109 protein-coding genes and 3 pseudogenes (1 of these 112 only partly in view) are annotated in these 110920 nt (G+C 62.1%); 58 read left to right on the top strand and 54 right to left on the bottom strand.

The window, feature by feature from the left end; all coding sequences use genetic code 11:
• From P3C39_RS21340 to P3C39_RS21325, 4 genes and pseudogenes are all read right to left on the bottom strand, one after another.
• The coding region (locus tag P3C39_RS21340; protein WP_275953907.1) for an Ig-like domain-containing protein at positions 1 to 952 on the bottom strand (952 nt) is incomplete at its 3' end.
• Between the two features lies 1 nt (position 953).
• Positions 954 to 1094, bottom strand: a complete 141-nt coding sequence (locus P3C39_RS21335) for a hypothetical protein (protein WP_275953908.1) — start codon at positions 1092 to 1094, stop codon at positions 954 to 956.
• Positions 1095 to 1809: 715 nt separating this feature from the next.
• Positions 1810 to 2412, bottom strand: coding sequence for a general stress protein (locus tag P3C39_RS21330; protein ID WP_024502379.1), 603 nt, complete (start codon positions 2410 to 2412; stop codon positions 1810 to 1812).
• 20 nt (positions 2413 to 2432) lie between these two features.
• Positions 2433 to 3175, bottom strand: a pseudogene (locus P3C39_RS21325) (DUF4142 domain-containing protein).
• Positions 3176 to 3338: 163 nt separating this feature from the next.
• On the opposite strand from P3C39_RS21325, the gene P3C39_RS21320 reads away from it, so the two are divergent.
• From P3C39_RS21320 to P3C39_RS21310, 3 genes are all read left to right on the top strand, one after another.
• Complete coding sequence (locus P3C39_RS21320; protein WP_024502377.1) at positions 3339 to 3518, top strand: hypothetical protein; 180 nt, start codon at positions 3339 to 3341, stop codon at positions 3516 to 3518.
• Between the two features lie 152 nt (positions 3519 to 3670).
• Positions 3671 to 3925: a DUF982 domain-containing protein gene (locus tag P3C39_RS21315; RefSeq protein WP_275953909.1), complete on the top strand. Its 255-nt coding sequence runs from the start codon at positions 3671 to 3673 to the stop codon at positions 3923 to 3925.
• A 90-nt stretch (positions 3926 to 4015) separates the two neighbouring features.
• The gene (locus tag P3C39_RS21310; RefSeq protein ID WP_275953910.1) at positions 4016 to 4342 is read left to right on the top strand and encodes a hypothetical protein; all 327 of its coding nucleotides are present in this window, start codon (positions 4016 to 4018) and stop codon (positions 4340 to 4342) included.
• Between the two features lie 30 nt (positions 4343 to 4372).
• On the opposite strand, the gene P3C39_RS21305 is transcribed toward P3C39_RS21310, so the two are convergent.
• From P3C39_RS21305 to P3C39_RS21265, 9 genes are all read right to left on the bottom strand, one after another.
• Positions 4373 to 4708: a hypothetical protein gene (locus P3C39_RS21305; RefSeq protein WP_244506918.1), complete on the bottom strand. Its 336-nt coding sequence runs from the start codon at positions 4706 to 4708 to the stop codon at positions 4373 to 4375.
• Entirely contained in the window at positions 4708 to 5067 is a 360-nt protein-coding gene (locus tag P3C39_RS21300) for a hypothetical protein (RefSeq protein WP_013533180.1), read from the bottom strand. Before P3C39_RS21300 ends, P3C39_RS21305 begins: the two co-directional genes overlap by 1 nt.
• Positions 5067 to 6287, bottom strand: a complete 1221-nt coding sequence (locus P3C39_RS21295; protein WP_063170167.1) for a divalent metal cation transporter — start codon at positions 6285 to 6287, stop codon at positions 5067 to 5069. Before P3C39_RS21295 ends, P3C39_RS21300 begins: the two co-directional genes overlap by 1 nt.
• Positions 6284 to 6745: a hypothetical protein gene (locus P3C39_RS21290; protein ID WP_063170166.1), complete on the bottom strand. Its 462-nt coding sequence runs from the start codon at positions 6743 to 6745 to the stop codon at positions 6284 to 6286. The genes P3C39_RS21295 and P3C39_RS21290 overlap by 4 nt, the downstream gene beginning before the upstream one ends.
• Positions 6746 to 7144: 399 nt before the next feature.
• On the bottom strand, positions 7145 to 7372 hold the full coding sequence (locus P3C39_RS21285) for a hypothetical protein (RefSeq protein WP_063170474.1): 228 nt from the start codon (positions 7370 to 7372) through the stop codon (positions 7145 to 7147).
• Between the two features lie 126 nt (positions 7373 to 7498).
• Positions 7499 to 8101 carry a diguanylate cyclase gene (locus tag P3C39_RS21280; RefSeq protein ID WP_275954199.1) on the bottom strand — a complete coding sequence of 201 codons (603 nt, stop codon included), beginning with the start codon at positions 8099 to 8101 and terminating at the stop codon, positions 7499 to 7501.
• Positions 8102 to 8148: 47 nt separating this feature from the next.
• On the bottom strand, positions 8149 to 8364 hold the full coding sequence (locus P3C39_RS21275; protein WP_063170164.1) for a hypothetical protein: 216 nt from the start codon (positions 8362 to 8364) through the stop codon (positions 8149 to 8151).
• Positions 8365 to 8368: 4 nt separating this feature from the next.
• Positions 8369 to 8587 carry a hypothetical protein gene (locus P3C39_RS21270; RefSeq protein WP_063170163.1) on the bottom strand — a complete coding sequence of 73 codons (219 nt, stop codon included), beginning with the start codon at positions 8585 to 8587 and terminating at the stop codon, positions 8369 to 8371.
• Positions 8584 to 8850, bottom strand: a complete 267-nt coding sequence (locus P3C39_RS21265) for a hypothetical protein (protein ID WP_063170162.1) — start codon at positions 8848 to 8850, stop codon at positions 8584 to 8586. Before P3C39_RS21265 ends, P3C39_RS21270 begins: the two co-directional genes overlap by 4 nt.
• Before the next feature lie 698 nt (positions 8851 to 9548).
• Between P3C39_RS21265 and P3C39_RS21260 the strand changes: the two genes are divergently transcribed.
• On the top strand, positions 9549 to 10727 hold the full coding sequence (locus P3C39_RS21260) for a zinc-dependent alcohol dehydrogenase (RefSeq protein WP_063170161.1): 1179 nt from the start codon (positions 9549 to 9551) through the stop codon (positions 10725 to 10727).
• A 422-nt stretch (positions 10728 to 11149) separates the two neighbouring features.
• Here the strand turns inward: P3C39_RS21260 and P3C39_RS21255 are convergent, their stop codons facing one another.
• Positions 11150 to 11530, bottom strand: a complete 381-nt coding sequence (locus P3C39_RS21255) for a response regulator (protein WP_063170160.1) — start codon at positions 11528 to 11530, stop codon at positions 11150 to 11152.
• Entirely contained in the window at positions 11527 to 14637 is a 3111-nt protein-coding gene (locus P3C39_RS21250; protein WP_063170159.1) for a CheR family methyltransferase, read from the bottom strand. Before P3C39_RS21250 ends, P3C39_RS21255 begins: the two co-directional genes overlap by 4 nt.
• A gap of 271 nt (positions 14638 to 14908) precedes the next feature.
• On the opposite strand from P3C39_RS21250, the gene P3C39_RS21245 reads away from it, so the two are divergent.
• Positions 14909 to 15565, top strand: coding sequence for a response regulator (locus P3C39_RS21245; protein WP_082826656.1), 657 nt, complete (start codon positions 14909 to 14911; stop codon positions 15563 to 15565).
• Between the two features lie 102 nt (positions 15566 to 15667).
• Here the strand turns inward: P3C39_RS21245 and P3C39_RS21240 are convergent, their stop codons facing one another.
• Positions 15668 to 15940 carry a hypothetical protein gene (locus tag P3C39_RS21240; protein WP_063170158.1) on the bottom strand — a complete coding sequence of 91 codons (273 nt, stop codon included), beginning with the start codon at positions 15938 to 15940 and terminating at the stop codon, positions 15668 to 15670.
• A 205-nt stretch (positions 15941 to 16145) separates the two neighbouring features.
• Between P3C39_RS21240 and P3C39_RS21235 the strand changes: the two genes are divergently transcribed.
• The 9 genes from P3C39_RS21235 (at position 16146) to P3C39_RS21195 (ending at position 25369) form a co-directional block, all read left to right on the top strand.
• Positions 16146 to 17252 (top strand): SDR family NAD(P)-dependent oxidoreductase, encoded by a 1107-nt coding sequence (locus P3C39_RS21235; RefSeq protein WP_024502367.1) that lies wholly within the window; start codon positions 16146 to 16148, stop codon positions 17250 to 17252.
• A complete protein-coding gene (locus P3C39_RS21230) occupies positions 17249 to 18322 on the top strand; it encodes an NAD-dependent epimerase/dehydratase family protein (RefSeq protein WP_063170157.1) in 1074 nt (357 codons plus the stop codon). The genes P3C39_RS21235 and P3C39_RS21230 overlap by 4 nt, the downstream gene beginning before the upstream one ends.
• Positions 18319 to 19611: a TIGR04295 family B12-binding domain-containing radical SAM protein gene (locus P3C39_RS21225; RefSeq protein WP_275953911.1), complete on the top strand. Its 1293-nt coding sequence runs from the start codon at positions 18319 to 18321 to the stop codon at positions 19609 to 19611. The genes P3C39_RS21230 and P3C39_RS21225 overlap by 4 nt, the downstream gene beginning before the upstream one ends.
• Complete coding sequence (locus P3C39_RS21220) at positions 19596 to 20696, top strand: glycosyltransferase family 4 protein (protein WP_024502364.1); 1101 nt, start codon at positions 19596 to 19598, stop codon at positions 20694 to 20696. Before P3C39_RS21225 ends, P3C39_RS21220 begins: the two co-directional genes overlap by 16 nt.
• Positions 20697 to 20698: 2 nt before the next feature.
• The gene (locus P3C39_RS21215) at positions 20699 to 21829 is read left to right on the top strand and encodes a glycosyltransferase (protein WP_275953912.1); all 1131 of its coding nucleotides are present in this window, start codon (positions 20699 to 20701) and stop codon (positions 21827 to 21829) included.
• Positions 21826 to 22920 (top strand): glycosyltransferase, encoded by a 1095-nt coding sequence (locus P3C39_RS21210; protein ID WP_013533197.1) that lies wholly within the window; start codon positions 21826 to 21828, stop codon positions 22918 to 22920. Before P3C39_RS21215 ends, P3C39_RS21210 begins: the two co-directional genes overlap by 4 nt.
• Positions 22917 to 24020 (top strand): glycosyltransferase, encoded by a 1104-nt coding sequence (locus tag P3C39_RS21205; RefSeq protein ID WP_275953913.1) that lies wholly within the window; start codon positions 22917 to 22919, stop codon positions 24018 to 24020. Before P3C39_RS21210 ends, P3C39_RS21205 begins: the two co-directional genes overlap by 4 nt.
• Positions 24021 to 24043: 23 nt before the next feature.
• The gene (locus P3C39_RS21200) at positions 24044 to 25090 is read left to right on the top strand and encodes a UDP-glucuronic acid decarboxylase family protein (RefSeq protein ID WP_013533199.1); all 1047 of its coding nucleotides are present in this window, start codon (positions 24044 to 24046) and stop codon (positions 25088 to 25090) included.
• Positions 25091 to 25183: 93 nt separating this feature from the next.
• Positions 25184 to 25369, top strand: a complete 186-nt coding sequence (locus P3C39_RS21195) for a hypothetical protein (protein WP_013533200.1) — start codon at positions 25184 to 25186, stop codon at positions 25367 to 25369.
• A gap of 9 nt (positions 25370 to 25378) precedes the next feature.
• Here P3C39_RS21195 and P3C39_RS21190 read toward each other — a convergent pair whose 3' ends face one another.
• Entirely contained in the window at positions 25379 to 27328 is a 1950-nt protein-coding gene (locus P3C39_RS21190; RefSeq protein WP_275953914.1) for a hypothetical protein, read from the bottom strand.
• Here P3C39_RS21190 and P3C39_RS21185 point away from each other — a divergent pair.
• The 10 genes from P3C39_RS21185 to P3C39_RS21140 all read left to right on the top strand — a co-directional run bounded on the left by P3C39_RS21185 (position 27277) and on the right by P3C39_RS21140 (position 36120).
• Positions 27277 to 28380 (top strand): inositol-3-phosphate synthase, encoded by a 1104-nt coding sequence (locus P3C39_RS21185; RefSeq protein WP_275953915.1) that lies wholly within the window; start codon positions 27277 to 27279, stop codon positions 28378 to 28380. The two genes, P3C39_RS21190 and P3C39_RS21185, sit on opposite strands and share 52 nt — an antisense overlap.
• A complete protein-coding gene (locus tag P3C39_RS21180; protein WP_024502359.1) occupies positions 28377 to 28973 on the top strand; it encodes a histidine phosphatase family protein in 597 nt (198 codons plus the stop codon). Before P3C39_RS21185 ends, P3C39_RS21180 begins: the two co-directional genes overlap by 4 nt.
• A 14-nt stretch (positions 28974 to 28987) precedes the next feature.
• A complete protein-coding gene (locus tag P3C39_RS21175; RefSeq protein WP_127368127.1) occupies positions 28988 to 30088 on the top strand; it encodes a glycosyltransferase in 1101 nt (366 codons plus the stop codon).
• Positions 30088 to 30891, top strand: a complete 804-nt coding sequence (locus tag P3C39_RS21170; protein ID WP_024502357.1) for a sugar phosphate nucleotidyltransferase — start codon at positions 30088 to 30090, stop codon at positions 30889 to 30891. Before P3C39_RS21175 ends, P3C39_RS21170 begins: the two co-directional genes overlap by 1 nt.
• Positions 30892 to 30893: 2 nt before the next feature.
• Positions 30894 to 31655, top strand: coding sequence for a TIGR04290 family methyltransferase (locus tag P3C39_RS21165; RefSeq protein WP_013533206.1), 762 nt, complete (start codon positions 30894 to 30896; stop codon positions 31653 to 31655).
• Entirely contained in the window at positions 31648 to 32580 is a 933-nt protein-coding gene (locus tag P3C39_RS21160; protein WP_027164026.1) for a beta-xylosidase, read from the top strand. The genes P3C39_RS21165 and P3C39_RS21160 overlap by 8 nt, the downstream gene beginning before the upstream one ends.
• Before the next feature lie 7 nt (positions 32581 to 32587).
• Entirely contained in the window at positions 32588 to 33736 is a 1149-nt protein-coding gene (locus P3C39_RS21155) for a glycosyltransferase family 4 protein (RefSeq protein ID WP_275953916.1), read from the top strand.
• On the top strand, positions 33733 to 34719 hold the full coding sequence (locus tag P3C39_RS21150; RefSeq protein WP_275953917.1) for a GNAT family N-acetyltransferase: 987 nt from the start codon (positions 33733 to 33735) through the stop codon (positions 34717 to 34719). The genes P3C39_RS21155 and P3C39_RS21150 overlap by 4 nt, the downstream gene beginning before the upstream one ends.
• Before the next feature lie 4 nt (positions 34720 to 34723).
• Positions 34724 to 35638 carry a class I SAM-dependent methyltransferase gene (locus P3C39_RS21145; protein WP_064993463.1) on the top strand — a complete coding sequence of 305 codons (915 nt, stop codon included), beginning with the start codon at positions 34724 to 34726 and terminating at the stop codon, positions 35636 to 35638.
• Positions 35639 to 35943: 305 nt separating this feature from the next.
• Positions 35944 to 36120, top strand: coding sequence for a hypothetical protein (locus P3C39_RS21140; protein WP_013533211.1), 177 nt, complete (start codon positions 35944 to 35946; stop codon positions 36118 to 36120).
• On the opposite strand, the gene P3C39_RS21135 is transcribed toward P3C39_RS21140, so the two are convergent.
• Entirely contained in the window at positions 36121 to 36684 is a 564-nt protein-coding gene (locus tag P3C39_RS21135; protein WP_013533212.1) for a sigma-70 family RNA polymerase sigma factor, read from the bottom strand. It lies immediately after the preceding gene.
• A gap of 291 nt (positions 36685 to 36975) precedes the next feature.
• Between P3C39_RS21135 and P3C39_RS21130 the strand changes: the two genes are divergently transcribed.
• Positions 36976 to 39087: a catalase gene (locus P3C39_RS21130; protein ID WP_275953918.1), complete on the top strand. Its 2112-nt coding sequence runs from the start codon at positions 36976 to 36978 to the stop codon at positions 39085 to 39087.
• 74 nt (positions 39088 to 39161) lie between these two features.
• On the opposite strand, the gene P3C39_RS21125 is transcribed toward P3C39_RS21130, so the two are convergent.
• The 3 genes from P3C39_RS21125 to P3C39_RS21115 all read right to left on the bottom strand — a co-directional run bounded on the left by P3C39_RS21125 (position 39162) and on the right by P3C39_RS21115 (position 41879).
• Positions 39162 to 39656, bottom strand: coding sequence for a hypothetical protein (locus P3C39_RS21125; protein WP_013533214.1), 495 nt, complete (start codon positions 39654 to 39656; stop codon positions 39162 to 39164).
• An 87-nt stretch (positions 39657 to 39743) separates the two neighbouring features.
• Positions 39744 to 41039, bottom strand: a complete 1296-nt coding sequence (locus P3C39_RS21120) for an Nramp family divalent metal transporter (protein WP_275953919.1) — start codon at positions 41037 to 41039, stop codon at positions 39744 to 39746.
• A 249-nt stretch (positions 41040 to 41288) separates the two neighbouring features.
• A complete protein-coding gene (locus tag P3C39_RS21115) occupies positions 41289 to 41879 on the bottom strand; it encodes a LysE family translocator (protein WP_275955451.1) in 591 nt (196 codons plus the stop codon).
• A gap of 223 nt (positions 41880 to 42102) precedes the next feature.
• Between P3C39_RS21115 and P3C39_RS21110 the strand changes: the two genes are divergently transcribed.
• From P3C39_RS21110 to P3C39_RS21075, 8 genes and pseudogenes are all read left to right on the top strand, one after another.
• Entirely contained in the window at positions 42103 to 43113 is a 1011-nt protein-coding gene (locus tag P3C39_RS21110) for an ATP-dependent DNA ligase (protein WP_275953921.1), read from the top strand.
• A gap of 106 nt (positions 43114 to 43219) precedes the next feature.
• Positions 43220 to 44973 (top strand): annotated as a pseudogene (locus tag P3C39_RS21105) (thiamine pyrophosphate-dependent enzyme).
• Between the two features lie 94 nt (positions 44974 to 45067).
• The gene (locus P3C39_RS21100; protein WP_275953922.1) at positions 45068 to 45949 is read left to right on the top strand and encodes a cytochrome c oxidase assembly protein; all 882 of its coding nucleotides are present in this window, start codon (positions 45068 to 45070) and stop codon (positions 45947 to 45949) included.
• Between the two features lie 185 nt (positions 45950 to 46134).
• Complete coding sequence (gene coxB, locus P3C39_RS21095; protein ID WP_346016452.1) at positions 46135 to 47178, top strand: cytochrome c oxidase subunit II; 1044 nt, start codon at positions 46135 to 46137, stop codon at positions 47176 to 47178.
• Positions 47175 to 49115 (top strand): cytochrome c oxidase subunit I, encoded by a 1941-nt coding sequence (gene ctaD, locus P3C39_RS21090; protein WP_127384536.1) that lies wholly within the window; start codon positions 47175 to 47177, stop codon positions 49113 to 49115. The genes coxB and ctaD overlap by 4 nt, the downstream gene beginning before the upstream one ends.
• Complete coding sequence (locus P3C39_RS21085; RefSeq protein WP_013533222.1) at positions 49112 to 49714, top strand: cytochrome c oxidase subunit 3; 603 nt, start codon at positions 49112 to 49114, stop codon at positions 49712 to 49714. Before ctaD ends, P3C39_RS21085 begins: the two co-directional genes overlap by 4 nt.
• A 1-nt stretch (position 49715) precedes the next feature.
• Entirely contained in the window at positions 49716 to 50057 is a 342-nt protein-coding gene (locus tag P3C39_RS21080; protein ID WP_024502345.1) for a hypothetical protein, read from the top strand.
• A 20-nt stretch (positions 50058 to 50077) separates the two neighbouring features.
• Positions 50078 to 51529, top strand: a complete 1452-nt coding sequence (locus P3C39_RS21075) for a c-type cytochrome (RefSeq protein WP_167355169.1) — start codon at positions 50078 to 50080, stop codon at positions 51527 to 51529.
• On the opposite strand, the gene P3C39_RS21070 is transcribed toward P3C39_RS21075, so the two are convergent.
• From P3C39_RS21070 to P3C39_RS21040, 7 genes are all read right to left on the bottom strand, one after another.
• A complete protein-coding gene (locus P3C39_RS21070) occupies positions 51501 to 51926 on the bottom strand; it encodes a c-type cytochrome (protein WP_024502343.1) in 426 nt (141 codons plus the stop codon). The genes P3C39_RS21075 and P3C39_RS21070 overlap by 29 nt on opposite strands.
• Positions 51927 to 51996: 70 nt before the next feature.
• Positions 51997 to 52320: a hypothetical protein gene (locus P3C39_RS21065; RefSeq protein ID WP_013533226.1), complete on the bottom strand. Its 324-nt coding sequence runs from the start codon at positions 52318 to 52320 to the stop codon at positions 51997 to 51999.
• A gap of 537 nt (positions 52321 to 52857) precedes the next feature.
• Positions 52858 to 53061, bottom strand: coding sequence for a CsbD family protein (locus P3C39_RS21060; protein ID WP_013533227.1), 204 nt, complete (start codon positions 53059 to 53061; stop codon positions 52858 to 52860).
• 322 nt (positions 53062 to 53383) lie between these two features.
• The gene (gene guaA / locus P3C39_RS21055; RefSeq protein ID WP_024502342.1) at positions 53384 to 54946 is read right to left on the bottom strand and encodes a glutamine-hydrolyzing GMP synthase; all 1563 of its coding nucleotides are present in this window, start codon (positions 54944 to 54946) and stop codon (positions 53384 to 53386) included.
• Between the two features lie 48 nt (positions 54947 to 54994).
• A complete protein-coding gene (locus tag P3C39_RS21050; RefSeq protein WP_275953923.1) occupies positions 54995 to 55663 on the bottom strand; it encodes a 5'-methylthioadenosine/S-adenosylhomocysteine nucleosidase in 669 nt (222 codons plus the stop codon).
• A gap of 141 nt (positions 55664 to 55804) precedes the next feature.
• The gene (locus P3C39_RS21045) at positions 55805 to 56263 is read right to left on the bottom strand and encodes a PaaI family thioesterase (RefSeq protein WP_013530371.1); all 459 of its coding nucleotides are present in this window, start codon (positions 56261 to 56263) and stop codon (positions 55805 to 55807) included.
• Positions 56264 to 56403: 140 nt separating this feature from the next.
• Positions 56404 to 57693 carry an RsmB/NOP family class I SAM-dependent RNA methyltransferase gene (locus tag P3C39_RS21040; RefSeq protein WP_275953924.1) on the bottom strand — a complete coding sequence of 430 codons (1290 nt, stop codon included), beginning with the start codon at positions 57691 to 57693 and terminating at the stop codon, positions 56404 to 56406.
• A 182-nt stretch (positions 57694 to 57875) separates the two neighbouring features.
• On the opposite strand from P3C39_RS21040, the gene P3C39_RS21035 reads away from it, so the two are divergent.
• Positions 57876 to 58553: an MIP family channel protein gene (locus tag P3C39_RS21035; RefSeq protein WP_013530368.1), complete on the top strand. Its 678-nt coding sequence runs from the start codon at positions 57876 to 57878 to the stop codon at positions 58551 to 58553.
• A gap of 229 nt (positions 58554 to 58782) precedes the next feature.
• Here P3C39_RS21035 and P3C39_RS21030 read toward each other — a convergent pair whose 3' ends face one another.
• Together P3C39_RS21030 and P3C39_RS21025 are read right to left on the bottom strand one after the other, a co-directional pair.
• Positions 58783 to 59505, bottom strand: a complete 723-nt coding sequence (locus tag P3C39_RS21030; RefSeq protein ID WP_063172756.1) for a GntR family transcriptional regulator — start codon at positions 59503 to 59505, stop codon at positions 58783 to 58785.
• 143 nt (positions 59506 to 59648) lie between these two features.
• Entirely contained in the window at positions 59649 to 60383 is a 735-nt protein-coding gene (locus P3C39_RS21025; protein ID WP_063172757.1) for an aspartate/glutamate racemase family protein, read from the bottom strand.
• Between the two features lie 331 nt (positions 60384 to 60714).
• Here P3C39_RS21025 and P3C39_RS21020 point away from each other — a divergent pair, with 331 nt between their 5' ends.
• The 7 genes and pseudogenes from P3C39_RS21020 (at position 60715) to P3C39_RS20995 (ending at position 67240) form a co-directional block, all read left to right on the top strand.
• On the top strand, positions 60715 to 61851 hold the full coding sequence (locus P3C39_RS21020; RefSeq protein WP_275953925.1) for an extracellular solute-binding protein: 1137 nt from the start codon (positions 60715 to 60717) through the stop codon (positions 61849 to 61851).
• A gap of 74 nt (positions 61852 to 61925) precedes the next feature.
• Positions 61926 to 62144: pseudogene (locus P3C39_RS32935) on the top strand (ATP-binding cassette domain-containing protein); the annotation flags it as partial.
• A 19-nt stretch (positions 62145 to 62163) separates the two neighbouring features.
• A complete protein-coding gene (locus P3C39_RS21015) occupies positions 62164 to 63042 on the top strand; it encodes an ABC transporter ATP-binding protein (protein ID WP_346016450.1) in 879 nt (292 codons plus the stop codon).
• A complete protein-coding gene (locus P3C39_RS21010) occupies positions 63039 to 64058 on the top strand; it encodes an ABC transporter permease (RefSeq protein ID WP_275953926.1) in 1020 nt (339 codons plus the stop codon). Before P3C39_RS21015 ends, P3C39_RS21010 begins: the two co-directional genes overlap by 4 nt.
• On the top strand, positions 64055 to 64879 hold the full coding sequence (locus P3C39_RS21005) for an ABC transporter permease (RefSeq protein ID WP_275953927.1): 825 nt from the start codon (positions 64055 to 64057) through the stop codon (positions 64877 to 64879). The genes P3C39_RS21010 and P3C39_RS21005 overlap by 4 nt, the downstream gene beginning before the upstream one ends.
• A gap of 33 nt (positions 64880 to 64912) precedes the next feature.
• Positions 64913 to 65800 (top strand): ABC transporter substrate-binding protein, encoded by an 888-nt coding sequence (locus tag P3C39_RS21000; RefSeq protein WP_275953928.1) that lies wholly within the window; start codon positions 64913 to 64915, stop codon positions 65798 to 65800.
• 33 nt (positions 65801 to 65833) lie between these two features.
• Positions 65834 to 67240, top strand: coding sequence for a Xaa-Pro peptidase family protein (locus tag P3C39_RS20995; RefSeq protein WP_275953929.1), 1407 nt, complete (start codon positions 65834 to 65836; stop codon positions 67238 to 67240).
• A gap of 199 nt (positions 67241 to 67439) precedes the next feature.
• On the opposite strand, the gene P3C39_RS20990 is transcribed toward P3C39_RS20995, so the two are convergent.
• The 5 genes from P3C39_RS20990 to hisS all read right to left on the bottom strand — a co-directional run bounded on the left by P3C39_RS20990 (position 67440) and on the right by hisS (position 74096).
• Entirely contained in the window at positions 67440 to 68543 is a 1104-nt protein-coding gene (locus P3C39_RS20990) for a calcium:proton antiporter (RefSeq protein WP_275953930.1), read from the bottom strand.
• Between the two features lie 69 nt (positions 68544 to 68612).
• Complete coding sequence (locus P3C39_RS20985) at positions 68613 to 70385, bottom strand: AMP-binding protein (RefSeq protein ID WP_275953931.1); 1773 nt, start codon at positions 70383 to 70385, stop codon at positions 68613 to 68615.
• Positions 70386 to 70716: 331 nt separating this feature from the next.
• Positions 70717 to 71415 (bottom strand): ATP phosphoribosyltransferase, encoded by a 699-nt coding sequence (gene hisG, locus P3C39_RS20980; RefSeq protein ID WP_275953932.1) that lies wholly within the window; start codon positions 71413 to 71415, stop codon positions 70717 to 70719.
• Entirely contained in the window at positions 71412 to 72533 is a 1122-nt protein-coding gene (locus P3C39_RS20975) for an ATP phosphoribosyltransferase regulatory subunit (RefSeq protein WP_275953933.1), read from the bottom strand. Before P3C39_RS20975 ends, hisG begins: the two co-directional genes overlap by 4 nt.
• A gap of 60 nt (positions 72534 to 72593) precedes the next feature.
• On the bottom strand, positions 72594 to 74096 hold the full coding sequence (hisS, locus tag P3C39_RS20970) for a histidine--tRNA ligase (RefSeq protein ID WP_027160986.1): 1503 nt from the start codon (positions 74094 to 74096) through the stop codon (positions 72594 to 72596).
• Between the two features lie 247 nt (positions 74097 to 74343).
• Between hisS and P3C39_RS20965 the strand changes: the two genes are divergently transcribed.
• Positions 74344 to 74595, top strand: coding sequence for a hypothetical protein (locus tag P3C39_RS20965; RefSeq protein WP_275953934.1), 252 nt, complete (start codon positions 74344 to 74346; stop codon positions 74593 to 74595).
• Between the two features lie 2 nt (positions 74596 to 74597).
• Here the strand turns inward: P3C39_RS20965 and P3C39_RS20960 are convergent, their stop codons facing one another.
• Complete coding sequence (locus P3C39_RS20960) at positions 74598 to 75236, bottom strand: DNA-3-methyladenine glycosylase I (protein WP_013530355.1); 639 nt, start codon at positions 75234 to 75236, stop codon at positions 74598 to 74600.
• A gap of 213 nt (positions 75237 to 75449) precedes the next feature.
• On the opposite strand from P3C39_RS20960, the gene P3C39_RS20955 reads away from it, so the two are divergent.
• Complete coding sequence (locus P3C39_RS20955) at positions 75450 to 76187, top strand: L,D-transpeptidase (RefSeq protein ID WP_032808011.1); 738 nt, start codon at positions 75450 to 75452, stop codon at positions 76185 to 76187.
• 260 nt (positions 76188 to 76447) lie between these two features.
• Positions 76448 to 77368 (top strand): bifunctional 5,10-methylenetetrahydrofolate dehydrogenase/5,10-methenyltetrahydrofolate cyclohydrolase, encoded by a 921-nt coding sequence (locus P3C39_RS20950; RefSeq protein WP_027160988.1) that lies wholly within the window; start codon positions 76448 to 76450, stop codon positions 77366 to 77368.
• Positions 77369 to 77380: 12 nt separating this feature from the next.
• Here the strand turns inward: P3C39_RS20950 and glcF are convergent, their stop codons facing one another.
• From glcF to P3C39_RS20930, 4 genes are all read right to left on the bottom strand, one after another.
• Entirely contained in the window at positions 77381 to 78706 is a 1326-nt protein-coding gene (gene glcF / locus P3C39_RS20945) for a glycolate oxidase subunit GlcF (RefSeq protein ID WP_063170130.1), read from the bottom strand.
• A 10-nt stretch (positions 78707 to 78716) separates the two neighbouring features.
• Positions 78717 to 79922, bottom strand: a complete 1206-nt coding sequence (locus tag P3C39_RS20940) for an FAD-binding protein (RefSeq protein WP_024502329.1) — start codon at positions 79920 to 79922, stop codon at positions 78717 to 78719.
• A 223-nt stretch (positions 79923 to 80145) separates the two neighbouring features.
• Positions 80146 to 81642 carry an FAD-linked oxidase C-terminal domain-containing protein gene (locus P3C39_RS20935; protein ID WP_013530350.1) on the bottom strand — a complete coding sequence of 499 codons (1497 nt, stop codon included), beginning with the start codon at positions 81640 to 81642 and terminating at the stop codon, positions 80146 to 80148.
• A gap of 128 nt (positions 81643 to 81770) precedes the next feature.
• Positions 81771 to 83093 (bottom strand): DUF3422 family protein, encoded by a 1323-nt coding sequence (locus P3C39_RS20930; protein WP_013530349.1) that lies wholly within the window; start codon positions 83091 to 83093, stop codon positions 81771 to 81773.
• Between the two features lie 206 nt (positions 83094 to 83299).
• On the opposite strand from P3C39_RS20930, the gene P3C39_RS20925 reads away from it, so the two are divergent.
• Genes P3C39_RS20925 through P3C39_RS20915 form a run of 3 tightly spaced genes read left to right on the top strand, consistent with a single transcriptional unit; the run spans position 83300 to position 86069 of the window.
• A complete protein-coding gene (locus P3C39_RS20925; RefSeq protein WP_032808722.1) occupies positions 83300 to 84103 on the top strand; it encodes an FCD domain-containing protein in 804 nt (267 codons plus the stop codon).
• A 19-nt stretch (positions 84104 to 84122) separates the two neighbouring features.
• The gene (locus P3C39_RS20920; protein WP_013530347.1) at positions 84123 to 85268 is read left to right on the top strand and encodes an alpha-hydroxy acid oxidase; all 1146 of its coding nucleotides are present in this window, start codon (positions 84123 to 84125) and stop codon (positions 85266 to 85268) included.
• A 27-nt stretch (positions 85269 to 85295) separates the two neighbouring features.
• Entirely contained in the window at positions 85296 to 86069 is a 774-nt protein-coding gene (locus P3C39_RS20915) for a metallophosphoesterase (RefSeq protein ID WP_063170129.1), read from the top strand.
• 38 nt (positions 86070 to 86107) lie between these two features.
• Here P3C39_RS20915 and P3C39_RS20910 read toward each other — a convergent pair whose 3' ends face one another.
• Both P3C39_RS20910 and P3C39_RS20905 read right to left on the bottom strand, forming a co-directional pair.
• Positions 86108 to 86239, bottom strand: a complete 132-nt coding sequence (locus P3C39_RS20910; RefSeq protein WP_013893872.1) for a hypothetical protein — start codon at positions 86237 to 86239, stop codon at positions 86108 to 86110.
• Positions 86240 to 86532: 293 nt separating this feature from the next.
• Complete coding sequence (locus P3C39_RS20905; RefSeq protein ID WP_063170470.1) at positions 86533 to 87231, bottom strand: type 1 glutamine amidotransferase; 699 nt, start codon at positions 87229 to 87231, stop codon at positions 86533 to 86535.
• Between the two features lie 88 nt (positions 87232 to 87319).
• On the opposite strand from P3C39_RS20905, the gene P3C39_RS20900 reads away from it, so the two are divergent.
• From P3C39_RS20900 to P3C39_RS20885, 4 genes are all read left to right on the top strand, one after another.
• Positions 87320 to 87967: a hypothetical protein gene (locus P3C39_RS20900; RefSeq protein WP_063170128.1), complete on the top strand. Its 648-nt coding sequence runs from the start codon at positions 87320 to 87322 to the stop codon at positions 87965 to 87967.
• Positions 87968 to 87998: 31 nt separating this feature from the next.
• A complete protein-coding gene (locus P3C39_RS20895; protein ID WP_013530342.1) occupies positions 87999 to 88733 on the top strand; it encodes a 16S rRNA (uracil(1498)-N(3))-methyltransferase in 735 nt (244 codons plus the stop codon).
• Positions 88734 to 88877: 144 nt separating this feature from the next.
• The gene (locus tag P3C39_RS20890) at positions 88878 to 90251 is read left to right on the top strand and encodes a glutamate--cysteine ligase (RefSeq protein WP_063170127.1); all 1374 of its coding nucleotides are present in this window, start codon (positions 88878 to 88880) and stop codon (positions 90249 to 90251) included.
• Between the two features lie 100 nt (positions 90252 to 90351).
• The gene (locus tag P3C39_RS20885; protein WP_024502320.1) at positions 90352 to 91398 is read left to right on the top strand and encodes a DUF937 domain-containing protein; all 1047 of its coding nucleotides are present in this window, start codon (positions 90352 to 90354) and stop codon (positions 91396 to 91398) included.
• Between the two features lie 160 nt (positions 91399 to 91558).
• Here P3C39_RS20885 and P3C39_RS20880 read toward each other — a convergent pair whose 3' ends face one another.
• Positions 91559 to 91849, bottom strand: coding sequence for a DUF1127 domain-containing protein (locus tag P3C39_RS20880; protein WP_063170126.1), 291 nt, complete (start codon positions 91847 to 91849; stop codon positions 91559 to 91561).
• A gap of 178 nt (positions 91850 to 92027) precedes the next feature.
• Here P3C39_RS20880 and P3C39_RS20875 point away from each other — a divergent pair, with 178 nt between their 5' ends.
• The 3 genes from P3C39_RS20875 to P3C39_RS20865 all read left to right on the top strand — a co-directional run bounded on the left by P3C39_RS20875 (position 92028) and on the right by P3C39_RS20865 (position 95822).
• Complete coding sequence (locus P3C39_RS20875; protein WP_063170125.1) at positions 92028 to 92984, top strand: LysR substrate-binding domain-containing protein; 957 nt, start codon at positions 92028 to 92030, stop codon at positions 92982 to 92984.
• Between the two features lie 83 nt (positions 92985 to 93067).
• Positions 93068 to 94699 (top strand): exodeoxyribonuclease VII large subunit, encoded by a 1632-nt coding sequence (gene xseA / locus P3C39_RS20870; protein ID WP_275953935.1) that lies wholly within the window; start codon positions 93068 to 93070, stop codon positions 94697 to 94699.
• A gap of 4 nt (positions 94700 to 94703) precedes the next feature.
• Positions 94704 to 95822, top strand: coding sequence for a P1 family peptidase (locus P3C39_RS20865; RefSeq protein ID WP_063170123.1), 1119 nt, complete (start codon positions 94704 to 94706; stop codon positions 95820 to 95822).
• A 70-nt stretch (positions 95823 to 95892) separates the two neighbouring features.
• On the opposite strand, the gene P3C39_RS20860 is transcribed toward P3C39_RS20865, so the two are convergent.
• From P3C39_RS20860 to P3C39_RS20810, 11 genes are all read right to left on the bottom strand, one after another.
• Positions 95893 to 96204 carry a hypothetical protein gene (locus P3C39_RS20860; protein WP_224675447.1) on the bottom strand — a complete coding sequence of 104 codons (312 nt, stop codon included), beginning with the start codon at positions 96202 to 96204 and terminating at the stop codon, positions 95893 to 95895.
• 414 nt (positions 96205 to 96618) lie between these two features.
• Positions 96619 to 97617 (bottom strand): N(2)-acetyl-L-2,4-diaminobutanoate deacetylase DoeB, encoded by a 999-nt coding sequence (gene doeB, locus P3C39_RS20855; protein WP_024502317.1) that lies wholly within the window; start codon positions 97615 to 97617, stop codon positions 96619 to 96621.
• Between the two features lie 5 nt (positions 97618 to 97622).
• Positions 97623 to 98801: an ectoine hydrolase DoeA gene (gene doeA / locus P3C39_RS20850; RefSeq protein WP_063170122.1), complete on the bottom strand. Its 1179-nt coding sequence runs from the start codon at positions 98799 to 98801 to the stop codon at positions 97623 to 97625.
• Positions 98802 to 98930: 129 nt separating this feature from the next.
• Positions 98931 to 99923, bottom strand: coding sequence for an ectoine utilization protein EutC (gene eutC, locus P3C39_RS20845; protein ID WP_063170121.1), 993 nt, complete (start codon positions 99921 to 99923; stop codon positions 98931 to 98933).
• Complete coding sequence (gene eutB / locus P3C39_RS20840) at positions 99920 to 100912, bottom strand: hydroxyectoine utilization dehydratase EutB (RefSeq protein WP_164745816.1); 993 nt, start codon at positions 100910 to 100912, stop codon at positions 99920 to 99922. The genes eutC and eutB overlap by 4 nt, the downstream gene beginning before the upstream one ends.
• 9 nt (positions 100913 to 100921) lie before the next feature.
• Complete coding sequence (eutA, locus tag P3C39_RS20835; protein ID WP_275953936.1) at positions 100922 to 101698, bottom strand: ectoine utilization protein EutA; 777 nt, start codon at positions 101696 to 101698, stop codon at positions 100922 to 100924.
• A 3-nt stretch (positions 101699 to 101701) separates the two neighbouring features.
• The gene (ehuD, locus tag P3C39_RS20830; protein ID WP_013530329.1) at positions 101702 to 102361 is read right to left on the bottom strand and encodes an ectoine/hydroxyectoine ABC transporter permease subunit EhuD; all 660 of its coding nucleotides are present in this window, start codon (positions 102359 to 102361) and stop codon (positions 101702 to 101704) included.
• Between the two features lie 34 nt (positions 102362 to 102395).
• Complete coding sequence (gene ehuC / locus P3C39_RS20825) at positions 102396 to 103055, bottom strand: ectoine/hydroxyectoine ABC transporter permease subunit EhuC (RefSeq protein WP_013530328.1); 660 nt, start codon at positions 103053 to 103055, stop codon at positions 102396 to 102398.
• Between the two features lie 157 nt (positions 103056 to 103212).
• Complete coding sequence (gene ehuB / locus P3C39_RS20820) at positions 103213 to 104064, bottom strand: ectoine/hydroxyectoine ABC transporter substrate-binding protein EhuB (protein ID WP_013530327.1); 852 nt, start codon at positions 104062 to 104064, stop codon at positions 103213 to 103215.
• 87 nt (positions 104065 to 104151) lie between these two features.
• Positions 104152 to 104943: an ectoine/hydroxyectoine ABC transporter ATP-binding protein EhuA gene (gene ehuA, locus P3C39_RS20815; RefSeq protein WP_027162225.1), complete on the bottom strand. Its 792-nt coding sequence runs from the start codon at positions 104941 to 104943 to the stop codon at positions 104152 to 104154.
• A gap of 126 nt (positions 104944 to 105069) precedes the next feature.
• Entirely contained in the window at positions 105070 to 106455 is a 1386-nt protein-coding gene (locus P3C39_RS20810) for a PLP-dependent aminotransferase family protein (RefSeq protein WP_013530325.1), read from the bottom strand.
• Between the two features lie 82 nt (positions 106456 to 106537).
• Here P3C39_RS20810 and P3C39_RS20805 point away from each other — a divergent pair, with 82 nt between their 5' ends.
• The 4 genes from P3C39_RS20805 to P3C39_RS20790 form a co-directional block, all read left to right on the top strand.
• Positions 106538 to 107029: an Lrp/AsnC family transcriptional regulator gene (locus tag P3C39_RS20805; RefSeq protein ID WP_013530324.1), complete on the top strand. Its 492-nt coding sequence runs from the start codon at positions 106538 to 106540 to the stop codon at positions 107027 to 107029.
• 130 nt (positions 107030 to 107159) lie between these two features.
• Positions 107160 to 108653, top strand: coding sequence for an NAD-dependent succinate-semialdehyde dehydrogenase (locus tag P3C39_RS20800; RefSeq protein WP_275953937.1), 1494 nt, complete (start codon positions 107160 to 107162; stop codon positions 108651 to 108653).
• A gap of 32 nt (positions 108654 to 108685) precedes the next feature.
• Complete coding sequence (locus P3C39_RS20795; RefSeq protein ID WP_063170117.1) at positions 108686 to 110065, top strand: aspartate aminotransferase family protein; 1380 nt, start codon at positions 108686 to 108688, stop codon at positions 110063 to 110065.
• 8 nt (positions 110066 to 110073) lie between these two features.
• Positions 110074 to 110920 carry the 5' portion of an alcohol dehydrogenase family protein gene (locus P3C39_RS20790; protein ID WP_063170116.1) on the top strand. The gene runs 257 nt beyond the window's last position, so only the first 847 of its 1104 coding nucleotides appear in the window; it begins with the start codon at positions 110074 to 110076; the stop codon falls past the right edge of the window.

Raw genomic sequence — 110920 nt, 5'->3', positions numbered from 1 at the left:
CGGCGGCGGTAAAGCCGGTCACCGCTTCGCTGAAGGTCACGGTGTAGCCGACCACCGGGTCGCTGTCGCTGGCCGTGCCGGGCTGGTCGTCGGCGATCGACACCGTGGGGTTGGCGGTATCCACCGCAACCGTGTCGGAGCCGGCAGCGCCAGCATTGCCGGTAGCGTCGGTGTAACCGCCGGCCGTTACCGAAACGGAGCCAAGGCCATCAAAACCGTCTGCCGCCGTGAACTTCGCCGTGTAATGCGAAGCATCGATCGTCACAAAATTAGACAGCGTTCCGTGGGTTGCCATCACATCGTCTAAAGTGAAGCCAGTCACTGGACCAGTGAATGTGAACGTTACAACCGAGTTGTTGTCATTGTCATTCAAGGAAGAATCGACAATATTAACGAATACAGGAACATGTCCGCCGCTATCAAGAACGGTAACCCGCTCGATCGCGGAAACCTTGAGGTTGATCGTGGTGAATGTAAATTCTGCCTGGCCTGCTTGGCCGGTGTTCGAGTTCGAGTTTGCAGCAATGAAGGCACGAAATTGAGCAAGTTCGGCGTTAAACGCTGTCATGAATGACGTGTTGGCTAGTTGATCATTGCTTAGATAGATAGCAAGCGTATCGATCTCGGCAGTGCCTTTCGCAGCATTGCCGTTGCCGCCGTCATAGGTGTCGTAACCGGAAAAGGCTGTTTGTCCTCCGGTTGTCCCTGTGCCGTATACTAGGCTACCAATCCTGTACTGATTTTCCCACGCTCGATAGATAAGCGTATCCGCACCCGACCCACCAAGAAGAGTATCGAAACCGCTTCCGCCGTCTAAGGTGTCGGCGCCGGACCCACCATTAATATAGTCATTGCCCCCACCGGCGACGATGACGTCGGTCCCGCTCCCGCCAATAAGCTTGTCATCCCCATTAGTCACCACGCCGACGTAGCTGCTGCCACTCGCACCCATACTAACCTCCCAAGATCATGGATTGAGACGCGGAAGCGAGGACGACCGTATCCTCGGTGAGATTGAACAGGTCATCCTTCGCCTGCGGTGTATTGGAGAAAGACGTCGTGGTGCCGCCGGCACCGGTGACCTGAGTAGCCATTTTTCAACCCCCCTTTTAAGAACAGACGCCTCATCTGTTTTATCGACAGTACTGAACGACCGGCTGCTTCCAGCCGAAGAAGAACCGCGCGAATCCAGGCAGGCATGAATTTTCGCCCTCATCCAGGCACACCGCCGCGCTTGGAACAGCCGCCTCAAGCTGGCCATTCACGGACGGATATTGACCCGATGCTGCTGGACGCGACGACTGGTCGTCACGCTACGTTCCCTACCCAACCTACATCGTCAAACTCGTGGCTTTCGACCACGAACTTTAGATGCTTCTTATATTAGGAGATTATTAACTCTTATAGAGAGGAAGCGTCAACGCCCAACTTGGCCGAACAGTTAATAGTCGAACATAAGGGGAGCCACAGTCACTAGAATCGAGTTGTGAGATCGAACAGGCGCGCCCGATATGAGCCAGACGGCAGACGTGCGGCTCAGCGTGACCAGAGCCCGCCAGCGCACCACCATACCAACACCGCACCTTGATCGCTGAGTACTTTTCGTGCAGCACGCCAACCCGACAGCCAGCCAGTTCGCTTGAACGGTCGGGGATTCAACTGAGATCACTTAACGCGCCGGACAGCCGGGAAGCTTCATGCCCTTGCTCACGGAGATCTTGAAGCCGGGCAACTCGAACATCTGTCCCACACGCTCCGTAGCACTTCGTGAAACCTCGTCGTTCGGTACGTGCGACCACACCTCCTCGTTCAAGGCCGATTGATCGTCCGAGCGCTGTCGCGATCGGTCTCGTCAGGGATATATTCGCCGGCATTGGCATCGAAGCCGGTCCAGCCGCCAGCCTCGTAAGCCCTGCGGCGTTCGGCAAGATCGACCGATCTGGATTGCCCCAGAATTTCCTCGGCATTTGCAATGAGTTCATCGTCCACCCTGGCCGTGACCAACGTGCCGCCGCGGCGTACGCCCTCCGCATACACGTGGGCATCGTTCTCGGGCACGCCGGACTCCGTCAGAGCGCCGACAATGCCTCCGACCGCACCGCCTGCCACCGCCCCGGCAACGACACCTGTCGCGGTGGCGGCGAGCCAACCCGCCGCGACCACAGGTCCGACGCCCGGGATGGCCATGACCCCCAGCCCTGTCAGCAATCCGCCGGCACCGCCGATCACGGCGCCAATCCCCGCGCCAGCCCCGGCATCCTCGGCAGCCTCCGAACGGTCGCCCTCGTACCAGTCATCCGAGTTGTTGGCGACGATGCTGATGTTCGCATGCGGGACGCCCGTGGCTTCCAGTTCGCGGACCGCGTCGGCCGCGTCGTCATAGTTGTCGAACAGTCCAGTTACCGTTTTCATTGATTTCTCCTGATCCGTGCTCACTTGCTGGCGGCAACGACGTTGCCCTGATAGTCCAGGCCGACGGCGAGGCTTTCGCCTGCCTTGGTGGCATGGCCCGCCAGATGCCCTGGTCGTCCTTGGTAAGCTTCGACACGTTGGTATAGCCTGCACCCTCGATGCGGCTCTTGGCCTGGGCTTCGGTGAAGCTGTTTGCGCCGGGAACGAGAGCGGCGGCATTGGGGGTATTGTCGGTCTTCACCGCCGGTGTTGTCGCTCCCGTGATGGCGTCCTGCCCGGCTGCGATCTTTTCGATCATCTGCTGGTGCGTCTTCAGCGTATCGACCGTTTGCTGGGCGAATGTCTTGAGCCCGGCGTTGTCGCCGCCGCTGGCATAGGTTTCAAACAGCTTGACGGCGTCGGCATGCGCCTTGCGCTGCATGTCGACATAGGCTGGATCGATCGGAGCCTGCGCATTCTTGAGCTTGTCGAGATCGCCCTGGTGCTGGGCATCAAGCGCCGACGGCACTTTCAATTTTTGTTCGCCGGCCACCGTTGCCAGCTTGGCATTGGCCGCGCCGTGATCGCGGATCATCATCTGGGCGAAGTCCTTGATGCTCTGGTCCTGAACCTTGCCCAAGGCAATCTGGCTCGAGTCGACTTCGAACTTGCCGCCGATGGCAGCCTTGTCGACGAAGGCCTGGGCGCTGTCGGCAGCAAAAGCAGGCACGGCGAGAAGAATGGAAGCAGCGGCGAGCGATGCGAAAAATTGTCGTGTTTTCATCGGCTTTGTCCTTGCCTGGGATGCGTCGCCCTAACAGGCCAAGATGCGCTTTGTTCCGATACCCAGACGACATGCCTGCAGGCCCGGCAGCACCACGATCCACGCATGAGGCTGCCGGATTATCTCGCGTGAGATCTGCCACATCGACGGAAAATGTGGAGAAGTGACAGGCGACAGGAACGCCGGCACCATGAACCAGCGTGGCTGCAAAAAAGCCGTGGTCGAGACAAGCAGTTTCCAGGCGCCGCTATTCTACATGCAGCATGGGTTCGAGGAATTCGGCAAAGTCGAATTCGGAATTCCAGGGCACGCACGCATCTTCCTTCGCAAGGACCTGTTGTAAGTCTTGGGACGGGCGCGCACGGATGGCCATCGGCTAGTTGTTTCAAACGCCAGGTGCTCTGGAACAAATCGACGGTTGCGGAGTTAAAGCGCGTCGCGACGCGCAGTCTTGCAGTCGCGTGTCGAATGGAGTGCATCCCGCTGGAGAGGCATGTGCGTACTGGACATTTCAGAAAGCCGATTGTCATTCAACCTGGCCGGATAGACCGCGACAGGGTTGTGGTTTCGGTGTCGGACGCAGCCGAAGTGCTGCTGCGGGACTGGCCAAAGCCGACATCCGAGAGGCGTCTTGCCGCGATCAGAGCGTGCCTTGCCGTCATGCGAGGCGAAAAGCCGACAAGGGCGGCACGACAGGCGTTCATCGTTGCGGCCAAGGACGCCAGGATTCTGCTGAGCGAGCAAATCTGACCCTGGTGGGTCGCCTCAGTGCATGCAAGCTTGGTTCCGCCGGCGCCTGCAAGTGCGATACTGCCGAGATCGGTTCGAAGGGGAGAGATTATGGCTAAGGTCTCAGGTCTCACGCCTGCCGCGGCCAGAGGCGAAGTTCAGGCAGGAGCAACGCACGACAAGACGCCGGGGTTCGATCCCGCCATTGCCCCGCTTGAGACAGACGCAGAGGCCGCGGACACACAAAATCCGGTCGCTGAGACAAGTCCGCCGCGCACTCGTCCAAAATTCGAAAACGATGCCAGCTTTGCCAATGCCATGCGTCCGGTCGAAGGCGAGCCGGAACTGCGGCCTGGCGGCAACTGGCCGGTGTTGGTGATTGCAGCTGTCGTTTTGACAGCAGCCGTGGTCTTCCTGGCGGCAAGCATGCTGCGCTGAGACTAATCCCGACGATGCAGCACCCACGACCTATTCCTGGAGGTCCGGCGCGTCCTTCATACCTGAGAGTTCAGTCATTGGGCACAGCAGCCGCGGTCGCGCGGGATCGGAGATGTCGAGCTTGTCCCAAGGAATGCGGTATAGACCGTCGCGGCGGCGTAATCGGAAAAGATCCAGCACCGCCACGCCTATGGCCGAGGCCGAAAGACGCTCGAAAGCAGCGTAGACCCCGACGTGGAATTCGGTGACGACGAAATCGTCACCATCCCGTTCGGCGCGGATCTCCTCGATATAACCGACATTCTTGCCGCGCTGCGAGAGTACGCGCCGCCCCGCCAGATGCTCGAGATTGACCGTAATCATCATCAAGCTCCCGGAATGCGCCCGATGATATGGTCGCGCAACCAGTCCTGCCAGGCGAAGATCGACGTTTCTCGCACATCGATGTCGAACTCGATATCGATGCCGATATCTTTCACCTTGCGCCAAGCGATCCGATGAGGTTCGCCATGCTGCGTGCCGCCCAGCTTGACCGCGAGCCGCGCCATCCAGCGCCCGGGCCGTGCGCCGAGGCGACGCGCCAGGGTGATGGAGCCGAGCTCGATGGCAATGATCCGAGGCGGCTTGCCAGGCCGCAACTGCGCCACCAAACCGTCGACCTTACCGACCTTGACCTGCTCGCGGTCGACCACCTGCTTGTCCAGGAGATCACGCAGCAACTTCATCATGTGCCTCCGAATATCTGCAGCGGGATGGTCACCACCGCCAGTACGAAGCCAAGCGCGATGATGAAGATGACGGCGGCATTTGACAAAATGCCGTTGCGATGCTCGCCGACATAACGTTTGTCGTTCAGCAGAAACAGGAACGGAACGACGGTCAGCGGAAGGCTGGCAGCCGTCAGCGCCATGGAAAAGATGGTGAGCCTCAGCGGGTCAAGACCAAGCGCGATGGGAATAGCCGCCAACAGTAATGATATCGTGTAGATGGCGCTGAAACCCGGATCGTCGCGCGGCTTGCGATCCTCGCCCCAATTCCAGCCGAACCCTTGGGCCACAAGATAGGCCTGTTGCAACCCGACCTCGAGCGCAGCGCCGAAGCAGGCGATGGCGAGAGAAGCAACAAACAGCACGAAGCCCCAGAAGCCGAATATGGGGATCAGCATCAACGGCAGTTGGTGATAGTCGTCCACCTGGGTGACGCCATGCGTGGCGAGCACGAGAGCGGCCACGATCAACACGCCGATCGAGATGGTGCCCCCGAAGGTCATGCCCAACCCCGCTATGGCCCGATTGGCGCCGAGATAGCTTTTGTCCCACCGGTCCTCGATGGCCCCCGAGGAATAGAACATGAACAGGTAGGGCGATATCGAGGCGCCCAGAATGCTGACCGCCATGAACCAGTAATTGGCGGCATCGTGGACCGGCAGCGAAGGCACGGCGCCCCTTGCGACTGCCGTCCAATCAGGTCTCAGCATCACCGCTCCGACGACGAAACACAGCGTCACCAGACCGAGAAACGACACGCCCTTCTCGATGACGCCGAACGTGCCTTTCCAGAGCAGCAGCCACGCCAGCAAAGCCACCGGCAGTGCCCACCACTGGAAGCCTATGCCCGTGGCAAGTTCGAGCGCAATGGCAACGCCGCCGATCTCGGCGGACAGCACCAGGAAATTGACCAGCAAGGCGGCAAGCAACGGCCATAGAAAGACGTTGAAACCGAACCTTTCGCGGATGCCGTCGGAGATCGTGTGATGGCTCACGGCCGCGAACCGGCCGGACATTTCGACAAGGAAGATGATGCAGACGGTGCCAAGCACCACCGCCCAGATCAACTGGAAGCCAAACATCGCGCCTGCCTGCGCCGCCGTCGCCATGGACCCAACTTCGAGGAAGCCGCCGACGCTGGTGACGACGCCGAGGGATATTTCCATGAGCTTTTTCATGGCTTCGGCGCGAAATACTTGGCGTAGGCGGCAGCGAGCGCACGCGACGCCAGCCGTAAATCCTGTTGCGCGTCTTGGACTTCCAGCCGGTCATCTGCCTGCAGTCCGGCCTCGGCACGCGTCACCGCGACCGACAAATCATTGACTGCTTTTGTCAGAGAAGCTTGCTCGGTGGGTTCACTGGTTTCGGCGGACCGGATTTGCGCCCCCGTATCTACGAGCGTCTTGGCGATCGATTGCAGCGTGTCCACCGTGTATGCGGTCGGCGCCGCGCCGCCCATCCAAGCGTCGAGCAACATCGATGCGGTCTGTGCCGCGGAAGCCGCTGTTCGTGATTGCTGCTCGATCTCGTCGGAAGACGAGCATCCCGCCGACACGCACAACAGCAACAGCAAGCACAAACAATCCAGCCGGAAATGACGGCCGCTGAGGATCAAATTCGGCGTTTGGTGCGCCACAAGAATAGTCTCCCCTAGTGCCGAACGAGCGGTGGTCGGCTTGAATTGACCTAGAGCGTTCAGCGGGCGCGTCAACGAAAGCCCATCCGGCGGGGCGGCTGCAGGGCATGTGGACGCGACAGATCTCAGCCGGCCACCGCAACTCAAGCGGAACAAAGGATCGCGTGCGGAATTAGGAGCACAAGGAGGCGGCGGAGCCGACTTCAATTCCGTCCTGATCATCACGTCGACGTGAATGGACTGCTGGCACGGAGAATCCCGCAATGCCTCGTCTCATATCCTGGATAGTGATCGTGGCAGTCGTGATCGTCGCGGCTTGGCTGTGGTTCGGCGGCCATAGAGCAAGCAACGATGGCGGCAGCCAACCCGCGCCTCACGCGATAGACCAGAACGGGTAGGTCAATCCTGATCGGCCGGGCTGCGAGGGGCCACGATCCTGTATTCGTGGATCAGGCCGAAAACCTGATTTCTCACCGTCTCGCGCGCTTCGGGCTGGATGAAAGGCATTAGCCGGTCGACGCTTTCAACGAGTTCCGGCGGCAGGTCCGCCACCGCATCCGTGAGTTCGCTGGCATGTTCATACATGTTGTCCGTCAGCTTTTTGTCGAGGTCGGAAAGGATGCTCATCATCACGCTCCATGTCTGTCCTCTCCCGTTCTGTTAATGACCAGTCCGGCAGAGATGTTCCGCGCGAGACGGCGCTCAGACCGCTGAGTACTTGTGGTCAAGGAAGCATCGTTTCAGACCGCCCCATCACCGCAACGTCGTGTGGCCCGGGTCGCGTCGCCTGGCTTTCGGCGGGATCAGCCTCCCGGCATTGGCCCGTAAGCCCCTGACGAATTCCTCCACATACGGAAGCAACTCGAAAAGTACGATCACGGCCATCACGCAGACGATATAGATCAGTGGCAACTGCTGCGATTTCCAGACGATATCGAAGCGCGCGGTTTCCGGCCCCGCCCCGAACAACGCAAGAAACTGCGTCCAATGGAGGGAGACGACGCTGACCAGGCCCATCAGCGGGATCATTTCCAGAAAGCTGTGCACATGCTGTTCGATCGGCGTTACCCTGCGCGCCGTGGTTGCATAGCGTACATCCCACATCGCCGTCGCCTCGTGGATGAAGAAGGTGACGATCATGACAGCGATGACCAAGGCATTCACCTCGAGGAACATGGCTGCCAGCAACGGCACGCCTACTTCGGCGAACATCAGAAGATGGATCAAGGATTCCTTGGCGCCCGTGGTCGAATCGATATGTGAGGCGCGGTGGCAAAGCCAGTCTGCAAAGCCAGCGACAAGCCAGACGGGAAGCAGAAAGTACATAAGGATCAGCACGGTGGGACCTGACAGCATAAACGCGTCTGGCTTGGTTCGAGGTCTACTCAGAGACGAGCTGTCGATCACTGCCCAGGCATTTCGGTGTTTTCCTTGGGATTCTTCTGGACGCCCGCGGCTGGTGAGGTATCCGCCGGGGCGTTGCCACCCTGGTTCTGTTCAGGCGCGCGTTTCAGCGGCGAGGTCTGCCAGCCCATATCAATGTAGAAAAAGCCGACGACGAAACCGACAATGATGACTGCGGCTATCACCAGCGAGATTATCGCGTTGCGTCGCTCCATAGGCCTAGCCGCCACTTGGCTTGGGAGATGCAGGCTGGGCTGGCTGCGTACCTTGCTGATCGCCGCCGGTGCTGGTCTGCGGTGTCGGGTTGGTGTCCGTCGTGGGATTCTTGTCGACCGGTTGGCTGTTCGTGGTATCCGTCTTGGACTTGGCTGGATCGGCATTGTCATTACACGCCGCCAAGGCGAGCAATGCGGCCGACATCAAAAGCACTGCCCTCATGCTGATTTCTCCTGGCTGAGTTCGGGCGAAGCCGCCTGCCAATGACCTATCCGGTCGAACCGCACCGACAGCCCTTGTTTGACGGCGCTTCTGGCCAGCAGATGGTCCAGTTCGGCGTCCTCGATCGGGCTTCGTACGACCTGGCGGATGGCCTTACAGGCGAGTTCGGTCGAGACGAAATCATATCTCCTGCTCCTGGCGACAACATATTGTTCGACCAGCATCTTTACGCGCCTGAGCGCGATTTCTTCCGCGAATTGCATTTTGTTCCTCCTGCACGCCGAACTGCTGAACGGGTACGTTGTTCCAAAGATTTAAAACATGGCGCCCTGCCCATAGAAAGCCCGCGCTGCCGCGAGGGCGCGCGGGCTGATCAGGCTGAGGGAACCCGACCGTGCAGCATCAAACAAGGGGAGCGATGACGCTGCACGGCTACCGAACTCGCACAAACTTGAGTTGTTCCACCGCCATCATGAGTTGTTCACAGTCGAATGTGCCCAGAACAAAATCGCTTTTCATGGCCGGCATAAAGCCGCCCATTCAATCCTATCCGTACGGAACAATCAGCCTCGATGGTGGTTCGGCCGAAGCGAAATTCGGAGGACGTTATGACGAATGAAAAGTTGGCCGTGGTGAGGGCAAGGTCGGCACCGATGAGAAGGACAATCCCACCGATGTAGTCATAGCCGGTTACGAGGCGAGATGGCCGGCGAGGAACAAGTCATCAGCAGTTGGAGAACAAGCTGCAGGTCGCCGCGGCGCATGTGATGCCGGCAGGCACGCTGGCTGAACAGCACCGCAAGATGGCCGAGCCGGGTTCCGCATCCAAAGACTGAACAATCGGGCATCACGGCAGCAACTCCTATGTGTTGACCTGTATATCGACGGATTGCTGCAGACGCTCAGACGGTGCCTTTTACACGATTTGCCTTCCAACCTTCTTCCAACAAGGAGCAACCTCATGAAAGCGCTCACATGGCACGGCAAAGGCGACATCCGATGCGACCAGGTGGCTGATCCCGCTATAGAGGATGATCGCGACGTCATCATCAAGGTCATCTGCTGCGCCATATGCGGCTCGGACCTGCATCTGATGAACGGATATATGCCGACCATGGAATCGGGCGACGTGCTTGGACACGAGACCATGGGCGAGGTCGTGGAAGTCGGCCGCGGCCATTCGAAATTCAGGAAGGGTGACCGCATCGTGGTGCCGTTCAACATCTCATGCGGCGAATGCTGGTTTTGCCAGAAGGGGCTGTTCTCGCTTTGCGACAGGTCCAATCCCAATGCCAAACAGGCCGCCGAAGTGATGGGACAATCCCCGGCGGGCCTGTTCGGCTATTCGCATCTGGTCGGCGGCTATTGGGGAGGGCAAGCCGAATATCTGCGAGTCCCTTTCGCCGATGTCGGTCCGATAAAGGTGCCCGAAGGAATGGACGACGAACAGGTGCTGTTCCTCTCAGACATCTTCCCGACTGGCTACATGGCGGCTGAAAATGCCGGCATCGAGCCAGGCGATACCGTCGCTATCTGGGGCTGCGGTCCGGTCGGCCAGTTCGCCATCCAAAGCGCATGGATGCTCGGCGCCGGCCGCGTTATTGCCATAGACAAGGTGCCGGAGCGGCTGGCGATGGCTCGCGAGCACGGCAAGGCCGAGACGCTCGACTTCAGCAACTCCGATATTTACGACGCCTTGATGGCGATGACCGATGGCCGCGGTCCTGATCGCTGCATCGACTGTGTCGGTACCGAGTCGGATCCCGGCGCCAGTGCCGACGCCATGCTCGACAAGGTCAAGGCCGCCGTCTACCTCGGCACCGACAGGCCGCATGTACTGCGCGAAGCAATCTACTCCTGCCGCAAAGGCGGCACCATCTCGGTGCCCGGCGTCTATATCGGTCTCGTCGATCATATTCCGTTCGGCGCCGCCATGAACAAGGGCCTGACCTTCCGGATGGGTCAGACCCATACTCAGCGTTACCTCGAACCGCTCCTGGACATAGTCCAGAAGGGCGACATCGATCCCTCCTTCGTGATCACGCACCGGGCGGATCTCGGAGCCGGGCCGGATCTCTACAAGACGTTCCGTGACAAGCAGGATGGCTGCATCAAGGTGGTGATGCGGCCGCATGGTTGAGGTGTCGGGCTCTCGCACCAGGTCTGCCCTGAGTAAGTCGGCGGCCGTGGATCGCAATGGACCCGTTGGCACCTGGAACCTTCGATCGCGGCGACGGTTTGACCTGCAGACTTCACAGCGGCGGGACTACCGTGCCCCACCCGATGCAAAGAAAGGTGCTGCCATGAGCAATGAGAGTTCCACATCGAAACCCAGCGTCCGGTCTCCGAACGCCGATGGTCTGCCGCACCCGAGACGGGACGCCAGTGACACGGATGCCGGTGGCAAGCCGGAGACGCCGAAAACCGCAGGCACATCCCGGCCGTCGACCGCGCCGCTTGACAATCCGGTTGCCAATCGCAACGCCGGGCGGCCGCGTCAGGCGAGCACCACGCCTCGGCCGACGGACAAGCCCCTGGACTGATCGAAACCGCCTGTTGAAATCACGACGAGTGCGTGTCGGGACGAAGCAATGCCAGGTCGGCCAGGGTGTTGAGAAGGGCAGCGTCGCCTGCCGGCTTTGGCACGAATTTGCAGCTTCGGAAGGGTTGGGGAACATCACGCGGCCCAAATCCGGTCATGAAGGCGAAGGGGACGCCGCGAGCCAGCAATGTTTCGGCTACGGGCAGACTCGTTTCACCGTTCAATTGAATGTCGAGCAGCGCCACGTCGACTTTGCCTGCATCGATAAGTTGACGAGCCGCGGCGACCGACGAGACCGGGCCGATCACGGGATAACCCGCCGCACGCAGGCGAGACGCGACGTCTTCGGCGATCAGCCATTCGTCCTCGACCACCAGAACGCGCGGCCTGTCGTCGCTCACGGCGCCTCCTTGTGGTTTGCTGGAAACGCGATCTGGACGCTGAGGCCGTCCTTGTGGAACGCGGTCTCGACATGGCCGCCGAGCCTGTAACCAATTTCTCCCTGCAGCAGTGTCAGGCCAAAACCATTGTCCAAGGGCGCCTTGACAACAGGGCCGTCCTTTTCGCGCCAGCCAAATGTGAAACTGTCCTCCTCGATCGACCATTGCACACTGACCTTGCCGTCGGTTTTTGACAAAGCGCCGTACTTGGCCGCGTTGGTGGCCAGTTCATGAATGGCCATGCTGAGGGAAAGCCCCTGTTGCGGACCTAGTTTGACATCCTCGCCATCGAGTTCGATCCGCTCGATGCCGAATGGTTCGAGCTCCTGCTGGAGCAGTTCCCTGACCGAGGCTTCCTTCCATCTCTCCCGGGTCAGCAGGCCGTAGGCCCGCGACATGGCATGCAGGCGACCGATCAGCGCATCCGCGAACTCCTCCTTCGTATCAGAACTTTCCCGCGTGCGGCTTGCAATGCTGGCGATCACCGCAAGCATATTCTTGACCCGGTGGTTGAGTTCAGAGATGAGCACCTGCTGATGCTCTTCCGCCTGTGCCAGAGTGGTGACATCGACAAGTGTCACCACCACGCCCTGGATCCTGTTGCCCTTGTCGCGATAGGGATTGATGCGGACCATGTGGAACAGGCCCCTGGCATCGCGTGCCAGATGGTGATTCAGGATCTCGCCTGTCTCGAAAACCTTGTCGATGTGCTGCTTCAGCTCGGGGTAGTCGAGCTGGCTAGACAGATCCGTCAGCGGCCGGCCGACATCGGAGGGACGCAGGCTGAAGAAGGATGACGCCGCCGGCGTGAAGGTACGGACCACAAGGCTGCGGTCGAGGAAAATGGTCGCGATGTCGGTGCTTTCGAACAGGTTGCGCAGATCGCCGTTGACGTGGTCGAGCTCCTCTATCTTGGCCGTCAACTCGGCGTTGATCGTGTTGAGCTCCTCGTTGAGCGACTGCATCTCCTCCTTCGAGGCTTCGAGTTCCTCATTGGTGGACTGCGCCTCCTCATTGACGGAGACGAGTTCCTCGTTCGACGATTTGACCTCCTCCAGCGCGGTCTCGTATTCCTCGATCGTCGATTGCAGGCGCTCCCTGGTGTCGCGCAGCTCCCGCTCGAGATCGGCGGTGCTGTCACTGTCACGGCCGCCGCCGTCTTCCTCTGAGCGGGCCTGGGTCGGCCCCGACGGTTCGAACAGGACGAGATAAAGCGGCTCGCCATTGCCACGTTCGGTGAGCGGTTCGATCGTGAGCTTGATCGGCTGGACCCGTTCGTCGTCTTCCTCTACGATGAGGTTTTCCCGCACCACTGTGCGGCGCGTCGTCGTCGCTTCCCGCAACGCGGCGCGGAGGTCCAGTCGCAGCCCACGCCTAGCCATCGTCAGCAACTGCCGGCTGGGAATCCCTTGCGGCGCTTCGAGATATCTGCCGGTCCTGGCCGAATAATAGACGACATCGCCCTCGGCGTTGACCAGGACATGCGGCGGAGCGAAGCGCTCCAGCACCTGCGCCTCGACAGCCTGGCGCAGCGGATAACCGGCGGCTCCCTTCCTTAAGCCGGCGCTTTCAGAGGGAAAGACGCCGGAACGGCTCTCACCGATCAAGGCGGGCAGCCTGATATGCGGCGAGGCATGCTCGCGCGCCTGGAAGAGACGATGTTTCTTGTCGACAGTGGCAAACAGATTGTCGTGCTGCCCAACGCTTTCGGAGGTGCCGAGGAACAGGTAACCGCCGGGCTTCAATGCATAGTGAAAGACAGGGATGACACGGCTCTGGATGCTCGGGCCGAAATAGATCAGCAGATTGCGGCAGGAGACCAGATCCATGCGCGAGAAAGGCGGATCGCGAATGACGCTGTGCGGCGAGAAGATGCACAGTTCCCGTATCTCGTTGCTAATGACATAGCTCTCTCCGTCGCCGTTGAAGAACCGCTGTCGGCGTTCGGGTGAAAGCCCTTGCAGCAAGGCTTCGGGATAGCGTGCCGCCCGGGCCACCGCCAGCGCAGGCTCGTCGATGTCGGTGGCAAATATCTGGACGCGCGGAACGACCGTAAGCTTCTCCATGTGTTCGCGCAGCAGGATGCCGATAGAGAACACCTCCTCGCCCGTGGCGCATCCGGGAACCCAGACCCTGACGGTGTCGCTGGCGGTCTTGCCTTCGAACAACTGCGGTATGATCTTTCGCTCGAGCAACTCGAAGGCATCGGGGTCGCGAAAGAAGTTGGTGACATTGATCAGCAGATCGCGAAAAAGGTTCATCACCTCGCGAGCATCTTTCTTCAGCCAGTCTATATAGGCGCTGATGGAATGGACCTGGGCGATCTGCATGCGTCGCTTCACGCGGCGCAGAAATGTCTTGGTCTTGTAGCCCGAGAAGTCGTGGCCGGAGTGGCTGCGCAGAATGGCGTATATCTGTTCTCGCACCTTATCGATGTCGGCCGTATGGTCGCCATCTTCTTCCGCCAGCCCTTCCAGCGTGTCGAAGCCGCGGGCGAAAGCCTCCAGCTTCGCCCCGATCTCCTCGGCGGGCACAGCGACGTCGACGAGCCCGCTGGCAATAGCGCTCTGTGGCATATCGGGATTGCGCGGCCCGTAGCCGTCGTGCGCTTGCGCGACAGTGAGGCCACCCCGCTCCTTGATCGCCTTGGCGCCCAGCGTTCCATCGGAATCACCGCCCGACAGAATGACGCCCACGGCATATTCGCCCTGGTCTTCAGCGAGCGCACTAAAGAAGATGTCGACGGGTTTGCGCTCTTGGGTAAGCCCGTTGGGCCGCCGCAGGCGCAGCACACCGTTGGCGATCGCCAGAGTGACGTTTTGTGGCATCACGTAGACGTGGTCAGGTACAACAGCTATGCCATCCTCGGCCACAACGACAGGCATCTCGGTGTAGCGGCTGACAACTTCATGCAACAGACTTTCTCGCTTCGGGCTGAGATGCGTGATGATGATGAACGCCATGCCGGGCTGGCTGGTAACGCCTTTGAACAAGCCTTCCATCGCGGGAATGCCACCCGCGGACGCGCCGATGCCAACGATGGGAAATCTAGTCGATCGGGCAGTCACGGCATGTCCCCCTTTCGCCGACCCGACATGAAGTCTCCTCAAGGCCGGATCGAACAGGACACAACCATATAGCGCGCAAGAGGTATGGAACAAGACGTCAGGGATGACGTTGAACCCGATATCAATGGTGGTTCAATGACGAAACGCTCTGCTGACATAAAACTCCGAGCGCCAGTGGTGTCAGGGGCGCCTGGATCGCTAGCAGATTCCGATGCGGGGCCCGTCCCGGATCGCATGCTGATGCTTGCGAAGCGGTTGCAGGCGGCCTTGGATGACAGAATTCGGAAAGCAAATCCTCTGCATTCTAACCTCCGTTGCAAGAAAGGATGACGACGTGCGCGACCTGCGGGGGCTGCATATTCTGATAGTTGAAGACGAATGGACGATGGCGGGAGATCTTGCGCGGTTTTTCAGCAATATGGGCGCCATAATCCTTGGTCCCGCTGCAACCGTCGAACAGGCTTCCAAACACACCGGGACGGCCGAAGCTGCAATCCTCGACGTCAATCTCAATGGCCGACGCGTGTTTCCAATCGCCGATGAGTTGATGCGCCGGGGTGTCCCCTTCGTGTTCTTCAGTGGCGATGACGACATCGCCATTCCCGACCATCTCCGCTATGCCAGCAATCTGCGGAAATCCTCGGGCAGCCAGGCGGTGTTCAACGCACTCTTTCCCCCGCAGGAATCGGGGCGGGCGCCCCCCGGACCGGACCCGTCCGACGACGTCTTCGCGCTTTTGCCCAAACTGCGACTTGCGGCGCGCCTTTTGCTGGGAGACGTCGACGCATCGGATCGGCTCGTCGAGAGGACGCTCGAGCAAGCGATCCGGGATGTCGACCGCAGACAGCCTGGTCAATCCACTGAAAACTGGCTCAACGGCATCATGCGAGAGATGGCGAAAACCCGCGGCGCAAACCTGATGCATTAATTTTACCCTCCCTCTCAGGCTGAAGTGCTAAGCCGCGGGGCCGTCATTGTTGACCACATCTCGACAACTGGGCCGTACAGATCAGCCGCTTGGCTTGCGTCATCAGCCCTTCTGATCGCGCTCGACGAATTTGTTGAAACGGCTGGCTTTCCCCTCCCCAGTCTTGGCCTGATACAGAAAGGCCAGATCGTTCTCGTCGAATATCCGGAAGAACTCGTCCCATTCGATGGGCTCGAATGCTTCCTCAGGCTCACCGAAGTCGATCCGCAGGATGCCGCCCTCGCCTTTTGTGCGTACCACTGCCGGCCGGCCGTCCCGCTCCTCGGCCCACTTGCGAATTTCGTCGTGGTCGGTGGTCGTTTGCGACTGAGACATTGAAATCTCCTTTGATCGGCGTTGCTCCATGGGACACGCGGGCTGTCGGGCGTCCTAACAGCACAAGGGCGTCAATGTTCCAGCACCGCGCCGTGATCGCGATGCCGGCCCAACGAAGTCCGCCAAAGGAACTTTGTTGAAGCAAGGGAACAAACCTTTTGCCGAAAAGTTCGGGGCGCCGAGGTTACTTGTCTGAGGAGTCGTCGTGAAACGCATATTGGTTACAGGAGGCTGCGGCTTCATCGGCCGGCATGTCGCACAGGAACTCGTCGAGCAGGATTATTCGGTTCGCATCCTCGATGCGCTGCTGGAGCAGGTGCATGCGGGCGAAGCCGTCGCGCTTCCCGCCGGGACCGAACTGATCAAAGGTGATGTCCGAGACCGGGAGGCGGTCGCCAGTGCGCTGGAAGGTGTTGACGCGGTCATTCATCTGGCGGCGGAAGTCGGCGTCGGACAATCGATGTACGAGATCGCGCGCTATGTCGGCGCCAATGATCTCGGCACCGCAACGCTACTTGAAGCACTGATCAAGCACCCGGTCGAACGGATCGTCGTCGCCTCGTCGATGAGCGTCTATGGCGAAGGGCTCTATGCAACGCCAGACGGCCGGCGCATCGACAATGCCCGGCGCAAGGCGAGCGACATCAAAAGCGGGCAATGGAATCCGCTGTCGCCAGAGGGAGCCCCCCTCTCGCCGCTGCCGACGGACGAAGAAAAGCCGGTCGATCTCGCCTCAATCTATGCGCTGACAAAATACGCACAAGAACGCGCTGTGCTGATCTTCGGCGAAGCCTATGGCATCGATGCTGTCGCGTTGCGCCTGTTCAATGTCTTCGGCGCCGGCCAGGCATTGTCGAACCCCTATACCGGCGTGCTGGCCAACTTCGCTTCGCGTCTCGCCAACGGCCAACGGCCAATGATCTTCGAGGATGGCGAACAGAAGCGCGATTTCGTCCATGTGCATGACGTCGCCCGCGCCTTTCGCCTTGCACTGCAGCAACGCCAGGCAAAGGGTCATGTCATCAACATCGGCAGCGGCCGAGCCTACGCGATCAGCGAAGTCGCACGATTGCTGGCCGAGGCCATGGGGACACCGAACCGCTCGCCCGAACTGCTCGGCAAAGCGCGCTCCGGCGATATCCGCAACTGCTTCGCCGATATTTCCAAGGCCCGTGAGCTGCTCGGTTTCGAGCCGGTGCGGCAACTGGAGAATTCGCTCGGCGATTTCGTTTCCTGGGTGCGTAACACGTCCGCCGTCGACCGCGGCGCCGACATGAAACGCGAGCTCGAAGAACGCGGGCTGGTGTCATGAACACACGCAATCGAAGCGACGCGCCGGTCGCCATCGTCGGCGGCAGCGGCTTCATAGGATCGAACCTCGCCGACAGCCTGTTGTCGGATGGCGAACCGGTGCTGGTGATCGACAATCTCAGCCGTCCGGGCGTCCAGCAGAACCTTGAATGGCTGGCGCAAAAACACGCCAGTCGCCTCACGGTGGAGACCATCGACGTGCGGGACGCCAACGCCTTGGCGCCGGCTCTGACGGGTTCAAAGGCAATTTTCCATCTGGCCGCGCAAACCGCCGTCACCACAAGCCTGGTCCAGCCGGGCGAGGATTTCGACATCAACCTTCGCGGAACATTCAACGTACTGGAGGCGGCGCGACTGAGCGGTGAGTGTATTCCTGTTGTCTTCGCCAGCACCAACAAGGTCTATGGCAGCCTGCCCGACGTCGCGGTCCGCGAGGACGGCGACCGCTATGTGCCTTGCGACAGCGTCATCCAGGCGAACGGCATCGATGAGGCTCGGGGCCTGGACTTCTGCACGCCCTACGGTTGCTCCAAGGGCGCGGCGGACCAGTATGTGCTCGACTACGCCAAATCCTACGGCATGCCGACGGCGGTGCTGCGGATGAGCTGCATCTATGGACCGCGCCAGTTCGGAACCGAGGACCAGGGCTGGGTCGCGCACTTCCTGCTCAGCGCGCTGACGGGACGCCCCATCACCATTTACGGTGACGGCAGGCAAGTGCGCGATATCCTACATGTTTCCGATGCCGTCGCCGCCTACAGGGCCGTACTCGACCACATCGAGACGACCAAAGGCCAGGCATTCAATCTTGGCGGCGGCCCGGAAAATGCGCTCAGCCTGCGCACGCTGTTGAGCGAGATCCGTGGCCTGACCGGCCATGAGCTTTCAATCCGCCATGATGGCGAACGCACCGGCGACCAGCCCTTCTTCGTCGCCGACACCCGCAAGATCAAAACCGCGCTTGGCTGGATGGCCCAGGTTTCATGGCGCGAAGGCGTCCGCGACCTAGCCGACTGGCTGCAGCGCCACCGGCTCGAGCCTCACCCCGAAGCCGTGAGGTACGTCGCATGAAAATCGCTCTGGTAAACCCATTCTGGACCTACGACGACAGCATCTATTTCGGCTGCCGCCAACCACATCTGCCGCTGGAACTCGGCTATTCGAAGGCCCTGCTCGAAGCCGCCGGACATGAGGTGCTGATGCTGGATGGTCAGTTGCAGAAGCTCGACAATTCCGGTCTTTGCGAGCGGGTGGCCGATTTCGCCCCGGCAATGACTGTCGTCAGTACCGCGCCGACCTATCTGTTCTGGCGCTGCGCACCGCCGGAATTGCGCGTGCCGGCCGATTTCCTCAACCTTCTCGCCGGGCGCGGTGGACGCACGGTCGCCGTCGGGCCGCACGGCTCGGCCACGCCGGCGCCAACCTTGCGCAAGCTCGGCGTCGACATCGTCGTGCGCGGCGAATGCGAAGAAGTCGTCGAGCAACTTGCCCGGCGCGACGATTGGAGCGCAGTGCCCTCAACCGCTTATCTGCGGGATGCCAGGGTGGTTTCGACCGGCGGCGTCCACGCCAGCTCGTTTGTCGATCATCCACCCCTCGAATGGCCTGCGGACTGGATCGCAGCCCATTCGCACCACCATCACAGGTTCGATGACAATCAGGTCGGGTTCGGCGCGGAAGTCGAGGCATCGCGCGGCTGTCCCTACAATTGCAGCTTCTGCGCCAAGATCGATTTCCGTGATGCCTATCGCCGTCGAAACCACGAAGCGGTGGTCGCGGAGATCGATCGGCTGATTGCCCAAGGTGTCGGCTACATCTACTTCATCGACGAAATCTTCCTGCCGCAAAAAGCGTTGCTGGAAGCCTTGGTCGATCGCAATGTGAAATTCGGCGTGCAGACCCGCATCGATCTGTGGAAGCCCGAGCTGCTGGAATTGCTGGGCGCCGCAGGCTGCGTCTCCATTGAAGCAGGGCTCGAAAGCCTGACGGTTGAAGGCCGGGCGATGCTGGCCAAGCGCTGCCGGCTGGGCACCGAGGAACTTGCCGCGCTGCTCGTCGATGCTAGACGTCACGTTCCATTCGTTCAAGCCAATCTGATCGGCGTGGTCGAGGATGATCCCGCCCTGGTCGAGCGCTGGCGAACCCACCTGATCGACCACGGCGTATGGGCCAATGAACCTGTTCCGCTTTATCCGTATCCGAGTTCGCCCAGCTATCGCGAGCTTTGGGGCGAACCCGACGACCTTGCCTGGGAGCGCGCCCATGACCACTATCTCGCATCCTTCCAGAAATTCAGTGACATCCAGGAGAAGCGGCCCCGGCCGCTGGCGGAACTGGAGGCGACATGTTGCGGACACTGACGCCGCGCTCGTGGCGCATCCTGATGACCGTCGATGCCGTGGGCGGCGTATGGCGCTATGCGCTTGATCTGGCACGGGAACTTGTGAACGGCGGCGACAGTGTGGTGCTTGCCGGGCTCGGTCCCCAGCCGACGAGGCAGCAGGCTGCGGAGGCAGAGGCTTTCACCACGCTGATCTGGTTGAACACGCCGCCGGATTGGATGACCCACAACGGCGGCGACCTGGATGCGCTACCGCGAGAATTGCTTGCGCCCATGCGCGACCACGCCATCGACCTAGTCCATTTCAACGCGCCGACGCAGGCGGCGGGATTCGATGCGCCGTGCCCAGCCGTGGCGGTCTCCCATTCCTGCGTGACGACATGGTTCCATGCCGTCAGGAAACAGGCAGTGGATGGCGCATGGGCCTGGCAGAAGGAGCGCAACAGGCGTGGCTTCAATCGGGCCGACGCAGTCATCGTGCCGAGCCGCAGCCACGCCGACATGCTTGAGACCTGCTACGGCCCGATCGCGCGTCTGAGTGTGGTGGGAAATAGTGCCAGTCCGGTGCCGAAGGCCGAAAAGCGCCAACCGCTCGTCTTCGCCGCTGCCCGCTGGTGGGACGAGGGGAAGAATGCGGCGGTGATCGACCAGGCCGCGTCGCTGACGCAATGGCCCGTCTTTGCCGCCGGTTCGATGCACGGTCCGAACGGCGGGCGTACCAGCTTCAGCTATGCTGTTCCTCTGGGAGCACTGCCGTCTCACGAGGTGCGCTCCTTGATGGCGCGCGCCGGCATTTTCGTGTCGCCGTCGATCTATGAGCCATTCGGTCTGGCCGCGCTGGAAGCTGCCATGTCGGCGACGCCCCTGGTGCTTTCCGACATCGCAACCTATCGCGAACTATGGGACGGGGCCGCGATGTTCTTTGACGCGCGCAATCCGCACGACCTCGCTGCCGGCCTCAATCGTCTTTCCAGCGATGCCGAACTCAGGCGAGAGCTCGGCCAGGCAGCGATGCGACGGAGCCGCCGGTTTACACTGGCCAGGCAAGCGGCAGCCATGCGAGGCGTCTACGACAAGGCGGCCCTGGCTATGGCGGGGCGTTGACCATGCGCTTTTTGTTCTACACCCACTCGGTCGTATCCGACTGGAACCACGGCAATGCCCATTTCCTGCGCGGTATCATGCGGGATCTGATCGCGCGCCAGCACCAGGCAGTCGCGCTGGAGCCGTCCGACGGCTGGAGCCGTTCGAACCTGTTGGCCGAGAAGGGATCCTTCGCCATCGAACGCTTCCGCAAGGATTTCCCAGAGTTGATGCCGGTTACCTACGATGCCGGGTTCGATCACGAGGCCTGGATCGCCGAGGCCGACGTTGTGATCGTTCATGAGTGGACGGATCCGGAGCTTGTCGCACGCATCGGCCGGGCCCGGGCCGCTGGCGGCAACTTCATCCTTCTGTTTCATGACACCCATCACCGGGCCGTATCGGCGACCGAGGCAATCTCGGCGCTACGGTTGGAGCACTATGACGGCGTCCTCGCCTTTGGCGAAGCGTTGCGCGAGAGCTATCTGCGCGCCGGCTGGGGCAAGCGCGTCTTCACCTGGCATGAAGCCGCGGACGATCGCCTGTTCAAGCCGCACCCAGGAATCCATCCCATGTCCGATCTGGTCTGGATTGGAAACTGGGGCGACGATGAGCGGACTGCCGAACTCAAGGAATTTCTGATCGAGCCAGTACACGATCTCGGTCTCGAGGCCACTGTTCACGGCGTACGCTATCCCAAGTCCGCACTTGCGGACCTGGCCGCCGCCGGACTGCGCTATGATGGATGGATCGCCAATGCCGATGTGCCGAAGGCGTTCGCCGCGCATCGTGTCACCGTTCACATCCCACGGCGCCCCTATCGTGAGGGATTGCCTGGAATTCCGACGATCCGGATGTTCGAGGCGCTCGCCTGCGGCATTCCGCTGATTTCAGCACCCTGGTCCGATGTCGAGCAGTTGTTCAGGCCCGGCGTCGACTTCCTGTTTGCGGAGAACGGCTCTCAGATGCGGCAACACTTGCGGGCGGTATTGGCCGATGCGGATTTCGCGGCTTCCCTGGTGACTTCGGGCCTCGAGACCATTCGCTCCCGGCATACCTGCCAGCACCGCGTTGACGAGCTGTTCCGCGTGCTCACGGCATTCACGACCGAACATACCATCAACAACACCACCGCAAAGGAAGCCGCCGCATGAAGATGGCATTCTACGGATCGAGTCTTTTGTCGTCCTACTGGAACGGTGCCGCGACTTACTATCGCGGGTTGCTGAAGGCGCTTTCCCAATTGGGCTACGAAATCACCTTCTATGAACCCGACGTCTACGACCGGCAGAAGAATCGCGACATCGAGGCGCCTGACTGGTGCACTGTCGTCGTTTATGAAGCGACCCAGCACGCGCTGATGCAGGTCGCGGCACGTGCCGCCAGCGCCGACATCGTCGTCAAGGCGAGTGGCGTCGGTTTCGAGGACGAGGCGCTGCTGCGCGCCGTTCTCGACCACGCCCGCAGTGACGCCTTGGTGGTATTCTGGGACGTGGACGCTCCGGCAACCCTTGCCCAGTTGCGCGACGAACCGGACCATCCGCTCCATAGCGCCCTGCAAGAAATCGACCTTGTGCTGACCTATGGAGGCGGCGACCCCGTGGTATGGGCCTACCGTGCCATGGGGGCGAACGAATGCGTGCCGATCTACAATGCGCTCGATCCCCAAACGCATTATCCGGTCACCAGCAATGCGCGTTTCGCTTGCGATCTGGCGTTCCTTGGCAACAGGCTGCCGGATCGTGAGGCACGGGTCGAAGCGTTTTTCCTCGATCCCGCATGCCAGCTGCCGAAACAGCGTTTTCTGCTCGGTGGATCGGGCTGGGGGGACAAGCCGCTTCCCGCCAATGTCGGCTGGCTCGGTCACGTCGGCACCCGCGATCACAATGCCTTCAACGTCACACCCAAGGCGGTTCTGAACATCAGCCGCGACAGCATGGCCGTAAACGGTTTTTCACCGGCCACGCGTGTCTTCGAGGCGGCCGGCGCCGGCGCCTGCCTCATCACCGATGCGTGGCTGGGCGTGGAACTGTTCCTGAAACCAGGCGAGGAGATCCTGGTGGCGCGCGACGGCGGCGATGTCGCCGAGATCATGTGCTCGCTGACCTCCAGTCGGGCAAAGGCAATCGGCCAGGCCGCACTTTGCCGCGTGCTGGCCGATCACACCTACGCGTTGCGGGCGGACGTGGCCGATGCAGTCTTCAAACGTCACTTCGAGCAGGGGACCGTGGAGGCAGCGGAATGACCAAGCAATTGGACATCGTCTTTCTTGGCCTGTCGCTGTCCTCATCCTGGGGAAACGGCCACGCCACGACGTTTCGAGGCCTGCTGAAAGGTCTGCACGAACTCGGCCACCGCGTGACCTTTCTGGAGCGCGAGGTGCCGTGGTACGCAAACCACCGCGATCTGCGCGATCCGGATTTCTGCGCCTTGCGCTACTACGAAACCACCGCGGAGTTACAACGCGACTACGCCCGGTGCCTGGAGCAGGCCGACATCGTCGTCATCGGCTCGTTCGTGCCGGAAGGGCGCGTGGTCATCGACATCGTCGCTTCACTTTGCAAAGGGCGCTTCTGCTTTTACGACATCGACACGCCGGTGACCGTGGCGCAGCTTTCAGCCGACGATTGCGATTATCTGAGCTGGCGGCAGATTCCTTACTTCGACGTCTACTTCTCGTTCACCGGCGGGCCGATGCTTGGCCGTCTGGTGGAGGACTTCGGCGCGCGCCGCGCCGAACCGCTCTACTGCTCGGTCGACCCGGAACGGCACCACCGGACCGGCGATCCGATCCGCTGGGATCTCGGCTATCTCGGCACCTACAGTGCCGACCGGCAGGCAACGCTGAACGCGCTGCTGCTCGAGCCCGCACGGCATATGCCGGACCGGCGTTTCGTCGTGGCCGGTTCGCAATACCCATCCGACATCATCTGGCCGGACAATGTCGAACGTATCGAACATCTGCCGCCCGCCGATCATGCCGCGTTCTACAACCGTCAGCGCTACACGCTGAACGTCACACGCAGTTCCATGATCGCCGCGGGATGGTCGCCCAGTGTGCGCCTGTTCGAAGCGGCTGCTTGCGGCACGCCCATCATCAGCGATCGCTGGCCAGGGCTCGACAGCTTCTTTCCCGCTTCCGCGATCCACACCGCCGGGGAAACGGACGATGTCGTCGAGATCCTCTTCGGCGAGCCCGAGCGCACACGCCTCGCCATGGCCCGCCGGGCCCGCGAACGCGTCCTCGCATCCCACACCGGTGCGGCCAGGGCCCGCGAATTCGTGGCGGCGTTGACACAGCCAAGGGCGGCGGCCCTCGATTTCGACATCGGAAGCGCAGCATGACCAGCAGACAGGAGAAAACGGCGATGCGACAAACACGAAACGCGCGAAGGGCAAAGGCAGTGCTTGTTGCCGGCGGTGCGGGATTCCTCGGTTCGCATCTTTGCGAAACATTGCTCCGCAACGGCTGGCGCGTGATCTGCGCCGACAATTTTCTGACTGGGCGCATGGAGAACATCATCTCGATCATGGACCATCCGGGTTTCCGGTTGATCGAGCAGGATATCTGCCGGCCATTGGATCTCGGCGAGCCCGTGGAGCGTATCTTCAACCTGGCATGCGCTGCCTCGCCGCCGCGTTACCAGGCCGACCCTATCCACACCACGCGAACCTGCGTGATTGGAACGCTCAACCTGCTCGAACTCGCTGTCCGATATGACGCGCGGCTGCTACAGGCCTCGACGAGCGAAGTGTATGGCGATCCGGAACAGCATCCCCAGAGGGAGGATTATGTCGGCCACGTGAACTGCACCGGTCCGCGCGCCTGCTACGACGAGGGCAAACGCACCGCCGAAACGCTTTGCTTCGACTATCTGAGAGCCGGCAAAGCCGACGTGCGCGTCGCGCGCATCTTCAACACCTACGGTCCGAGAATGGATCCGGCGGACGGCCGCATCGTCTCGAACCTGATCATGCAGGCGCTCGAGAAACGTCCCCTGACGATCTTCGGCGACGGCTTGCAGACGCGATCCTTCTGCTATGTCTCCGATCAGATCGATGGATTGCGGCGCCTGATGGATATCGATCCCAATCCAGGCAAGCCGGTCAATCTGGGCAATCCCGGAGAATTCACCATCGTGCGACTGGCTGCGTTGGTGAAGGCGATGACGGGTACCAAATCGGATCTGAGATTTCTACCGCTGCCGCAAGACGATCCTCGGCGCAGGCAGCCCGATATTTCGCGTGCAAAAGCGCTGCTCGGCTGGACGCCGAAGGTGCCCCTCAACGAAGGGCTCAAGCTGACGATCGATTATTTCGCAGCTCTCGAAGGCAGCCGCATCGGCGATCAGATGACGGGCTTTGCCAAAAGAGCGAGGCCCGCACCCGGAGGGCTGCAGAACCTTCCGGCGTGATGCGAGATGGTACCGAACCTTTCCCGAGATCGTGCGGAACATCCGCCCAGGCTTGTGGTTTGGCAGGAGGACCCGATACGGAGGATCACCCTCATGCAACCCAAGCGCCCCTCGAGGGATATCGACCAGATGGCCGAACGCGAGACCGCTGCCTATCTGCGGCGCGCCTCGATTACCTATCTCGAGTGCTGCGTCAGCCTGATGATGACGCATCTGCAGCGCGAGGAAGTGGCCACTATTCTCGAGCAGGAAGCAGACATGCTGCGAAGGCTGGACTGATCGGAACGATCATATCCGGCATTCGTCCAGGAACCGTATCAGCGGCATCCTATATCGGTCTGCCATCTCGGCCAGCCTTGTTTTTTCCCCGCCGTTTTCGGATTGCGCAGCCGTGCTCCAGAGCCCGAGTTGGAATGCCAAATAGCATGGTTCGAAAAAGCCGATGTGGTCACGGTCGATGGCAAGTTCCATTCCCTCGACCAAGGTCCTCACATCGCTGTCGGACAGTCCATACTCGACGCGGGCGCCGGCAATGTCCCACTCAATCGGTTGGCAGCCGATCAAATCATGTGCCCGGCAGTGGTCAACAGCATCTGTCTTGAGCACCGTGCCATCTGCACGAACGAGAAACTCCCACGGTTGAAGCTTTCCGTCGATTTCAACGCGCTGCAGCACATGCGCGGAGGTCGGTTTCGAGAGCCAACCGCGCAACGTCGCTGCGCGTTTCTCGCCCATGGCTTCCGAGGCATTGGAAACAGCCATCTCCGCGAGCGCAAGCAATGATGCACCCGGTTCGCAAGTTCGAAGATTGAGCGCACGCCAGGTCAGGTAGTTTGTGAGCTCCGCGATCAGTCTTTCCCTGGGCAGCGGCGCCTGATCCATCGTGCTGCCGTCAATCCACCGTTCAACCAGAAAGCCATGGCAAAGCGCGACAACTTGCGATCCGAAGCCGGCTTCATGCAACATCGCCGCGGCTCGTTTCTTGCGCAGTCCGGTTTCGCCGAGGCCGGCGAATTTGACGAGCCAGCGGTCACGCCCTGCGGACGCCAGGAATTTACGCCGCTCGGTACCGCGTGGGCTCGGCGGCCAGCGTCCTTCGTCGGCATAGTGGGCGGCCCGCCACTCGCCACCAGATAGTTCGGTCAGGTTTAATTCCGGCCTGCCGACCGCCTCGGCCACCCAATCGCGCAGCGTGGGAATTTTCGAGCTTTCGGAGAAGGTGCATTCAAACGCCGTCGCCACATGTTTCGGACAGCGCGACCACGTTTCCCGAGCCTCCGGCGACGCTTCGCTGCCCGGGCCGCCTGAATGGCTGGGAAACAGGTGAATGCGGTCCGTATCGACATCCAGTTCACGCAGCCAAACGACAACGGCATGCATCGAACTGCCGGACAGGCCGGGACCCTCGTCGACAACGGCGAAACGCGCCGATGGATCGTTCTTCCAGGCGGTGATCGACCGCGGATCGGCGTTGATGTGCCTGTGGAAGGGATGGCCGATCGGACGAACGCTGAATGGCGCCGGCGCGCCAATCGAGGCCGCCACCATAGCTGCGAGCCCAAGGCCAATGCTGCGGACACCGATAACGCATGTGTTCGCATCGAGCGCCGACTTCTGCGCCGCGTCCAAATAGCTTTCGGGATAAAGCGCATAATGCGCATAACCCTCAGCGGAGCCGGTCAGAACCTCGGCCTGACAGTCGAGCCCGGCCAGCAGCTTGAGAAGTCCCGGATCGATGCCACCGCCAACGTTGAAACCGCTTCGCCACGACTTCGCTACCTCGGCGGCAAGCCCGACCAGCAGCCTGGCGCCTTGCTGTTGCCGTGGCGAAAAAATGTCGATGCCGCAGGTTTCGAAATCGACGTCGGCAAGCGCCTGAACCAGCTCCGACACGCTGATGAACAGTCCGACCAATGCAGCATGGCGTCGGATGCCATGAGACATCCGATCAAGTCTTACGGCCATTTCGCCTGCTGCTTCGCGAAGCTGTTGTGCGTCCTGCGTCCGCTTGTGGTCGCCGTAGACGATCATCGATCGGTTTCCAATGCTTGCCGTGCGGGAACGCATCGGATGCGGCTTCGATCCATGCTGTCTCGCGCAATTTTTCGATGGGCGGAGGAACATTCCGGCAAGCTGATGGTTCGGCGCCAGGAACTTACCTTTGAACAACATAGGGTGGCGGTTTCGTGGGATCGAAAAAGGTTCGTGTTGGTATCGTTGGGGTCGGCAATTGCGCATCCTCCCTGGTGCAGGGCCTCTCGTTCTATCGTCACGCTAAAAGCAACGAACCAATCCCTGGGCTGATGCATGCCGACCTCGGCGGTTACCATGTCGACGACATCGAGATTGTCTGCGCATTCGATGTCGCCAAGAGCAAGGTTGGCCTCGACGTCGCGGAAGCGATCTACGCCGCCCCCAACAACACGTTCCGCTTTGCCGACGCCATGACAACCGGCGTTCGCGTCGAGCGCGGACCGACGCTGGACGGGATCGGCAAATATTTGCGCGACGAGATTGAAGAAGCTCCCGAGCCGGCTGCCAATGTCACCGAGATCCTGCGTGACAGCAGCGCTGACGTGCTGGTTTCCTACCTGCCGGTGGGTTCCGAGGAGGCGACCTGCTTCTATGCCGAATGCGCACTCGAGGCCGGCTGCGCCTTCGTCAATTGCATACCGGTCTTTATCGCCTCACGTCCGGAATGGCGACGGCGCTTTGAGCAGCGCGGGCTGCCGCTGGTCGGCGACGACATCAAGAGCCAGGTCGGCGCGACCATCGTGCATCGGTTGCTAGCCAATCTCTTCCGTGAACGCGGCGTACGCATCGACCGCACCTATCAACTGAATTTCGGCGGCAACACCGATTTTCTCAACATGCTGGAACGCGAGCGGCTGGAATCGAAGAAAATCTCCAAGACACAGTCCGTGGCCAGCCAGTTCGATGTTCCCCTGGAGCCGGGCAACATCCATGTCGGCCCGAGCGACCATGTGCCTTGGCTCACCGATCGCAAGTGGGCCTATATAAGGGTCGAAGGCACGACCTTCGGCGGCGTGCCGCTCAATGCCGAGCTCAAGCTGGAGGTCTGGGATTCGCCCAACTCGGCCGGCGTGGTGATCGATGCGGTACGCTGCGCCAAGCTGGCGCTCGATCGCGGCATAGCTGGCGCGCTGACCGGTCCCTGCAGCTATTTTATGAAGTCGCCTCCGGAACAGTTCACCGACGCCGAAGCGCGGCAGCGCACGCTCGCTTTTATCGCAGGCAAGGACGAGCCTTTGCTCGATGCCGCAGAATGACGACGACCTTCTTTCTGATCCGCCATGCGGCACACGAAAATGTCGGCTCCTATCTGGCAGGCCGTATGGACGGCGTTTGCCTCGGCGATGCCGGTAAGGCGCAGGCAACGCAGCTTGGCTGCCGCATGGCCCGGGAGCCCATCGTCGCGATCTTGTGCAGCCCGCGCGAGCGTACCCGAGAGACGGCGCTGCCAGTTGCGCTCGCCTGCGGTGTCGGAGAAATCGCGATCTGCGCCGAACTTGACGAGATCGACTTCGGCGACTGGTCGGGAAAGACTTTCGATGAACTGAATGGCGACGCCAGCTGGCGAGCCTGGAATGATCAGCGGCAAGTGGCAAGGACACCGAGTGGCGAGACCATGCACGATGTCCAGCAGCGCGTCGTCGCGGTGATGAATGCTGTCCACGAGAAGCATCAGAATCAGTGTGTCGCCCTGGTCAGCCACGCCGATGTGATCAAGGCCGCCGTCTGCAAGGTCCTTGGCTTGCCGGCCGGCGACTGCTTTCGCTTCGACATTGATCCCGCTTCGATCACGACGATCGTGTCGGGGGACTGGGGGGCGAAGCTGATCCGATTGAACGAAGTTGCCTGACGAGGATTTGCCGGATGCAGATGGTCATTTTCGGTCTTACCGTCACGTCTTCATGGGGCAACGGCCATGCCACCTTATGGAGGGGACTGATCCGAGCCCTCGCCCGGCGCGGCTGGTCCGTTACCTTCTTCGAACGCGACACGCCCTACTATGCCGGAGCGCGCGATCTTGATCGCCTGGACGGCGGCAACGTCGTGCTCTACCCGGACTGGGAGGACATCCGCCGGGTCGCGGAGCAAACAGTCAAACAATCGGATGTCGTTATCGTCACCTCTTATTGTCCCGACGCCGTGGACGCCTCGCGGCTGGCGCAGCAGGCAGGCCGCGGACTGCGTGTGTTCTACGATCTGGACACGCCGGTCACGCTTGCCCGCATCGAACAAGGTGAGCGTCCACCCTATTTCGGCCCTGAGGGTCTTGCCGATTTCGACCTCGTCCTAAGTTACACCGGCGGCTCGGCGGTCGACGCGCTGAAGACGGTTCTGGGTGCGCGCCATGTGCTGCCGCTCTATGGGCACGTCGATCCCGACCAACACCGGCCGGCAGAGAAGCGGGCCGAATTCGCCGGTGATCTGTCCTATCTCGGGACCTACGCGGCGGATCGCCAGGCCGGCGTCGAAAAGCTTCTGGTCCGCACCGCCGCGCGTCTACCGGATCAACGCTTCATCATCGGCGGCGCACAGTATCCGCAGGAATTCCCGTGGGGCGACAACATCTTCTTCGTCAGGCATCTGCCACCGGCCGATCATCCGGCGTTTTTCTCATCCTCCCGACTGACGCTGAATGTCACCCGCGAGGCGATGGTGCAAAAAGGCTGGTGTCCTTCGGGCCGGTTGTTCGAAGCGGCGGCATGCGGGGTGCCGATCATAACCGACACCTGGCCTGGCCTGAGCAGCTTCTTCGAACCCGGCAGCGAGATCCTGCTGGCCCACGACACCGATGACGTGGTCGCGGCGCTCGCCTTGCCGGCAGATGAACTCGATGCCATCAAAACCCGTGCGCGCGAACGGGTTCTGGACGAACACACTTCTGCCCGGCGCGCGGCGGAGCTGGACCACATTCTAAACGACGCCTTTCAAAGATCTCCCCGCGAACCGATGATGGAAGCAGTCTGATGTTGGGCATTGTGCCCGCTGCCGGGCGCGGCAGCCGCATTCAACCGCTCGGCTTCTCGAAAGAGCTGCTGCCGGTAGGCAGTCGGATCGATGGACAGACGGAGCGTCCCTGCGCGGTGAGCGAGTACCTGGTGCGGCGGATGGTGCGCGCCGGCGTCGACAAGATCTGTTTCATCATCGGATCGGGCAAATCCGACATTCTCGAATATTACGCCGCCGGCTATGGTGACGCTGCCGCTCTGTTCGTGGTGCAGCCCAACCCTGTTGGACTTTGCGATGCGATTTTTCGGGCAGCGCCTCTCGTCGCGCCCGACGAGACGGTTTTGATTGGTTTGCCCGATACGATCTGGTTCCCCGAGGACGGCTTCTCCTGCCTGCCGGATAGTTCCCTATCGTTTCTGCTCTTCCCGGTGGACCGCCCGGAATTTTTCGATGCCGTGGTTCTCGACGAGGGAGATCGGGTGAAGGAAATTCAGGTCAAGCGGCAAGACGCTGCCACGAACTGGATCTGGGGGGCGTTCAAGATGCCGGGCCGGATCTTGCACCAGCTCGCTGCACTCTGGCGTGAACGGGACCGGCGTGACGAATATATCGGCACCCTGATCAATGCCTATCTGGCTGCCGGCGGCGAAGCCTACGGTGTCAGGGCCGGAGTCTCCTACGTCGATGTCGGCACCTTCAACGGCTATCGCACGGCTCTTCGGCTGCTCGAAGAGGGCGTCGCATCCGAACAACGCCAAACCGCCATGCTTGTGGGTGGAGCACACCCGCATGTGCCTGTCGTTCCCGGCGAAGGAGCCTGACCATGCTGCATTCCCATGCCGAAATCCGCCGCCGTATCGATGCTCTCGGCCCATGGTTCCACAACATGGAACTGGCCGGTGTCGAAACCGCTCCCAACCATTTTCTCGGCAATTACCCGCTGATCAAATGGCGCAAATTCGCCGAGGCCATTCCCGCGGATCTGACAGGCAAGACGGTGTTGGACATCGGCTGCAATGCCGGCTTCTATTCCATCGAGATGAAACGGCGAGGTGCTGCCCGTGTCCTCGGCATTGATTTCGATGAGGCTTATCTGGCGCAGGCCCGCTTTGCCGCCGAGATCGCCAATTGCGAGATCGAATTCCAGAAACTGTCGGTCTACGACGTCGGCGCCCTGCGCGAAACATTCGATATCGTGCTGTTCATGGGGGTGCTTTATCACTTGCGCCATCCGTTGCTTGCGCTCGACCTTATCCGTGAGCATGTCGCCGGTGATCTGATGATCTTCCAGTCCATGCAGCGCGGCAGCACCGATCTTCCCGAGATGGAAGAGAACTATCATTTCTGGACGCATGACCTGTTCGACCGGCCGGAATTTCCCAAGCTCCATTTCATCGAGCACCGCTATGCCGACGACCCGACCAACTGGTGGATACCCAATCGAGCCTGCACCGAAGCGATGCTGCGCAGCGCCGGTTTCGAGATCGTTCTGCACCCCGAGCAGGAGGTCTATTTCTGCCGGGCCGCAGGCGACCCGGCCAGTGGCGGTCCCGTCTACCCCTCGAAAGGACAGCGCCATGATTGAAGCCGCGATGATCTGGAACGAGCCCAACAACAAATCGCATTGGGATCCCGAGCTCGACCCCGACTGGAGCCGCTTCGCCAGGATGGCAATCCTGGCGGCGGACGCAATCGCATCTGAAAACCCGGCTTTGACCAAAGTGCTCGGTGGCATCTCGCCGATAGACCCGGGATTCATCACCCGCATGAAGGAATTCGGCGTGCTGGATCATGTCGACGCCGTCGCCGTGCACGGCTTTCCGCTCGACTGGAACCTGTGGCAAATCCAGGAATGGCCGCAGAAGATCGGCGAGATCGCGACCGTCACCGACCTTCCCATCTGGGTCAGCGAAGTCGGCGTATCGACCTTCGGCGCCGAGGAAATCCAGGTCTGGGGGCTCAAGCGAACAGCTGAATTGCTGCTCGGCAATGCACCACGCGTCCAGTGGTACAGCCTCTACGATCTTCCGCGTGAATGGGAAGCAACGACGCGTCACCGCGAAGCCGAAGGCTCCTCTTATTACCGTCATTTCCATATGGGGCTGCTGCGCCAGGACGGCACGCCAAAGCCCGCGCTGGAGGAATTCCTGCGCTATACACCCGCAATGGGACTGGTGCAGTGGTTTCATTTCGAAGATCCGCGGCTGGACGACGCCGTCGCCTGGATGAAGCGGCTGGGTGTCACCAATATGCGTACCGGGCTTTCCTGGGCAGACAGTTTTCGGCCGAATGCGCTGGACTGGTTCGACCGGCAGATGGAAGCACTCGCCGATTTCGACGTGACGGTCACCTTCTGCTTCACACCTCAGCATCGCGGAATGATGCCCCACCACACCAGCCCGCCACTTGTGCCGGAGGAGTTCGCGGAATTCTGCTCAACCATGATCCGCCGCTATGCGCCTGGCATGACATCCGCCTCGCTCCCCACGCGGCGGGCCTCGGCCGCGTGAAATCGTCATGCTGCCCATGCATCAGATGCCGGACTGCGCAACACCACTGACAGGTGGGGATGCGGCGCAGGGCACCGGGACGCAACCGGCCGCGACACTCACCGTCCTCAATGTCGCCTACCCTCTCGCGCCCGTCGGACCCGACGCTGTCGGCGGTGCCGAACAGGTTCTGTCGATGCTCGATCGGGCATTGGTTCACGCCGGCCATCGATCTATCGTCATTGCTTGCCGTGGCTCCAGCACGAGCGGCACGCTTGTGGAAATACCGGCCGAAAACGGCATGCTCGACGAGGCGGCGAAGCGCCGCGCGCAAGAGGCCCATCGCAAAGCGATCGCCGCTGCCCGCACCCGATGGCACATCGATGTGGTTCATCTGCACGGCATCGATTTCGACGCTTATCTGCCCGACGATGGTCCTACCTTGGTGACCCTCCACCTGCCGTTGGATTGGTATCCGGCCGCGGCATTGCGCCCGACGCGTGGCGACCTCTGGCTTCATGCGGTCTCGCCCAGCCAGCAGAAAACCGCGCCATCAGGCGCCAGGCTGACGGCACCGATTCCGAACGGCGTCGACATCCAAGCACTGAACCTGCCGCAGCCGAAGCGCGACTTTGCCCTGGTTCTGAGCCGGGTTTGCCCGGAGAAGGGCATTCACCTGGCGCTCGATGCAGCCAAACTGGCAGGCGTTCCGCTGGTCGTCGGCGGTAAGGTCTATCCCTACGAAACACATACGCGGTACTTTCGCGACGAGGTCCAATCTCGCCTCGATGGCCGCCGCCGCTTCCTTGGCCCGCTCGGCTTCACCGCCAAGCGACGCTTTCTCAACGCAGCGCGCTGTCTGGTCATTCCGAGCCTCGCAGCCGAGACCAGCTCGCTTGTGGCCATGGAGGCCCTCGCCTGCGGGACCCCGGTAGTCGCCTTTCCAAATGGTGCGCTTCCCGACGTCATAGAGCACGGCAGAACGGGCTTTCTCGTCGACACGGTCGACGAGATGGCCCAAGCCATTCTTGCGGCGCCCAGCTTGGATACCGAGACATGCAGGGCCGAAGCGCGACGGCGATTTTCGCTGGAACGGATGATCTCGTCTTACATGGATGCCTATCAGGCGCTGGCACAGCTTGGCACTGGTCGCCGGCGCTTGGCTGCGACGCCGTGAGCAAAGCGGTGCTGCGCTGCGAAATCATCGGTGACCCCGCGCAGTTCGACGCCTTGACGCCGCACTGGTGGAAACTGTGGCAGCAGAGTCCCTCGGCGACGCCGTTTCAATCTCCCGCCTGGCTGGTGCCATGGTGGCACGCATTCGCACCCGGTGAACTGGCGACAGTCGCGGTCTGGCGCGGCGGCGATCTGGTCGGGCTGGCGCCGCTCTATCTCGAGCACGGGACGGCCGGTTCGAAGCTGCTTCCGGTCGGCATTTCGCTCAGCGACTATCTGGACATCCTGGCTGTCCCTGGGATCGAAGCCGAGGTTGTCGGCATTATCAGCGAGTCGATCTTCTCGATCGGGTGGGCGCAATGGATCTTGTCGGACTTGCCGCAGGACAGCGTCGCCCTTGCGATGAAGCATCCCGAGATGGATCGGCCGACCGCCCATGCCGCCTGCCCCGTGCTCGCCATCGCCGGCGACGAAACGCTGGCAGGCTGCGTCCCCGCAAGACGCAGACGCCAGTTGCGTCGGGCGCGCCAGGCCGCATCAAGATGCGGCCGGATTGCGCTGTCATCGGCAAGCGGCAGTCCGCAAACCTTCCTCGATCAATTGATCCGCCTGCACAATGTGCGATGGGCCGAACACGGAGGGGGGGTGTTGGCCAACCCCGCCGTCGAGCAATTCCATCGGCTCTCGCTTCCCTTGCTCGATGCTCATGGTCTGGTGCGATGCTGGCTGCTCGCGATCGATGGCAGGACCATCGGTGCCTATTACGGATTTCACCACCGCGGCCGTGCCTACGCTTATCTGGGCGGGTTCGACCCTGCTTATGCCGAGGAGAGCCCGGGCGCGATCCTGATTGGCCACGCAATCGCGGAGTCGATCCGCGAAGATGCGCGCGAGTTCGATTTCCTGCGCGGCCGGGAGGCCTACAAATATGGCTGGGGCGCCGCCGACAGGTGGACGATGCGCAGGGTCTGGACGCGGAGTTGACCCATTGAGTGTAACCGCACCGAAAGGCGCCCAGCGCCGGACATCGGTCAGGCTGGCGGTTGAAGACTGCATGGCCGACGGTATTTGCGCCGAAGGTGTTCTCGTCAGGCTGGCGCTCCACCTGCCGCCCACAATTGGGGCAGCGGAATTGGCGGAGGTCGTGCTGAAAGTCCGTCCGGCGGATACCGGCGACGCGGCAAGATTGCGGAAGGTCGCCGGACTGCTGCGCTGCAAACCAGACGTCTTTGCCATGTTGCGAGCGACGGGCGGCGCCGTTCGCCATGAGCGCAATGAGGACGAGACGAATGCCGCTGTCGTCATGCGGCTGGCGTCCAGCTTCGATGCCGCGGCAGCGATTTCGGGAGCCGCGAGTGTCCAACTGGCATCCCTCGGCGATGAGGAAAGGCTCACAGCCACGACCAACGAAATCGTCGCATGGCTGGAAGCCCGAGAATTCACCGGAAGGGAACGGAGCATTCTCGACATCGGTTGCGGCATCGGCCGTTTCGAGCGTGCGCTGTGCAAATCCTTCAAGCGGATGGTCGGTATCGATATATCGTCGCGAATGATCTCCATCGCCTCAGAGCAATGCGCCGCACTCGGCAATGTCGAGTTACGACAAACCTCCGGTCTCGATCTGGCCGATTTCGACGATGCCAGTTTCGATTGCGTGCTGGCGGTCGACAGCTTTCCCTATCTGGTTCTGGCCGGCATGGCAGAGCGGCATTTCGAAGAAATTGCGCGCGTTCTGAAACGGCCGGGCTGGCTCGCCTTGCTGAACTATTCCTATCGCGGATCGCTTTTCTCAGACCGCGACGATATCGGCCGTCTGGCGCAAGCTCATCAATTGCGGGTCCTCATCGACGGTGAGAAGCCGTTTCGATCATGGGATGGCAACGCTTTTTTGCTCGCTCGGTGAGACGGAACATTACAGCACGATGCCAGTTCGGACGTCGAGCAAAGGGCACCAACGAGTGTCCTCGATTCGAAGGAGGAGCGCGGGCTGGACGGCAATCGGATCAAGTCCGATGGATTACGCCGCTAATCGATTGCCGAAGGACTGAACGCCACCGCGCGGGCCTGTGGTCCGCGGGGCGACGAAGGAGCAAGGAAATAAACCTGTGCAAGGGTCCGCCGGTCAGCTTCTCGGCGGTGGACACAGGCTTGTAATGCCGGGCGCTTATCACCACACTACGATCAAGGGACCGCTATCAAGAGAATGTGATGTCTCGTTCGAGCGACGATACCGCGGATCCGCATGTCGAGATGGCGGTGGATCGGGAGATTGCCTCCCTGCTGGCAGCCATAGAGCAGGAAAAGATTCCGGACCGCCTCACCAAGCTGGCGATCGAATTGCAGAACGCGCTCGTCGAGAAGCGTCGGCGCGACGCGAACAACTGACTATCTGCGGCTGTCGACCTCGACGTCGAGCTGACCGTCCGACAGCTGGTTTCTCCTCTCCATCAATGTCTCCAGCGAACTCTCCCCTAGGAGTTCAAGGATGTTGGCGCGCGCACGGTTCAGGCGGCTTTTGACCGTCCCGACCGCGCAACCGCATATGTCGGCGGTTTCCTCGTAGCTCACTCCCAAAACGCCGATCAGCATCAGCACCTCGCGTTGGTGTTCAGGCAGTCTTTGAATGGCGCCGTGAACTTCCCTGCTCTGAACGGTCCATTCCTGGGTGGCTTCCGAAATTGGTCTCGAAGAGGCGCAGTCGAGCAGGCCTGGCGCCTCCCGGGCAGCGATCTTGACCCGGGTATAATAGGTGTTGCGCATGATGGTGAAGAGCCACGACTTCATTCGCGTACCGGGTTCGAACTTGTCGATGTTGGCGAGACCCTTGGTCAGTGTCTCCTGCACGAGATCGTCAGCATCGTCGGGGACGCGGCAGAAGGTGCGCGCGAATGCCCGCAGGGCGGGTATCAGGTCAACGATGGAAACTTCATTGGTTTCCTGGTCGGCCAAAAGGCAGCCTCCGGATGACAATGGTCCAGCTCCCAGCAGAAAGAGTGTGTGAACGCAGCCTCAGCTAAATGCATGGAAGTTTGGTTCGTTCCTCTTGCTGGAGACAACTCTTCATAATTCTTCGCGGGCGGAGATGTCTGTCATGCGATCGGCGCATACCATCGCCGCAGCAGCGACGCCTCCTTCGACAGTGGTATCTAACAGCGTCCGCTTTTTTACGGGAACAAAGCCGTTCACCGGCAGTTTGATGGCTTGCCACTTCAACCTTCCAGTATCGATCGAGGACCTGTCATGGCCAAATCCGCTCGCCCCTCCGCTCGCCAATCGGCAAGTGGACTGGATCAGAATAGCGCGCGCGGAAATGGCGGCGAGTTGCACCAGATCGCGGGAGACGACACGCCTGTCCTTACCACGGCGCTCGGAACGCCTGTCTCCGACGACCAAAACACATTGCGGATCGGTGAACGCGGACCATCGCTGATCGAAGACTTTCACTTTCGCGAGAAGATTTTCCACTTCGACCACGAACGCATCCCGGAACGGGTCGTCCATGCCCGCGGCTATGGCGCGCATGGTTATTTCGAGACCTACGACTCACTGGCCAAATACACACGTGCCGACATTTTCCAGCGAGCTGGTGAAAAGACGCCGGCATTCGTTCGTTTCTCGACGGTTGCCGGCAACAAGGGCTCGTTCGATCTCGCCCGCGACGTGCGCGGCTTTGCGGTCAAGCTCTACACCAAGGAAGGCAATTGGGATTTGGTCGGCAACAACATTCCGGTCTTCTTCATCCAGGACGCCATCAAGTTTCCCGATCTGATCCACGCCGCCAAACAGGAGCCCGACCGTGCTTTTCCGCAGGCACAGACGGCGCACGACAATTTCTGGGACTTCATCAGCCTGATGCCGGAATCGATGCACATGGTGATGTGGATCATGTCGGATCGCGCCATCCCGCGTTCCTTCCGCTTCATGCAAGGCTTCGGTGTGCATACGTTCCGCCTCGTCAACGCCAAGGACGAATCCACCTTCGTCAAGTTCATCTGGAAACCCAAGCTCGGCATGCAATCGGTGGTCTGGAACGAGGCGGTCAAGATCAACGGCGCCGATCCCGACTTCCATCGCCGCGATCTGTGGGAGGCCATACAGGCCGGCAATTTCGCGGAATGGGAGTTGACGGTGCAACTGTTCGATCAGGCGTTTGCCGACAGTTTTGACTTCGATATCCTGGACGCAACGAAGATCATTCCCGAAGAGGTTCTCGAACCAATTCCGGTCGGTCGGCTGGTGCTCGACCGGATGCCGGATAATTTCTTCGCCGAGACCGAGCAGGTTGCATTCATGACGCAGAATGTGCCGCCCGGAATCGACTTCTCCAACGATCCGCTTCTGCAGGGCCGCAACTTCTCCTATCTCGATACCCAATTGAAACGACTGGGCAGCCCGAACTTTACCCATCTGCCGATCAATGCACCGAAGTGCCCGTTCGCCCATTTTCAACAGGACGGGCACATGGCCATGCGCAATCCGGCCGGGCGCGCCAACTATGAACCGAACTCATGGGGACTGGGACCGCGCGAGGATCCGCAGCGTGGCTTCCGTTCTTTCGCCGATGTCGAACAAGGGCAGAAAGTACGTCTGCGCGCGGAGAGCTTCGCCGATCACTACAGCCAGGCCCGGCAATTCTTCAACAGCCAGACACCACCGGAGCAGCGTCACATCGCAATGGCGCTGACGTTTGAACTGAGCAAGGTCCAGGCCCCGGCGATCCGCGAACGCATGGTTTCGCATTTGTTGAACATCGATGAAACGCTGGCGACCACGGTCGCCGACAAGCTCGGCATCCGTGACATGCCCGAACCTGCCGAAGCCGCCGTTCCACCGCGCGATGACTTGCCGCCGTCGCCGGCGCTCAGCATCATCCAAAACGGGCCCGACAGTTTCGAAGGCCGCAAAGTCGGTGTCATGCTCAGCGATGGAGCCGATGTCGCGCTGTTCGAGGAACTTCGTTCCGCCATCGAAGCGGAAGGCGCGGTGATGGAGGTGGTTGCGCCCAAGGTGGGCGGCGTCGAAGCCGCCGACGGCACCCACATCGAGGCAAGGCACATGATCGACGGCGGTCCATCCGTTTTGTTCGACGCGGTGGTGCTGCTCCTCTCCGAGGCGGGCGCCGAGCTACTGGTCACGGAGGCCGCTGCGAAGGATTTCGTGTCTGATGCGTTTGCGCATTGCAAGTTCATCGGCTTCACCTCCGGGGCCGAGCCGCTCCTGATCAAAGCAGGCGTCGCTCCCGATGCCGATGAGGGGCTGAGGCGGCTGGATTCGGCAGCTTCGGTAGCTGCGTTTGTGCAGTCATGCCGCAAACTGCGGCTCTGGGCGCGGGAGGCGGCTGTCAAGCTTTGATGCGATGGCGTCAGCTGTTTCCGTTGGCGCGTCCGCACTCTTTGGTTTGCCGCCAACCCAGCCGGCACCGCGGTCTACGAGCGATCTTCCTTGCTGGACGCTTGTCGCCGCTGCTTCTCCAGGACCTCGTCGGTCCCGACCAGCTTCTTTGCTCCGCCTGAAATGGTCGTGGACACCACCGAAGGCGGATCGCTCGCCGGAAAGGAATCCTCCAACCCCGCCTGCAGTTGGTCCTCGAGCGTGCGTGGTTCTTCGGACCGGCCGGGCGTTCTGCGCGTGTCGATCTTCTCCAGCGACTGTTTCTTTTTCGGCGAATCGTTGGCGTTCCGGACCAGGGCGTAAAGCTGCTCGATCGCGAGTTCCTTGATCGTTTCGAAATCGGCCCGATCGTCCTTGGCAGCCTCGATTTGATCAACCATGGCTTTCTCGAAGCGGTCGAGGCTGTCGCCTCCGCAGGCATGGGAAAGGCGCAACAGGGCTTCGTTCAGCATCAACGGAGCGAAATGTGCTGAAGCTTCAAGCCTGAGTTGCCTTAAACGGTCCGGAGTTGCGGCCTGCAACTTTGACATGGACAACCTCCTTTCTCCCACAAGCGTCTCAACGGGATTTGACCGCCGATGTTCCACCGTGCCTGAACATCTGTCATGCCATGCGAGCTACAGGAACCAGCTTGCCACCAATCCCGCCGACGCCGCAAAAATCGCCAGGGTCGTCACGCCGCCGAGGATGTTCGTGCTTGTGCTGTTGACCTTGTCGCCCATGATCTTGCGATTGTTGGTCATGATGAGGATGAGAAACAGCAGCGGCGGCGTTGAAAATCCTTGCACGATGCCAGACCAGACGAGAGCTTTCATCGGGTTGAAGCCGAAGAAATTGAGACCCACCGCCACCAGCGTTATGACCCCGATCGCGATGTAGAATTTGGGAGCCTGCCGGGGTTTGGCATGCAGGCTATTCTTCCATCCCATCGCCTGGGCGAAATCGAAAGCAGCGCCAGCGGTCATGATCGGCACGGCCAGAAAGCCGACACCAATTACACCGGCCGCAAAGAGAATGCCGGCAGCGTCGCCGGCAAGCGGCCGCAGCGCTTCGGCCGCCTGTGCCGCTGTCTCGATCTGCGTGTGTCCGGCCTTGTAGAGCGTCGACCCGGTCGAAAGGATGATAAAATACATGATCAGATTGGAGAACGTCATGCCGATCAGGATATCGCGGCGGGATCGGCGCAGTTCACCCTCGGTGGCGCCTTTGCGCTCTTCGAGGCTCGTTCGACCCTTGGCGATCTCCTCCTCCACCTCCTGATTGGACTGCCACGTGTAAAGGTATGCGGAGAGAGTGGTCCCGACGATGGCGATGAGGATGGACAGGTACTCTCGGCTGAACTCGATTTGTGGCAACAGCGTGCCACGCAGGACGGAAGCGGCATCCGGTTTGGCAAGTACCGCGGAGACCACATAGGCAAGCAGAGCCAGAGCCAGCCACCGGAACACGTTTCGGATCAATTTGTACGATCCGAGCACCTGCAGGGCAAAAATGACGACCGCAACGGCAGTGACGACCAACGGAGCAGGCAGCGGAACGAACAGCACAATAGCCGCCGACATGGCGCCAAGGTCGGCGGCTGCCTCGATCGTGTTGCCAATCAGCACGCCCACCAGCACGGACCACAGCAGCCAACGCGGATAGAAGTCCGATATGACCTGGAAAAGCCCGCGACCCGAAACCTGGCCAAGTTTGGATGAAAGGTAGACGACGAGATACATCATCGGCAGCGTGACAGGTGCCGTCCACAGCAGGTCGGGGCCGAACCGCGCTCCGGCGCTGGCGTAGGTACCGATGGCCGAGCAGTCGTCATCGGCCGCGCCGGTGATCAGGCCAAGCCCAAGAGCCCGAACGACGTCGCCCCCTTTTCGCCTGCTTTCCCTTTGGCCAGCATTCTCAGGCGGCTTGTTCATTGAAGGCGCGTCTTTACCGAGGCCACGCAAGAAATCATGACGAACATTCCAATCGGATGGCGATGAAGCGTTGCAGCTGCATTGAGATCGAGGTTCGAACCTCCGGTCAGGTTTTTTGTTCCTGGACACGGTCCCGGCCCGCGACGGCGGCGGAGCCGAACGTCAAAGCGAATGCTCCGTCCCCCTGAAGAAGACAATGCTTGTGTCGAAGCCAATCCTTCAGGCGACGTGGCAAGCTATTTCTTGAAGTCAGCGGCTCGTACTGCCGCCGATCACCATCCGCACGCCGAGGCCGATGATGAGACAGCCGGCGAGCCGCTGCTGCCAAAGCCCTGCGCGAGGGTGCCGCATGACCCATGCGCCGACCGCGCCCGATGCCAAGGCGTAGGCTCCCAGCACCAGCACACCGGTTATCTTCTGTGTTGCGCCAAGCAGCACCAGTTGCAACGTGACGGAGCCCCTATGCGGGTCGACAAATTGCGGCAGGAACGCAACCATGAACATCAAAGGCCAGGGATTGCTCAGATTGGCGATCATTCCTTCCCGGGCGGCGGCGAGCGGCCGCAGGGCCTTGATGTCACCTGTGGGAATGGTTGCCGAGGCTGAAAGCAGCAGCCGGAAACCCAGCCACATGATATAGGCCGCCCCTGCCCATCGAAGCAGATTGAACGCCACCGGCGAGGCGTGGACAAGCGAAGACAGGCCGAATGCAATCAGCGGAAGCTGCACCAGTCCGGCGCCCAGCGTCATGCCGAGTACCGTGAACAACGCCACGCCGCGCCCGTGTCCGATGCCGCGGGCCATCACCAGCATGCTGTCGGGGCCTGGCGGCACCTGCATCAGAATGACGGTTCCGACAAAAGCTGTCCACAATGAGAGGTCGATGGGCATCTCCTTTCGCGCCGCCGATGACATCAAAGCGGCCAGCCGTCACCGGGTTCCGGCGGCAAATGAAAATGTCCATCGCGAAGGACCTGCCATGAACCCGTCAGATGGAACGCGGTGCTGTCCTGGAAGTTGAAAAGCCGGAGCCGTTCCTGAACCGGTTTTGGAGGCCTGATCCGTGCATGAGCCGATAAACGCCTTCCCGCTCCCGCTGGATACGTCTCCGATGGAGGCCAGGCTTGCCGATGCAATCCCAAGGGATGGGAACCGCTGGCAGTACGAGCCTAAATGGGACGGATTCCGCTGCCTTGCTTTCAAGAGCGGCGACACCGTTGACCTGCGCGCCAAATCCGGCAAGCCGCTCGGCCGCTATTTTCCGGAAATCACGGAGATCCTGCGTGACCTCAAGCGCGGGCATTTCGTCATCGACGGCGAGATTGTCATCGAGGTGGACGGTGAGCTTTCCTTCGAGGCGCTGCAGATGCGTCTTCACCCGGCACAAAGCAGAATCCGCAAACTGAGTTCGCAGACGCCTGCCAGTCTGATCCTCTTCGACATGCTTGCCAGGCCGGGCGGCGAGGTCATCACGGGCAAACCACTTGTCGAAAGGCGGCGAGCGATCGAGGACTTCGTGACCTCCTCGAACAGTCCGGATCTTCGCCTGTCGAAGTGCACTTATGATGCAGCGACGGCGGCTCGATGGCTGAACGGGGCCGGCCATGCATCGACCGACGGCATCGTGGCCAAAGTGCTCGACGAGCATTATCTGTGCGGCGAACGTGCGATGGTGAAGGTAAAGCCGAGGCGCACCGCCGATTGCGTTGTCGGCGGTTTCCGCTATCTCGCGGGTAGCCGTGAGGTCGGCTCACTGCTCCTCGGCCTCTACAATGACGACGGCAAGCTCGATCACGTCGGCTTCACGTCGACCATCGCCAGGACCGACAGAGGAGCGCTCACGCGCCGGCTGGAAGGGCTGCGGTCAGAGCCCGGATTCACCGGCAAGGCGCCCGGCGGCCCGAGCCGCTGGAGCACGGAGCGCAGCGGACAATGGGAGCCTTTGGAACCTGAACTGGTGGTGGAGGTCCGCTTCGACCACGTCACCGGCAATCGGTTTCGCCATGGCACCAAACTGCTGCGCTGGCGCCCCGACAAGGCGCCACGGCAATGCACGTTCGAGCAGATCGAATAGACCGCCCCAGGAAGATCGCCCCAGAAACCTGTCACGATTTATTGCGACGAAGGAACCAACTCGGGATTCACCGGTTCGGACACCATCCACCCGGAGCTACCCTGACATGCCGAATGCAGCAGAAATTCTGATCGACACACTCGTCGCCTGGGACGTGGAGTGGTGTTCGGCTTGCCGGGAGACGGCATAAACGGGGTCATGGAAGCGTTGCGGACGCGGCGCGACAAAATTGCCTTCGTTCAGGTCCGGCATGAAGAGTCGGCTGCCTTCATGGCATGTGCATATGCCAAGTGGACAGGAAAGCTGGGCGTGTGCCTTGCGACGTCCGGCCCCGGCGGAACACATCTTCTGACCGGCCTCTATGACGCCAAGCTCGACCAGGCTCCGGTGCTGGCGATTACGGGCATGCAGTTCCACGATCTGATCGAGACGTTCACGCAACAGGATGTCGATCTGACGCGCGTGTTCAACGATGTCTCCGTTTATAACGCCCATGTTGCCGATGCCGCGCATATGGAAAACGTCGCCAGCCTTGCCTGCCGAACGGCGCTGGCGCGCAAGGGCGTCGCCCATCTTTCGATTGCCAGCGACATCCAGGAGCAGGAGCGTGATCCGTCGAAGCGCTCCAAGCGCAATCGCCCGGCGCACACGCCGCAGGATATGTTCGCCGGTCATAGCGTACCGCTGGACGTTGAGCTCGACAAAGCCGCCGCCATTCTCAATGACGCTTCGCGGGTTGCGATCCTGGCCGGACGCGGCGCCATCGGCGCGGCCGCCGAACTCGAACACACGGCGCGCCTGCTGCAGGCGCCTGTCGCGAAGGCTTTGCTGGGCAAGGCGGTGCTGCCGGACGACCATCCCTACGCCACCGGCGGGATCGGCATTCTTGGAACCCTGGCTTCGCAAGAGGCGATGGAGAACTGTGACGCGGTGCTGATTATCGGTTCGACCTTTCCCTACATCGAATACTACCCGAAGCCCGGACAGGCCCGTGGCGTCCAGATCGACTGCGATGCGCAACGGATCGGCTTGCGCTTTCCGGTCGAGGCCGGCCTTGTCGGCGACGCGGCAGAGACATTGCGCGCGCTCAACCAGCGCCTGACGCAAAAGCCCTCGGATGAATTCCTGCGCCGTTCCCAGGAGACCATGAGAAAATGGCGCGAGATGATGCGGCAGTCGGAAGACATGCAGGCGCAACCATTGAAGCCACAAGCGATTGCCCGGGCTTTCGGACAAAGATTGGCCGACGACACAGTGATGGCCACGGATTCCGGTCAGAATACGGAGCTGGCCGCCCGCCATGTCGATCTTCGCAGCGGCCAGGCATTCGGGGTGTCCGGATCGCTGGCGTCGATGGCTTGCGGTCTGGCCTACGCCATCGCTGCCGGCATAGCGTTTCCCGGTCGACCGATTGCCGCTATCGTCGGCGATGGCGGCTTTGCCATGCAGCTCGGCGAATTCTCGACGGCGGTGCGCTACAAGATCCCGCTCAAGGTTCTGGTGATCAAGAACAACATGCTCAATCAGATCGCCTGGGAGCAGATGATGTTTCTGGGCAACCCGCAATTCGGTTGCGAATTGCAGCCGATCGATTTTGCTAAGGCGGCAGAAGCAATGGGCGCAAAGGGTTTTCGCATCGAGCGGGCCGATCAGATCGAGACGGTTCTCGACCAGGCTTTCGCCACGCAAGGCCCTGTCGTGATCGAAGCGCTGGTAGATGCCTATGAGCCGCTGATGCCGCCCAAAATGCCGGCAGACTACGCCAAGAACTTCCGCCAGGCCCTGCCGCGGACGCCGGGACACGAACGCATAGAAGAAAATATCGCCCGTGAGCCGGCGAAATCGATGATGGATGCCTAGAGGCGGCGCAGGGAGGTGGAACAGCGCACCTCAGTGGCTTCATTCTGAATCTTTCCAGATGAACCCGCGCTCTTCCGGGTGACGGATGCGGATCATGAGCTTCGACGCGCTCTTTTCGACCTCGATTTGCTATGGCAACGGCGCTCCGCAGGCTGGTTGGACTCTGGCGCTACCCATCACATTGCCACTGGCGGCAATCCTTTTGCTGTATGTTGCCGGCGCTGGCCGGCTGTGGCGACCGAGCGGACGTGGACGTCGCTTGCGATCGCGGCAGGCCTTGCTGTTTGCTGCCGGCTGGTCCGTCCTGGCGTTCGCCCTTGTAAGCCCGATCCATGCATTGGGCGAACATGTGTTTGCGGCGCACATGATCGAGCACGAATTGCTGATGGCGGTCGCAGCGCCTCTGCTGGTTGCCTCCCGCCCGACGGCGGCGATGATGTGGGCCCTGCCGGTACAGCTGCGCCAGATATGCGGAGTGGCCGGACATGCAAATGCGCTTCGGGCGGTCTGGGCGTTCATCAGCCGTCCTGTGGTCGCGACCGTCCTGCACGGAGCCGCGATATGGATCTGGCATGTCCCGGCGCTGTTCGAGGCTGCCCTCCAGCAGGGCTTCCTGCACTATGCCCAGCACGCGAGTTTCCTCGGTAGCGGGCTTTTGTTCTGGTGGGTGCTGCTGCCTCGCCTTGGCCGCGAGCAGGCTTGCGGCAATGCCGTGATGCATCTTTTCTTCACCTCCCTCCACACCGGGCTGCTCGGGGTGTTGCTCGTCGTCTCGCCCAGGTTGTGGTATCCGGATAATGCGATCGGCTCGGATTTATGGGGGCTCAACCCGCTCGAGGACCAGCAACTTGCAGGCTTGATCATGTGGATTCCCGCCGGCCTGATCTATGGCGGAGCCGCACTGCTCCTGGTCGCTTTCTGGATTCAAACGAGCAGTCGGCGGCAACAGGCTTTCCAGCAGTTGCGCATCGTCTAACCCGCACCGCTTCGCGTCGGTTTTCAGCCGGGCGGTGTTGCCAAGCATCCTTTTTCAGTCAGCCGCGTTATGGCCTTGGCAACGATGGTGGATCCTTCATGGCGAGGTGCATGAGTCCGTTGGCCAGCTCTCGCAGGCTGACACGACCGCGAATGTCGCTTGCCCCCACATGTCCAAGGCAAATCTTGCCTGGCACCTTTCAGGGAACGGCCGCGCAACGGCGTTTGAGGGCGATCAGCGCAGCGCCGATATTGGCCTTGGCAGGATGCGGCGACAAGCAATCGGCCCTCCATGCACACGGTGCGAATGCCCGGAGAATCCTTGATCTGATCTGGTCTTTCAGCGCAATCGCAGTGGCCACGTGGCTGCTTGTCATGTTGATCCTGGCGGCAGCGCTTTTGCGTCGTCGCCTGTCCGAGACAACGCGCTCGCCGCTCGAGATCGATTCTCGTCAGGAGCGCCGATTTACCCGCGCTGTCGGCAGCGCCATTGCGTTGACCGTTCTGGTGCTCGTCATGATGACGATAGCGAGTTTTTTCGCCGGCAAATCCATTGCTTCACTGAGTGGAACGGAAACGCTTGCCGTGCGCATCACCGGGCACCAATGGTGGTGGGAGGTCCGGTATCCCGGAGATGATCGGTCCCAATCGATCGTCACGGCAAATGAAATCCATGTCCCGGTTGGCGAACCGGTCAAGGTCGAACTCGATTCGCTCGATGTCATTCATAGCTTCTGGGTGCCGAACCTTGCCGGCAAGCGCGATCTCATTCCGGGCCGGCCGAGTGAGCTCACACTCGTCGCCGATAAGCCCGGCATCTATCGTGGCCAGTGTGCCGAATTCTGCGGCTATCAGCACGCCCATATGGCCATCACCGTCATCGCGCAAAGCCGCGAAGCGTTCGAAGCATGGCAATCCAGGCAAAACGCCGTCGCATCCGCGCCTGGCGGCGACGAAGAGCGCCGCGGCCAACAGGCATTTCTGTCCACCGGCTGTGCGCTCTGCCACACGATAAGAGGCACGCCTGCCAGCGGAACGGTGGGACCTGACCTAACTCATCTCGCCAGCCGACGCGCACTGGCCGCGGATACGCTCGCCATGACCCCTGGCGCGCTCGCCGCCTGGATCGCCGATCCACAGTCGATAAAGCCCGGCGCCAAGATGCCACGCATTGCCCTTAGCGCCGACGATCTCAACGCGGTCGTCACCTATCTCGGAAGCCTCGAATGAGTGGCCTTGCGGGAAAGCTGGCCGAGCACACTCAGGAGGCCCTGAAAGGCATCCGTGACACCGGTCTCGAAGAGGTGAGACTGCGCGCCTTTCTGGCGCATGCCTGGCGAACGCCGAAAGGCTTCTACGGCTGGCTGGTCACGGTCGATCACAAGCTGATCGGACGGCGCTATATCGTGACGGCTTTCCTGTTTCTCATCCTTGCGGGTCTGTCAGCGCTCGCCATGCGCTTCCAGCTTGCCCAGCCTGAGGCCGGCCATATCGGTCCCGATCTCTACAACCAGTTGTTCACCATGCACGGCACGACGATGATGTTTCTGTTTGCCGTGCCGGTGATGGAAGCTTTCGCCATTTACCTGGTGCCGCTGATGATCGGCACTCGCAATGTCGCCTTTCCGCGGCTCAATGCATTCAGCTACTGGGTCTATCTTTCCGGCGGGCTGATGATCTGGATCGCCTTCGCCTTCGAAACCGGTGCGGATGCCGGCTGGTTTTCCTATGTGCCGCTCGCCGGACCCGAATATGGCATCGGCAAGCGCCCCGATTTCTGGGCGCAGATGGTGACCTACACCGAAGTGTCCGCCCTCGCGGTAGCGGTCGAGATCATCGCGACAGTTTTCAAACAACGTGCCCCCGGCATGTCGCTCGACCGCATCCCGCTCTATGTCTGGTCCGTCCTCGTTACGGCTTTCGTCATCCTGTTCGCCATGCCGGCCGTGATGGTCTCGAGCACAATGCTGATCCTCGACCGCCTGGTCGGCACAAAATTTTTCGACCCCGCAGCAGGCGGCGATGCACTGCTGTGGCAGCATCTGTTCTGGTTCTTCGGCCATCCCGAGGTTTATATCATCTTCATTCCGGCGACCGGCTTCGTTTCCGCGATCCTGCCGACCTTCGTTCGCCGCCCGGTGTTCGGCTATCTCGGGATCGTGCTGTCGTTGATCGCGATCGGTTTTCTTTCCTTCGGCCTGTGGGTGCACCACATGTTCGCTACCGGCCTGCCGCAACTCGGCGAGAGCTTCTTCACCGCTTCCTCGATGATGATCGCCATTCCGAGCGGCGTTCAGATCTTCTGCTGGATTGCGACGATCTGGGGCGGCCGGCCGATCTTCGCCACGCCCATGCTTTTCGTTCTCGGCTTCATCTTCACCTTTGTGATCGGCGGCCTGACCGGCGTCATGGTCGCCTCGGTGCCGCTCGACCTGCAGGTGCACGACACCTATTTCGTGGTTGCCCATTTCCATTATGTGCTGGTCGGGGGCGCCGTCTTCCCCCTGCTCGGCGCCGTTTATTACTGGTTTCCCAAGATCACCGGACGCATGCTGTCCGAGAGGCTCGGCCGCTGGAATTTCTGGCTGGTCTTCCTCGGGTTCAATCTCACCTTCTTCCCCATGCATATTCTCGGTCTGCAAGGCATGCCGCGCCGCGTTTATACGTATCCGCCGGCGAGCGGCTGGGGAGAGATGAACCTCTTCATCAGCCTCTCTTCGCTGGTGGTGTTCGCGGGCTTCGCGCTTTTCTTCCTGAATCTCTTTCTCAGCCTCCGCAACGGCCGCATTGCAGGAGACAATCCCTGGGGCGCGAGCACGCTCGAATGGGCGACGACGTCGCCGCCGCCCTCCTACGATTTTTCGCGGCTGCCCGTGGTAACTCACCGCGAACCGCTTTGGGCCGAGCCCGATGTGCTCCCAGTGGTCGAAGGTCTGCGTGTCGACGCCCGCGAGGTGCTCGCCGGCACGGTCGCCGATGCGATGCCGCAAGTAAGGGTACCATCGGCTGACAACTCGATCTGGCCGTTGCTGTCGGCCATCGCAGTCGGCGGCGCATTTCTCGGTTCGATATACACGCCGTGGGCGGTGGTCTGGGGAGCGATCCCGGTTTCGATCGGCTTTATCTGCTGGTTCTGGCCGAAAGGCGAACCGGAGGACGAGGAATGAGGCACCGCCCCGTCGCCGACGTCAGTCACCTGCCCACATACGATTTCGGGTCAGCGAGCCCGATGTGGTGGGGAACCCTTGCCTTCATTGCCCTCGAGGCAACCGGTTTTGCCTTGGCGATAGGCACTTACTTCTATCTGGCCGTGCTGGCCCGGCATTGGCCCATTGGGGCCCCTGCGCCAGATCTGCTGCCGGGGACGGCAGTACTGGTTATTCTGGTTGCGAGCGTCGTGCCCAACCACATGATCGAGGTTTGGGCACGTCGCCAGGACCTGGCGAAAGTTCGCCTTGGCATGGTCGTCATGTCGATCGTCGGCATTCTTCCGCTGATCGTTCGCATCTGGGAATTTCCGGCTCTGCGGATTTCCTGGGATCAGAACGCTTACGGATCGATCGTCTGGTTCCTGCTCGGGCTGCATACGACGCATCTCCTTACCGATGTCGGCGACACGATCGTCCTGGCGGTTCTCATGTTCACGCAAAAAGGCAAGGCAGGCCGCCGCTTCAGCGACGTCTCGGACAACGCCTTCTACTGGGACTTCGTCGTCGTCTCATGGGTCGTGCTCTATCTTGTTATCTATTGGGCTCCGAGGATGTGAGATGCAGGCGATCCGTACCGGCGTTTCCTGGGCAGGCCTGGTCAGCGGACCAGTTGCGTGGGCAATAACGCTGCAGCTCGATTATTCGATTGCATCCTGGCAATGCCACGCCGGCTTTCGTCCCACTGCCTTGTTCTCGTTGACAGGCGCCGCTGTCGCCCTGGCAGGCGCGCTGCTGTCGTGGCACGCCGTTCATGACCGCGGACATGGTACCGTTCCGCCCCTGAAGGCGCGCACGCGCGCATTCCTTGCCAGGACTTCCGTGGGCATCGGGGCGCTGTTCACGCTCATCTTGCTGGCGCAACTGATGGCAGGGCTGATCTTCAGCGGGTGCGAACTGTGACGAGGTCAAAGGCCCGGAGATTGGCCGTCCGCCGGTGCGCGCCTTGGCCTGCCGCGGGCATTCCATTCCCGGCCGTCACCTCCCGGGCGGTCGCGCTCGTCTTGGCATCGTTGGCGCTTTGCACTGAGCTGCGGGCGAGCGAAATCCAGAAGGGTGAATACCTTACCCGAGCGGCCGACTGCATCGGCTGCCACACGTCCAATCCGAGCCGCCCGTTCGCTGGAGGCTATCGCGTGCCGACACCCTTCGGCGACGTATACTCGACCAACATCACACCTGATCCCGACACGGGCATTGGACGCTACTCCGCGGACGAGTTCGTGCGGGCCGTGCAGAAAGGTGTCAGGCGCGACGGAGCCGATCTCTATCCCGCCATGCCCTATGACAGCTTCGCCGCGATGAGCCGCGAGGACGTGCTTGCGATCCGGACCTACCTCCTGGCGCAGCCGCCGATCTCGCAGCCGCAGCCGCGAAACATCCTGCCTTTTCCATTCAACCAGCGCTGGACAGTTGCGCTGTGGAAGCTCGCGAACCTGCATACCGGCAGTTTCACGCCCGATCGGAACCGGACCGCCGCATGGAACAGGGGAGCCTACTTGGTCGAGGTGCTCGGCCACTGCGGTGCCTGCCACACGCCAAGGAATGCGACGTTCGGCATGGATGAAGACCACAAGCTTGCCGGCGGCACCGCCGGCATCTGGCAGGCCTTCAACATTACCAGCGACAAGATCGCAGGCGTCGGCGGCTGGAGCAACGAAGAGCTGTCTCGATTTCTCAAAACCGGCGCCGTTCCCGGGAAGGCTTATGCGGGCGGGCCGATGGCGGAAACGGTCATGAACAGCCTGCAACATCTTTCCGATGACGATATCCAGGCCATCGTCGCTTATCTCAGGGACGTGCCCGCCCAATCGGGAGACGAAAAGCAGCCGCGGTTCTCATGGGGTAACGCGGCCACGGCCGACGGCGATGCTGGAACCGAAGGGATGACGCAAGGCAGCGGGACCGCAGCCGGCGATGATCTCTATCGATCGCTCTGTTCGACGTGCCATGGGGCGAACGGAGGCGGATCGTCAGACGGATCCTATCCGTCCTTGACCCGCAACAGCACCCCCGGCGCGGCCACGCCCGAGGATGTCGCCATGACCATCCTTGAAGGCGTCAAAGCTGGCGACGTGGCGGGGCGTAAGTCGATGGCGGCCTTCGGCGGCTGGCTGGACGATGGCCAGGTGGCAGCCCTTGCAAATTACGTCACCGCTCGGTTCGGAAATCCCGACGTCAGCGTTACCGCGGCCGATATACGCCAGATGCGGGCCGGCTCGACAACAGGCCAGACAATCATGGTTCTGGCGGCTCAATCACTTGTGGCGTGCGCCGCCGTGTTGATGCCTGGGCTGCTGCTTCTGCTGGCAAGGCGCCTGCGCCGTCGGACCAGTTCAGTGCGCCTCATGTCCGCGCATAGAGATAGGCGGTGATGTCGCGTGCCTCTTGAGGCGACAGATTTGTATTGGGCATGGCCGTGTTCGGGTCTACGTCCCGCGCTCTGCTGATCCAGCGCATCATCGCATCCGGGCTGGCTCGCGATGCCCCGATATATCCTCTTTCGACGACGCCCTGCAGGGAGGGACCGACGGTACCACGGGCGCCGGGCACCCCCGGGATTTCGTGACATCCGCCACAGCCGTTGCGGATCATGGCCGGGATGGCTCGTTGAGGGTCGCCGCCGATCGCCTGCACAAGCGTGGTTTCTCGCAGACTGTTGCTGCGAACCAAACCGCTGGCAAAGACGGCAAAACCGATGACGACAGCCGCCGATGCTCCTGCCAACCACCAGAATCGGGGCGGCGCTTGCTTGGCGGCCTGCCGGTTCATCTGCGCTTACCGCTCTCAGCGCTCAATGCGCTGCCGAAGCACTGGTCCGGCAACGGATTGAGGAGCCGGCTCATTTATTACAGTTCTGCACATTCGATGTTGTCGTGCCGGTCGCGGTGTTGTTGTCGATGTCGTTGCCTGCCGAATCTTTGCAGCGGTCAGTCATGCCACCTGATTTCGTTGTGGAATTTGTCGAATTTGTAGTGCTCGGATCGGAAGGATTCACGGACGTTCCAGAGCCGGTGCCGCTGTTGCCGCCGGTATTTCCAGACGTAGCCCCGGTGCCGTCGTTCGAGCCCGAACCGCTGTTGGAGCCGGAACTGTTCGACTGTGCCACTGCCGATGTGGCCAATGTGAGCGCGAGCACAGCGGCGGACAGAAGTTTGACGATCATGGTGGATCTCCTGGTTGGGTGTACCGCCACCAAACCAATCCTTTCCTGATATGTTCCCGGCGAAATCGTGTTCAGCAAAATTCTTGTGAAACAGGTTTTGTGCCGGCACTGCAGACCGGCTAGCCGCGCGACGGCGGTCGATATAGGTGCGCCGCCTTGGCGTCGTCCGGCCGCGGAAGCAGCGCTGGCCGCATGCCCTCGCCGGAAGCATAGTTGCTCACTGTGGCCGCTGCCCGCGTCCCCGACCACTGCCCGATCATCCCCGGATCGGAGACAGCTCAATCATCGCCATGAAAGTCATAGCAACGGGCCGAACACGAATATGGCCAGTAGAGCAAGAAAAATCACGGCGATAACTGCGATCGCCCACGTGACAATTCTTCTTGTCCCCCGTTGCTCCTGCTTGCGAGAGATATTTTCAGCCACAGTACCAAATCCTTGCTGCAAAACTCAACCGACGACAAGGCTCAGCGCTCGCATGGTCCTGCCGGACTGTTGGGCCGCGTCCTGGAATGGCCACAGCCGGGGCTCACATGCCTACCAACCCTGCCGCCCGTACCAATCATCGACATCGCGCCGCACGCGGTCCTTTTCGATGCCGTAACGCTCCTGGATCTTGCCTTCGAGTTGATCGCGCTTGCCGGCGATGCGGTCAAGGTCGTCATCGGTGAGTTTGCCCCACTGCTCCTTGACCTTGCCTTTCACCTGTTTCCAGTTTCCTTCCACGCGGTTCCAGTCCATGACACTGTTCTCCCTGTTTTGGAAAGGTCCGGAATAGGAAACGCAATCCAGTCAAGGATGTTCCTGTAACAGCCGACGCGCTGCCCGATGCCAAATCGGTTGCCAGAAAGTTATCGCCCCTTGCGGTCCGCAAAGTACGTTCGAGCCAACTTTCAGCCGAGCCATCGTCGCTCGCTCAAACCCGCGTATTGCACGTCATATGCCAAGGCTCTAAACGGCTCCGACGATGCTTTACATTCGTGCCCGATCACGTTTGAGTGCTGTCAGGCAATCAGCGCTAACTCCAGCGGAGGCGACAACACACCATCGCCGCCTAATCCCCCTACTCCCACTCGATTGTTCCAGGCGGCTTCGACGTCACGTCGTAGACGACGCGGTTGATGCCGCGGACTTCGTTGATGATGCGGGTGGCAGCAGCCCCCAGGAAGGCCATGTCGTAGTGGTAGAAATCCGCCGTCATGCCGTCGACCGAGGTGACGGCGCGCAGCGCGCAGACGAACTCGTAGGTGCGGCCGTCGCCCATCACGCCGACCGTCTGCACTGGCAGCAGCACGGCGAATGCCTGCCAGATGGCATCGTAGAGGCCGGCCTTGCGGATCTCGTCGAGATAGATGGCGTCGGCTTCGCGCAGGATCTCCAGCTTTTCGCGGGTGATGCCGCCGGGGCAGCGGATGGCAAGACCCGGACCTGGGAACGGGTGCCGGCCGATGAAGCTTTCGGGCAGGCCAAGCTCCTTGCCCAGCGCCCTGACCTCGTCCTTGAACAGTTCGCGCAGCGGCTCGACCAGTTGCATGTTCATGCGCGCCGGCAGGCCGCCGACATTGTGGTGCGACTTGATCGTCACCGACGGGCCGCCGGTGAAGGAGACACTTTCGATCACGTCGGGGTAGAGCGTGCCTTGCGCCAGGAATTCGGCGCCGCCGAGTTTCTTGGCCTCTTCCTCGAACACCTCGATGAACAGCCGGCCTATGGTCTTGCGTTTTTTCTCCGGATCCGACTCGCCCTCGAGGGCGTCGATGAAACGGTCCGACGCGTTGACCAGAATGAGCGGCAGATTGTAGTGCTCACGGAACATCGCCACCACGCCCGCGGCCTCGTCCTTGCGCATCAGGCCGTGGTCGACAAGGATGCAGGTCAGCTGGTCGCCGACCGCTTCGTGGATCAACAGCGCGGCAACGGAGGAATCGACGCCGCCCGACAGCGCGCAGATGACCTTGCCCTTGCCGACCTGCTTGCGGATCGCCTCGACCGCGTGCTCGCGGTAGGCGCGCATGGTCCAGTCGCCCTCGATGCCGGCGATGTTGTGGACGAAGTTCCTGAGCAGCCGGGCACCGTCGGGCGTATGCACCACCTCGGGGTGGAACATGATGCCGTACATCTTGCGCTCGATGTTGCCGAAGATGGCGAATGGCGAGCCCTCCGATTTGCCGAACACCTCGAAGCCGTTGGGCAAGGAGATGACGCGGTCGCCATGGCTCATCCACACCTGGTGGCGCTGGCCGGGCGCCCACAGGCCCTCAAACAGCGGGCTGTCCTTCTGGATCTCGACGAAGGCGCGGCCGAATTCGCGATGGTCGGAGCTTTCGGCGACGCCGCCCATCTGCACGCACATGGCCATCTGGCCGTAACAGATGCCGAGCACCGGCACGCCGGCGTCGAAGACGATCTGCGGCGCGCGCGGACTGCCGATATCGCCGGTCGAAGCCGGGCCGCCGGACAGGATCACGGCTTTCGGATTGATGCGCTTGAATGCCGCTTCGGCCGACTGGAACGGCACGATCTCGGAAAACACGCCGGCCTCGCGGATGCGGCGGGCGATGAGCTGGGTGAACTGGCTGCCGAAATCGACAATCAGGACGGTATCGGGATGATTGGCTGTTTTCATGGCGAGCGTTTAGAGAAAGAAATGAGTCGACGCAATGGGTTGCGAGTTTCAGAGCCGTCTGGCGTCTTCATGCGGCGAATCTTTCAGAAGCGTGCCCGAACCGATGGCCTGTTCGAGCCGCATGACGGCCTCCGCCAGCTTCTCATCGATGACTTCAAGATATTCGGTCCAGTCGCCGACATGCCTGAGATCCGCCGCCCCGTCGGAAATGCCGCGCAGCCCGATCAGCGGAATGTCGAACAACTGGCAGGCGCGCAGGCAGGCGAAGGTCTCCATGTCGACCATGTCGGCGTTAACAGCATCATAGGCCGCACCGGTGATGATCGCGCCGCCGGTCGATAGCGTCGCCTGCTTGATATCAGGTATCTTGAAGGGCAATGGCACGGTCACCGGCAGGTCGAGGAAGGGTGTGGCACCCTTCTCGAAGCCGAGCGGCGAAGCGTCGATGTCGCGGTAGCTGACCGAAACCGCCTGGTAGATTCCCGTCTGCTCCAGCGTCCGGCTGCCGGCTGAGCCGAGCGACACGACGAGGTCGGGCAGGGTTTTTTGCGACTTCAGCCAGGAGAGTTCAGCGCCTAGCCTGACGCCGGCCTCGACCGGACCGACACCTGTCATCAATGGCGTGAACAGCTGCTTGAGATGCGGACCGTATTCGGCCTGCGCCGCCATGACGAAGAGGACGTCCTTGCCCGACAGGCGGCGAATTTTATCGGTCATGATGATTTGCTCCTCTCCGCCCGATCACCTGCTTATCTGCGCCGCCGCTCGCCGGGACCCGCTGCCTCCGGCAGCTCCCGGCGTCCGTGGCCTTTCATCGTGCCACCGGCACGATGAATTCGCCTGCGGCGAACCGGCCACTCACCCTTCTATGCCATCACGCCCGACCACCGTCATCATCGTTCCGGTCATGGTGGCGATCAGCTTGGCCTCGCCGTCGGCGGCAAAGGCGTAGGCCTGGCCGTCGGCAACGATGATGGTGCGGCCTGGCTTGGTCACCGAGCCGCGGAACAGGAAGCGCTCGCCCCTGCCCGGCGCCAGCAGGTTGACCTTGAACTCGATGGTCAGCACGCCGGAATTTTCCGGCATCAGCGAAAAGGCGGCATAGCCGCAGGCCGAGTCCAGCGCCGTCGAAATGACGCCGGCATGGAGGAAGCCGTGCTGTTGGGTGAGTGCCGCCGAATAAGGCATCTCGATCTCGATGATGCCGGGCGTCACCAGCGTCAGTTCGGCGCCGATCGTGGCCATCGCCTTCTGGCGCGCGAAGGAGGTCCTGACGCGATCCTCATAGTCCGGGGCGGGTACGATCTTTGCTGCCATGGCCGCTGCCTTCCTTTATGCGGATAAGCTTATTGCAGAGGCATGGACGGCAGGCAAATGCTTTTGCTGCACTGCACAATCGACCTGGCCTGCCGGCCGGCGCAACGCATCCGCCAGGAATAGGCGACATCCGATCGGATTCAGGCCGACCTGCGCAATGCACAGAAGTAAAACCCGTCGGTGCCGCTCAGCGCCGGCGACAGCGAGATGTCGCCTTTGGCGCCGATACGCGCGGCTGCCTCATGGCCGGGAAAACGGCTGTCCCAGAGCTGGCGGTGGTCGACGGGAACAAAGCCGCTGTTACGGTCCCGAAAGGCCGCGATCTGCTCGCCATTCTCCTCATTAAACACCGAGCAGGTGATGTAGACCAGCAGGCCGCCCGGTTTGACATAGGCTTTGGCCGCATCGAGGATCGCCGACTGTTCGCCCTTGCGGGTATCGAGCTGCCTCTGCGTCAGCCGCCATTTGGCGTCGGGGCGGCGCCGCCAGGTGCCGCTGCCGGTGCAGGGCGCGTCGACCAGCACGATGTCCATGTGGTTGCCGAGCGGCGCGAGTTCCGTGGGCTTGGTGACCACCTGCACATTGCGGTTTTCCGAACGACGGATGCGGTCGAAGATCGGCGCCAGCCGTGCTTTCTCCGCATCATGGGCAAAGATCTGGCCACGATTTTCCATCGAAGCCGACAGTGCCAGCGTCTTGCCGCCGGCGCCGGCGCAGAAATCCAGCACCTGCATGCCGGCTTCGGCCCCGGCAAGGGCGGCCGCGATCTGCGAGCCTTCGTCCTGGACCTCGAACCAGCCCTTCTGGAAGGCCGGTTCGGCCTGCACATTCGGGTGCCGGCCATCGCCGTCGATCGGCGGAATGCGGATGCCGTGCGGGGCGATTGCCGCGGGTTTCGCGCCGGTTCCCGTCAGTTCGGCCAGCACCTTGTCGCGGTTGGCCTGCAAGGTGTTGACCCTGAGGTCGAGCGGCGGGCGCGTTGCCAGCGCGGCGCCCTCGTCGGCCCAGCTCGAGCCGAAGGCTCGCTCGAAAAGCGGCGCGCACCAGTCGGGAACATCCGCCCGCACCGCGTCCGGCGCATCGGCGAGCCGACCGTCGGCGATGGCCTGAAGCTCGGCGGCGGTCAGCAGCGGCGGTGCGAACTTGTCACCATCCAGCGCCTCGTTGAGCGACTGGGCCGTCTGCCCCCATTCGAGCAGCAGGGCGCCGAAGCCAATGGCGCGCGGCGTGTCCTGCCCCAGCAGCCAGCCCGCGGAACGCTTGTGGCGCAAGGCGTCATAGACGATGTTGCCGATGGCCGCACGGTCGCCGCCGCCGGCGAAGCGATGCGACAGGCCCCAATCCTTCAGCGCGTCCGCCACCGGCCGGTGGCGCCGGCCGATGTCTTCCAGCACTTCGATGGCCGCAGCCAGCCTTCCGCCCAGTCGCATTGTCTTGTTCCGTCACGCAGAAAATTATTCCGGCCCTGCTCTAGAGCGCGCAACCGGCGCGCACAAGCAGGTCGGCCGGCACAACCGCTCTGCTTTCCAACTTTTCTGGTTGCGAATACTCTTCCGATTGTGATTCGCGGCGCGAAAAGGTGGAACCGGCGGATCGACACGAGGAGAGGGCAATGAAGACTTATCTGGCGGAAGTTCTAGGCACATTTCTATTGGTGTTCATCGGTACGGCTTCTGTGGTGACGGGCGGCTTCGGCGGCGCGCTGCCGCTTGGCCAGGAAGGCATCGGTCTGGCGTTCGGCATCGGCCTCATCGCCGCGGCCTATGCGATCGGCCCCATTTCGGGCGCGCATCTCAATCCGGCGGTGACGCTCGGCGTCTTCCTTGCCGGCCGGCTGCCGGCCAAGGACGTCATCCCCTACTGGATCGCGCAGGTCATCGGCGGCGTCCTTGCTTCACTGGCGTTGTGGATCATCGTCTCCGGCCAGGTTGGCGGACACACCACCGGTTTCGGCGCCAATGGCTGGGATGTGACGAAATGGGGTGTCAGTTCGGCCTTCCTGTGGGAAGTGATCGGCACCTTCACCTTCGTCACCGTGATCCTTGGCGTCACGGCCGAAAAGCACTCGACGGCGTTCGCCGGACTGGTCATCGGCCTGACGCTGGCAGGGCTGCACTTCGCCATCATCCCGGTGACCGGCACGTCGCTCAACCCGGCCCGCTCGATCGGTCCGGCACTGTTTTCGGGAACTGCGGCGATCGGCCAGCTCTGGCTGTTCATCGTGGCACCATTGATCGGCGGCGCCATTGCCGGCGTCGTCGCCAAGGCGCGCATCTTCGAGAAGGACTGAGCTTTTTTGGAAGGCTGAATATGCGAAGGCGCGGGCCATGGCCCGCGCCTTCGCGATTGGCACGATAGACGCGGTAAGTCTTCTATTCCCGATGACGACTTAAATAGGCTCGGCCCTAGACGGCAGCTTCACGCCTCATGTCGGTCCTGGAACTGAATTTTGCGGCGCCCGAGAACGGACATCGCCTGCGGTCGCGGTTGCGCCAAATAGGACAGGCTGAGGAGCCAAACTATCTCCCCGTCGGCACTGTTTGCAGCATTTCCGAGAGGCTTCGCTCCTGCTGGCCTGTGAACGCAAGGTCCAGGCCGGAAAGCAGATCGACAAGGTGACTTCTCATCAAGTCTGCCGCGGCCTTGGCGTCATGGCGTTCTATGGCGTCAACAAGGGCGTGATGGGCATGGCTTTCGCAGGTTGTGTCCCGACGCTTCCAATAAAGGGCTATAATCAGAGAAGATCTCGATAAGAGATCCTTGACAAAACCCGCAAGGGTGGCGTGCCCAGCGATGTCGGCGATCGCGAGGTGGAACCTCGCGGACAGAACGATCGCTTCGCCGTCCTGATTGGCATGCAGGGCTTCGTGCTCCATGGTCAGATGGTGCCGCAATTGCTTGATGGCCGCCGGCTTTGCCACTTCAGCGGCAAGCGCGGCCACCTTTGGCTCTATAAGCGCGCGAGCTTCGAATACCTCTCGTGCTTCCTGTTTTGTCGGCTGGGCGACAAAAGCACCACGGTTCGGCTCCAGACGAACAAGCCGATCATGAGAAAGGGCCTGCAATGCCTGACGAACCAAGGCCCGGCTTACGGAATAAATCGACGAGAGCTCGTCCTCGGGAAGCTTCGTCCCAGGGGGGATACGATGGCTGATGATCGCTTCGCTTAGTGCTCGGTATACCGGGCTCCAGCGCGCGAGTTGCGCATCCCCAGATTGTTGACCTTGATTTGGTGACTTCATGCTCGGTTGGCGATCTCTCAGATTTTGTCTGGCTATCATGAGTGAGTGCAAAAATCCACAATCATGGCCTGGGATGTGCACAATTCATGCGTAGCACGTAAGATCTTGCATGCCGAAATACCAGTTCTTCCACCACGCCCGAGCTAGCCGACCGGAGAGAAAGGAGAAAACATCCCGGCGAACGATTTGGGCCGAGGTCGTTGATATCCGCCTTGCACGGCCGTCAATAGGCCCAGATGGACAAGACCTTCGCAAAGCCGCACAGCGCAAGATACACCTTCGAGAACCGGAACGCCCACCTGGTGGGTAAGCGCCAGAGCAAGGTCGGCCATTCCTGCGCAGCCCAAGATGATCGCCTCGGCCCCGTCCTCGTCAATCGACCGCTTGATTTCCTTCGCAATGCGATCGTGCGCGTTGGAATTCGGACGCTCCAGCTCCAGGACAGGAACATCACACGCCCGGACGCCCGTACAACGGACCGATAGTCCATACCGGATGAGGTTCTGTTCGATCGAGGGAATGGACTGCCGGAGTGTGGTTACAACTCCAAAGCGCCCGGCAATCAGGCTGGCCATGTGGAATGCGGCCTCGCCAATCCCCAGCACCGGTGCTCTGGTCGTGCACCGCGCCGCATCGAGCCCGGTATCGTCGAAGCATCCAATGATCACCGCATCGGCGGTGCCGCGATGACGAATAATCTCGCCGATGAGGCCGGGAACGGCAAAGGCCTGATCATAATAACCCTCGATACTTGGTGGCCCATCTTGCGGGTTGACGGTCACGATCGTCGTCGACACGCTCGCCGCCCGTCGCGCCGCTATATCGATCGTTGCCGTCATCGAGGCTGTCGTGTTCGGATTGATGATGAGAATTTTCATTGTGCCTTCGAGGGAAACTTGGATGCGTCGGAAGGTGCGGCCGGAAAGGGAAAATCGAATACAATCTCATGCTAGATTGTAAACAATTGTACCGCCTGTCAAGCGAGTTGCCTGATTGGGATCGCTTTTTGGGCTATTTCCCTACCCGGAGCCCTCTTCACCGGCCTACGTTTCGTTATCAGTAGATCACGCCTTTTCTCGATTGTGGAAAAAGATTGTTGACGTGAGTGGAAAATTTTGTTCACAATGTTCGATACGATCCAGACTCCAACGAGATCGCTTCAACCAAAAGAGGGTAACAATGAACAGAGATCCTGTCGCAAACTCAACTATGGCCACCCTGCTGGCCGCGAACCAGGTGAGCCGACGCACCGTATTGAACGGGATTGTCGCCGCGGGAGCCACCGCATTGGCCTCGCCCCTCTTCATTCGCGGAGCAAGGGCATCGTCCGGTCAGGTGAATGTGCTCGGTTGGGCCGAGGAGTTGCCCGACTCGGTCACCAAGAAGTTCACGGCCGCAACCGGCATCGAGATCAAAATCACGCCGTTCTCGTCCAACGAGGAGCAGATGAACAAGCTCATGGCGACCGAGGGTGAGGGTTTCGATCTATGCCAACCCACGGTCGATCGGGCTGCGCAGTTCAAGGATCTTGGGGTATTGGCGCCGATCGACCCAAACAAGATCCCCATCGACGATATCTTGCCGGCCGTAATGCAGGGAATGAAAGCCTGGCAGTCTGCGGAAGGACTTTTCAGCTTGCCGCATTGCTGGGGCACGGAAGCCATCGGTTGGCGTAGCGACCTGACGAAGCTCGACTACAAGACGCTGAGCTACGGTACCCTGTGGCGGGAAGAATATGTCGGCAAAGTGCAAGGCAAGCCGGACACGCTGCTGCTTGGAATTGGCCTTTGGTTCGATGCATCGGGAAAGCTGCCGTCAAATCGTATGCTCGACAGCTACAAAGACGAGCCGACGATGAGGAAGATTTTCGATGAAATTCTGAAGTTTGCCGTCGCTCACAAAGCGCAGATCAAGCAGTTTTTCGACACGTCCGACTTGGTCAAGTCCGGTTTCATGGAGAATGGATGCGTCATCGGCCAAGTGTGGGACGGGCCGGCACTTTCATTGAAGAAGGAAGGCAAGCCAATTCAGTACATGGCTCCGCAGGAAGGGGCTCAATCCTGGATAGACGGGCTGTCCGTGGTCGCCGCGTCCAAAAATGTTGAACAGGCCTACGAGTTTCTCAAATTCCTTTATACGCCCGAGGTCTCGGCCATGGTGGCGGAGGGTTCCGGCTATAATGGTGTCATGAAGGGAGCTGATGCTTTTCTTTCGGCCGAAACCAAGAAGAGTTTTGCCGAGGCCTATCCTGAAGATGCCTTGTCGAAACTTTGGAGCCGCCCGGAAGAGCCCGGCTGGTATGGGGCGGCGCGCAACGAGTACGCCGAAAAGTTCAAGGCAGCCTAGCAACCAAGGGCGGGTTGATCGGCCCGGGGCGGGCCGGCAACCTGACTACAGCTAGACTCAAAAGCAGAGGGACTGTGTTGCACATTTCTGGCGTGTCCGATGCCGCACCGGGACGAGGATCTGTCGAGTTGTCGGAACTGGAGGTCCGGTTCGGCGATTTCGTGGCAGTCCACCGCACAAATCTGAAAATTGAATCCGGCGAGTTCTTCAGTTTCCTCGGGCCTTCGGGATGTGGAAAAACCACCCTGCTGCGAACCATTTCGGGTTTCATGGAGCCGACCGTCGGACAGATCAAGATCGGGGGGGGTGGACATGAAAGGCGGCGGTCCCAACAAGCGGCCGACCGCATTGATCTTTCAGAATCTGGCCTTGTTTCCTTTGATGACGGTCGCCGACAACATCGGTTATGGCCTACGTGTTCGCGGTGTTCCCCGGCCGACACGAGATGCCGCCGTCGAGCGCCTGCTCGATCTCGTTTCCTTGCCTGGCCAGGGCAAGAAAATGATTGCCGAGTTGTCGGGAGGGCAGAAGCAGCGTGTGGCTATCGCACGAGCTCTTGCGGTGGAACCGTCGGTCCTCTTGCTGGACGAGCCGCTTTCGGCACTGGATCTGAAACTGCGTCAGCACATGCGGGCAGAACTGCGAGCGATCCAGCAGCGGATCGGCATAACCTTCATCTACATAACGCACGATCAAGGCGAAGCGTTGGCCATGTCGGATCGCATCGCCGTCATGAATGCCGGTCGCATCGAACAAGTCGGAACGGCCAGATCTGTTTATTGCGACCCGAAGACCCCTTTCGTCGCGTCGTTCGTGGGCGAGAACAATGTGATCCACGGGCGGGTCAAAAAAGTGTCGGGCGCCGAGGCAGTGATAGCGACGCCACTGGGGAATCTTGCGGGTCGAACCACGGGAACACTGCGGCAAGGAGATCAGGCCGCGTTCTTCATTCGGCCGGAGACTCTGAGGTTGCAAGACTCAGCATGTGATTTCAGTTTCTCGGGGGAGGTCACCGAGGTGTCCTACGAAGGAAGCACCTCGCAAATAGTGCTTAGAACGGACGCTGGCCAGCGCATGCTGGCGCGCGCGACCACGAGCAGGACATTTGCGCCTGTCGCGGGCGAACGGATCCATGTCGGCCTCGATCGGGCTGATGGGATAATCATGGCTGCCGACGGGAGCGGCTCATGAGGAGCCAGGTCGTCCTGTATGTGATTTTTCTGCTGCCGCTGACTACGGTGGTCCTGCTGATCCTGGGCAGCAGCCGGTACGACCGCCGGTCGGGCACGGTGCGGGGCCAGGGATTCCTGGAGCGAAACGGCGCCATTGTCGCCACCTACCTGGTCCTTGCCACTTTCATATGGATATTCGTCACCATTATTTTTCCCCAGATTGCCATGGTGGATTTGTCTTTCCGCCCAAATCTGCCGCCCAGGCAGGCCGGCGGCCCGGATGATCATTATACTTTGGATAACTATCGGTATTTCTTGTTCGGGCCGCCAGGCAGCACCGATTTGTTCAATTTTCTACACCTTAACGCCTATGTCGCGACTATTGTCGCGAGCGTTTGCATAACCATATTCAATTTTTTACTCTGTTATCCGATTGCATATTTCATGGCGCAGTCCGCGTATCCGCGCACGCTTCGCCGCCTCATTGCTTTTTTGATATTGCCATATTGGGTGAACGAGGTTTTGCGCGTATTCGCGATACGCCTGCTGCTGTCCAATTCCGGCATCGTCAACAACGTCCTGATCGGCACCGGTATTTTGACGGAGCCGGTGGATTTCATCGGCAACAATGTCGGTCTGTATTGGGGCCTCAGCTATTCCTGCATCCTGGTGATGGTGTTCACGCTCTACAATGCGCTGGAGAGCCTGGAGAAGAGCCAGATAGAGGCTGCCAGGGATCTGGGCGCGCCGTGGTGGCATGTTCACGCATTCGTCGCCATGCCGCATGCGAAGCCTGGAATTGCGTCCGGCTGCTCGCTGACATTCATGTTCTGCGTCGGATCACTGGCGGCACCGCTCGTGCTCGGCGGCCCACGGACCTTGTGGTTCACTCCCGTCATCTACAACCGGTTCTATCAGGCCCTGAACTGGCCTCAAGGTGCCGCCTACGCGTTCATTCTCCTGGTGAGCTGCGTGATTTTCGTCCTGGTGACCCTGCGGCTGTTCAGGCTGAGACTAGGGCAGATCGCGCGATGAAAGCCGAACCGATGCATCGCGTAGCTTTCCGCATCTACCTGGGATTGTTCATGCTGCTGCTCTTGTCGCCGCTGGCGGTCATGGGCCTCTCGGCCTTCAACACTCCGAGCTATCCGCAAGCCTGGCCGATCGAGGGTTTTACCTTGGCTTGGTTCCGCAAGCTCACGACCAGCAGCGATCTGCTGGAAGGGTTGCGCAACAGCATCATCATCGCCGTCGCCGTCACGGCTCTGTCAGTGCCTATCGGTCTCGCGGCGGCGATCGTCATGAATCAGCTCCAGGCGAGATTCCGATCGATCTACTACCTCGTCGTTATTTCCCCAATGCTGACGCCCGGGATCATTACCGGGGTTGCCACCGTGGTCTTCTGGCGGGAGATCACCCGTCAGGCCGGGCTAAGCTATCTCTATAACGGGCTGCTCCTCAGCGTCATCGCGCAGACCACCTTCATCTCCAGCCTGTGCATGCTGATTGTTCTCGCTCGACTGCAGCGCTTTGACCGAAGCCAAGAGGAAGCCGCCCTGGATCTCGGTGCAACTCCACTGCAGATTTTCTTTGGCATCACACTGCCGTTCCTTCGTCCGGCACTTGCCTCATCGGCCGTGCTCGCGCTGTTGTCTTCGGTGGAGGAATTCAACGCCACGACATTCACCATCCTGGCCGACAAAACGCTCACGACCGTACTGGCCGGCCGCATACGCGTGGGCTTGACTCCAGAAATCAGTGCGTTGGCCGTGGTGATTGTCGCGCTGACCCAGCTCATTGCCGTTGGTTACGAAATCGCCAGCCGACGCGTCGAGGCAACCAGTTCGCGCCGATAGCTGCTGACACACAGAACCCCAAGGAGTTCCAGAATGAAGACCATTCGCCTGATCGCGGAAGAACACCTCACATATGTTCCTCACCACGTTGCCGAGCATCTGGGTCTGTTCGAACGTCAGGGGCTTGCGATCGAGGTAAACTACGATTCCGGTCCGGGCGGTTCGTGGCTTGCCGATGTGTTGGCCGAGGGCAAGGCAGACATCGCGCGGGGCGGCGTGTGGATTCCGTTGATGTATCGCGGCAGGCTGGAAGAGTTGCGCATCTTCACCCAACTCTGCGGATTCAACACTCAAGTACTGATCGCGCGCGAGCCATATCTCAATTTCCAATGGAGCGATCTTTACGAGAAGAAAGTCCTTCTTCCCGCCGGCTCGACGAGTCAGTGGATGTTTTTAAAAGGTGTGCTGCGCGAAAGTGGTATCGATCTCAGCCGTATTCAGTTCATCCGCGACCTCGATGAAGCCACCACAACCCGGCTATGGCGGGGTGGCTTTACCGATTTCTATCTGACCTATTCGCCGCTTGCCGACGCGCTTCTCATGGAGGGGTTCCACCTGGCCGCAGACCTATCGGTGGTTGCCGGGGAGGTGCCTTGGAGCGTTTACTACACGACCCCCCGGTTCCTGGCAGGAAACAGGACGGAACTGACCAGTTTCGTTCGTGCGCTATCCGAAGCCAGCGAGTGGATCGGCGCCCATACGCCGGAGGAAATCGCGAACCTGATCTCTCCTGATTTTCAAACCATACCGATCCCCGTTTTAACCGCAGCAGTGCAGCGAATGCGCTCACACCAAACTTGGTCCGCCGATATGTCGGTGAGGCGCGAACCGTTCATGCGCTATCAGGGTATGATTGCCGCGTACGGGCTCATCGATGCGCCGGTCGCCTACAACGACATCATCGACACCATCAGCATCTGATGCTGTTTCACGTGCCAAGCGTCTGAGGGATCGATGGGACATTATGCATTTTCAAACAGGACAGAAAAGCTGCTCGAGGGGTTCGAGCCGAGTTTCGATTTCATACCCGTCGATCCCTTGCCTGAAGCTGAATTCGTCGACCGGTTGCGACGCATCCGGCGTGCGGCGGTCGTTGGTGAGTATGACGCGCTCATCGTCCATACCGACGATGTCGGCTGGTATCACACCTCGAACTCGTATTTGCGCTACATCTGCGATTGGTCGCGCGAAGGCCTTCTGATCATTCCGACCGATATCGACAAGGGCCTGCAGCTCGTATCCTTCTTCAGTGACTCGGTCGTGCTTCCGCCGGCTGGAGAACCTCTGCTGGTAGACAAGATATGGCAGGTCGGCTGCTGGGGCCGCGAATATGCGGACAGGCCAGGGGTGCCGATTCAGAAGGCAGTGACCTCGGTTCGCGACATCCTGGCCAAGATGGGACTGGATAGTGGACGAATTGGGCTGATCGGCGACCACACATCCGCGCCTTACTGGGCAAAACTGGGCGCCGCATGTCCCGATGTCGAGTTCTCAGCCGAGAACGGCATTGTCGACCGAATGCAGCGTGTTCGATCCCCCAGGGAGATCGAACTGTTTCGCGCAGCAGGGCAACTCATCGATATCGGCATCCAGGCCGCGTATCATGTCATCCGGCCCGGGGTGACAGACTACGAAATCTATGCCGCCTTTACCTTTGCGCAGTTGTCTCGAGGGGGAGAGACGGGCGACGGCTATCAGATTGGTATCAACCCGTTTGGCACCCACTGCGGGCGACCTTACGGACATATTGTGGCTCCAGGCGATCTGATAAATCTTTACGTTTCAAATGTCACGTATCGAGGCTACTTCGCGCAATCCTCCCGGATGATTGCCGTTGGCAAGATCAGCGCCAAGCAGGAGGAGGTCCTGGAGATGTGCGCGGAAGGCGTTCGACGCGCCACCGCTATGGCTCGCCCTGGTGTTCTGTTGCGCGATATCAACGAGGCCTCGTTCTCCCCATTCATAGAACTCGGATATCTCCCTGACGCAGAGGCTAGAACGATGCCCTTCAACTGGGAGTCGATGCCAGACGGGTCGGCAAGGGAGATCCTGCGGCAGTATGTTCCGGATGCTGACTGGGAACGTCAGGGTCGTCGCCTGGACCATATCTATCCGGCGCAAAGGGGGCCGCACAACCCCAACCTAGGTCACGAGGTTTCTATGCCAGGCATGCCTCTTTACAACATATCTTCGAACAATTTTGATCGCTTGGAACCGGGAATGGTCTTTGTGTTGCACTCGCAGTGGCTAGAGCCCTCGGTCGCAGGTGCCAACCTGGGGGATTGCTTCGTCGTCACATCGACCGGCGTGGAGAATCTAACCCGATACACTCCGGTTGAAACGCACAGAGTCTCCGTTTGAGATATGGGACCGGGATTGCCCTCAGGTCGATGGTTGTTCCCCTGAAGCTGACAGCGTATGCGAAAGCCTCCGATTTTTCGGGCCTCCCTAGGATAGACGTTCTCGCCGCCGCGGATGACCATGTCCTTGACCCGGCCGACGTCGGCCATTGCCCAGCCGCAGCGCGAGCCAGCCCTCAAGCGCCAACCTGGGCCAGAGTTCATGGCACAAATATAAGAAATACATATGTAAGAAATACCACGATATGGACAGCACCCGTCAAGAATGTTGTTCTTTCAGTACTAAAGCTCACATTGCATATGAAGAGCGCTAAAATCAAAAGCACTGTGTCAGTCGCTGGAAGCCCCAGGGTTAACCCTCTGCCCGTCAGCAGGCTGGCGGCTGCGACCGCCGGTATTGTCAAACCGATTGTGGCGCAAGCGGAACCCATCGCGACATTCAAACCGCGTTGCAGCTCATTGTTGAGTGAAGCGCGAACCGCCGAAATGGCCTCCGGCATCAACACCAGCCCGGCGATCATTGCCCCCACAATGCTGTCAGCCTGGGTCACCTGGTAGGCAACGAGCGTATCTTCGACGCTTGCCGCGACCTGCTCGGCGAGCATGACAATGCCGATCAGGCCGATCAAAAGCAGCAATGCGCCGGCAAAGACGCTTTCGTGCGGAGCAGTCCGCAGCGAAACGCCGTGGGCCTGCCCTTCGACAAAGTCTTCCCGGTGGCGGACAGTCTGCGCGAACACAAAACTTGCATAAAGCAGCACCGAAAGCACGCTCACAAAGCCAAGTTGAGCTGCCGAAAATGTGCCCGGCCCCGTAGCTTGTGTGTAGGTCGGCAGAATAAGCGTCATGATGGTCAGCGCGATCAGAACCGCCAAATATGCGCTGGTCCCTTGTCGAACAATTGCCTGCTTGCGATGGCGCCAGCCGCCAAGCGCGAGACACGTGCCGACGACGCCGGTAGATGCAATCATCACCGTTGAAAAGACGGACTCACGTGCAAGCGTAGGGTTGTTCTCTCCATGCAGCATCATGGAAACGATGATCGACACCTCGATTGCCGTCACGGCAAAAGTCAGCACCAATGTGCCGTAGGGCTCTCCTACACGCCGAGCCACCGCCTCGGCGTGGTCGAGCACCACGAAAATGGTGGTGAACATGATCGCACTCGAAAGCGCTCCGACGAGTATCCTGACGCCCAGCGAACCTTCGTCCGCCGACAGCCCGCCTGCCCTGACGGCGACAGCCATGACCAAGGCGGCCAGCGGCATCGCATATGAAGTCACCGAACGTCCGAAACCGCTCATGCAAGCCCCTGCGCGCTGCTGCGAACCGTGGCTGCATTCGCGCACCGACAGATCGAAGCGTTCACCCGTTCACGCCGTCTTCTGCGTCACCAAGCCCAGTTCCTCCACCATCGCCTCGCGCATCAGGAACTTCTGCGGCTTGCCGGTCACCGTCATCGGCAATTCGGTGCGGAAGCGGATGTGGCGGGGGATCTTGTAATGGGCGATCTGGCCGGCGCAGAAGTTTCTGACCTCCTGCTCGGTGGCGATCTGGCCGGGCTTGAGCACGATCCAGGCGCACAGCTCCTCGCCATATTTGGCGTCGGGAATACCGAACACCTGCACCTCCTTGACCTTTGGATGGCGGTAGAGGAATTCCTCGACCTCCCTGGGATAGACGTTCTCGCCGCCGCGGATGACCATGTCCTTGACCCGACCGACGATGTTGCAATAGCCCCCGGCGTCGATGGTGGCGAGGTCGCCGGTGTGCATCCAGCCGTCGGCGTCGATCGCCTCGCGGGTCTTGTCGTCGTCGTCCCAGTAACCCTTCATCACCGAATAGCCGCGCGTGCAAAGCTCACCCGGTACGCCGACCGCAACTGTAGCGCCATCGGCATCGACCGCCTTGACCTCGACATGGGGGTGGATGCGCCCGACGGTCGAGACGCGCTTTTCCAGGGGGTCGTCGACGCCGCTCTGGAACGACACCGGGCTGGTCTCGGTCATGCCGTAGGCGATGGTCACCTGTTCCATATGCATCAGCGACACCACCTTTTTCATCACCTCGATCGGGCATGGCGAACCGGCCATGATGCCGGTGCGCAGGCTGGAGAGATCGAAGGCGGAAAAATCCGGATGATCCAGCAGAGCAACGAACATGGTCGGTACGCCATAGAGCCCGGTGCAGCGTTCCTGAGCCACCGCCTTCAGCGTGGCGCCGGCGTCGAACCCTTCTCCCGGGAAAACCATGGTGGCGCCTTTCGAGACGCAACCCATCGTGCCCATCGACATGCCGAAGCAGTGGTAGAGCGGCACCGGTATGCAGAGCCGGTCGTCGGCGGTCAGCTTGATCGCCGAAGTGACGAAGTTGCCGTTGTTGACGATGTTGCCGTGGGTCAGCGTCGCGCCCTTGGGGGCTCCCGTGGTGCCTGAGGTGAACTGGATGTTGATGGCTTCGCCCGGCTTCAGCTTCTCCGAGATGCGGTCGAGGCTGTCATGCTCGTCACGCCCGGCCATGGCCAGCACATCACCGAAATTGAACATGCCGGGCGAGTTCTCGTCACCCATGCGGATGACGATCTTCAACGCCGGCAGTTTTTGTGCCTTGAGCTTGCCCGGCGTGGCCTTGGCGATCTCGGGTGCCAGCGTCTCGATCATGCCGAGATAATCTGACGTCTTGAACCTGGCAGCGGTGACCAGCGCCTTGCAGCCGACCTTGTTCAGCGCATAGTCGAGCTCGGTCAACCGGTAGGCCGGGTTGATGTTGACCAGGATCAGGCCGATGCGGGCGGTGGCGAACTGCGTCACCAGCCATTCCCAGCGGTTGGGCGACCAGATGCCGACGCGATCGCCCTTTGCCAAGCCCAGTGCCAGGAAGCCGGCGGCCAGCGCATCCACCGTGTCCGAAAGTTCACTCCAGGTGAAGCGCTTGTCCTGGTCGACGAAGACGGCGGCGTCGAGCGTGCCGTATTTGCTGACCGTGTCGGAAAACAGCGCGGGGATGGTCTTGTCGAGCAGCGGCACGCTGCGTTCGCCAGAGACATGCGCCCTACCATCGACGGGTGCGACGAAGACACCGCCCGCTCGCGCTCCGCGTCCGCGCAGATTGCTGGCATTCTTCAGCTCGTCGAGATTGACCGGCATCGCTCTCTCCTCCCGGGATTGGCCGAGCCTATCAGCCTGAGGGGGTGGTGAAAATCCCGCCGATAGTCGTGGCAGGGCAACGATCCGGCCCACGACGCTTCGGGGCCTTCGTTGGTTGATGAACATCAAACGCAAAAACCCGCCTGGGCGGCGGTCACTGGCGCAAATCAGCACCATGGGCAAAAATGTAGCATAGCTGCCCTCACCAGTCAAGGAAATAATTCCTATACAGGAAGGCCCCGGCGCAAGGCTACCGACACCGCGGGACGGCCGCCGTGAGGGTTTTCAAGCCGGTTCGGAGCCCTGAGGGGCAGCGGGCGAAGGCCCGCCGCTATCCGACCGCAGTCGCCATCTTCGCCGCGATGTCGCGCAGGACCGCTTCATCGGCCGCCGCCCGTGTCTTCCTGGACGCCACGAGACAAGCCTGCGAGCGCAGGACGAGGCCATCGCCCAGCACCTTGAGATGATTGGCGCGCAGCGTCGAGCCGGTGGTTGTGATGTCGACGATGACATCGGCCAGACCCGCCGCCGGCGCACCTTCGGTGGCCCCCAGGCTCTCGACGATGCGGTAGACCTGGATGCCGTGCTTCTGCGAGAAGAATTGCTGGGTCAGCCGCCAGTATTTGGTGGCGATGCGCAGCCGCCGGCCATGGCGCTGGCGAAAATCGGCGGCGACGTCGTCGAGGTCGGCCATGCTGTCGACGTCGAGCCAGATGTCCGGCACGGCAACCACCACATCGGCATGGCCGAAGCCGAGACGGGCGACGATTTCGGCGCGGCTCTCCCAGTCGGCAAGGTTTTCACGCACCAGGTCCTCGCCGGTGATGCCGAGATCGACGGCACCCTGGCCGATCTCGCCTGATATTTCGGAAGCCGACAGGAACACCACTTCGACGTCGTCCAGGCCCTCGACGCGGGCGTGGTATTTGCGCTCGTCGCCGGGCAGGCTGACGGCCAACCCGGCTTTGGCCAGCACGTCCAGCGCCTGCTCTTTCAGGCGGCCTTTCGACGGGATCGCCAGCGTGATCATGGCGCCGTCTCCCGCAATGCCTCGATGCGGTCGAGCCAGACGGAAAAGCCGACGCCGGGGATCGGCGTCTTGGCGCCAAGCAAGGTCAGCAGCCGGTCATAGCGGCCGCCGCCGACCAGCGGCCGGTCGCCATTGTCCGCCGCGATTTCGAAAACCAGGCCGGTGTAGTAGTCGAGCGGGCGGCCGAACGCGGCGTCGTAGCGGATTTTATCGGCCGGCAAGCCATGCGCTTCGATCGCCTTGGCGCGGGCAGCGAACTTTTCCAGCGCGACATCGAGCGACAGCCCTGCGCCGGTGGCGAAGGTCTCCAGTGCCTGGGCCGCACCATTAAGCGGAACGTCGATCGCCAGAAAATCCTTCAGCGCGGAAAACGCCTCGCTCGACAGCCGAACGCTGCGCAATTCGGCTTTCTCGATCAGCCGCCGGGCAATGTCGGACGGCGAGCGTCCGGCGGACGCCGACAGGCCGGCCTCTTCCATGCCGCTGGCGATATGGGCGGAAAGACCGTCCAGATCACCGTCGAGGACCAGAGCGGCGACCGGACCTGAGAGCTGGCTGTTGCGCGGCGGGTTGGCGAGATCGGCGAGTGCCGCCTCAAGCATCGGCGCCGAGCCGAAAGCGCGGGCAAGACGCATGCGCCAGCCGCGCGGCAGCCCAAGGGCGGCCAGCACCGCCTCGAAAATGGTCTGGTCGCCAAGCGTGATCGCCAATGCCTGGCCAGGCAGCACCAGCGACAGCAGCGCATGCGCGTCGGCCACCGAGCGGGCATCCGCTTGCGCGGTATCGCGGTCGCCGAGATCCTCGATGCCGGCCTGGAAGAACTCGTTGCCGCCTTCGCGGCGCTGGCGAAACACCTCGCCCAGATAGGAATAACGGCGCGGCGTGCCGGCCTGCGAGCTGATGTGGTCGAGACAGACCGGGATGGTGAATTCCGGCCGCAGGCACAATGTCTGGCCGGTCTCGCTTTCGGTCAGGAAAATCCGGCGGCGCAGATCCTCGCCGGCCATGTCGAGGAACGGGTCCGCCGGCTGCAATATGGCGACCTCGACCGCATGCGTGTTGCGCGTGGCGAAAAGGTTGGTGATGTCGGTGGAGATGGCGGGGGTGCGGGAGGTCAACTTGCTGACCTCAGTGCTGCACGACCCTCTGGTCCCAAACCAGAGGCGCCAACGCGGCCTCTACTTGCCACGCGCCCTCTCCTCAGCCTGCGCCGCCAATATCTTCCTCACCTCGACGACCAGCTCGCCCTCCGCCACCGTCACCTGCGCCGGGCGTGCGGCGCGCCATTCGGCGTTGTCTGATATTTCGGCAGACATGCGCGCGCCTTCGATCAAATCCTTGATCTGCAGCTCGCCCTTGGCGCGCTCGTCGCCGCCCTGGATGATGGCGACCGGACAGCCGCGGCGGTCGGCATATTTGAGCTGCGCCTTCATGCCGGCGCCGCCGAGATACATTTCGGACCGAATGCCGGCGGCGCGCAGCTCCGCCACCATCTTCTGGTAGCGGCCGAGGCTGTCGGTGTCCTTGTCCATCACCAGCACGACGACCGGCGCAATCACGTCCGAGGCATCAAGCTTGCCGAGGTTCTTCAGCGCGGTCATCAGCCTGGAGACGCCGATGGAAAAACCGGTTGCCGGCACCGGCTCGCCACGGAAGCGCGAGACGAGGCCATCATAGCGCCCGCCGCCACCGACCGAACCGAAGCGCACGATCTGGCCGTCTTCGTTGGGGATTTCGGCCAGAAGCTCGGCTTCGAAGACAGGGCCGGTGTAGTATTCGAGGCCGCGCACGACCGAGCGGTCCATGGCAATCCGGTCTTCGTCATATCCGGCCGCCCTGACCAGCGCTTCAATCGTGGCGAGTTCGCCGACGCCTTCCTGGTAGATCGCGTTCGAACTGACCATGGAATCCTGGCCGGCCTGTATAGTCCTCGCAGTCGCGAGAAGAACCGCCTCGGCTTGCCCGTTGTTCAACCCGGCGCCCTTGGCGAAGTCGCCTTCGCCCTCCTTGCCGCCGTCCCAGCGGCCCGGGCCAAGCAAAAGCTTCACGCCTTCCGGCCCGAGCTTGTCGAGCTTGTCGATCGCACGCAACACCGTCAGCCGGCGGCCGGCATTCTCCTCGCCGCCAAGGCCGATCGCCTCCAGCACGCCATCCAGCACCTTGCGGTTGTTGACGCGGATGACGTAGTCGCCGCGCTTGATGCCCAGCGCTTCCATGACGTCGGCCATCATCATGGCCATTTCGGCGTCGGCGGCCACACCCGGCGTGCCGATCGTGTCGGCATCGAACTGCATGAACTGGCGGAAGCGGCCGGGGCCGGGCTTCTCGTTGCGGAACACCCAGCCTGAGCGATAGCTGCGGTAAGGTTTTGGCAGCCGCTCGTAATTCTCGGCGACATAACGCGCCGTCGGCGCGGTCAGGTCGTAGCGCAGCGACAGCCACTGGTCGTCGTCATCCTGGAAGGAGAACACGCCTTCGTTCGGCCGGTCCTGGTCGGGGAGGAATTTTCCGAGCGCATCGGTGTATTCGATCAGCGGCTGGTCGGCCGGCTCAAAGCCGTAAAGCTCATAGACCGAGCGGATCGTCGCCATCATCTTCTCGACGGCGCGGATGTCCTCGGCGCTGCGGTCGGCAAAGCCGCGCGGCAGTCGCGCTTTCGTCTTTTCCGATTTATCGGCCATGGGGTGTTTGCTCGGCGTTTTATGATGCTTGCAGGTCGGCAATGTTGCGATTTTCGCAACGCGGGTGTCCTAACCGAAGAGGTCGGATGCGGCAAGGGTCAGACCTCTGGCGCTGCCGATGAGAGAAGGCGACGCCGCACCTCCTTGAAACCAATCCGGACCGCAAATGAAACAATCCCGCCATGCGTGCGGCATCGTGCCGACACAATCGCCGCCGATAAAGCGCGGGAATGAGGGGTTCGCGGCCATGACCAGCACAGCAAGATTCCATGCCATCGACAGCGATGCCGGATTGTCCGCACGCTTGCGCCCGGCCGACATCAACGTCCCGAGAATGGTCAGCCAGGCTGCCGGACCGTTCGAAGTACCCGCCGACACCGGCAAGGGACCATCCATGCGCGACGCGTTGATGACCGGCCTGCTGGTGATCTATCCGACCCTGGCCACGGTGGTGGCGATCGTCGCCGGCCTGGTGCTGGCCAGCGCCAACGGCACCTGAGCCTATTTCGGCCGCCTGAAAGCCTTCCGCTGCTTCTCGACCTCTTGGCGGCAGGCGCAGCCCTCGAGGTGGTCGTTGACCAGGCCCATGGCCTGCATGAAGGCGTAGACCGTGGTCGGGCCGACAAAGCTCCAGCCGCGCTTCTTCAGCTCCTTCGAGATCCGCACCGAGACGGCCGTTGTCGGGTTCGCGCGCAGATGGGCGAGGTCGACGATTTGCGGCCGCTCGTCCTTGCCGGGTTCGAACTTCCAGAACCAGGCGGCCAGTGAGCCGAATTCGTCCACCATTTCGCGGGCGCGCCTGGCGTTGTTGATGGTCGAGACGATCTTGCCGCGATGGCGGATGATGCCGGCATTGCCGAGCAGGCGCTCGACATCCTTGTCGGTGAAGCTTGCTACCTTGTCGAATTCGAAATTGGCGAAGGCTTCGCGAAAATTCTCCCGCTTGCGCAGTATGGTCAGCCACGACAGGCCCGACTGAAAGCCTTCCAGGCAGATCTTTTCGAACAGCCTGCGGTCGTCGGCCACAGGCCGGCCCCATTCATGATCGTGATAGTGCAGATAGTCGGGCAGATTGCCGTGCCAGAAGCAGCGCGCGACACCGTCGGGGCCGGCGAGCAGGCCGGTGTGTTCCTTGTCCATAGGCCAAAATCCGTTCGTTAACGCGCTTTGCGCGGCATTTACTGCGGCTTTACCAGATTCGTGAACCCGGCGGTAACCACACCAAAAGGTTTACTGACAAAGCCGCATTTTACGCATTCCGATTCATGTTTCGGTTGCTGCTTGCGCGCCAATGATCGCCGAACCGGGAGGACGTTTCCACCCGTTTGTATCAGACGATCAAGGTGCGTTACGATGAAGACAGTGTTGTTTCCCGTGCTCGGCGCCGTGGCTGTGTTTGCCGCCGGCGTCACACCCTCAACCGCCGGCGACCGCTATGCCGACAGGCCGCCGGTGATGGTGAGCCCCGACCTTTCCGCACCCTGGGTGCTGCAGCTTGGCCATGCGCCCGGCATCGTGCGCCAGAACCGGCAGGTGGTGCAGCAGCAGCGACGCCTGCGCCCGGCGCAGCCCGACCGGGTGCAGACGGCGGCGGTGCAGCCGCCGGCCAAGCGCATGGTCGCGCGTCCCCAGATCAACCCGATCTACCTGCCGCAGGAAGTCGACTATGACGGAGGCCAGAAGCCGGGCACGATCGTCATCGACACCACGCAGAATTTCCTCTTCCTGGTCGAGAAGAACGGCAAGGCAAGGCGCTATGGCGTCGGCACCGGCAAGCCGGGCTTCGAATGGTCGGGTACGCACAAGATCACCAACAAGCGCGAGTGGCCGGACTGGCGCCCGCCGGCGCAGATGATCAAGCGCGAAGCCGCCAAGGGCCGCTATTTGCCGACCTATCTTGCCGGCGGCATGGAGAACCCGCTTGGTGCCCGTGCGCTCTACCTCGGCACCACCGAATACCGCATCCATGGCACCAACCAGCCGTGGACGATCGGCGGCGCGGTGTCGTCGGGCTGCATCCGCATGCGCAACGAGGACGTCGTCGATCTCTATGAGCGGGTCAATGTCGGAACCACGGTCGAGGTGATATAATAGTCCTTGCGAATCACCTGGCCGGCAAAGCAGTCCGCGTTTCGAGGCCAGTTTAGGGATACGGGGGACGGGCCGTATGGGGATGCGGCCGGTCAGGAAGGGCAGCACGGGAAACCGCGCTGCCCTTTCCGTTTTGAGCAGAAATCGAGGGCAAAAGGCCACCCACGCGTCGCGCAACGGGCATAGCGGTTCGCTTTCATGCTGCCCTTTGCCGCATTCTTTTGCTATCTCGGTGGCAAGTTCCACAAAAGAGTTCACCCATGCCTCTGTCCGAAGACAGCCGTTATCTCAAGGGCGGCCCGGTCGCCCAGCGCATCATCGCCGCCGTTGCCGAGGACGCAGCGATCGCCAAAGCCGAGGGTTTTCCGCCCAAGCTGATCTCGATCACCGTCGGCGACACCGATGCGGTGGACGTCTATGTGCGCAACCAGCGCGCCAAGGCTGAGCTCGCCGGCATCGATTTCGAGGAACGGCGCTTTCCCGCCACCATCACAGCAGGCGAGTTGGAAGCTGCGATCCACGGCCTGAATGCCGATCCGCGCGTTACCGGCATCATCATCCAGCGGCCCGTGCCAGCGCATATCCCCATCAAGACGCTGCAAGCGGCGGTGCATCCGCTGAAGGATGTCGAAGGCATGCATCCGGCCTCGATCGGCAACATCGTCTACAACCAGCTCGATCTCGCGCCTTGCACGGCGGCCGCCTCGGTCGAGCTGCTGAAGGAGACCGGCCTCGACCTCAAGGGACTGGAAGTCGTCATCGTCGGCCATTCGGAAATCGTCGGCAAGCCGATCGCCTTCCTGTTGATGAGCGAAGGCGCGACGGTGACGGTCTGCCACCACATGACGCGATCGGTCGCCGCCCATGCAAGGCGCGCCGATGCGCTGTTCGTTGCCGTCGGCAAGCCGCGGCTGATCAAGGCCGACATGGTCAAGCCGGGCGCTGCCGTCATCGACATCGGCATCAATTCCGAAATCGCCCCCGACGGCTCCAGCCGCATCGTCGGCGACGTCGACACTGAAAGCGTGCGCGAGGTCGCCTCCTGGATCACCCCGGTGCCGGGCGGCGTCGGCCCGATCACGGTCGCCATCCTGCTGCGCAACACCATGGTCGCGCTCAGCCGCCAGCGCGCGCTTTATGAGGCGACCTACGGTACGGCCGACAGGCTTGCGGCGGAGTAAGGACAGGGCGACCTATTCCGCAGCGATCAGGCTTTCTTCCAGAACACCTTCCGGCTTCGGCCCACCATAGGCCCAGTCGAGCAGCTTTATCGTGTGCACCACCGGCATCTTCGCGGCGGAAGCGATTTGCGTGATGCAGCCTATGTTGCCGGTGGCGACGATCGAGGCCCCCGTCGCCTCGATGTTTTTCACCTTGCGGTCGCGCAGTTTGGCCGAGATCTCGGGCTGCAGGATGTTGTAGGTGCCGGCAGAGCCGCAGCAGAGATGCCCTTCGCGCGGCTCGCGCACGATGAAGCCGGCCTTGGCCAGCAGTTCTTTCGGCTGGCGGGTGATCTTCTGGCCGTGCTGCATCGAGCAGGCCGAGTGATAGGCGACGACAGTGCCCGGCTTGCGAACCGGTTCGGGCAGGTCGAGGGTCGAGAGATATTCGGTAACGTCCTTGGCCAGTGCCGAGACGCGTGCGGCCTTGTCGGCATAGGCCGGGTCGAGCCGCAGCATGAAACCGTAGTCCTTGATCGTCGTGCCGCAGCCCGAGGCGGTGATGACGATGGCATCGAGCCCGCCCTGGTCGAGGGCGCGTGTCCAGGCGTCGACATTCTGCCTCGCCGAGGCAAGCGCGGCCTGTTCGCGCCCCATATGATGGACCAGCGCACCACAACAGCCTTCGCCCGGCGGCACCAAGACCTCGACGCCGAGCCGCGTCAGCAGCGAAATCGTCGCCTCGTTGATGGCGGGATCGAGCACCGATTGCGCGCAGCCGGTGAGGATGGCGACACGACCTCTTTTGGTCCCCTGCCCGACATGGATGCCCGGCGAGCCTATCGGCGAAGCTGCCGGGATCGACGCCGGCGCAAGCTTGAGCATCGCACTGAGCGGCTTCAGCGCCGGAACCTTGTCGAACAAGCCTATGAACGGCTTGCCCAGCTTCGCCAGCTTGAGCGCGGCGCGAAAGCGCTGGGGATAGGGCAGTACGAAGGCCAGCATGGCGCGGGTCAGGCGGTCGAGCAGTGGCCGCTTGTAGGTCTCCTGGATATGGGCGCGGGCATGGTCGACCAGATGCATGTAGTTGACGCCCGACGGGCAGGTGCTCATGCAGGCAAGGCACGACAGGCAGCGATCGATATGGGTGACGATCTGCTTGTCGGCCGGACGGCCTTTTTCCAGCATGTCCTTGATCAGGTAGATGCGCCCGCGCGGTGAATCGAGCTCGTTGCCGAGTGTCACATAGGTCGGGCACGTCGCGGTGCAGAAGCCGCAATGCACGCATTTGCGCAGGATCTTTTCCGATTCCGCGACATGCGGATCGGCAAGCTGGGCAAGCGAAAAATTGGTCTGCATCGCTGATGTCCTAGGCCATGCGGCCGGGATTGAAGATATTCTTGGGGTCGAATTCCTGTTTCAGGCGGACCGATAGTGCAGCAAGAGCGGGCGGCTGCGGCTCGAACACCGGTAGAGCGGCGCGATGCGAGGGTGCGGCGCGCACCAGCGTCGCATGGCCGCCGCCATGTTTCCTCAACAGCCCGCGCAGCAGAGCGGCTTCCGGATCGCCCTGTTCCATGCGCAGCCAAACCAGTCCGCCCTGCCAGTCATAAAAGGCGCTGACGGCGGCCTGCATGCGCAGCGTCAGGACCATCTGGTGGCTCTGAGAAGGCGTCATCGAGATGCGCCAGACCGGCTTCTCGCTGCCGTCGGCGAAAGGCCTGCAATCGCGAACGTCGCGCCAGATCAGCCGTGAAACCTCGCCGCCAATCTCCTCCAGCGGGCCGGCATTGCCGAGCAGCGTTTTCAGCGCGGCGATGCGGTAGGCGACCGACGGGCCGAAACCCTCGACGCGCAGCAGCGTGGCAGCCTCGCTGCCGAGACTGCCGCTGGCGACGCGCGCGGCGATCCGCTCCGGCAGGTGGGCGGCACTCGACACTTCAGCACTCGAGCCAAGCGCCAGGGCCATGGCGGCGGCCGCGGCATCGTCGAGCAGGCTACGGATGGCGAGCGTGACTTCGGTCTCGGCTGCCGGCAGCACCTTGAAGGTGACGTCGGTGAAGACGGCCAGCGTGCCCCAGCTGTTGGCCATCAGCTTCGACATGTCATAGCCGGTGACGTTCTTGACCACGCGACCGCCCGACTTGAAGGCCTCGCCACGACCGGACACCACATTGATGCCCAGGACATGGTCGCGCGCGGCCCCCGCCTTGAGCCGGCGCGGACCGGAGAGGTTAGCGCCGAGCACACCGCCGATCGTACCTTTGCCCGGTTCGCCACCAAGCAGCGGGCCGTAATCCATCGGCTCGAAAGCGAGCTGCTGGCCGTTTTCCGCCAGCAGTTTTTCGATCTCGGCCAACGGTGTGCCTGCCTTGGCCGACAGCACCAGTTCAGCCGGTTCATAGAGCGTGACGTCAGATAATTTCGACAGGTCGAGCGTGTGTTCGGTTTGCAGCGGCCGGCCGATGCCACGCTTGGAGCCATGGCCAAGGAGTTCGAGCGGCGCCTCTTCCGCCACGGCCCAGGCTATGGTGGAGAGGACTTCGGATGGGGTGGTCGGGGTGAAGGTGGTCATGAAGAGACCGCGCCAGATGCGAGTTCGGATATGCCGAGTTCCCTGGCGCCCCCCTCTGTCCTGCCGGACATCTCCCCCTCAAGGGGGGAGATCAGATGTCGCATATGGCTTCGCCAATCTTCAATGATGACGGAAGGGCGAGGCGCGCAAGCTGCCAATCTCCCCCCTTGAGGGGGAGATGTCCGGCAGGACAGAGGGGGGTGTTCACGCGCCGTCATCACCCTCAAAACCTCGGAATGTCCGGAAACGCCACCTGCCCGCGGTGCACATGCATCCGCCCAAGCTCGGCGCATCGCCGCAGCTGCGGAAATACTTTTCCCGGGTTGAGCAGATGGTTGGGATCGAAGGCACATTTGACGCGCATCTGCTGGTCGAGATCGATCTGGGTGAACATTTCCGGCATCAGGTCGCGTTTTTCCACGCCCACACCGTGTTCGCCGGTCAAGACGCCGCCGACCTTGACGCAGAGCCGCAATATATCGGCGCCGAAACTTTCGGCCTTGTCGAGTTCGCCCGGTACGTTGGCGTCGTAGAGGATCAGCGGATGCAGATTGCCGTCACCGGCATGAAAGACATTGGCGACGCCGAGACCGTATTTTTCCGACAGCTCGCGCATGCCGGCGAGCACGCGCGGCAGCTCCTTGCGCGGGATGGTGCCGTCCATGCAGTAGTAGTCGGGCGAGATGCGGCCGACGGCCGGAAACGCCGCCTTGCGGCCGGCCCAGAAGCTCAGCCGTTCCTGTTCGGACTGCGAAATGCGGCAGGTGGTCGAGCCGTTCTTGTAGGCGATCGCCTCGACCAGCCCGATCAGATGATCGACCTCGACGCCCGGCCCGTCGAGCTCGACGATCAGCAGCGCCTCGACATCGAGGGGATAGCCGGCATGAACGAAATCTTCCGCCGCATGGATCGCCGGCCGGTCCATCATCTCCATGCCGCCCGGGATGATGCCGGCGCCGATGATGTCGGCAACGCACTGGCCGCCCTGCTCGCTGGTCGGGAAGCCGATCAGCAGTGCACGTGCCGTCTCCGGCTTCTTCAGGATGCGCACGGTGACCTCGGTGACGACGCCGAGCAGCCCTTCGGACCCGGTCATGACGCCGAGCAGGTCGTAGCCTTCCGCATCGAGGTGACTGCCGCCCAGCCGCACCACCTCGCCATTCATCAGCACCATCTCGATGCCGAGCACATTGTTGGCTGTGAGGCCGTATTTCAGGCAGTGCACGCCGCCGGAATTCTCCGCGACATTGCCGCCGATCGAGCAGGCGATCTGGGAGGATGGATCGGGGGCGTAGTAAAAGCCCTCCTGCTCGACGGCGGTGGTGATGCCGAGATTGGTGACGCCCGGCTGGGCAACGACGACGCGATTGGGAAAATCGATCCCGAGGATACGGTTGAAACGGCTCATGACCAGCAGCACCGCGTCCTCGAGCGGCAGCGCCCCGCCCGACAGCGAGGTGCCGGAGCCGCGCGGCACGACGCGGATGTTGCGGTCGTTGCAGTATTTCAGCACGCGCGAAACCTGCGCCACCGTTTGCGGCAGCACGACGACCAGCGGCAGCTGCCGATAGGCGGTCAAGCCGTCGCTCTCGAAGGCGCGCATGGAATTGGCGGCGTCGACGACGCCCTCACCCGGCACGATGATGCGCATGTCGGCGACGATCTCGTCGCGCCGGCGCATCGTGGCATCGTCTGGTTTCGGCATGGCCAGGCCGGACATCAGCAGCCTCATTTCGCTTGACTGGTCAAAATCTTTTACCAGTGAAGCGCGTTGGGTGCAAATCCTGTAATGGCGGCGAATCCAACTTCAAGGCGGAGACAGGCTTACGCAGCGGCAATCTGCCGCTGCTATTCGCCGGGCGGCTTGCCGGGTTCGGAGTGCATCCGGCGCACGCGGCGCACGCCCCACCAGACCAGCAGGATGGCGACAGGCACCGAAGCAGCGGTAATGATCTCCGGCGCGAAGGCATGGCCGAAGATCGAGGCGCCCTTGGCGACATAGCCGACAAGGCCGACCACATAATAGGAGACGGCGGCGACCGAGAGCCCCTCGACGGTCTGCTGCAGGCGCAATTGCAGGCGGGCCCGGTTGTTCATCGAGGCAAGCAGGTCGCGGTTCTGCTTCTCGACCTCGACATCGACCCAGGTGCGCAGCAGCGTCGTGGCGCGGGTCAGTTTTCGCGATAGATTTTCCTGCCGCTCCTCGACCGAGCGGCAGGTGCGCATTGCGGGCGCCACACGGCGCTGCAGGAACCCGCGCCATGTGTCATAGCCGGGCACAGCCTCTTCCTCGAGTGCGTCCAGCCGTTCGCCGACGATGCCGTCATAGGCGCGGCTGGCGCCGAAACGGTAAAGGCTCGACGCCGCGTCCGCCTCCAGCTCCGCCGCAAGTTCGGTCAGATCGGCCAGCAAGGTCTGGCTGTCCCGTGTCCCGGCGACCTTCATTTCCAGCGTGGTCTGCGCCAGCCGGTCTTCGATGCGGCGGGCGCGGCCGGACAAGGTCAACGCCAGCGGCAGGCCGAGCATGGCCAGCGTCCGATAGGTCTCGATGTCGATAAGCCGCTGTGACAACGCGCCGGTGCGCGCCGGGGTCAAGCCGCGATCGAGCAGCAGCATGCGCGTCAGGCCATCGCCATCCTGGCGAAAATCGGTGACGATGGCGGCGTTTCCGCGCTCGACCAGCGAGTAGCACAGGCTGGTCGGATCGAAACCGGCTATCAGTTGCTCGCTTGCTTGCGTCCATTTGCGGATTTCGAGCCTGATGCCGGAGATGCAGGTTCCCGGCGGGGAAAACCCGTTGCCGAAGGGTGAGTCCTCCTGCGTCCTGCCGCTTTCGGAAAGCGGCCCTTCCCACAAATAGGTCGAGAATTCGGTGTGCCGCTCCCAGCGCAGCGAGCCCTTGCCCCATTTCATGGCATGGTGGCGGGCCTGGCGGTCGGGCGCGGCGATGCCGAGGCGCCGCGACAGTTCGGAAAGCACCGCGTGGTCGACGCCGGAGCCGCCCTCCGTCATGAAGGCGAGTTGCATCAGGACGCGTGGCTTTTCGATCAGCGGATGCGGCCGGGCATGAACCTCGCCGAGTGCGCCGGGCCGGCCCTCATGCGCGGGAAAGCCCATGACGCTGCCCTTGGCGCGCGGCTGGAATTCGAGATCGGACGGGTCGTCTGACACGGCTTGTTCCCCGGGGGTTTCCTTGAACCCGCTTGCACTCGCGTCCCTCTAGTGCCAATGGCCTGACGACGCAAACGGCAAAGTTAGCCGAAGATCACGGGATCGGGCGGGAAATCGGCCTGCTTTTTGTCAATTGGATAAATAATTTGACCAGTTGGCGAGGCAGGCTCTATTCTGCGGCACCGGTTCACCTTCCAGGCATTCTGTTGAGCGACATTTTTTCCAGGATCGAGCATTCGCGCACCGCCGACGAGGTGGTGCAGCAGATCGAGAGCCTCATCCTCGAAGGCGTGCTGCGCACCGGCGACCGGCTGCCGGGCGAGCGCGAGCTTGCACGCCAGTTCGACGTATCGCGGCCGATCCTGCGTGACGCCCTGAAGGCACTGGAAGGACGCGGCCTTTTGACGACAAGGCCCGGCGGCGGCACGCATGTCGCCGATGTCATCGGCCAGCTCTTCACCAAACCGGTGACGGACCTGATCTCGATGCACCGCAAGGCAGTGACCGACTATCTGGAATACCGCCGCGAGATCGAAGGGGTTGCGGCTGAATATGCGGCACGGCGCGCCACCCCAGACGACATGGCGCTGCTCGACAAGATCATGGCACGCATGGACGATGCGCACCGGACCGGCGACTTCGACGACGAGGCCGAGATCGACGTCGAGTTCCACCACGCGATCTGCGAATGCGCACACAACATCATCCTTTTGCACACGCTGCGCTCCTGTTATCGGCTGCTGTCGGAGGGCGTGTTCCAGAACCGGCTGCTGGTGTTCACCGTACCCGGCGCGCGCGACGCCCTGCTCGCGCAGCACCGGGCGATCCATGCGGCGGTGAAGGCCGGCGACCCGGCCACCGCCCGCCAGGCGGCGATGGACCACATCACCTATGTCGAACGGTCGATGGCGGAGGCCGAGCGCAGCGGCGACTGGCAGCGCGTCTCGCGGCTGAGGTTGAAACAGCGCGTTGACGCCACCGATACAGAACCAGCACGCAAACGCTCCTAGCTATCGAAACGGGAAGCCCATGAGCCAGATCCTGACCATCGCCGACCTCAAGGACCTCGCACGCCGGCGTGTGCCGAAGATGTTCTTCGACTATGCCGATTCCGGTTCGTGGACCGAAAGCACGTATCGGGCCAACGAGGAGGATTTCCAGAAGATCAAGTTCCGCCAGCGCGTCCTCGTCGACATGGACAACCGTTCGCTGGCATCGACGATGATCGGCGAAAAAGTGTCTATGCCGGTGGCATTGGCGCCAACCGGCATGACCGGCATGCAGCACGCCAATGGCGAGATGCTGGCGGCGCAGGCGGCGGAGGAATTCGGCGTGCCGTTTACCTTGTCGACGATGAGCATCTGCTCGATCGAGGATGTCGCCTCGGTTACCACGAAGCCGTTCTGGTTTCAGCTCTATGTGCTGCGTGACAAGGATTTCGTGCTCAACCTGATCGACAGGGCAAAGGCGGCGAAATGCTCGGCGCTCGTGCTGACGCTCGACCTGCAGATTCTCGGTCAGCGTCACAAGGACATCCGCAACGGGCTTTCGGCGCCACCCAAGCTGACGCTGACCAACATCGTCGACATGGCCATCCGCCCGCGCTGGTGCGCCGCCATGGCCGGCACCAAGCGGCGGACCTTCCGCAACATTGTCGGCCACGCCAAGGGCGTCGGCAACATGGCCTCGCTGGCATCGTGGACGACGGAGCAGTTCGACCTGCATCTGTCGTGGAAGGACGTCGCCTGGATCAAGGAGCGCTGGGGCGGCAAGCTGATCCTCAAGGGCATTCTCGACAAGGAGGACGCGCTGATGGCGGCCAAGACCGGCGCCGACGCGATCATCGTTTCCAACCATGGCGGGCGCCAGCTCGATGGTGCGTCGTCGTCGATCGGCGTGCTGGAAGAGATTGCCGACGCGGTCGGCGACACGATCGAAGTGCATATGGATGGCGGCATCCGCTCCGGCCAGGATGTCCTGAAGGCGCTTTGCCTCGGTGCCAAGGGAACCTATATCGGCCGGCCGTTTCTTTACGGCCTGGGGGCGCTTGGCAAGGAAGGGGTTACCAAGGCGTTGGAAATCATCCGCAAGGAGATGGACATCACGCTGGCGCTGTGCGGAAAGCGTCTTGTCACCGACATGGGCAAGGACCAGCTCCGGCGCCAGGTCCCGTGACCGCCTGACCACGGAGACACCGAAAAGTTGGCAGAATCCGGCATCCATTTTCTCGACGCGCATGGGCCGGACGGCATCCGTCTCTATGCGATCGGCGACGTCCACGGCCGGCTCGACCTGCTGGCCGCCATGCATCTGCGCATCAGGGCCGAGATCGAGCAGGAGGCGCCTGCCGACTGGCGCGTCATCCATCTTGGCGACTATGTCGACCGCGGGCCGGACTCGAAGGGCGTCATCGATTTCCTGATCGAAGCGCAAGAGCGAGACCCTCGTCACCTGATGCTGGCCGGCAACCACGACATCGGCTTTCTCGATTTTCTCAAGACCCCTGACCCGGAAGGGCTTTTCATCCGGTTCGGCGGCATCCAGACGGCACAGTCTTACGGCGTAACGATCAGTGAAGGCACAAGCGTGTGGTTCGGCAAGGCCGAATCGGCCGTGCGCAGAGGACATCAGGCACTGGTCGAGGCCGTGCCGCAAAGCCACATCGACTTCCTGCGATCGCTGCCGTTTTCCGTGACTTTCGGGGACTTCTTCTTCTGCCATGCCGGCATCAGGCCGGGCATTCCTCTGGAGAAGCAAAACCCGCAGGATCTGATCTGGATCCGCGACGTCTTCCACAACCACCCCGACCTCTATCCGAAGATCGTGGTGCACGGCCACACGCCGGTGCCGGAGGCGGAAGTGATGGCAAACCGCGTCAATGTCGACACGCTTGCCTGGCAATCAGGCATGCTGAGCGCGCTCGTCATCGACGGCGCGGACAAACGCATCCTGACAATGACGATTAAGGAAGCTTGAGCGCCGCGCGTCGGAGGACGCGAAAGACGCTTCCCGCTTTAGCGCAGCGAGGCGGTGACGCCGTAACCGTCGACGGCGTTGTGGTTGTTGGCTGCGTCGGCGGCATAGATGCCGAGACCGCACAGCACGATGGCGGACAACATGGCAAAGGACAGAAGCGCTGCTTTCACGGAGGTCATCTCTTGTTGAGCTTTCTGCATCTGTGCACCAGGCGGTTACCAATGCGTTGAAACGGAGAATTCGCTTCAAAGTTTCGACGATTTTGCGCTTCTAGGCATGTTCTGTATCAACGGTGTGTCGCGCGGGTCACACAAAAGGTTCATAGCCGTTGCACAGAAGATGCAGAGCGCGCGCCTTCTAGGATGGCGGGCGGACACAAGCCAAGAATGAAACCGTTTTCCCCAGGCGGTTTCACCGCCGCGTGCCAATTATGTCACGCTGGAGGGTACGGAGAGACCAACGCTCAGATGGTCGCTACCCAGGCCCGGGCAATGGCGAGGCCAGCGGCATCCGCATCGGGCCCGTTGCGGGCCATTTCGCCATCGAGCTTGCCGGCCCAGTCGGGATGGCGCGCAGCGATGGTCGGGGCAAAGGACGCGCTCCAGTCCTTGACCATCGGCCGGTCGGCCTCGAAATGAAACTGGAAACCGTACACGGCTCGGCCGACGCGAAACGCCTGGTTCTCGGCGACCTCGTTGCCGGCAAGCCGTACGGCGTTTTCGGGCAACACGAAGGTGTCGTCGTGCCATTGGAAGATCGGGAACTTTGCCGGTAGAGCGCCCAGAACCGGATCGGCCTTGGCGTCAGGCGTCAGCGACACGCCGTGCCAACCGAACTCATTGGCGCCGCCGATACGGTTCTCGCCACCAAAGGCACGAGCGACGAGCTGGCTGCCCAGGCAGATGCCGAGCACGGCGCGATCCTTGTCGGCAAAGTCGCGGGTCAGTTCGAGCAGTGCCGGGAAATAGGGATACTCATCGTCGGCCAGCGCATTCTGGCCCCCGCCGAGCACCACCATGGCATCATGCCCGGCCGCGTCATCCGGCAGGGGATCGCCCCTGTAAGGGAGACGCAGGTCGAGATCGGCGCCCGCTTCCGCAAGTGCTGCGCCGACCTGGCCGAGGCCGGTATTGTCGTAGTTCTGGACCACCAGCACCCGCATCGCAAAACCCTGCTGACATGAAAAAGCTGCGACGAGCGATATCATGCCGCTCGCATTGCAGCCAAGATGCGTGTCCGGAGAGAAAACTATGCCACTGCAGAACCGGGTCGATCCGTTCGGCGCCATCCATGCCGTGCCCGATCGCGGCATGTTCACCGGCAATCGCGGCATCATCCACGACCCCGAGACGAAGACGCTCAAGAAAAAGCGCTGGGCGCTTCAAGCCTGGATCATCTGCGTCTGCCAATTCCGAAATGTGCGGCGCGAACCGATGGGCCGCAACAGGAAGGGCGGTAAAGCGGGCTGGACCGAGCTGTTCTTCCTCGACGAGGTGACCGCACTGGCGGCCGGGCATCGCCCCTGCTTCTTTTGCCAGCGCGAACGGGCCAGGGATTTCGTCGGCCGCTTCGGCGAAGCCTTCGGCATCGCCGAACCGCGCGCGCCGATGGTCGACAAGCGGCTGCACAAGGAGCGGCTGGCGTCAGGCGGCAAGCCGCCGGTGATTGCGGTTGAAGACCTTGCCGGCCTGCCGGACGGCGTCGTGGTTGCGGATGGCGGCACTGTTTATGCCCTGCGTAGCGGCAAGGCACTGCGCTGGTCCTTTGCGGGATATGAGCACCCCAACGATTTCGACATGCTCAAAAGCAAGACACTCTCGCTACTGACGCCGGCCACGACGCTCTGCGTGCTGCGGCACGGCTTTCGGCCGGTGTGGCATCCGACCGCCGAGGCTTGACGCCGGCGGCCGGCTCGCTCATTCCTCGGCGATGCGCGCCAATTACAAAATGCAACGTCTGTTCGTGACCGACGATCTCGCGCCGGACATCGAATTCGAGGCCGGCCAACAGCAGAGCCACTATCTCCTGCATGTGCTGCGGCTTGGCGAAGGCGCCGAAATCCTGGTGTTCAATGGCCGCGACGGCGAGTGGTCGGCGGCCATATCGGCGAAGACGAAAAGGGCGGTGCGGCTGAAGGTGTCGGCGCTGCAGCGGCCGCAGCCGCCTCTGCCCGATCTCGTCTACTGCTTTGCGCCGCTGAAGCAGGGCCGGCTCGATTATCTCGTGCAGAAGGCGGTCGAGATGGGCGCCGGCATCCTGCAGCCGGTCATTACCCAGCACACGCAAGTGGCCAAGCCGTCGATCGATCGCCTGCGCGCCAATGTCGTCGAAGCCGCCGAGCAATGCGGCATCCTGGCGGTGCCTCAGGTGCGCGAAGCCGAAAAATTCGACCGCCTGTTGACCGGCTGGGACACAGAGCGACGGCTGATCTTCTGCGACGAGGATGCTTCGACCAACAATCCGCTGGCCGCGCTGCAGGCGGTCAAGGAAAAGAAGCTTGGGCTGCTGGTCGGGCCGGAGGGTGGCTTTTCCGACGACGAGCGCAAGATGCTGCGCGCCCTGCCCTTCGTCACCGCCATTCCGCTCGGCCCGCGTATCCTGCGCGCCGATACGGCGGCGGTGGCCGCATTCGCGGTGATGCAGGCAACGGTCGGAGACTGGTGAGACGTCATCCCTTGCAAGGGACGCAGAGTTCCAGCAACGTTCAATTCCTGTTGACCTGTGGCTCAGGATTTTTCGCTTGATCGTCTGCTGACATTTCGTCCATTTACCGCCGGCGGTCATCCGGCCGCCTCTGAGGGTACCATCATGGCGCGCGATACGACCGATTTCCGCCCGATCGAAGGTGTCGACGAACTCGTCGAGCACCTGGCCGAAGGCAACAAGCCGCGCGACAAATGGCGCATCGGCACCGAGCACGAGAAATTCCCCTTCTATGTCGACGGCAATGCACCGGTCCCCTATGGCGGCGAGCGCGGCATCCGCGCCATCCTCGAAGGCATGCAGGAAAAGCTCGGCTGGGACCCGATCGTCGATGACGGCCGCATCATCGGCCTGGTCGAACCGACCGGCCAGGGTGCGATTTCGCTGGAACCCGGCGGCCAGTTCGAGCTTTCCGGCGCACCGCTGGAGACGATCCACCAGACCTGCCGCGAGGGCAACGCCCATCTGGCGCAGGTGCGCGAGATCGCCGAGCCGATGGGCATCCGCTTCCTCGGCCTCGGCGGCAGCCCGAAATGGTCGCTTGCCGAGACGCCGAAAATGCCGAAATCGCGCTACGAGATCATGACGCGCTACATGCCCAAGGTCGGCACCAAGGGCCTCGACATGATGTACCGCACCTGCACGATCCAGGTGAATCTCGACTTCGAGAGCGAGGCCGACATGCGCCGCAAGATGCAGGTGTCGTTGAAGCTGCAGCCGCTGTCGACGGCCTTGTTCGCCAATTCGCCTTTCACCGAAAGCCACCCGAACGGCTTGCAGAGCTGGCGCGGCGACATTTGGCGTGACACCGACAACCAGCGCTCGGGCCTGCTCGAATTCTGCTTCTCGCCCGATTTCGGTTTCGCCGACTATGTCGAATGGGCGCTCGACGTGCCGATGTATTTCGTCATCCGCGACGGTCGCTATCACGACATGACCCACATCACCTTCCGCCAGTTCATGGCCGGGGCCGCGCGCAATGAAGTGCCGGACGGGCTGCCGACAATGGGCGACTGGGCGAACCATCTGTCAACGCTGTTCCCGGATGTGCGGCTGAAGCGCTTCCTCGAGATGCGCGGCGCCGATGGCGGGCCATGGCGGCGCATTTGCGCGCTGCCGGCCTTCTGGGTCGGATTGCTTTATGATGAGGCCGCACTCGATGCCGCCGAGGCGCTGACCTCGAGCTGGACGTATGAAGAAACGCTGGCGATGCGCAATGCCGTGCCGGAACAAGGCATCTCCGCACCCTTCCGCAACACCACGCTGCGCGAGATCGCGCGTGACGTGATGGTCATTTCCCGCATGGGACTGAAGAACCGTGGCAAGAAGAACCGCGACGGCTACGACGAGACCTCCTTCCTCAACACGTTGGACGAAGTGGTGGCGCGGGGCACCACCAGCGCCGAGGAGATGCTGTCGGCCTACCACACGCGCTGGGGCGGCTCGATCGAGCCGGTTTTCATGGAATACGCCTATTAACCCTCGGATTTGGCAAAGCTGACCGGCCGGCAAAAGTCGCTTCAATCGGAAGTGGAAACAAACTAGGCTTCTTCGGCGAGGATTTCCGGAGGAGACGCCGATGCCCACCTTGTTCGACATGCTGACGCAGGCCCAGAACGGCAATGGCATGCAGGCCCTTGCCCAGCAATACGGGCTTTCAATGCAGCAGACGCAAGCGGCGGTTGCCGCATTGCTGCCGGCCTTTTCGCAGGGGCTGCAACGCAACACCGCCGACCCCTATGGGCTCGGCGCCTTCATGACGGCGATGGCCAGCGGCCAGCACGCCAAGTATTTCGAGGACGCAACCCGGGCCTTCTCGCCGCAAGGCGTCGATGAGGGCAACGGCATTCTCGGGCACCTGTTCGGTTCGAAGGATCTGTCTCGCGCCGTGGCCAGCCAGGCGGCGCAAGCCAGCGGCGTCAATCAGCAGATCCTGCAGCAGATGCTGCCGGCGATCGCCTCGATGGTCATGGGCGGGCTGTTCAAGCAGACGGCAAACCAGATGCAGGCCGCCGGCGGTTTTGGCGGCGGCGGCAACAATCCGCTCGGCGAGATCATCGAGCAGATGATGCGGCAAGGCGGCGGCATGCAGGCCCCGGCGCCGCAGCCGCGCCAGGCGCCGCCGCCCCAGAACCCGATGGACAACCCGCTCGGCAAGGTGTTGCAGGACATGTTCGGCGGCGGCGCGGCTCAGCCACAGCCGCAAAGCCAGACGCAGCCGGCACCCAATCCCTACGGCGACAATCCGCTCGGCAAGGTGCTGCAGGACATGTTCGGCGGTGGCGCGCCTCAGCCGCAGCCGCAGGGGCGGGCGCAGCCGCAGCCCCAGCAGACGCAAAGCCCCTACGGAGACAATCCGCTGGGGAAAATCTTCGAGGAGATGCTGCGGCAAGGTGGCGGTGGCTTAGGCGGCATCCCCGGCGGACAGCCGGCGCCGCAACAGCCTCAAGCGCCCCCGCAACGTCAGGCACCGCAGCCACAGGCCAATCCGAGCGGCCGGCCGAAAAACCCGTTCGACGACCTGTTCGGCAAGATGTTCGAAACCGGCGCCCAGCAGCGTGATGACTACCAGAAGGGCGTGGAGACAATCTTCGACCAGTTTAAGCGGGACATGGACCGGCGGTAGGCGGTCTTCGCTGAGGTAGAAAGAGAAAAGCCCGGTCCTGGGAGGACCGGGCAGAGTGCAGGCGGGCCGGGGGGATCCGGCAGGGAGTGGGAGCCTGCATACTCGTCAGTCGCGTCGAACCCTGAAAAGGTTCACGGCAACCTAAACAACAAGCAACCGATCAGGCCACCTTGCGAGCGAAATCCTCGATCGTTTCGATGCGATCACTGGCGATCTCGCGCAGCATCGCCGTCGGGTCGCGGCCAAACGGCACGTCGATAGCGACATGCAGGTCGGCGCGCGTCAGGCCGATATCGGCGAGTTCGGCGTCCGACATCTCGCCAAGGCGATAAAAGGCGCGGCGGTTTTTCCAGGCGCGGTAGATGTTGGAGACGGTGTTGGCCACGCGCGTCGCAACGGCCGGACGCGAGGTGATGCGCGGGGTCTCGGTGGCGAAATCGAACGTGGTCATTGTCGGTCTCCTTCAGACTCGAACGGGCAAAGCCTTGCGATCGGCGCTGGCGACAGCGGCCGTTCCGGCTTCGATTCACATGCCTTCATGTGGACAATGCCAATTTGCCATCGGCCGATTGATTAATCCAACGAATGTTTCTAATCTTTACCATCAACACCAGTGATGGATCATATCGATGAAATCGCCGCTCGATCTCGATCAGTTGCAGACCTTCATCTCGATTGCCGACACCGGCAGCTTCACGCGAGCAGCCGAAGAGGTGCACCGGACCCAGTCGGCGGTGTCGATGCAGATGCGCCGGCTGGAGGAGCGGCTGGGCAAGCCGCTGTTCGAAAAGGACGGACGCACCAACAGGCTGACCGAGGAAGGCGACAAGCTGCTCTCCTATGCGCGGCGGCTGCTCTATCTCAACCGCGAGACCCTGGCGGCCTTCGACGACCGGCGGCTCGAAGGCACGATCCGCATCGGCACGCCCGACGACTACGCCGATCGTTTCCTGCCCGAGATCATGGCACGGTTCACCCGCTCCAATCCGCGCGTCGAACTCACCGTCATCTGCGAGCCGACGCCGGGGCTGGTCGAGCATATCAAGCGCGGCAATCTCGACCTCGCGCTGGTGACGCACAACGACGTACGCGGCCAGTCGGAGGTGGTGCGGCGCGAACCGCTGCTGTGGGTCACCTCGGCCAATCATGCCACGCATGAGCAGGAAACGCTGCCGATGGCCTTCGGCCGGCCGAACTGCATCTGGCGGCGCGCCGCCGTCGATGTGCTCGACCAGCAGAACCGCGACTATCGTATCCTGTTCACCAGTTTCTCGGCCACCGTCATCACCGCCGCGGTGCTTTCCGGGCTGGCAATCTCGGTGCTGCCGGAATGCGCGCTCAGACCCGGTATGCGGGTGCTGGGCGAAGCCGACGGCTTCGGCGCCCTGCCCGATTGCCGCATCGGCATCATGCGCGGCCAGACGTCGCGGCCGGAGATCGTCGATGCGCTCGCCCGCCATATTTCGGAAAGCCTGGACAACATCTCGGTGCCGGTCGGCGAAGACCCCGGAACGTTCGATTTCGCAGCGCTCGCCTTCACCAAGCTGCGGCGAACCAAGCCGAACCAGATCCTGCCCGGCTGGTAGGCAGGGCCAGGTGTGCGGGTTATGAACGGCTGGCCCGACGCAACCGCCTTGACGCGGGCGCCCAACCGTTCCCCAATCGACGGATGAGCGAAGTAGCATCCGAATCACGCACCAACGCCGCCGAATATACGGTGAGCGAGATTTCCGGCGCGCTGAAGCGCACGGTCGAGGACGTTTTCGGCAATGTGCGGGTGCGTGGCGAGATATCAGGCTATCGCGGGCCGCATTCCTCAGGTCATGCCTATTTCGCGCTGAAGGACGACCGCGCGCGGCTCGACGCCGTGGTGTGGAAAGGCACGATGAGCCGGCTGAAGTTCCGTCCCGAAGAGGGCATGGAGGTGATCGCCACCGGCAAGCTCACCACCTATCCCGGCAAATCCAACTACCAGATCGTCATCGACAATCTGGAGCCGGCTGGCGCCGGCGCCCTGATGGCGCTGCTGGAGGAGCGCAAGCGGCGGCTGCAGGCCGAGGGGCTGTTCGACACCGGTCGCAAGCGGCTGCTGCCGTTCATGCCGTGCGTCATCGGCGTCGTCACCTCGCCGACAGGGTCCGTCATCCGCGACATCATCCACCGCATCAAGGACCGCTTTCCGCTGCATGTCCTGGTCTGGCCGGTGCGCGTGCAAGGCGAGACGTCAGGCGCGGAAGTGACTGCCGCGGTCAACGGCTTCAACGCGCTGGCATGGGATGGCGCCATCCAGCGGCCCGATCTGTTGATCGTTGCGCGTGGCGGCGGCAGCCTCGAAGACCTCTGGGGGTTCAACGACGAGGCGCTCGCCCGCGCGGTTGCCGCTTCCGGCATTCCGGTGATCTCGGCTGTCGGCCACGAGACCGATTGGACGCTGATCGACCTCGTTGCCGACGTGCGAGCGCCGACACCGACAGGCGCGGCCGAAATCGCCGTGCCGGTGAAGGCCGACCTCGAAGCAACGCTTGCCAGCCTCGGTGCGCGGCTGAAAGCGGCGGTGCTGCGCAATTTCGAGCGCAAGCGGCAGGCCGCCCGTGCCGCCGCCCGGGCTCTGCCCTCGCCCGATCAATTGCTGGCGCTGCCGCGCCGGCGCCTCGATGAGGCGACATCCAGGCTGGGCCGGGGCCTGTTGGTCTCCACCGAACGCAAGCGTGCAAGGTTTTTTGCCGTGAAACTGACACCGGCAATGCTGTCGCAGCGCATTGCAGAGGCCCGGCGCACCAACGAACGCAATCTTTTGCGAGCACAACGGGCACTGCGTGCGATGGCAAGAGCCCGGCGTGCGGAGCTTAACCGGGCGGCGGATCAATTGCCAAAATGTGCCAGGGCATCGCTGCAGCGGCACAAGCAGCAACTGGCCATGCTGCAAGGCCGCATCACGATCGAGCCGACGGCACGGCGGCAACGCGTGCAGAGGGATTTGCTGACAGCTTTGACAAGACGCGGCACGCAAGCAGTGGTGCTCAGGCTGGAGCGCCTGCGCGGCCGCATCGTCCAGGCCGACAGGTTGATGGCGTCGCTGTCGCACAAGGCCGTCCTGGCCCGCGGCTTTGCGCTGGTGAGAGATGCGGATGGCACCGTCGTCAAGCAGGCTGCCGACGTGGCGTCGGGAATGGCGCTTTCGCTCGAGTTCGCCGACGGGACCGCCGATGCGGTGGCAATCAGCGGCACGGCAAAACCGAAAGCCGTGGCCAAGCCGGCGGCCAAGGCCAAAGAGCCTGGCAATCAGGGATCCCTATTCTGACACCATGACCGACAATCCGCATCATCTGGCAACGCCCTCAGGCAAACCGCGCGCGCGAAATTTCGGCATCGGCTTCGACGGACGGCCTGGACCGTTCAACGCGATCACCGATGTGCCCGGCGTCGCGGTCGGCTATGCGACGCTGATCTCGGGCGATGGCGCGCTTGTCGTCGGCAAGGGACCGGTGCGCACCGGCGTGACCGCGATCCTGCCCAGGCCGCTTGCCGACCTCGCCAACCCGGTCTTCGCCGGGATCTTCAGCCAGAACGGAAACGGCGAACTGACCGGCTCGCACATCGTCGAGGAAACCGGCGCTTTCAACTTCCCGATCACCATCACCAACACGCATTCCTGCGGTGTTTCCCGCGACGGCACGCTGCGCTGGATGCAAAGCGTGCTGCCGGCGGCGCTCGACAGCGGCTGGGGACTGCCGGTGGCGGCGGAGACCTATGACGGCTTCCTCAACGACATCAACGGCCACCATTTGACGTCGGAGCATGTTGCGCAGGCCCTCGACGGTGCCGCCGGCGGACCGATCGAGGAAGGCAGCGTCGGCGGCGGCACCGGCATGATCACCTTCGGCTTCAAGGCCGGCTCCGGCACGGCATCGCGCATCGTCGAATGGCACGGCCGTGCCTATACGGTCGGCGCCTTCGTGCAGTCCAATTTTGGCAAACGGCGCAATATAACCATTCGCGGCCTGCGCGCCGGGCCGCAACTCGTCGAACCGGCTGTCCGCGAAGGCACACCGCGCGCCGAAAAGGGTTCGATCATCGCCGTCATCGCCACCGACGCACCGTTCCTGCCGCATCAGATGAAGCGGCTGGCCCGACGGGTGCCGCTTGGCGTCGCCATGACCGGAGGCTTCGGGTATCACAGTTCAGGCGACATTTTCATCGCCTTCTCGACCGCCAATGCGAGCGCCGCGCGGGCGCCATCCGGCCGCATCGCCAGTGCCGATTTTATTCCCGATACCGACATCGATCCGTTTTTCGATGCGGTGATCCAGACCGTAGAGGAAGCAATCCTCAACGCGCTGGTTGCCAATGACGATATGACCGGACGGGACGGGAATTTCGTGCCGGCGCTGCCGAAGACGTGGCTGAAGGAGACCTTTGGCTGAAGACAAAAACGCGGGCCAGAAGCCCGCGCTGCAACAATGTCGCCGCTATGCGATCATTCGGCGGCTTTGATCATTCCGCGGCTTTTCTGGGGGCCTGCTGGCTTTCTTCGGCCTCGGCCGCTTCCTCAAGCCGGGATGCGATAAGTTCCTGGATATCGCCGACTTCTTCCTGGATATCCTCCAGCGGAATGCCGACCTCGGCCGCCTCGGCGGCGCACTCCTTGGCCAAGGTTTCGGCCTGCTTGTCGATCCTTGCCTGGGAGGATTGGCAATGGACCTTTTCGCCGATCCATCCCCGCAAGAATTCGATGGCGTGTTCGCTCATACTGCTGTTCCCTGGCGGCAAAGCCGGTTGGTAATCATAAACGTCGACATCCCGCAAAGGATGCATGTCCCCATTCCAGCCGAGTCGCGGTCAGCCGGCAAGCCAATGCCGTCCAAGGTCCACAGAGCCATAGGAAATCGAGGGGTCAAGGGCATTTTCTGATTCTGGAGGGGTCGGTACCGTTGGCTGGGTCACACCCAGCGCTGCGCCACTGTTTCTATTTGCTTTTTTCCGGTTTCCGAGCCGATTTCCGTCACAATAGATGGCGCAAAACACTACACATTCACAGTTGCTTCGAGGTGCTGCCCTCGGGCGCGCGGGTCGAAGCCGCCGCTATATAGTGACATCCTCCTGCAATGTCGACTCCGCCCGCTATCCTGCTTCTTTCCGCCGCGCCGAAGGGCTCCGCGACGGACGCAGAACAAGTGACGATGGACCCGAACCGGGTGGAGCAGGCCCCGGCGGAGCCGCTCAGACGTGCACAGCCACCACCGCCGCGCAGTCGCCGGCCTTAACCAGCCCGGGGAAATGCCGCGCCGCAAGCATGCCCGACATTTTTGCCCGGATCTCCTGCGGAGCGACGCCGGTGCGGCCGGTGGAATGAATGCGCGCCAGCACCGAGCCTTCTTTGACGGGCTCACCGAGATCGACCATGGTTTCGATCATGCCGTCGTCTTCGGCGAACGAGAAACAATCGCCCGACGGCATGTCGAGCCACTGGGTTCGAGTCTTCTCGACCGCACCATCTACAATGCCGGCATGACGCAGCACGTTGAGAATGCCGCGCCTCGCGATCCGCACGGTTTGCGCGCGCGACGTGCCGCCGCCGCCAAGTTCGGTGCTGACGAAGACCTTGCCCATCTCCTCGGCTGCCGTGTCGTACATGCCAACGGCGTCGATCTCGATCATGCGCATCGAGAACGGAGCGGCAAAGGCCGCGACCGCGTCAAAGGCTTTCTGTTCCAGCGCCTTGTCGGGCAAAGTGTGCGCCGCGCAGAACGGCACGAAGTCCAGCGTCTTGCCGCCGGAGTGGAAGTCGAACACGATGTCGGCGCGAGGCAGCAGCTCACGTTGAAAGTAATCGGCGATCTTTTCGGTCACCGTTCCGTCCGGCCGGCCGGGAAAGCTGCGGTTCATGTTGCCCTTGTCGATCGGCGAGGTGCGCGTGCCGGCGCGGAAGGCCGGATAGTTCATTGCCGGCACGATGATCACCGTGCCGCTGACTTGCCTGGGATCGAGGGTCCTGGCGAGATCGTAGAGGGCCAGCGGCCCCTCATATTCGTCGCCATGGTTGGCGCCGGACAGCAGAGCTGCCGGTCCGTTGCCGTTGCGGATGACGCAGATCGGGATCATCACCGAGCCCCACGCGGAATCGTCGCGGCTGTAGGGCAAGCGCAGGAAGCCGTGCTGGACGCCGTCGCGGTCGAAATCGACGGTCGGCGCGACCGGTGATGAGCGTAGATTCGACATCGGGCTCAATCCTTCACCACCAGCTTACGCGGCACATTGGCCAGGCACTCCACACCGGTTTCGGTGATCAGGATGGACTCGGTGATCTCCAGTCCCATCGTTTCCAGCCACAGGCCGGTCATGAAATGGAAGGTCATGCCGGGCTTGAGTTCGGTGCGGTCGCCGGGACGCAAGCTCATCGTGCGCTCGCCCCAGTCCGGCGGATAGGACAGTCCGATCGAATAGCCGGTGCGGTTGTCCTTGACGATGCCATACTTCTTCAGCACGGCGAAGAAGGCGTTGGCGATGTCCTCACAGGCGTTGCCGGGTTTGGCCGCGGCCAGCCCCGCTTCCATGCCTTCCAGCGTCGCCTTCTCGGCATCGAGGAATTCCTGCGTCGGCTTGCCGAGGAAGACGGTGCGCGACAGCGGGCAGTGATAGCGGTTGTAGCAGCCGGCGATCTCGAAGAAGGTGCCCTCGTCCCGCTTCATCGGTCTGTCGTCCCAAGTCAGATGCGGCGCCGAGGCATCGGCACCCGACGGCAGCAGCGGCACGATCGCCGGATAGTCGCCGCCGATGCCGTCGACGCCGCGCGTGCCGGCATCATAGATTTCGGCAACGAGATCGCATTTGCGCATGCCGACCTCGATCTTGTCGAAGATGCGCTGGTGCATCGCCTCGACGATGCGAGCCGCCTTGCGCATATAGTCGATCTCGGTCGAGCTCTTCACCGCGCGCTGCCAGTTGACCAGCGCGGTGGCATCGACAAAGCGGGCATTGGGCAAATGCTTCTGCAGCGATGCGAAGGCGGCGGCCGAGAACCAGTAATTGTCCATCTCAACGCCGACTGTCAGCTTGCCCCAGCCGCGATCCGCAAGCACGCTGGCCAAAAAATCCATCGGGTGGCGCTCGGTCGACTGCACATAGTGATCGGCATAGCCGACGATGTTGTCATGCGCGAGATAGGCAGTGCGCTTGGCACCGTTGGCGTCCTGGCCACGGCCGTACCAGACCGGCTCGCCCGATGGCGGCACGATAACCGCCTGATGCACGTAGAACGACCAGCCGTCATAGCCGGTCAGCCAGGCCATGTTGGACGGGTCGCTGATAACAAGAAGATCGACGCCCTTCACCTCCATGGCTTTGCGTGTCTTGGCGAGGCGATCCGCATATTCGCCGCGCGAGAATCTCAGGTTCGGTTGCATTGTTCTTGGTCCTCGTTTGTTGGGCCTTGAGCCTGTTTCAACTTCGTTGAAACCGGCCCGTCGTTCTTGTTTGGGCGTGATCTTTCGGAAAACCGGTTCCCATTTTTCCGGATCACGCCTTGGCCAGCATCAGCTTTCGAAAATGGCCCCGGAACCGGCCACCCGCGCCCGATCGCGGGCGAACGTAGCTATCGCCGTATCCTGAACGCCGGTGCCGGTCAGATCGGCGATGGTGATGTCGCTGGCCGAGCGCCGACCATGCCGTTTACCGGCGATGATCTGGCCAAGTTCGGTCACCTCTTCGTCAGCGGCCATCACGCCCGCCGCGATGGCGTGATGCAGCTCACCCAGCCGCCGCGTCTGACGGGCGCTGTCGGCGACATAGAGGTCGGCCATGCGCAGGATTGCCGGCGCGATCTCGTTCTTGTGCTCGGCGTCGGAGCCCATCGCCGTGATGTGCTGGCCGGCGGAAACGAAACCCGCCTTGATCAGCGGCTCGGTCGAAGGCGTGGTGGTGACGATGATGTCGGCGCCGACAACTGCGTTTGCCGCGTCGGGCTCGGCATGCACGAGAATGCCGAGCTTTTCGCGCAGGGCTCCGGCGGTTGCCTCGGCCTTTGCCACATCGCGCGCCCAGATGCGCGCCTCGGAAATCGGCCGCACCAGCATCAGGGCTTCCAATTGCAACCCGGCCTGGACGCCGGCGCCGAAGATCGCGGCAACTGACGAGTCCTGCCGCGACAGATGTTTGGCGGCGACGGCGCCGGCAGCAGCGGTTCGGATATCCGTGAGATAGCCGTTGTCGAGCAGCAGTGCTTCGACCAGCCCGGTTTTGGACGACAGCAGCACCATCATGCCGTTGACGCTGGGCAGGCCGAGCTTCGGATTGTCGAAGAAGCCGGGGCTGATCTTGATGGCGAAACCGTCGATATCAGGCACGTAGGCGGTCTTCACGTCGACCTCGCCGCGATGCTCGGGAATGTCGAGCCGCAGGATCGGCGGCATCGCCACCGGCAGGGTGGCAAGCGCACGGAAGGCGTTTTCGACGCAGGCGACTGCATCGAGATCGAGTGTCACGATCGCGCGCAATTCTTGTTCGGTGAGGATCGTCATCCGGCTCATGCGGCGTGCTCCTTGAGCGATGGCGCCTCGCCGCAGACGATCCTGCGGTGCGCGTCCATATCGATGTTGCGGCCGGAGAGAAGCACGACCACCGGCCCGTCCGACCTGACCTTGCCGGCGAGCAGCGCGGCGATGCCGACCGCGCCGGCGCCCTCGACGATTTCGCGTTCGCGCGCATAGGCGTGACGGATGCCGGCGGCGATCTCGTCCTCGCTAAGCAGGACGATACCATCGAGCAGGTCGCGGCACATGGCGAAGGTCAGCCGGTTGTCGAGGCCGATGCCGCCGCCGAGCGAATCCGCCAGCGTCGGCAATTCCTCCACCAGCACCGGGCGGCCGGCATCGAGGCTGGCCTTCATCGCCGCGCCACGAGCCATCGAGACACCGATGATCTTTGTGCCGGGGCTGACGCCTTTGATGGCCGCGGCAACGCCTGAGGCGAGCCCGCCACCCGACAACTGCACCAGGACGAGGGCAGCATCCGGGACCTGTTCGATCATCTCAAGCCCGAGCGTGCCTTGCCCGGCGACAATGTCGGGATGGTCGAAGGGCGGCAGCATAACCAGCCCCTCTTGCGCCACCAGCCGATCGACCTCCTGCTGGGCATCGTCCTGACTGTTGCCGATAATGCGAACCTCCGCGCCCAGCCGGCGGATCTCGTCGAGCTTGTTTTCAGGCACCAGCCGCGACATGCAGATCACCGCGCGCATGCCCTCAAGCTTCGCCGCATGCGCCAGCGCGCGGCCGTGGTTGCCGGTCGAGGCCGCGACCACGCCACGCGCCTTCTCCGCGGTGCTGAGCGAAGCGACGGCATTCGAGGCGCCGCGCAGCTTGAAGCTGCCGGTGGTCTGCCGGTGTTCGAGCTTGAGGTGGACGGGGACGCCCAGCCCTTCGGAAAGACTTTGGGACAGCACGGTCGGCGTGCGCTCGACCTTGCCGGCAATGCGCTCATGCGCGGCGCGAATGTGCTCAAGAGTGACCTGTGTCATGATCATCAATCAGGCGGCAAATGGCTGCGTCATCAGACGGCCGAATTCGGGACGCGGCGTGTCATCTCCGCACAGCCGCAGACAATTCCAGGCGGTCGCCTGGTTGCTGGTCACCACGGGACGTCCAATAGTTTTTTCCATTCCGGTGACCGCGAGGGCGCTACGCAGCGCCGTGCAGGAGACGAACAGCGCATCGGCGCTGGTGTCGGTCGCCTCACGCGCCAGTTCGACGAGGGCCGCCGGTGCGATGCGCGCCATCTCGCGGTCGTCCTCGAAACCGAGGCAGGTGAAGCTGGCGATCTCGAAGCCGTGCGCCGCGAAATAGGCGACCATCGGCCTGGATGTCTCGACCGTGTAGGGAGTGAGGATGCTGATCTTGCTTGCGCCCAGCGCACGCAGCCCGCGCACGCCCGCCATCGGCGGGGTGATTACCGGCACGCCGGGCTTTGCGACCTGGATCGCCGCCACGATCTCGGCATCGCCGATCACCACCGAGGCCGAAGTGCAGGAATAGCAGACGGCATCGAGTGGCTCATCCGGCAGGATCAGGGCCGCGCCCGCCGTCAGCGCCGGCTGCATCTTGCGCAGGTTTTCGGGCGTCGTCGGGTTGGCATAGGGAATGCGCGCGACATAGACGCCGACGCGTTCGCTCGCCACCATGCGGCGGAAATCCGGTTCGCTGGTGTGGTCGGTGGCCAGGATGATCAGGCCGATGCGCCGCTCCAGCGGACGCGCATCCAGTGCCGGCCGTTTTGGATACACCTTGATCTCGGGCAAGGGTTTCATCGGTTACCTCTCGATCTTGCCGTAGCGGCGTTCCAGCCAGCGCAGCAACACGACCGAAAACAGACTGATGACCAGGAAGAAAGCACCGACCAGGGTGATCGGCTCGATATAGCGATAGTAGGTGTTGGCGACGCTTTTGGCCTGGTTCATCAGTTCCAGCACGGTGATCGCCGACAGCAGCGGCGTTTCCTTGAACATGGCGATAAAGTAATTGGCGAGCGCCGGAATCATCGGTGGGATAGCCTGCGGAATGATGATGTGGGTCCAGGTCTGACTGGCGCTCAAATTGCACGCCTTGGCGGCCTCCCATTGGCCGCGCGGCACATTGTCGATGCCGGCACGATAGACCTCGGCCGTATAGGTGCCGTAATGCAGCCCGAGCCCGATGACACCGGCGACCAGCGGCGGCAGCAGGATGCCGATGTCGGGCAGCACGTAGAAGATGAAATAGAGCTGCACCAGCAGCGGCGTGCCGCGGATGAATTCAGCCGCCCAGCCGACCGTGCGCGACAACGCCTTGTTGGGCGAGCGGCGCGCCAGCGCAATGCCAAGCCCGACGATCGCCGCCAGCACCGAGCCGAGCAGCGTCGCCAGGATGGTGATCTTCACGCCCTGGATCAGCGTTGGCATGATTTCCCAGACGAAATTCCAATCCCATTCCATCAGTAGGCCCAATTTATCAGAAGGGAGTTGGCCATCAGGCACGCACCCCGTCGAGGCCGCGCGCCATGCGTCGTTCCAGCGAGCGCACGCCCCACGAGATGAGCAGGGCGAGGATGAAATAGATGATCAGGATGGTGGTGAACGGCACCAGGGTGTTGCCGGTCTGGGCGCGCACCACCTGCGCCTGGAAGGTCAGGTCGGTGAGCGAGATCAGCGACACCACGGCGGTCGCCTTGAGCAATTCGATGGCATTGTTGCCAAAGGTCGGCAGCATCACCAGCAGCGCCTGTGGCAGGATGATGTGGCGCATGCCTTGCCAGCGGCCGAGATTGAGCGCTGTGCAGGCCTCATACTGTTCGCGGCCGATCGACTGGATGGCACCGCGCACCACTTCGGCGGCGTAGGCGCCGACATTGAGGCCGAGCGCCAGCACGCCGGCCTGCAACGGGGTCAGCGAAATGCCGATGAAGGGCAGCACGAAATAGGCCCAGAACAACTGCACGAAGATCGAGGTGCCGCGGAAGAACTCGATGTAGGCGGTGGCCAACCAACGCAGCGCAAAGAAGCGCGACACGCGCCCCATGCCGGCGAGGAAGGCCATGATCAGCGCCAGCACCGACCCCATCAGCGTCAGCTCGATGGTGACAAGCGCTCCCTGCAATATCAGGCCGAAATAGCCGGACCACTGGGTCATTCGGTTTCCAACGTTGGGTTTAGCATCTTCTCCCCGTTCACGGGGAGAAGATGCCGGCAGGCAGATGAGGGGCGGCGCGAACTTGCGAAGGTTTGGCGCCGCCCCTCATCCGTCACTTCGTGACACCTTCTCCCCGTTGAACGGGGAGAAGGAAGGATCACTTCGCCGCGCAGAGCTTGTCGCGGCTGGTCGACATCGCGGCTGCCGCCGAGAAGCCGTAGGGCTCGATGATCTTGGCGAACTCGCCCGATTTCTTCATCTTGGCCAGTTCCACATCGAAGGCGTCGCGCAGTGCCTCGTCGCCCTTCTTGAAAGCGGCGCCGTCGCAATAGACCGGTGCGCCCTGCACCGGAGCGATGACTTCGAGGTTCGGATCGTTGGCCTTCTTGACCAGATCATTGATCGACAGGACGGGCAGCGAATAAGCGTCGATGCGGCCATCCTGGAGCATCTTCACGCCGCTCTGGCCATCCGGCACGACGATGACGCGATCGCGTGGCACGCCGGCATTGAGCGCGAGCTTCTCCTCGGTGCCGCCGCCCGGCGCGCCGATGGTCGCAGTCGTATCCTTGGCGACATCCTCATAGCTCTTGAAACCCTTTGGATTGCCTTTCTTCACCAGCATCGCCTCGGCGTCGCACAGCACGGGTTCCGAATAGGCGACCGCAGCACAGCGCTCCGGCTTCATGAACAGGCCGGCGGTGACGACATCGAAGCGACCGGCCTGCAGGCCGGGGATCATGGCGCCATATTCGGAGATCGAAGCGGCAACGTCGGCGACGCCGAGCCGCTTGAATATCTCGCGGGCCACATCAGGCGCGGCACCCGAAACCTTGCCGTCGGCGGCGACCGCCGTATAGGGCGGCTCGTTGGCGATGGCGAGGCGGGCGAAACCTTGCGCCTTGAGCTGCTCGAGCTTGCTGTCATCGGCCGAACCGGGGATCGAGGCGGCCAGCACCGCCGTCAGTGCAAGACCGGCAACGCCGGCCAGAATGCCAAGTTTGTTCATTGTTCCCAACTCCTTGTTTCTTGTCTTGCTTTGTTGCATGGCGGCCCTCGCCGCCTCGGGACGACTTCGTCGCCCTGGGCATTGCGGTCAGACCCGATGTCCGGCCGCGATGATCTTCTTCAGGAAACCTTGCGTGCGCTCCTGCTTGGGATTGCGGAAAATCTCGTCCGGTTTGCCTTCTTCGACGATCCTGCCGCGATCGAAGAACAGCACCCGGTCGGCGAAATCATGGGCAAAGCCCATCTCGTGGGTGACCAGCAGCATGGTCATGTCGGTCTCGGCGGCGAGCTTGCGCATGACGTTCATCACCTCCTCGACCAGCTCTGGATCGAGCGCCGACGTCACCTCGTCGAACAGCATGATCTTCGGCGACAGCGCCAGCGCCCGAGCGATCGCCACGCGTTGCTTCTGTCCACCGGACAGCTGCGCCGGCATGTTCTTGGCCTTGTCGGCCATGCCGACCATTTCGAGCAGTTCCATCGCCCGCTTTTCGGCGGCGGCACGCGGCGTGCCCTTGGTCAGCATCGGCGCCAGCGTGACATTGTCCATGACGCACTTGTGCGGAAACAGGTTGAACAGCTGGAACACCATGCCGATCTTCTGGCGCATCCTTGTCAGATGCCGCTCATCGGCGGGCAACAGCTGGCCATTGCGCTCCATGTGATAGAGCTGCTCGCCGTCGATCTGGATATGACCGCCATCGATGCGCTCCAGCGTCATCAGGATGCGCAGGATCGTCGTCTTGCCCGAACCCGATGGGCCGATCAGTGCCAGCTTCTCGCCGGGCATGACTTGCATCGACAGGCCGTCCAGCACCTTGAAGCTGCCGAAGCTTTTCGAGATGCTGTCGATCTTGATGATGGGCGCTGGTGCGGACAAATGTATTTCCCCGTGCTGGAGAAGCCTATGCCCCTTAACGATGCGGAACGCGCCAAATCATGTCAATTGGGAAAATAATATCATGACAATTATTCTGATTCCCCACAATTTCCGGGCAAACCGGACCTAGATTGCGAGCAGCAGATGCTCCGGATCGCCAAGCAGCAGCTTGGTGACAACGCCGAGGCCGGCGCGCAGTTCCCCCTCGGTGGTCGAACCCAGCGAGATACGCACCGCCGGGTGCCAGGGCGCACCCGAAATACGGAAGGATGTTCCGGGCGCGATAGCCACGCCTTGCAGGCGGGCCTGGGCGACAAAGCTTTCCTCGGCACGGTCCGCGGGCAGTTGAAGCCAGACATGCAGCCCGTCTCGCCGGGCGCGATAGTCGACCCCCGCCAGCACCTGCGCTGCAATATCCTGCCGGCGCCGCAAAGCCGCGCGCTGCCAGTGGACAAGCTCCATCGCCGTGCCGTCGGTCACCCATTTGGTGGCGATCTCGGCCACCAGCGGCGTCGCCATCCAGTTCGAAACCAGATGCCGGTTGGCGACGGCGGCGACGTAGCGGTCGGGTGCGGCCAGATAGCCGATGCGCAGGCCGGGCACGGTGATCTTGGTGAAGGAGGTGACGTAGAGCGTGCGCTCCGGCGCGAACGCGGCAACCGGCGGCGGCCGGTCTTCGACCAGCGGACCCAGCACATCGTTCTCGATGATGGCGATATCGTGCTTGCGCGCGACCGCGGCGATCTCTTCTCGCCGCCGCGCATCCATCAGCGTCGCCGTCGGATTGATGACCGAGGGCTGCACGAAGACCGCGCGGATGTCGGAAAGCCGGCAGGCCTCGTCCAGCGCTTCCGGAATCAGGCCGTTGTCGTCGATCGGCAGGCCTTCCAGGTTGAAGCCGAGATAGCGTGCCAACGGCACCAGCGTATGGTGGCCGATCGCCTCCGTGGCGACCGTAGAGCCCGGCGGCGCGACGCTCATCAGCGCCACTGTCATGCCGGCGGTGGCGCCGTTGGTCAGGCTGACGTTCTGCGGCGATGCATCGAGGCCGCACAGTCTCAACCATTCGACGGCGACGGCGCGGTGGCGGGGAAACACCATGTTGGGCCGGAACGAAAGTGCTGAACTCGACGGCAGGTTCTCAGCCAGCCATCCCAGTGCCTGCTTCAGCCGCTCAAGATGCATCGGCTCGCAGACCGGTTTCAGGATCGAAAGGTCGATGACTTCACCGAGCCGCTCCGGCAGATAGGGCGGCTCGGGCTCGCGGCGCTGCGTCTGGACGAAGCTGCCGCGGCCGATCTCGCCCGAAATCAGGCCGCGCCGGATCAGTTCCTCATAGGCGCGGCTGACCGTCTGCACCGAAAGCTTGAGGTCGTCGGCCAGCCTGCGATGGGTCGGCAACCGCGCGCCATTGGCAAGGCGTCCGTCATGGATGGCGCGCGCGAACTGGTCGGCCAGCGACTGATAGGCCGGCCGCCGGATAAGCGCGGGATCGGGTTGCCACAATGTCATGACTTATTAGAGATCGAAATCAGTGCAATTGACAATCGAAATAATGCGCCGTCATGGTACTCGGACGAAAAAGTGAGCCCTGATGACATCAGCGAAACTCGACCCGATCGACCTGAAAATCCTCGACGCCATCCAGCGCGACGGACGCATCACCAAGCTGGCGCTGGCCGAGCAGGTCGGCCTGTCTCCGACGCCGTGCTGGATGCGGTTGCGCAAGCTGGAAAAGGCCGGCATCGTCTCGGGCTATCACGCCAGGATCGCCATGCGCGTCGTGGCACCCGTTGCCACCGTGCTGATGGAGGTGACGCTGGCAAACCACCGCCAGGCCGATTTCGACCGCTTCGAGCGCGTTATACGCGATGTTCCCGAGATCGTCGCCTGCTGGTCTGTCGGCGGCGGCGTCGACTATCTGTTGAAAGTAATGGCGCGCGACATCGACGCCTATCAGCGGCTGGTCGATGGCTTGCTGGACCGCGAGATCGGCATCGATCGTTACTTCACCTACATCGTCATCAAGACCGTGAAGGACGAGGTGGCGCTGCCCATCGCAGAGCTTTTGCCGGCGTCGTCATAGGAGCGGAGAGATTCTCTCGCCGGGCAACCCGATAGAGAGAGTCTCTCTACGTCAGGACTTCCAAACAGCCTCTCTATCTGCATCGGGCGGATAGTCTTCCCTTATCAGTCCGAACCGGGAGGCTTTGACCATGTCCGCGCATTTCGCCTGCTCGCATCGCCATGAAGCGCTCGACGGCCTCGCCGACCGCCGGCTGCTGCGCGAACTGGCCTATGTCGATGGCCACTGGACCGCAAGCGAGGCTGCCGAAAGCTTCGAGGTCACCGATCCGGCCACCGGCACGACCGTCGCTTTCGTCGCCGCGCTCGATGGCCGGCAGACGACAAAGGCGATCGATGCCGCGGCGCGCGCCTTCCCGGCCTGGCGGGCGCTGTTGCCGCAGGAGCGCTCGAAAATTTTACGAAAATGGTTCGAGCTGATCGTCGGCGCCAAGGATGATCTGGCTCTGCTGATGACGCTTGAACAGGGCAAGCCTCTGCAGGAATCGCTGGGCGAGATCGACTACGCCGCCTCCTTCGTCGAATGGTATGCCGAAGAAGCAAAACGCCCGAACGCCGAGAGCGTCACCAGCCATCTGCCGAACGCCGAGATGATGGTGCGGCGCGAGCCGCTCGGCGTCGTCGGCGTTGTCACGCCGTGGAATTTTCCGTCGGCCATGCTGACCCGTAAGGCGGCCGCCGCCCTTGCCGCCGGCTGCACCATCGTCGCGCATCCGTCCTCGGAAACGCCGCTGTCGGCGCTGGCGCTGGCCGAACTCGGCGAACGCGCCGGCCTGCCCGTGGGCGTCTTCAACATCGTCACCGGCAAGGCTTCGACGATCGTCGGCCGGATGTGCGAAGATCCGCGCGTGCGTGCCATGAGCTTCACCGGCTCGACCGAGATCGGCCGGCTGATCGCCGCCCAGAGCGCGCCGACCATGAAGCGGCTGGTGATGGAGCTTGGCGGTCATGCCCCGCTGATCGTCTTTGCCGATGCAGATCTGGACAAAGCGGTTGATATCGCCATCGACGCCAAATTCGCCACGTCGGGCCAGGACTGCCTCGCCGCCAACCGCATCTACGTCCAGCGTCCGATCTACGATCGGTTCTGCGCCGCCTTCGCCAAGCGCATCGAGACGCTGCGGACCGGCAATGGCCTAGCCGAGAAGATCGACATCGGGCCGCTGATGCATGAGCGCGCCATCAAGAAGGTGGAGGAACAGGTCGCCGATGCCATCGCTCACGGCGCGCGCTGCCTCACCGGGGGCAAACGGCACCAGGCCGGCCCGCTGTTCTACCAGCCGACGCTGCTGGCCGATGTCAGTGACGAAGCGCTGATCATGCGCGAGGAGACGTTTGGCCCGGTTGCCGCCGTGACGCCGTTCGACAGCGAGGATGACGTGATTGCCCGCGCCAACGCCACCGAGTATGGCCTCGTCGCCTATGTCGTGACCGAGAATGGTGGCCGGCAGCAGCGCATGGGCCGCGCGCTCGACTACGGCATGGTCGCCATCAACCGCGTCAAGATCACCGGCGCGCCGATCCCGTTCGGCGGCGTCAAGCAATCGGGCATCGGGCGCGAAGGCTCGCGCCACGGGCTCGAAGCCTTCACCGATCTGAAGTATCTCTGTCTGGACGTCGCCTAGGTTCGTCCTGCCATCCCTCAAGGAGTTAAAAAATGCTCGACCAGTCCAACGAACTCGCCGCCTGGGATCGCGACCACTTCTTCCATCCCTCGACCCATATGGGCACGCACGCGCGGGGCGAAAGCCCGACACGCATCATGGCCGGCGGTGAAGGCGTCACCGTGTGGGACAACAATGGCAGGAAGAGCCTCGATGCCTTCGCCGGGCTCTATTGCGTCAATGTCGGCTACGGCCGCCAGAAGATCGCTGACGCCATCGCCGCCCAGGCGAAGAACCTCGCCTATTACCACGCCTATGTCGGCCACGGTACCGAGGCCTCGATCACGCTGGCCAAGATGATCATCGATCGCGCGCCGCAGGGCATGTCGCGGGTCTATTTCGGCCTCTCCGGTTCGGATGCCAACGAAACCAACATCAAGCTGATCTGGTACTACAACAACGTGCTCGGCCGGCCGGAGAAGAAGAAGATCATTTCGCGCTGGCGCGGCTATCACGGCTCGGGCGTGATGACGGGATCGCTGACCGGGCTCGACCTGTTCCACAACGCCTTCGACCTGCCGCGCGCGCCGATCCTGCACACCGAGGCACCCTACTACTTCCGCCGCGCCGACCGTTCGATGAGCGAGGAGCAGTTTTCGCAGCATTGTGCCGACAAGCTCGAGGAGATGATCCTGGCCGAAGGCCCGGAAACCGTCGCTGCCTTCATCGGCGAGCCGATCCTCGGCACTGGCGGCATCGTGCCGCCGCCGGCCGGCTATTGGGAAAAGATCCAGGCGGTGTTGAAGAAGTACGACGTGCTTCTGGTCGCCGACGAAGTGGTGACGGGCTTCGGCCGACTGGGCACCATGTTCGGCTCCGACCATTACGGCATCAAGCCGGACCTGATCACCATCGCCAAGGGCCTGACCTCGGCCTATGCGCCGCTGTCGGGCGTCATCGTCGCCGACAAGATGTGGCAGGTGCTGGTTGAGGGCTCCGACAAGCTCGGTTCGCTCGGCCATGGCTGGACCTATTCGGCACATCCGATCTGCGTTGCCGCCGGCGTCGCCAATCTCGAGCTGATCGACGAGATGGATCTTGTGACAAATGCCAAGGAGACCGGCGCCTATTTCCGCGCCGAGCTGGCCAAGGCGGTCGGCGGCCACAAGAATGTCGGTGACGTCCGCGGCGACGGCATGCTGGCAGCGGTGGAATTCGTTGCCGACAAGGACGACCGGGTGTTCTTCGACGCTTCGCAGAAGATCGGACCGCAGGTGGCGACAGCGCTTGCCGCAAGCGGCGTCATCGGCCGCGCCATGCCGCAGGGCGACATTCTTGGCTTCGCGCCGCCGCTCTGCCTGACCCGCGAGGAAGCCGACATCGTCGTGTCGAAGACCGCCGATGCGGTCAAGAGCGTGTTTGCCAATCTCTGAGATCGACTATGAATGCCATGACCAGAACCCTCCCCGCCACCATGGCCGCCGTGCTGCTTGTCGGGCACGGCGGGCCGGAAAAACTCGTCTACCGCAGCGATGTGAAAGTGCCCGCGCCTGCGCCAGGTGAAGTGCTGGTCAAGGTCAGCGCTTGCGGCATGAACAACACCGATGTCTGGGTGCGCCAGGGCGCCTATGGCACGGAGGAGGACGCTGCCGCCGTGTCGACATGGCGGCGCCAGGGCAACACGCTTGTTTTCCCGCGCATCCAGGGCACCGACACCGTCGGTACCATCGCCGCCGTCGGCGAAGGCGTGTCGCCGGAGCGTATCGGCGAACGGGTGATGGTCGATTTCTCCATCTACAATCGCGACGACGATTCGCTCGCCGACATCGACTATATGGGCCATGGCCGCGACGGCGGCTACGCCGAATACCAGGCCGTGCCGGCCGAGAATACGCATGTCGTCGATACCGACATGAGCGACGTCGAACTCGCCACCTTCTGCTGCGCTTACCTGACCGGCGAACAGATGCTGGAGCGCGCCGGCTTGAAGGCCGGCGAGCGCGTGCTGGTCACCGGCGCCTCGGGCGGCGTCGGTTCCGGCATCGTGCAACTGGCACGGGCGCGCGGCGCCATTCCCTATGCCGTCGTCGGCAAGGGCAAGGAACAGGCGGTGCTGGACATCGGCGCCGAGGCGGTCATCACCCGTGGCGTCGCAGACCTGCCGCAAGCCGTGATTGAAGCGACCGGCGGCCAACCGATCGACGTGGTGGCCGACCTGGTCGGCGGCGCGATCTTCAACGACCTCTTGCGTATTCTCAGGCCCGAAGGCCGCTACACGACCGCCGGCG

The sequence above is a fragment of the Mesorhizobium sp. XAP4 genome (assembly GCF_029269325.1).
In the GTDB taxonomy this organism is placed as follows: domain Bacteria; phylum Pseudomonadota; class Alphaproteobacteria; order Rhizobiales; family Rhizobiaceae; genus Mesorhizobium; species Mesorhizobium ciceri.
The sequence above is the reverse complement of the archived record's forward strand: the minus strand, read 5'-3'. Positions and strand labels throughout refer to the sequence as shown.

Coding starts and splice junctions, on each gene's coding strand:
- P3C39_RS21335 (WP_275953908.1), bottom strand. CDS start 1,094: ATGGCTACTCAGGTCACCGGTGCCGGCGGCACCACGACGTCTTTCTCC.
- P3C39_RS21330 (WP_024502379.1), bottom strand. CDS start 2,412: ATGAAAACGGTAACTGGACTGTTCGACAACTATGACGACGCGGCCGAC.
- P3C39_RS21310 (WP_275953910.1), top strand. CDS start 4,016: ATGGCTAAGGTCTCAGGTCTCACGCCTGCCGCGGCCAGAGGCGAAGTT.
- P3C39_RS21305 (WP_244506918.1), bottom strand. CDS start 4,708: ATGATGATTACGGTCAATCTCGAGCATCTGGCGGGGCGGCGCGTACTC.
- P3C39_RS21300 (WP_013533180.1), bottom strand. CDS start 5,067: ATGAAGTTGCTGCGTGATCTCCTGGACAAGCAGGTGGTCGACCGCGAG.
- P3C39_RS21295 (WP_063170167.1), bottom strand. CDS start 6,287: ATGAAAAAGCTCATGGAAATATCCCTCGGCGTCGTCACCAGCGTCGGC.
- P3C39_RS21285 (WP_063170474.1), bottom strand. CDS start 7,372: ATGAGCATCCTTTCCGACCTCGACAAAAAGCTGACGGACAACATGTAT.
- P3C39_RS21280 (WP_275954199.1), bottom strand. CDS start 8,101: ATGCTGTCAGGTCCCACCGTGCTGATCCTTATGTACTTTCTGCTTCCC.
- P3C39_RS21275 (WP_063170164.1), bottom strand. CDS start 8,364: ATGGAGCGACGCAACGCGATAATCTCGCTGGTGATAGCCGCAGTCATC.
- P3C39_RS21270 (WP_063170163.1), bottom strand. CDS start 8,587: ATGAGGGCAGTGCTTTTGATGTCGGCCGCATTGCTCGCCTTGGCGGCG.
- P3C39_RS21265 (WP_063170162.1), bottom strand. CDS start 8,850: ATGCAATTCGCGGAAGAAATCGCGCTCAGGCGCGTAAAGATGCTGGTC.
- P3C39_RS21260 (WP_063170161.1), top strand. CDS start 9,549: ATGAAAGCGCTCACATGGCACGGCAAAGGCGACATCCGATGCGACCAG.
- P3C39_RS21245 (WP_082826656.1), top strand. CDS start 14,909: ATGACAGAATTCGGAAAGCAAATCCTCTGCATTCTAACCTCCGTTGCA.
- P3C39_RS21240 (WP_063170158.1), bottom strand. CDS start 15,940: ATGTCTCAGTCGCAAACGACCACCGACCACGACGAAATTCGCAAGTGG.
- P3C39_RS21230 (WP_063170157.1), top strand. CDS start 17,249: ATGAACACACGCAATCGAAGCGACGCGCCGGTCGCCATCGTCGGCGGC.
- P3C39_RS21225 (WP_275953911.1), top strand. CDS start 18,319: ATGAAAATCGCTCTGGTAAACCCATTCTGGACCTACGACGACAGCATC.
- P3C39_RS21220 (WP_024502364.1), top strand. CDS start 19,596: ATGTTGCGGACACTGACGCCGCGCTCGTGGCGCATCCTGATGACCGTC.
- P3C39_RS21215 (WP_275953912.1), top strand. CDS start 20,699: ATGCGCTTTTTGTTCTACACCCACTCGGTCGTATCCGACTGGAACCAC.
- P3C39_RS21210 (WP_013533197.1), top strand. CDS start 21,826: ATGAAGATGGCATTCTACGGATCGAGTCTTTTGTCGTCCTACTGGAAC.
- P3C39_RS21205 (WP_275953913.1), top strand. CDS start 22,917: ATGACCAAGCAATTGGACATCGTCTTTCTTGGCCTGTCGCTGTCCTCA.
- P3C39_RS21200 (WP_013533199.1), top strand. CDS start 24,044: ATGCGACAAACACGAAACGCGCGAAGGGCAAAGGCAGTGCTTGTTGCC.
- P3C39_RS21195 (WP_013533200.1), top strand. CDS start 25,184: ATGCAACCCAAGCGCCCCTCGAGGGATATCGACCAGATGGCCGAACGC.
- P3C39_RS21190 (WP_275953914.1), bottom strand. CDS start 27,328: ATGCGCAATTGCCGACCCCAACGATACCAACACGAACCTTTTTCGATC.
- P3C39_RS21180 (WP_024502359.1), top strand. CDS start 28,377: ATGACGACGACCTTCTTTCTGATCCGCCATGCGGCACACGAAAATGTC.
- P3C39_RS21175 (WP_127368127.1), top strand. CDS start 28,988: ATGCAGATGGTCATTTTCGGTCTTACCGTCACGTCTTCATGGGGCAAC.
- P3C39_RS21170 (WP_024502357.1), top strand. CDS start 30,088: ATGTTGGGCATTGTGCCCGCTGCCGGGCGCGGCAGCCGCATTCAACCG.
- P3C39_RS21165 (WP_013533206.1), top strand. CDS start 30,894: ATGCTGCATTCCCATGCCGAAATCCGCCGCCGTATCGATGCTCTCGGC.
- P3C39_RS21160 (WP_027164026.1), top strand. CDS start 31,648: ATGATTGAAGCCGCGATGATCTGGAACGAGCCCAACAACAAATCGCAT.
- P3C39_RS21155 (WP_275953916.1), top strand. CDS start 32,588: ATGCTGCCCATGCATCAGATGCCGGACTGCGCAACACCACTGACAGGT.
- P3C39_RS21140 (WP_013533211.1), top strand. CDS start 35,944: ATGTCTCGTTCGAGCGACGATACCGCGGATCCGCATGTCGAGATGGCG.
- P3C39_RS21130 (WP_275953918.1), top strand. CDS start 36,976: ATGGCCAAATCCGCTCGCCCCTCCGCTCGCCAATCGGCAAGTGGACTG.
- P3C39_RS21125 (WP_013533214.1), bottom strand. CDS start 39,656: ATGTCAAAGTTGCAGGCCGCAACTCCGGACCGTTTAAGGCAACTCAGG.
- P3C39_RS21120 (WP_275953919.1), bottom strand. CDS start 41,039: ATGAACAAGCCGCCTGAGAATGCTGGCCAAAGGGAAAGCAGGCGAAAA.
- P3C39_RS21115 (WP_275955451.1), bottom strand. CDS start 41,879: ATGCAGGTGCCGCCAGGCCCCGACAGCATGCTGGTGATGGCCCGCGGC.
- P3C39_RS21100 (WP_275953922.1), top strand. CDS start 45,068: ATGAGCTTCGACGCGCTCTTTTCGACCTCGATTTGCTATGGCAACGGC.
- ctaD (WP_127384536.1), top strand. CDS start 47,175: ATGAGTGGCCTTGCGGGAAAGCTGGCCGAGCACACTCAGGAGGCCCTG.
- P3C39_RS21085 (WP_013533222.1), top strand. CDS start 49,112: ATGAGGCACCGCCCCGTCGCCGACGTCAGTCACCTGCCCACATACGAT.
- P3C39_RS21080 (WP_024502345.1), top strand. CDS start 49,716: ATGCAGGCGATCCGTACCGGCGTTTCCTGGGCAGGCCTGGTCAGCGGA.
- P3C39_RS21070 (WP_024502343.1), bottom strand. CDS start 51,926: ATGAACCGGCAGGCCGCCAAGCAAGCGCCGCCCCGATTCTGGTGGTTG.
- P3C39_RS21065 (WP_013533226.1), bottom strand. CDS start 52,320: ATGATCGTCAAACTTCTGTCCGCCGCTGTGCTCGCGCTCACATTGGCC.
- P3C39_RS21060 (WP_013533227.1), bottom strand. CDS start 53,061: ATGGACTGGAACCGCGTGGAAGGAAACTGGAAACAGGTGAAAGGCAAG.
- guaA (WP_024502342.1), bottom strand. CDS start 54,946: ATGAAAACAGCCAATCATCCCGATACCGTCCTGATTGTCGATTTCGGC.
- P3C39_RS21050 (WP_275953923.1), bottom strand. CDS start 55,663: ATGACCGATAAAATTCGCCGCCTGTCGGGCAAGGACGTCCTCTTCGTC.
- P3C39_RS21045 (WP_013530371.1), bottom strand. CDS start 56,263: ATGGCAGCAAAGATCGTACCCGCCCCGGACTATGAGGATCGCGTCAGG.
- P3C39_RS21040 (WP_275953924.1), bottom strand. CDS start 57,693: ATGCGACTGGGCGGAAGGCTGGCTGCGGCCATCGAAGTGCTGGAAGAC.
- P3C39_RS21035 (WP_013530368.1), top strand. CDS start 57,876: ATGAAGACTTATCTGGCGGAAGTTCTAGGCACATTTCTATTGGTGTTC.
- P3C39_RS21030 (WP_063172756.1), bottom strand. CDS start 59,505: ATGAAGTCACCAAATCAAGGTCAACAATCTGGGGATGCGCAACTCGCG.
- P3C39_RS21025 (WP_063172757.1), bottom strand. CDS start 60,383: ATGAAAATTCTCATCATCAATCCGAACACGACAGCCTCGATGACGGCA.
- P3C39_RS21020 (WP_275953925.1), top strand. CDS start 60,715: ATGGCCACCCTGCTGGCCGCGAACCAGGTGAGCCGACGCACCGTATTG.
- P3C39_RS21015 (WP_346016450.1), top strand. CDS start 62,164: ATGAAAGGCGGCGGTCCCAACAAGCGGCCGACCGCATTGATCTTTCAG.
- P3C39_RS21010 (WP_275953926.1), top strand. CDS start 63,039: ATGAGGAGCCAGGTCGTCCTGTATGTGATTTTTCTGCTGCCGCTGACT.
- P3C39_RS21005 (WP_275953927.1), top strand. CDS start 64,055: ATGAAAGCCGAACCGATGCATCGCGTAGCTTTCCGCATCTACCTGGGA.
- P3C39_RS21000 (WP_275953928.1), top strand. CDS start 64,913: ATGAAGACCATTCGCCTGATCGCGGAAGAACACCTCACATATGTTCCT.
- P3C39_RS20995 (WP_275953929.1), top strand. CDS start 65,834: ATGGGACATTATGCATTTTCAAACAGGACAGAAAAGCTGCTCGAGGGG.
- P3C39_RS20990 (WP_275953930.1), bottom strand. CDS start 68,543: ATGAGCGGTTTCGGACGTTCGGTGACTTCATATGCGATGCCGCTGGCC.
- P3C39_RS20985 (WP_275953931.1), bottom strand. CDS start 70,385: ATGCCGGTCAATCTCGACGAGCTGAAGAATGCCAGCAATCTGCGCGGA.
- hisG (WP_275953932.1), bottom strand. CDS start 71,415: ATGATCACGCTGGCGATCCCGTCGAAAGGCCGCCTGAAAGAGCAGGCG.
- hisS (WP_027160986.1), bottom strand. CDS start 74,096: ATGGCCGATAAATCGGAAAAGACGAAAGCGCGACTGCCGCGCGGCTTT.
- P3C39_RS20965 (WP_275953934.1), top strand. CDS start 74,344: ATGACCAGCACAGCAAGATTCCATGCCATCGACAGCGATGCCGGATTG.
- P3C39_RS20960 (WP_013530355.1), bottom strand. CDS start 75,236: ATGGACAAGGAACACACCGGCCTGCTCGCCGGCCCCGACGGTGTCGCG.
- P3C39_RS20955 (WP_032808011.1), top strand. CDS start 75,450: ATGAAGACAGTGTTGTTTCCCGTGCTCGGCGCCGTGGCTGTGTTTGCC.
- P3C39_RS20950 (WP_027160988.1), top strand. CDS start 76,448: ATGCCTCTGTCCGAAGACAGCCGTTATCTCAAGGGCGGCCCGGTCGCC.
- glcF (WP_063170130.1), bottom strand. CDS start 78,706: ATGCAGACCAATTTTTCGCTTGCCCAGCTTGCCGATCCGCATGTCGCG.
- P3C39_RS20940 (WP_024502329.1), bottom strand. CDS start 79,922: ATGACCACCTTCACCCCGACCACCCCATCCGAAGTCCTCTCCACCATA.
- P3C39_RS20935 (WP_013530350.1), bottom strand. CDS start 81,642: ATGTCCGGCCTGGCCATGCCGAAACCAGACGATGCCACGATGCGCCGG.
- P3C39_RS20920 (WP_013530347.1), top strand. CDS start 84,123: ATGAGCCAGATCCTGACCATCGCCGACCTCAAGGACCTCGCACGCCGG.
- P3C39_RS20905 (WP_063170470.1), bottom strand. CDS start 87,231: ATGCGGGTGCTGGTGGTCCAGAACTACGACAATACCGGCCTCGGCCAG.
- P3C39_RS20900 (WP_063170128.1), top strand. CDS start 87,320: ATGCCACTGCAGAACCGGGTCGATCCGTTCGGCGCCATCCATGCCGTG.
- P3C39_RS20895 (WP_013530342.1), top strand. CDS start 87,999: ATGCGCGCCAATTACAAAATGCAACGTCTGTTCGTGACCGACGATCTC.
- P3C39_RS20890 (WP_063170127.1), top strand. CDS start 88,878: ATGGCGCGCGATACGACCGATTTCCGCCCGATCGAAGGTGTCGACGAA.
- P3C39_RS20885 (WP_024502320.1), top strand. CDS start 90,352: ATGCCCACCTTGTTCGACATGCTGACGCAGGCCCAGAACGGCAATGGC.
- P3C39_RS20880 (WP_063170126.1), bottom strand. CDS start 91,849: ATGACCACGTTCGATTTCGCCACCGAGACCCCGCGCATCACCTCGCGT.
- P3C39_RS20875 (WP_063170125.1), top strand. CDS start 92,028: ATGAAATCGCCGCTCGATCTCGATCAGTTGCAGACCTTCATCTCGATT.
- xseA (WP_275953935.1), top strand. CDS start 93,068: ATGAGCGAAGTAGCATCCGAATCACGCACCAACGCCGCCGAATATACG.
- P3C39_RS20865 (WP_063170123.1), top strand. CDS start 94,704: ATGACCGACAATCCGCATCATCTGGCAACGCCCTCAGGCAAACCGCGC.
- doeB (WP_024502317.1), bottom strand. CDS start 97,617: ATGTCGAATCTACGCTCATCACCGGTCGCGCCGACCGTCGATTTCGAC.
- doeA (WP_063170122.1), bottom strand. CDS start 98,801: ATGCAACCGAACCTGAGATTCTCGCGCGGCGAATATGCGGATCGCCTC.
- eutC (WP_063170121.1), bottom strand. CDS start 99,923: ATGAGCCGGATGACGATCCTCACCGAACAAGAATTGCGCGCGATCGTG.
- eutB (WP_164745816.1), bottom strand. CDS start 100,912: ATGACACAGGTCACTCTTGAGCACATTCGCGCCGCGCATGAGCGCATT.
- eutA (WP_275953936.1), bottom strand. CDS start 101,698: ATGAAACCCTTGCCCGAGATCAAGGTGTATCCAAAACGGCCGGCACTG.
- ehuD (WP_013530329.1), bottom strand. CDS start 102,361: ATGGAATGGGATTGGAATTTCGTCTGGGAAATCATGCCAACGCTGATC.
- ehuC (WP_013530328.1), bottom strand. CDS start 103,055: ATGACCCAGTGGTCCGGCTATTTCGGCCTGATATTGCAGGGAGCGCTT.
- ehuB (WP_013530327.1), bottom strand. CDS start 104,064: ATGAACAAACTTGGCATTCTGGCCGGCGTTGCCGGTCTTGCACTGACG.
- P3C39_RS20810 (WP_013530325.1), bottom strand. CDS start 106,455: ATGACATTGTGGCAACCCGATCCCGCGCTTATCCGGCGGCCGGCCTAT.
- P3C39_RS20805 (WP_013530324.1), top strand. CDS start 106,538: ATGACATCAGCGAAACTCGACCCGATCGACCTGAAAATCCTCGACGCC.
- P3C39_RS20800 (WP_275953937.1), top strand. CDS start 107,160: ATGTCCGCGCATTTCGCCTGCTCGCATCGCCATGAAGCGCTCGACGGC.
- P3C39_RS20795 (WP_063170117.1), top strand. CDS start 108,686: ATGCTCGACCAGTCCAACGAACTCGCCGCCTGGGATCGCGACCACTTC.